Source organism: Bifidobacterium sp. UTBIF-68, assembly GCF_006408855.1.
GTDB classification, from domain to species: domain Bacteria; phylum Actinomycetota; class Actinomycetes; order Actinomycetales; family Bifidobacteriaceae; genus Bifidobacterium; species Bifidobacterium reuteri.
In genome coordinates, this window is sequence record NZ_JFAN01000004.1 from 1 (window position 1) to 115,343 (window position 115,343).

The 115,343-nt window shown below is 61.1% G+C and carries 99 protein-coding genes, 2 tRNA genes, 1 other RNA gene and 1 pseudogene (1 of these 103 running past the window's edge); 32 read left to right on the forward strand and 71 right to left on the reverse strand.

The genetic code is table 11. The features are described 5' to 3' along the window. Positions 1-147 precede the first annotated feature (147 nt). Positions 148-543, forward strand: coding sequence for a hypothetical protein (locus tag BW14_RS01160; protein WP_044090251.1), 396 nt, complete (start codon positions 148-150; stop codon positions 541-543). Between the two features lie 157 nt (positions 544-700). Here the strand turns inward: BW14_RS01160 and BW14_RS01165 are convergent, their stop codons facing one another. The 14 genes from BW14_RS01165 to BW14_RS01230 all read right to left on the reverse strand — a co-directional run bounded on the left by BW14_RS01165 (position 701) and on the right by BW14_RS01230 (position 12,568). Beyond that, a complete protein-coding gene (locus BW14_RS01165; protein WP_258186026.1) occupies positions 701-1,096 on the reverse strand; it encodes a hypothetical protein in 396 nt (131 codons plus the stop codon). Positions 1,097-1,116: 20 nt separating this feature from the next. Beyond that, complete coding sequence (locus BW14_RS01170) at positions 1,117-1,749, reverse strand: MerR family transcriptional regulator (RefSeq protein WP_044090250.1); 633 nt, start codon at positions 1,747-1,749, stop codon at positions 1,117-1,119. Between the two features lie 77 nt (positions 1,750-1,826). Beyond that, positions 1,827-2,270: an FHA domain-containing protein gene (locus BW14_RS01175; RefSeq protein ID WP_044090249.1), complete on the reverse strand. Its 444-nt coding sequence runs from the start codon at positions 2,268-2,270 to the stop codon at positions 1,827-1,829. A 6-nt stretch (positions 2,271-2,276) separates the two neighbouring features. Next, the gene (locus BW14_RS01180) at positions 2,277-3,098 is read right to left on the reverse strand and encodes a DUF881 domain-containing protein (protein WP_140489137.1); all 822 of its coding nucleotides are present in this window, start codon (positions 3,096-3,098) and stop codon (positions 2,277-2,279) included. Between the two features lies 1 nt (position 3,099). Next, entirely contained in the window at positions 3,100-3,432 is a 333-nt protein-coding gene (locus tag BW14_RS01185) for a small basic family protein (protein ID WP_044090247.1), read from the reverse strand. Continuing rightward, the gene (locus BW14_RS01190; RefSeq protein ID WP_140489138.1) at positions 3,432-4,409 is read right to left on the reverse strand and encodes a DUF881 domain-containing protein; all 978 of its coding nucleotides are present in this window, start codon (positions 4,407-4,409) and stop codon (positions 3,432-3,434) included. Before BW14_RS01190 ends, BW14_RS01185 begins: the two co-directional genes overlap by 1 nt. Beyond that, a complete protein-coding gene (locus tag BW14_RS01195) occupies positions 4,399-5,016 on the reverse strand; it encodes a CDP-alcohol phosphatidyltransferase family protein (protein WP_140462731.1) in 618 nt (205 codons plus the stop codon). The genes BW14_RS01190 and BW14_RS01195 overlap by 11 nt, the downstream gene beginning before the upstream one ends. Before the next feature lie 14 nt (positions 5,017-5,030). Next, positions 5,031-5,882: an ATP phosphoribosyltransferase gene (hisG, locus tag BW14_RS01200; RefSeq protein WP_140489139.1), complete on the reverse strand. Its 852-nt coding sequence runs from the start codon at positions 5,880-5,882 to the stop codon at positions 5,031-5,033. A 180-nt stretch (positions 5,883-6,062) separates the two neighbouring features. Next, positions 6,063-6,344: a phosphoribosyl-ATP diphosphatase gene (locus BW14_RS01205; RefSeq protein ID WP_258186018.1), complete on the reverse strand. Its 282-nt coding sequence runs from the start codon at positions 6,342-6,344 to the stop codon at positions 6,063-6,065. A 99-nt stretch (positions 6,345-6,443) separates the two neighbouring features. Next, the gene (gene rpe, locus BW14_RS01210; protein WP_044090242.1) at positions 6,444-7,112 is read right to left on the reverse strand and encodes a ribulose-phosphate 3-epimerase; all 669 of its coding nucleotides are present in this window, start codon (positions 7,110-7,112) and stop codon (positions 6,444-6,446) included. A 63-nt stretch (positions 7,113-7,175) separates the two neighbouring features. Beyond that, positions 7,176-8,108 carry a prolipoprotein diacylglyceryl transferase gene (gene lgt, locus BW14_RS01215; RefSeq protein ID WP_044090241.1) on the reverse strand — a complete coding sequence of 311 codons (933 nt, stop codon included), beginning with the start codon at positions 8,106-8,108 and terminating at the stop codon, positions 7,176-7,178. Between the two features lie 200 nt (positions 8,109-8,308). Next, positions 8,309-9,178, reverse strand: a complete 870-nt coding sequence (gene trpA / locus BW14_RS01220) for a tryptophan synthase subunit alpha (protein ID WP_044090240.1) — start codon at positions 9,176-9,178, stop codon at positions 8,309-8,311. A 214-nt stretch (positions 9,179-9,392) separates the two neighbouring features. After that, the gene (locus BW14_RS01225) at positions 9,393-11,480 is read right to left on the reverse strand and encodes a bifunctional indole-3-glycerol phosphate synthase/tryptophan synthase subunit beta (protein ID WP_044090239.1); all 2,088 of its coding nucleotides are present in this window, start codon (positions 11,478-11,480) and stop codon (positions 9,393-9,395) included. Between the two features lie 107 nt (positions 11,481-11,587). Beyond that, on the reverse strand, positions 11,588-12,568 hold the full coding sequence (locus tag BW14_RS01230; protein ID WP_081886586.1) for a deoxyribonuclease IV: 981 nt from the start codon (positions 12,566-12,568) through the stop codon (positions 11,588-11,590). A 196-nt stretch (positions 12,569-12,764) separates the two neighbouring features. Between BW14_RS01230 and BW14_RS01235 the strand changes: the two genes are divergently transcribed. The 3 genes from BW14_RS01235 (at position 12,765) to BW14_RS01240 (ending at position 15,081) form a co-directional block, all read left to right on the forward strand. Beyond that, positions 12,765-13,130: a phage holin family protein gene (locus BW14_RS01235; protein WP_044090238.1), complete on the forward strand. Its 366-nt coding sequence runs from the start codon at positions 12,765-12,767 to the stop codon at positions 13,128-13,130. A 194-nt stretch (positions 13,131-13,324) separates the two neighbouring features. After that, a complete protein-coding gene (locus tag BW14_RS11830; protein ID WP_156100223.1) occupies positions 13,325-13,468 on the forward strand; it encodes a hypothetical protein in 144 nt (47 codons plus the stop codon). Between the two features lie 197 nt (positions 13,469-13,665). Further along, positions 13,666-15,081 carry an MFS transporter gene (locus BW14_RS01240; protein ID WP_140489140.1) on the forward strand — a complete coding sequence of 472 codons (1,416 nt, stop codon included), beginning with the start codon at positions 13,666-13,668 and terminating at the stop codon, positions 15,079-15,081. Positions 15,082-15,291: 210 nt separating this feature from the next. Here BW14_RS01240 and BW14_RS01245 read toward each other — a convergent pair whose 3' ends face one another. From BW14_RS01245 to BW14_RS01265, 5 genes are all read right to left on the reverse strand, one after another. Beyond that, positions 15,292-15,720 carry a hypothetical protein gene (locus BW14_RS01245; protein ID WP_044090236.1) on the reverse strand — a complete coding sequence of 143 codons (429 nt, stop codon included), beginning with the start codon at positions 15,718-15,720 and terminating at the stop codon, positions 15,292-15,294. Between the two features lie 246 nt (positions 15,721-15,966). Continuing rightward, the gene (locus tag BW14_RS01250; protein WP_044090234.1) at positions 15,967-16,236 is read right to left on the reverse strand and encodes a DUF4160 domain-containing protein; all 270 of its coding nucleotides are present in this window, start codon (positions 16,234-16,236) and stop codon (positions 15,967-15,969) included. After that, positions 16,229-16,450 (reverse strand): hypothetical protein, encoded by a 222-nt coding sequence (locus tag BW14_RS01255; RefSeq protein WP_140462728.1) that lies wholly within the window; start codon positions 16,448-16,450, stop codon positions 16,229-16,231. Before BW14_RS01255 ends, BW14_RS01250 begins: the two co-directional genes overlap by 8 nt. Before the next feature lie 66 nt (positions 16,451-16,516). Further along, positions 16,517-16,960: a VOC family protein gene (locus BW14_RS01260; RefSeq protein WP_044090232.1), complete on the reverse strand. Its 444-nt coding sequence runs from the start codon at positions 16,958-16,960 to the stop codon at positions 16,517-16,519. 115 nt (positions 16,961-17,075) lie between these two features. After that, complete coding sequence (locus BW14_RS01265; RefSeq protein ID WP_181162262.1) at positions 17,076-20,330, reverse strand: DEAD/DEAH box helicase family protein; 3,255 nt, start codon at positions 20,328-20,330, stop codon at positions 17,076-17,078. Positions 20,331-20,613: 283 nt separating this feature from the next. Between BW14_RS01265 and BW14_RS01270 the strand changes: the two genes are divergently transcribed. From BW14_RS01270 to BW14_RS01280, 3 genes are all read left to right on the forward strand, one after another. Beyond that, positions 20,614-21,249 carry a GNAT family N-acetyltransferase gene (locus tag BW14_RS01270; RefSeq protein WP_044090231.1) on the forward strand — a complete coding sequence of 212 codons (636 nt, stop codon included), beginning with the start codon at positions 20,614-20,616 and terminating at the stop codon, positions 21,247-21,249. 172 nt (positions 21,250-21,421) lie between these two features. Beyond that, positions 21,422-21,673, forward strand: coding sequence for a helix-turn-helix domain-containing protein (locus BW14_RS01275; RefSeq protein WP_223847870.1), 252 nt, complete (start codon positions 21,422-21,424; stop codon positions 21,671-21,673). A gap of 3 nt (positions 21,674-21,676) precedes the next feature. Then, positions 21,677-22,897, forward strand: a complete 1,221-nt coding sequence (locus BW14_RS01280) for a type II toxin-antitoxin system HipA family toxin (RefSeq protein ID WP_044090230.1) — start codon at positions 21,677-21,679, stop codon at positions 22,895-22,897. Between the two features lie 163 nt (positions 22,898-23,060). On the opposite strand, the gene BW14_RS01285 is transcribed toward BW14_RS01280, so the two are convergent. Further along, positions 23,061-23,888 (reverse strand): SOS response-associated peptidase, encoded by an 828-nt coding sequence (locus tag BW14_RS01285; protein WP_223847869.1) that lies wholly within the window; start codon positions 23,886-23,888, stop codon positions 23,061-23,063. Between the two features lie 255 nt (positions 23,889-24,143). On the opposite strand from BW14_RS01285, the gene BW14_RS01290 reads away from it, so the two are divergent. After that, positions 24,144-25,313, forward strand: a complete 1,170-nt coding sequence (locus tag BW14_RS01290; protein ID WP_202962221.1) for an ATP-binding protein — start codon at positions 24,144-24,146, stop codon at positions 25,311-25,313. A 56-nt stretch (positions 25,314-25,369) separates the two neighbouring features. On the opposite strand, the gene BW14_RS01295 is transcribed toward BW14_RS01290, so the two are convergent. Further along, complete coding sequence (locus tag BW14_RS01295) at positions 25,370-25,669, reverse strand: DUF2316 family protein (RefSeq protein WP_044090228.1); 300 nt, start codon at positions 25,667-25,669, stop codon at positions 25,370-25,372. 264 nt (positions 25,670-25,933) lie between these two features. On the opposite strand from BW14_RS01295, the gene BW14_RS01300 reads away from it, so the two are divergent. Further along, positions 25,934-26,893 (forward strand): aldo/keto reductase, encoded by a 960-nt coding sequence (locus tag BW14_RS01300; RefSeq protein ID WP_140462724.1) that lies wholly within the window; start codon positions 25,934-25,936, stop codon positions 26,891-26,893. Positions 26,894-26,925: 32 nt separating this feature from the next. On the opposite strand, the gene BW14_RS01305 is transcribed toward BW14_RS01300, so the two are convergent. Further along, entirely contained in the window at positions 26,926-27,420 is a 495-nt protein-coding gene (locus BW14_RS01305) for a hypothetical protein (RefSeq protein ID WP_044090226.1), read from the reverse strand. A 197-nt stretch (positions 27,421-27,617) separates the two neighbouring features. Between BW14_RS01305 and BW14_RS01310 the strand changes: the two genes are divergently transcribed. Next, entirely contained in the window at positions 27,618-27,983 is a 366-nt protein-coding gene (locus BW14_RS01310; RefSeq protein ID WP_044090225.1) for a YccF domain-containing protein, read from the forward strand. Between the two features lie 109 nt (positions 27,984-28,092). Here the strand turns inward: BW14_RS01310 and BW14_RS12155 are convergent, their stop codons facing one another. Next, a complete protein-coding gene (locus BW14_RS12155) occupies positions 28,093-29,190 on the reverse strand; it encodes a hypothetical protein (protein ID WP_044090224.1) in 1,098 nt (365 codons plus the stop codon). A 224-nt stretch (positions 29,191-29,414) separates the two neighbouring features. On the opposite strand from BW14_RS12155, the gene BW14_RS01320 reads away from it, so the two are divergent. Next, positions 29,415-30,830 carry an amino acid permease gene (locus BW14_RS01320; RefSeq protein ID WP_044090223.1) on the forward strand — a complete coding sequence of 472 codons (1,416 nt, stop codon included), beginning with the start codon at positions 29,415-29,417 and terminating at the stop codon, positions 30,828-30,830. A gap of 143 nt (positions 30,831-30,973) precedes the next feature. Here the strand turns inward: BW14_RS01320 and trpE are convergent, their stop codons facing one another. The 12 genes from trpE to BW14_RS12160 all read right to left on the reverse strand — a co-directional run bounded on the left by trpE (position 30,974) and on the right by BW14_RS12160 (position 43,047). After that, complete coding sequence (gene trpE, locus BW14_RS01325; RefSeq protein WP_140462721.1) at positions 30,974-32,530, reverse strand: anthranilate synthase component I; 1,557 nt, start codon at positions 32,528-32,530, stop codon at positions 30,974-30,976. A gap of 110 nt (positions 32,531-32,640) precedes the next feature. After that, entirely contained in the window at positions 32,641-33,036 is a 396-nt protein-coding gene (gene hisI, locus BW14_RS01330; RefSeq protein ID WP_044090261.1) for a phosphoribosyl-AMP cyclohydrolase, read from the reverse strand. 44 nt (positions 33,037-33,080) lie between these two features. Continuing rightward, positions 33,081-33,851: an imidazole glycerol phosphate synthase subunit HisF gene (gene hisF, locus BW14_RS01335; RefSeq protein WP_044090221.1), complete on the reverse strand. Its 771-nt coding sequence runs from the start codon at positions 33,849-33,851 to the stop codon at positions 33,081-33,083. 206 nt (positions 33,852-34,057) lie between these two features. Next, positions 34,058-35,227 carry a 23S rRNA (adenine(2503)-C(2))-methyltransferase RlmN gene (rlmN, locus tag BW14_RS01340; RefSeq protein WP_044090260.1) on the reverse strand — a complete coding sequence of 390 codons (1,170 nt, stop codon included), beginning with the start codon at positions 35,225-35,227 and terminating at the stop codon, positions 34,058-34,060. Positions 35,228-35,404: 177 nt separating this feature from the next. Next, a complete protein-coding gene (locus BW14_RS01345; protein WP_140489142.1) occupies positions 35,405-36,391 on the reverse strand; it encodes a phosphatidate cytidylyltransferase in 987 nt (328 codons plus the stop codon). Between the two features lie 21 nt (positions 36,392-36,412). After that, positions 36,413-36,964 (reverse strand): ribosome recycling factor, encoded by a 552-nt coding sequence (gene frr / locus BW14_RS01350; protein ID WP_044090219.1) that lies wholly within the window; start codon positions 36,962-36,964, stop codon positions 36,413-36,415. A gap of 80 nt (positions 36,965-37,044) precedes the next feature. Then, the gene (gene pyrH, locus BW14_RS01355; RefSeq protein WP_044090218.1) at positions 37,045-37,785 is read right to left on the reverse strand and encodes a UMP kinase; all 741 of its coding nucleotides are present in this window, start codon (positions 37,783-37,785) and stop codon (positions 37,045-37,047) included. Between the two features lie 301 nt (positions 37,786-38,086). Beyond that, the gene (gene tsf, locus BW14_RS01360; protein ID WP_140464130.1) at positions 38,087-38,938 is read right to left on the reverse strand and encodes a translation elongation factor Ts; all 852 of its coding nucleotides are present in this window, start codon (positions 38,936-38,938) and stop codon (positions 38,087-38,089) included. A gap of 79 nt (positions 38,939-39,017) precedes the next feature. Then, positions 39,018-39,851: a 30S ribosomal protein S2 gene (rpsB, locus tag BW14_RS01365; RefSeq protein WP_140464132.1), complete on the reverse strand. Its 834-nt coding sequence runs from the start codon at positions 39,849-39,851 to the stop codon at positions 39,018-39,020. Positions 39,852-40,140: 289 nt separating this feature from the next. Continuing rightward, a complete protein-coding gene (locus BW14_RS01370) occupies positions 40,141-40,626 on the reverse strand; it encodes a peptide deformylase (RefSeq protein WP_044090215.1) in 486 nt (161 codons plus the stop codon). Positions 40,627-40,633: 7 nt separating this feature from the next. Further along, positions 40,634-42,724, reverse strand: coding sequence for a long-chain fatty acid--CoA ligase (locus BW14_RS01375; RefSeq protein WP_140464134.1), 2,091 nt, complete (start codon positions 42,722-42,724; stop codon positions 40,634-40,636). A gap of 125 nt (positions 42,725-42,849) precedes the next feature. Next, a complete protein-coding gene (locus tag BW14_RS12160) occupies positions 42,850-43,047 on the reverse strand; it encodes a hypothetical protein (protein WP_223847867.1) in 198 nt (65 codons plus the stop codon). On the opposite strand from BW14_RS12160, the gene BW14_RS12165 reads away from it, so the two are divergent. Further along, positions 43,048-43,383: a hypothetical protein gene (locus BW14_RS12165; RefSeq protein ID WP_223847866.1), complete on the forward strand. Its 336-nt coding sequence runs from the start codon at positions 43,048-43,050 to the stop codon at positions 43,381-43,383. A 174-nt stretch (positions 43,384-43,557) separates the two neighbouring features. On the opposite strand, the gene BW14_RS01385 is transcribed toward BW14_RS12165, so the two are convergent. Continuing rightward, positions 43,558-44,682 carry a GuaB3 family IMP dehydrogenase-related protein gene (locus tag BW14_RS01385; RefSeq protein ID WP_140464136.1) on the reverse strand — a complete coding sequence of 375 codons (1,125 nt, stop codon included), beginning with the start codon at positions 44,680-44,682 and terminating at the stop codon, positions 43,558-43,560. A 128-nt stretch (positions 44,683-44,810) separates the two neighbouring features. On the opposite strand from BW14_RS01385, the gene BW14_RS01390 reads away from it, so the two are divergent. Together BW14_RS01390 and BW14_RS01395 are read left to right on the forward strand one after the other, a co-directional pair. Next, complete coding sequence (locus BW14_RS01390; protein ID WP_044090211.1) at positions 44,811-46,028, forward strand: NADP-dependent isocitrate dehydrogenase; 1,218 nt, start codon at positions 44,811-44,813, stop codon at positions 46,026-46,028. 142 nt (positions 46,029-46,170) lie between these two features. Next, the gene (locus tag BW14_RS01395; RefSeq protein WP_044090210.1) at positions 46,171-47,859 is read left to right on the forward strand and encodes a hypothetical protein; all 1,689 of its coding nucleotides are present in this window, start codon (positions 46,171-46,173) and stop codon (positions 47,857-47,859) included. 42 nt (positions 47,860-47,901) lie between these two features. Here BW14_RS01395 and BW14_RS01400 read toward each other — a convergent pair whose 3' ends face one another. From BW14_RS01400 to holA, 8 genes are all read right to left on the reverse strand, one after another. Beyond that, on the reverse strand, positions 47,902-48,789 hold the full coding sequence (locus tag BW14_RS01400; RefSeq protein WP_223847865.1) for a M23 family metallopeptidase: 888 nt from the start codon (positions 48,787-48,789) through the stop codon (positions 47,902-47,904). 114 nt (positions 48,790-48,903) lie between these two features. Then, a tRNA-Asn gene (locus BW14_RS01405) sits at positions 48,904-48,979 on the reverse strand. Between the two features lie 49 nt (positions 48,980-49,028). Next, a tRNA-Asn gene (locus BW14_RS01410) sits at positions 49,029-49,101 on the reverse strand. Between the two features lie 128 nt (positions 49,102-49,229). Further along, positions 49,230-50,273, reverse strand: a complete 1,044-nt coding sequence (gene tsaD / locus BW14_RS01415) for a tRNA (adenosine(37)-N6)-threonylcarbamoyltransferase complex transferase subunit TsaD (protein WP_044088900.1) — start codon at positions 50,271-50,273, stop codon at positions 49,230-49,232. Positions 50,274-50,275: 2 nt separating this feature from the next. After that, the gene (gene rimI / locus BW14_RS01420; protein ID WP_140489143.1) at positions 50,276-50,881 is read right to left on the reverse strand and encodes a ribosomal protein S18-alanine N-acetyltransferase; all 606 of its coding nucleotides are present in this window, start codon (positions 50,879-50,881) and stop codon (positions 50,276-50,278) included. Continuing rightward, positions 50,881-51,690: a tRNA (adenosine(37)-N6)-threonylcarbamoyltransferase complex dimerization subunit type 1 TsaB gene (tsaB, locus tag BW14_RS01425; protein ID WP_044088899.1), complete on the reverse strand. Its 810-nt coding sequence runs from the start codon at positions 51,688-51,690 to the stop codon at positions 50,881-50,883. The genes rimI and tsaB overlap by 1 nt, the downstream gene beginning before the upstream one ends. Positions 51,691-51,818: 128 nt before the next feature. Continuing rightward, a complete protein-coding gene (gene tsaE / locus BW14_RS01430) occupies positions 51,819-52,403 on the reverse strand; it encodes a tRNA (adenosine(37)-N6)-threonylcarbamoyltransferase complex ATPase subunit type 1 TsaE (RefSeq protein WP_044088898.1) in 585 nt (194 codons plus the stop codon). 85 nt (positions 52,404-52,488) lie between these two features. Continuing rightward, entirely contained in the window at positions 52,489-53,466 is a 978-nt protein-coding gene (gene holA, locus BW14_RS01435) for a DNA polymerase III subunit delta (RefSeq protein WP_044088930.1), read from the reverse strand. 91 nt (positions 53,467-53,557) lie between these two features. Here holA and BW14_RS01440 point away from each other — a divergent pair, with 91 nt between their 5' ends. After that, on the forward strand, positions 53,558-54,091 hold the full coding sequence (locus BW14_RS01440; protein WP_044088896.1) for a peroxiredoxin: 534 nt from the start codon (positions 53,558-53,560) through the stop codon (positions 54,089-54,091). A 33-nt stretch (positions 54,092-54,124) separates the two neighbouring features. Here the strand turns inward: BW14_RS01440 and BW14_RS01445 are convergent, their stop codons facing one another. From BW14_RS01445 to BW14_RS01470, 6 genes are all read right to left on the reverse strand, one after another. Then, complete coding sequence (locus BW14_RS01445) at positions 54,125-55,825, reverse strand: ComEC/Rec2 family competence protein (protein ID WP_044088929.1); 1,701 nt, start codon at positions 55,823-55,825, stop codon at positions 54,125-54,127. Positions 55,826-55,914: 89 nt separating this feature from the next. Next, positions 55,915-56,706 (reverse strand): helix-hairpin-helix domain-containing protein, encoded by a 792-nt coding sequence (locus tag BW14_RS12170; RefSeq protein WP_241451154.1) that lies wholly within the window; start codon positions 56,704-56,706, stop codon positions 55,915-55,917. A 182-nt stretch (positions 56,707-56,888) separates the two neighbouring features. Then, positions 56,889-59,852 (reverse strand): leucine--tRNA ligase, encoded by a 2,964-nt coding sequence (leuS, locus tag BW14_RS01455; protein ID WP_044088894.1) that lies wholly within the window; start codon positions 59,850-59,852, stop codon positions 56,889-56,891. Between the two features lie 42 nt (positions 59,853-59,894). After that, the gene (locus BW14_RS01460; protein WP_161788295.1) at positions 59,895-60,731 is read right to left on the reverse strand and encodes a transporter substrate-binding domain-containing protein; all 837 of its coding nucleotides are present in this window, start codon (positions 60,729-60,731) and stop codon (positions 59,895-59,897) included. 184 nt (positions 60,732-60,915) lie between these two features. Then, positions 60,916-61,866 (reverse strand): magnesium transporter CorA family protein, encoded by a 951-nt coding sequence (locus tag BW14_RS01465; protein WP_044088893.1) that lies wholly within the window; start codon positions 61,864-61,866, stop codon positions 60,916-60,918. A 144-nt stretch (positions 61,867-62,010) separates the two neighbouring features. After that, the gene (locus BW14_RS01470) at positions 62,011-62,871 is read right to left on the reverse strand and encodes a histidine phosphatase family protein (RefSeq protein ID WP_044088925.1); all 861 of its coding nucleotides are present in this window, start codon (positions 62,869-62,871) and stop codon (positions 62,011-62,013) included. Positions 62,872-62,957: 86 nt separating this feature from the next. On the opposite strand from BW14_RS01470, the gene BW14_RS01475 reads away from it, so the two are divergent. Further along, the gene (locus BW14_RS01475) at positions 62,958-64,202 is read left to right on the forward strand and encodes an SAM-dependent methyltransferase (RefSeq protein WP_081886595.1); all 1,245 of its coding nucleotides are present in this window, start codon (positions 62,958-62,960) and stop codon (positions 64,200-64,202) included. A 95-nt stretch (positions 64,203-64,297) separates the two neighbouring features. Here BW14_RS01475 and BW14_RS01480 read toward each other — a convergent pair whose 3' ends face one another. Then, entirely contained in the window at positions 64,298-64,702 is a 405-nt protein-coding gene (locus BW14_RS01480; RefSeq protein WP_044088891.1) for a pyridoxamine 5'-phosphate oxidase family protein, read from the reverse strand. A gap of 230 nt (positions 64,703-64,932) precedes the next feature. Here BW14_RS01480 and BW14_RS01485 point away from each other — a divergent pair, with 230 nt between their 5' ends. The 4 genes from BW14_RS01485 (at position 64,933) to BW14_RS01500 (ending at position 68,654) form a co-directional block, all read left to right on the forward strand. After that, on the forward strand, positions 64,933-65,868 hold the full coding sequence (locus tag BW14_RS01485) for a DMT family transporter (protein WP_044088890.1): 936 nt from the start codon (positions 64,933-64,935) through the stop codon (positions 65,866-65,868). A gap of 155 nt (positions 65,869-66,023) precedes the next feature. Beyond that, entirely contained in the window at positions 66,024-66,776 is a 753-nt protein-coding gene (locus BW14_RS01490) for a nitroreductase family protein (protein WP_044088889.1), read from the forward strand. A 154-nt stretch (positions 66,777-66,930) separates the two neighbouring features. Continuing rightward, complete coding sequence (locus BW14_RS01495; RefSeq protein ID WP_044088888.1) at positions 66,931-67,992, forward strand: hypothetical protein; 1,062 nt, start codon at positions 66,931-66,933, stop codon at positions 67,990-67,992. Between the two features lie 122 nt (positions 67,993-68,114). Beyond that, positions 68,115-68,654, forward strand: a complete 540-nt coding sequence (locus BW14_RS01500) for a peptidylprolyl isomerase (RefSeq protein ID WP_181162263.1) — start codon at positions 68,115-68,117, stop codon at positions 68,652-68,654. Between the two features lie 160 nt (positions 68,655-68,814). On the opposite strand, the gene BW14_RS01505 is transcribed toward BW14_RS01500, so the two are convergent. The 3 genes from BW14_RS01505 to BW14_RS01515 all read right to left on the reverse strand — a co-directional run bounded on the left by BW14_RS01505 (position 68,815) and on the right by BW14_RS01515 (position 72,041). Beyond that, the gene (locus tag BW14_RS01505; RefSeq protein WP_140489144.1) at positions 68,815-71,139 is read right to left on the reverse strand and encodes a bifunctional (p)ppGpp synthetase/guanosine-3',5'-bis(diphosphate) 3'-pyrophosphohydrolase; all 2,325 of its coding nucleotides are present in this window, start codon (positions 71,137-71,139) and stop codon (positions 68,815-68,817) included. Positions 71,140-71,262: 123 nt separating this feature from the next. Next, a complete protein-coding gene (gene dut / locus BW14_RS01510) occupies positions 71,263-71,748 on the reverse strand; it encodes a dUTP diphosphatase (RefSeq protein WP_140489145.1) in 486 nt (161 codons plus the stop codon). Continuing rightward, complete coding sequence (locus BW14_RS01515) at positions 71,748-72,041, reverse strand: DUF4193 domain-containing protein (RefSeq protein ID WP_044088924.1); 294 nt, start codon at positions 72,039-72,041, stop codon at positions 71,748-71,750. The genes dut and BW14_RS01515 overlap by 1 nt, the downstream gene beginning before the upstream one ends. Before the next feature lie 151 nt (positions 72,042-72,192). Between BW14_RS01515 and sepH the strand changes: the two genes are divergently transcribed. Then, the gene (gene sepH, locus BW14_RS01520; protein ID WP_140489146.1) at positions 72,193-73,389 is read left to right on the forward strand and encodes a septation protein SepH; all 1,197 of its coding nucleotides are present in this window, start codon (positions 72,193-72,195) and stop codon (positions 73,387-73,389) included. A 37-nt stretch (positions 73,390-73,426) separates the two neighbouring features. Here the strand turns inward: sepH and BW14_RS01525 are convergent, their stop codons facing one another. Further along, positions 73,427-74,683, reverse strand: a complete 1,257-nt coding sequence (locus tag BW14_RS01525) for an alkaline phosphatase family protein (RefSeq protein WP_140489176.1) — start codon at positions 74,681-74,683, stop codon at positions 73,427-73,429. A 107-nt stretch (positions 74,684-74,790) separates the two neighbouring features. Here BW14_RS01525 and BW14_RS01530 point away from each other — a divergent pair, with 107 nt between their 5' ends. The 6 genes from BW14_RS01530 (at position 74,791) to BW14_RS01555 (ending at position 81,832) form a co-directional block, all read left to right on the forward strand. Continuing rightward, positions 74,791-77,502, forward strand: a complete 2,712-nt coding sequence (locus tag BW14_RS01530) for a DNA topoisomerase (ATP-hydrolyzing) subunit A (RefSeq protein ID WP_140489147.1) — start codon at positions 74,791-74,793, stop codon at positions 77,500-77,502. Positions 77,503-77,568: 66 nt separating this feature from the next. Next, positions 77,569-78,312 (forward strand): response regulator transcription factor, encoded by a 744-nt coding sequence (locus BW14_RS01535; protein ID WP_258186021.1) that lies wholly within the window; start codon positions 77,569-77,571, stop codon positions 78,310-78,312. 233 nt (positions 78,313-78,545) lie between these two features. After that, entirely contained in the window at positions 78,546-79,256 is a 711-nt protein-coding gene (locus BW14_RS01540; RefSeq protein WP_140489148.1) for a hypothetical protein, read from the forward strand. After that, positions 79,243-79,554 carry a transcriptional regulator gene (locus tag BW14_RS01545; RefSeq protein ID WP_044088879.1) on the forward strand — a complete coding sequence of 104 codons (312 nt, stop codon included), beginning with the start codon at positions 79,243-79,245 and terminating at the stop codon, positions 79,552-79,554. The genes BW14_RS01540 and BW14_RS01545 overlap by 14 nt, the downstream gene beginning before the upstream one ends. 227 nt (positions 79,555-79,781) lie before the next feature. Continuing rightward, positions 79,782-81,137 (forward strand): ABC transporter ATP-binding protein, encoded by a 1,356-nt coding sequence (locus tag BW14_RS12175; RefSeq protein WP_238567019.1) that lies wholly within the window; start codon positions 79,782-79,784, stop codon positions 81,135-81,137. Between the two features lie 50 nt (positions 81,138-81,187). Next, on the forward strand, positions 81,188-81,832 hold the full coding sequence (locus BW14_RS01555) for a hypothetical protein (RefSeq protein WP_140462349.1): 645 nt from the start codon (positions 81,188-81,190) through the stop codon (positions 81,830-81,832). Between the two features lie 131 nt (positions 81,833-81,963). Here the strand turns inward: BW14_RS01555 and BW14_RS01560 are convergent, their stop codons facing one another. The 3 genes from BW14_RS01560 to BW14_RS01570 form a co-directional block, all read right to left on the reverse strand. Beyond that, positions 81,964-87,084 (reverse strand): DEAD/DEAH box helicase, encoded by a 5,121-nt coding sequence (locus tag BW14_RS01560; RefSeq protein WP_140489149.1) that lies wholly within the window; start codon positions 87,082-87,084, stop codon positions 81,964-81,966. Between the two features lie 390 nt (positions 87,085-87,474). Then, positions 87,475-88,437 carry a ribokinase gene (locus tag BW14_RS01565; RefSeq protein ID WP_044088876.1) on the reverse strand — a complete coding sequence of 321 codons (963 nt, stop codon included), beginning with the start codon at positions 88,435-88,437 and terminating at the stop codon, positions 87,475-87,477. Positions 88,438-88,503: 66 nt separating this feature from the next. Then, on the reverse strand, positions 88,504-89,721 hold the full coding sequence (locus tag BW14_RS01570) for a sugar MFS transporter (RefSeq protein WP_044088874.1): 1,218 nt from the start codon (positions 89,719-89,721) through the stop codon (positions 88,504-88,506). A 256-nt stretch (positions 89,722-89,977) separates the two neighbouring features. On the opposite strand from BW14_RS01570, the gene BW14_RS01575 reads away from it, so the two are divergent. Beyond that, the gene (locus BW14_RS01575) at positions 89,978-91,483 is read left to right on the forward strand and encodes a DUF4173 domain-containing protein (protein ID WP_081886581.1); all 1,506 of its coding nucleotides are present in this window, start codon (positions 89,978-89,980) and stop codon (positions 91,481-91,483) included. A 195-nt stretch (positions 91,484-91,678) separates the two neighbouring features. On the opposite strand, the gene BW14_RS01580 is transcribed toward BW14_RS01575, so the two are convergent. The 3 genes and pseudogenes from BW14_RS01580 to BW14_RS01590 form a co-directional block, all read right to left on the reverse strand. Then, positions 91,679-93,964, reverse strand: coding sequence for a type IIA DNA topoisomerase subunit B (locus BW14_RS01580; RefSeq protein ID WP_044088872.1), 2,286 nt, complete (start codon positions 93,962-93,964; stop codon positions 91,679-91,681). A gap of 172 nt (positions 93,965-94,136) precedes the next feature. Further along, complete coding sequence (locus tag BW14_RS01585; protein WP_044088870.1) at positions 94,137-95,591, reverse strand: RNA polymerase sigma factor; 1,455 nt, start codon at positions 95,589-95,591, stop codon at positions 94,137-94,139. A gap of 209 nt (positions 95,592-95,800) precedes the next feature. Then, positions 95,801-96,373, reverse strand: a pseudogene (locus BW14_RS01590) (DUF4192 domain-containing protein); the annotation flags it as partial. Positions 96,374-96,879: 506 nt separating this feature from the next. Between BW14_RS01590 and BW14_RS01595 the strand changes: the two are divergent. Together BW14_RS01595 and BW14_RS01600 are read left to right on the forward strand one after the other, a co-directional pair. After that, the gene (locus tag BW14_RS01595; protein WP_044088869.1) at positions 96,880-97,965 is read left to right on the forward strand and encodes a polyprenyl synthetase family protein; all 1,086 of its coding nucleotides are present in this window, start codon (positions 96,880-96,882) and stop codon (positions 97,963-97,965) included. Positions 97,966-98,165: 200 nt separating this feature from the next. Beyond that, on the forward strand, positions 98,166-100,436 hold the full coding sequence (locus tag BW14_RS01600) for a Stk1 family PASTA domain-containing Ser/Thr kinase (protein WP_044088868.1): 2,271 nt from the start codon (positions 98,166-98,168) through the stop codon (positions 100,434-100,436). Here the strand turns inward: BW14_RS01600 and BW14_RS01605 are convergent. Then, entirely contained in the window at positions 100,417-101,160 is a 744-nt protein-coding gene (locus BW14_RS01605) for a 1-acyl-sn-glycerol-3-phosphate acyltransferase (protein ID WP_044088867.1), read from the reverse strand. The two genes, BW14_RS01600 and BW14_RS01605, sit on opposite strands and share 20 nt — an antisense overlap. A gap of 63 nt (positions 101,161-101,223) precedes the next feature. Between BW14_RS01605 and BW14_RS01610 the strand changes: the two genes are divergently transcribed. Further along, on the forward strand, positions 101,224-101,961 hold the full coding sequence (locus tag BW14_RS01610; protein ID WP_044088866.1) for a hypothetical protein: 738 nt from the start codon (positions 101,224-101,226) through the stop codon (positions 101,959-101,961). A 147-nt stretch (positions 101,962-102,108) separates the two neighbouring features. On the opposite strand, the gene trpD is transcribed toward BW14_RS01610, so the two are convergent. From trpD to BW14_RS01625, 3 genes are all read right to left on the reverse strand, one after another. Continuing rightward, complete coding sequence (trpD, locus tag BW14_RS01615) at positions 102,109-103,155, reverse strand: anthranilate phosphoribosyltransferase (protein ID WP_044088865.1); 1,047 nt, start codon at positions 103,153-103,155, stop codon at positions 102,109-102,111. Between the two features lie 139 nt (positions 103,156-103,294). Then, positions 103,295-105,247, reverse strand: coding sequence for a hypothetical protein (locus BW14_RS01620; protein ID WP_140489150.1), 1,953 nt, complete (start codon positions 105,245-105,247; stop codon positions 103,295-103,297). Then, on the reverse strand, positions 105,244-107,442 hold the full coding sequence (locus tag BW14_RS01625; RefSeq protein ID WP_140462350.1) for an RND family transporter: 2,199 nt from the start codon (positions 107,440-107,442) through the stop codon (positions 105,244-105,246). Before BW14_RS01625 ends, BW14_RS01620 begins: the two co-directional genes overlap by 4 nt. A 162-nt stretch (positions 107,443-107,604) precedes the next feature. Here BW14_RS01625 and BW14_RS01630 point away from each other — a divergent pair, with 162 nt between their 5' ends. Continuing rightward, positions 107,605-108,363, forward strand: coding sequence for a TetR-like C-terminal domain-containing protein (locus BW14_RS01630; RefSeq protein WP_140462351.1), 759 nt, complete (start codon positions 107,605-107,607; stop codon positions 108,361-108,363). 87 nt (positions 108,364-108,450) lie between these two features. Here BW14_RS01630 and secA read toward each other — a convergent pair whose 3' ends face one another. The 6 genes from secA to BW14_RS01660 form a co-directional block, all read right to left on the reverse strand. Beyond that, positions 108,451-111,429 carry a preprotein translocase subunit SecA gene (gene secA / locus BW14_RS01635; protein ID WP_375137561.1) on the reverse strand — a complete coding sequence of 993 codons (2,979 nt, stop codon included), beginning with the start codon at positions 111,427-111,429 and terminating at the stop codon, positions 108,451-108,453. Positions 111,430-111,560: 131 nt separating this feature from the next. Beyond that, positions 111,561-112,229, reverse strand: coding sequence for a ribosome hibernation-promoting factor, HPF/YfiA family (gene hpf, locus BW14_RS01640; protein ID WP_044088861.1), 669 nt, complete (start codon positions 112,227-112,229; stop codon positions 111,561-111,563). 230 nt (positions 112,230-112,459) lie between these two features. Continuing rightward, an RNA gene (gene rnpB / locus BW14_RS01645) (RNase P RNA component class A) lies at positions 112,460-112,832 on the reverse strand. 138 nt (positions 112,833-112,970) lie between these two features. Continuing rightward, positions 112,971-113,642 (reverse strand): regulatory protein RecX, encoded by a 672-nt coding sequence (locus BW14_RS01650; RefSeq protein ID WP_140462354.1) that lies wholly within the window; start codon positions 113,640-113,642, stop codon positions 112,971-112,973. Positions 113,643-113,648: 6 nt separating this feature from the next. Continuing rightward, the gene (gene recA, locus BW14_RS01655; RefSeq protein ID WP_258186022.1) at positions 113,649-114,866 is read right to left on the reverse strand and encodes a recombinase RecA; all 1,218 of its coding nucleotides are present in this window, start codon (positions 114,864-114,866) and stop codon (positions 113,649-113,651) included. Positions 114,867-115,129: 263 nt separating this feature from the next. Beyond that, positions 115,130-115,343, reverse strand: partial view of a DUF3046 domain-containing protein gene (locus BW14_RS01660; RefSeq protein ID WP_044088859.1) — the 3' portion only. 20 nt of this gene lie beyond the right edge of the window; only the last 214 of its 234 coding nucleotides appear in the window; its start codon lies off the right edge, out of view; it ends in the stop codon at positions 115,130-115,132.

Here is a 115,343-nt window from a genome sequence, read left to right on the forward strand (position 1 = left end):
CATATTACTCTCCATCTGCAAGAAACCGACGGTCTTCTTTTCTGAGAGAGGGAGACCGTCGGTTTCGTCAAAAACTGGAGGACCAGTGAAGTCGCGGAATAGTCCGATGATGGATGTGACTCTCGACTCTATCGGAAAGGCCGCTGAATGAATCCCATCCTCCGCAACCTGATTGTCGAAACGCTGGTCGTCATCCTCTTGGGAATATTGCTCGCCGCACGCATCGCTCCGGCCGAAATCGCATTCCCATCCGTCATCATCGTGGGAATCGCCGCCATATTCAACGCCATCATTCTCGTCGTGGGGCCGTCCACCGGCGAGGGCGTGGTACGACGGACGGATGACACCGGCAGGTATGACGAACCGGTGCACGGCTCCGAAATCGCGCTGACAGACGGCCGAACAGTCGAGGTGAAATGGAACGACATAACCCCGAACGGCAACAGAATCAACGACCTGCCGGAGGGGACCCGCGTATGGGTCTCGTATTGGAAGCGCCCGATCTTCGGTGACATCATCGGAGCCGTGAAGGTGCTTGGATAGCGCAGGTCTCGCATGTAAAAGCCAGCCGAGCCAACATTGCACGGCACCCAACCTGTTGCAGATCACCACAATACATTTATATGTCAGATAGTTTATATGCCAGATAGGCTGTACGTCATCTGTTCTTAAACCAATCTGACATAACGTACATTATCGGCTATTTGTCACTGTTTTTATTTCCGTGCACAGCCAAGCCCAACCGCCGATCCATTTCGGTCTCCATCGCGTTATGCGCCTGCAGATACATGACCAGAATCTCAAGCATCACCAGCACGATGACGATGATCGCGCCAATTAACGCGTTTTGCTCATAGAATTCACGCACATCGATGTCCATCATGCCGGCGGTCAGCGCATAGACAGGAAACGGCACGATGGCCATCGCAAACGACACGACATGCGCCGCGACCATCGTCCAGCTGACCGGATACACCGGCGGACGGCGCAGTCTGGAGACGAACAGATGTCCACGAAGAATCGTCAACGCAATGATGTTCAGCGCCATGACCACAGCGATAATCCACAGCAAAGCAGGCAACAGCTCGATGAGCATCGTCGTCACAAGCGTCTCCTTCAGGCGGTTTCGCGCTGTAGTCTGCGCGCTTCGAGTTTCTTGCGCATGCGCATGGCGGTCAGTTCATCGATCGGACGGTTCATGGTGATTTTCATCGGCTGCGCCTCGAGATCAACATAATCCTCATGTTCCAAAGCTGCTTCAATCTGATGCCATAGCGAGCCTACGGACACGGCAAACACCGCCTTGCCGCTTTGCAGCAACTCCAGCATCTGCTCGCTGGTGGTGCATTCATGCACATGCTGGCCATCGCACATGATGGTCACATTGGCCAGTTGCACGGTGCTTCGCTGCGAGAGAAATCCTATGGCTGCGGTCACGTTCTGCAAGTTGACCCCGGCATCGAGGAGCCTTTTGGAGACAGCGAGAATGACCACGTCCTTGAACGAATACAGCCGTCGTGAACCGGAGCCATGCGATGGCGTAATCGACGGTTCCACAATCTGCTTTCTCGCCCAATAATCAAGCTGACGATAAGTAATGCCAGCGATTTTCGAGGCTACGGTGCCACGATATCCACGCTTAGCTTCCTGCGTGTCGGTGCTGGAGAATAACTCCCCCTGAATCGCCTCATCGTTCAAGTTCTCACGCTCCTTGAGCGGAATATGAAGATGCAAACCGATTGCTCCCATCGCACGCTCCTTGGCTTACACTGGCGGAATCACACCGAGCGATCCCGAATCCAGTGTAAGCCAAGGTCAAACGGCGTTCATTGGGAGATAACGGCGGATTTGGTGAAGAACATGAGACGGAACTTGCCGATCATGATTTCATCGCCGTTTTTCAGCACAGCCTGGTCGACACGTTGACGATTCACATACGTGCCATTCAGGCTTCCTGCGTCGATAACGGAGAAATGCCCATTGGCACGGCGGAACACGGCATGCTGACGGGACACGGTGGAATCGTCAAGCAGGATGTCGGCTCGCGGGTCGCGGCCGACGGTAATCTCATCCTCGTCAAGCAGGTAACGGGAACCGGATACCGCTCCCCTGGTGGAAATCAACAGGGCCGTTCCATCGGAAAGGCGTGTGATCGTATCCAGATCCTCCTGTGTCAGCGGACGGTCGCCGGTGGAGGTAACGGGCAATACATTGATTGCAGGCAAACCGATGATGGTGGTTTCGCCTGCGCTTGGAATCGGATCAGTCATAACTCCTCATTCTACAGTCTTCGCATACTGATTTTGCGTAGCTTCACGAACTTCGTCTATCACGATGTTATCGGAGGATTGCACTTCGACATTCGCACCGTATTTCACCTGCAATTGAGCACCTACTCCCCCGGCGATGTCCACTGCATTGGACAGTTCCTGCGGATTGCCGATGGCCTTGACGGTGTAAGGCGGTTTGATGGAGGTTCCGTCACAGATCAACCCATCATCGGCGTCGGCGATATACGTCGACGCGACCACGCGCACGCTGTCCACCGCAATGACTTCAGCACCGGCGTTGCGCAACTCCTCGATGAGGTTGAACATGATCGAAGCATCGACTTTGGCATCGGCCCCCCGGCTGATGGACACCGTGACGCCCCTGCCTCGAGCAGGCAGTCTGCCGGAGATCAGGCCACTGGCCTCCTCGTTCTGCTTGGCGATCTTACGCGCCTGCTCCTGCTCATCCGCGGCTGATTTCAGCGACTCAAGCTGATTGGACAATTGCGTCTTGCGCTGCTCCAGATTGGAGATCTGCGTGTTCGATTCGTTGAGCAGACGAACCAGCTCGTTCTCGTCCAATGTCTCATACGTCGATTTAGTGTTGTTGATCTGGCTCATGTACGTGAATCCCAGCAACGCGCACATCAGCATGATGAGGATGGATGTGATCAAACGTGACCTGTTCGCGTGGCGGTTGAGATCCGCACGCGGCTTTCTGCGCACCTTGGGGAACGAGCCGGTTTCCATCCTGTCGTTGACTTTGTCCTGCGCATGCTGATCCCGCATTTTCTCCAGCATGTTATGCGATTGCGATCTGCGCGCCATGTCAGCCTCTGAAGATGAAACGCCTGATGGCAGACACATTCGAGAAGATACGAATGCCAAGCACCACGATGACGGCGGTCTGGAGCTGCGATCCAACACCGAGCTGATTGCCGAGGAACACCAGCAGCGTGGCAGTGACCACATTGGCGAGGAAGGATATGACGAACACGCGATCGGAGAAGCTGCGTTCGAAATAGGCACGTGCGGCACCGAGCAAGGCATCCAGGGCGGCGATCACCATGATGGGCAGGTACGGCTGCACAACTACGGGTATGTCCGGCTTGACGAACACGCCGACAACAACACCGATAATCAGACCCAGAACGGCTGCCATCACTGATTCCTCTCCGCATACTGAACATCGCCAGCAACTGCTGCTTTCAGTGTAATCGAGTTGGATGTGCTGACTTGAGGATAGATACCGGCTTTTTTGAATGAATCGTAAAGACTTTTCAATTTGGCGCTACCCATCTGCTCGGCCAACTCCGATTTGTTTCCTATCGCCTCGATGCTGTAGGGGCTTTCGATGGCAGTCATTCCAATGAGAATATGACCGCCAGCCTTGCGTATGGATGTCTGCGCCCCTATGCGATTGCCGTTGATGGAAATCGCTTCGGCGCCGTTACTGAACATCAAGGAGACCAGTTGCTGCAAATCAAGGTCAGTGACGACGCGGATATTACTGGTGGTTCCCACACGATTCGATGTGGATTGGTCAGCCTGGCTTGCCGCGATAGGGTCAGCCAGCGTCATGGTGATGCCAGGACCGGTGACCGCGACGGTGCCATTGACCAGTTCGTCTTGGATCAACGTGTCGCTTTTCACGTTGCCGGTAACCTTCTTTGACTGCTGGTCGACCTGAGACTTCAGGTCATTGACGTCGGCGGACAATTGCGTGATGGTATCATTACGGTTCTCAAGCTGGTTCACCAGAGTCTGTCGCACCTGCTTGCGGGGATCGGACTGCAATTGCTGCACGAACAGGCTGCCGGCAAAGCCCACAACAACGCAAATCACAAAGACAATGACGCGATTGGCCCAAAACGCAAACGTGGAACGATGCTCATGGACCAACCTCGAATCCGAGAACATGGGATCCATCGGCCTGTTGACCAAGTCGTCGATCAAACGTAGGGAATCGTCGTCGGTCTTTCGCCGGCGACGTGTACGGATCGCGGCGACATCGTCAGGAGACAGGGCATGATGGGAATCGATGCCGGACACCGAGGCGGAGAATACGGCGCGCCGATGAACCGGAGCGTTCTCTTCCGATATCGGGAAGGATTCCGGTGCAATCGGATCAGGCGCCATACTTCTCCCCCAGTTCTTTGCGCAATAACGTGACGCCTTGACGGGTATAGATGTAACCGGCTAGCCAGTACATGGCCAGCCCCCAAATTCCGGCGGCAAGCGCCGCGAGATACAACGTGTGGAAGAACTGGCTGCTGCCCAGATCGGCGATGATAAGCGACACTATGGATATCATCAACAGCGCGGTGCCGGCCTTGCCCACAAAATGCACCGGCAACGGCCCGTATCCATATTGGGCGAGCCAGACAACCTGAATCGCCATCCACAGGTCACGGATACCGACCACCACCAGCATCCACATCGGTATGATTCCCGCAATGCCGAGTGCAAGGATGGAGCAGAAGATGAGCAGACGATCGGCCAGAGGATCGAGAATCTGACCGATCTTGCTGACTTGGTTGAATTTGCGCGCGATGATACCGTCGACACCATCAGAAGCCGATGAAACGGCAATCAGCGCCAAAGCCTCGATCATGCTGTGGCGCGATATCAATGCGGTGATGAAGGGAATCGAAATGATCCTCAGTGCACTGATCAGATTCGGTACGGTGAAATAAATATCACGCGCTTCCGGACTGTATTGCGTATCGGTGTTCTGCTGTGACATGGCGGAAGACAGGTCTAGATGCGTGATGCCTGCAACGCGGTGACGATGATGCCGCGTGCGCCGACTTCATACAAATCATCCATCAGCTGGTTCACCTTGGCCTTGGGCACCATGACGCGCACGGCATTCCACTGCTTGTCGTGCAACGGAGAGATGGTCGGGCTTTCGAATCCCGGGGTCACCGCCACTGCGGCGGAGACCTTGCTGATCGGGATGTCGTAGTCCATGAGCACGTACTGGTGCGCGGTGAGCACGCCGCGCAGACGGCGAGACAGGACCGCCAGACGCGGGTCGTCGGTATCAAGGCGCGGGGAGCGGATGAGGCAGGCTTCGGAGTGCATGAGCGGTTCGGCGAAGATGCGCAGGCCGGCGTTGCGCAACGTGGTACCGGTGGAGACCACGTCGGCGATGAGGTCGGCCACACCAAGTTGCACTGAGGACTCTACGGCACCGTCCAAATGGATGGTCTCGGCTTGAATGCCGTGATCGGTCAGATAGTCCTGCACGAGCTTGTCGAATGTGGTGGCCACGCGCTTGCCCTGGATGTCCTCAAGCTTGGAGATCGGCGACTCGTTCGGCGCGGCGAAGCGGAAGGTGGAGGCTCCGAAGCCGAGCGGCAGATGCTCGATGGCCTCGGTGCCGGAGTTCTTGAGCAGATCCTCGCCGGTGATGCCGACATCGATGGCGCCATGGCCCACGTACACGGCGATGTCCAGCGGGCGCAGATAGAACAGCTCGATGTCGTTGTCCGGGTCCTGGACGACGAGCTGGCGCGGATTGGTGCGCAGACGGTATCCCGCCTCGGCCAGCATGTTCCATGCGGGTTCGGACAGCATGCCCTTGTTCGGAACGGCGATTCTCAGCATTGGTACTCCTCTCCCCCTATGGGAGTTTCTGTTTGTTACAGATCGGATGCGTGGCTCATACGGTATATCAAATGTCGACTATTTCGCTGATGGATCCCGGCGGATGAATCACTCATCTGACGGGAGCTTCCGCCGAAACCCATAACCCTTCTTCCAAGGGATGCACAGCCGACCGGAACGTCACAGGTGCTTGTAGACGTCCTCGAGGGTCAGACCATGCTTAATCATCATCACCTGAACGTGATAGAGAAGCTGGCTCATCTCCTCGGCGGTGCGGTCGGCACCTTCATACTCGGCGGCCATCCAGGTCTCACCGGCTTCTTCAATGATCTTCTTGCCGATGAAATGGGTCCCCTTGTCCAACTCCTCGACGGTCAACGAACCTTCGGGACGGGTCTTGGCCTTTTCGCTCAGCTCAGCGAACAACGATTCAAACGTCTTCATATGTGTAACTGCTTTCATTGAATCCGACAGACATGCCATGCCATTGTCGGCTGTCGCACACGATGAGTCAATCCTCATCTCAAGTACGCGACAGCCGACATGGCATGCATTCCGTGTTCAGTCCTTGTATGCGGCCTCGGCCTTGACGCGGATGTCGTCGATGGCCTGGGCGGGGTTTTCGGCACCGTATACCGCGGAGCCCGCCACCAGCACGTCGGCTCCGGCCTCGGCCACGATGTGCGCGGTCTTGGGGCTCACGCCGCCATCCACCTGAATGCGAGTCTTGAGGCCACGGCGGGTGATCTCGTCACGCAGGCGACGCACCTTGGCCATCTGGTTGTCGAGGAACTTCTGACCGCCGAAGCCGGGCTCCACGGTCATGATGAGAACCATGTCGAACTCGTCGAGGATGTCGAAAATCGGTTCGACCGGTTCGGCCGGACGCACGGCGAAGCATGCCTTGCAGCCCATGTCGCGCAGCTGGCGGGCCAGCCGCACGGGGGCGTGCGTAGCGCCCATGTGGAAGGACACGGAGGCGGCGCCGAGCTTGGCGTACTCAGGTGCCCAACGGTCCGGGTCCTCGATCATGAGGTGCACGTCGACCGGCAGGTCGGTGACCTCGCAGATGCGCTTGACGATCGGCTCGCCCAGCGTGAGGTTCGGTACGAAATGATGGTCCATCACGTCCACATGGACGAGGTCGGCGTTGGCGATGGCCTTGAGGTCTCGCTCAAGGTTGCAGAAATCGGCGGACAGAATGCTGGGTGCGATTGCGATCTTGCTCATGGTTTCCTACCTTATCTTCCAAATGGGACTTGCCCTGTTATTTCATGGAGTATGGGATTCGCGTTAACGCTTCTTTTGCCTGCTCTTCTCCTCTTCGATGCTTTGGCGTTCGAGCTCGTCGGCGGTGACCGCCTGGAGTCTGCGCGCCAGCACCTGCGCATCGGAGCCGTGCTGGTAAAGCACAACGAAGAGGATGCAGCCGAGGACGAATACGATGATGGCGGTCCATACGTTGGTTCTGAGGCCCAGAATCACGGTGGAGTAGTTGATGCGCACATTTTCGATCCACGTGCGGCCGAGGCCATACCACATCATGTACATGGCGAACTGCTGGCCCGCCTTGAGCCGGTCGGCAAGTTTCTTGCCCAGATACACGATGAGGGCCGCGCCGATGAGGTTCCAGATCATCTCATAGAGGAACGTGGGGTGGAACAGCGTGGTGGTGTAATCCGGGCATTGCGAGCCGTCGTAGCAGATCTCGGACTTGCCGATGGCGTCGGCGTCATTGAGTTTCAGGCCCCAGGGCAGCGTGGTGGGCCATCCGTACAACTCCTGATTGAACCAGTTGCCGAGGCGCCCGATGGCCTGCGCGACCAAGAGTGCCGGTGCGATGGAATCAGCGAAGATGGCGAACGGGTAGCCGCGGTGCCGGCACCACAGGTACGCTGCCAGCGCGCCCACGGATATGCCTCCGAAGATGGCCATGCCGCCTTCCCAGACCTTGAGGATGTTGACCAGGTTGCCGGTGGGCGGGAAGTACATGCTCGGTGTGGTGATGCAGTGGTACAGACGGGCGCCGACCAAAGCGCAAGGCACGGTGACCAGCGTGGTGTCGAGAATCTGGTCGAAGTTGCCCCCGTACCGCTTCCATCGAGTGGTGAGAATCCACACGGCAACGCAGATGCCGATGAGGATGCAGATCGCGTACATGTGGATGGTGAATGGGCCGACCTGGAATTTGGAGAAGGTCGGCGAGGGGATATAAGCCAGATTCATGCTGCCTCTACTTGCTGGAGTTGCCGGACTTGCTGGTGCCGCGTCTCACATGGTTTGACCTGATGTTGCGTGCACCACCCTACCGCGCGGTGCGCACCATGACTGTCAGGATGATGCGCGGGCATGATGCATGCTGACATGCGACACGCCCAGTGCGCGCCGCATGTCAGGCAAATGTGTATGCCGACGCGCCCGGCGCATCAACGGGCGTTGTGGATGCCTTCGGCCAGTTCCTCGCTCTTGGCGGCCAGCAGCTTCAGGCCTTCGGCGGTGTCGCGCGCGGTCCTGTTGTCGTCCGCGAGCAGCGTGTGCACCAGCGCGGAGCCGACGATTACGCCGTCCGCGTAGGAGCCCACCTTGGCGCCCTGCTCGGCGGTGGACACGCCGATACCGACGCACACGTTCTCGGCGCCGGCCTTGCGGGTGCGCTCCACGAGCACCTCGGGAGAGGCGTCGAGATGCGCGCGTTCACCGGTGACGCCCATGCGGGCGGCCGCGTACACGAAGCCGCGGGCGTTCTTCGCCACCGTCTCGAGACGTTCGTCGGCCGAATCCGGGGAGACCAGGAAGACGCGGTCGAGGCCGTGGCGGTCGGAGGCCTCGATCCACTCGCCCGCCTCGTCCGGGATGAGGTCCGGAGTGATGAGGCCCGCGCCGCCGGCGTTCTCGAAGTCGGTGGCGAAACGCTCCACGCCGTAGTGGTAGATGAGATTCCAGTAGCTCATGACGAGCGGCACGCCGCCGGCGTTGGCCACCGTCTCTACGGCCTCGAACACGCGCTTGATGGTCTCGCCGTTCTTCAGGGCGATGGAGGACGCGGCCTGGATGACCGGGCCGTCCATGACCGGGTCGGAGTAGGGCAGGCCGATCTCGACGGCGTCGACGCCGTGCTCCACCATCGTCTTCAACGCTTCGAGCGAGACATCCGGGTTCGGGAAACCGTAGGGCAGGTAGCCGATGAAGGCGGGCTTGTTGGCGGCCTTAAACTTGGCGAACATAGCCTCGGTCTGGCTGGGCTTGTGGCTGATGCCCAACGGCTGTCCGGAAGGCGTGGTTGCAGTATTGGTCATATTCGTAAATCTCCTTATTCGTTCCCCTTGGCACCCCTGTGGGAAGCGCCGCGCAACGTAGCGATTGGCTTGCTATTCCCCGGTTCGGGAAACGGCAAACAGAGGACCTCTTATGGTTTGCTCTGGCTCCCCTCTCTGAGGGGAGCTGTCACGAAGTGACTGAGGGGAGCAATCGACGGTCTGTAGTTATTCCGCTATTCCGTTATTCCGCGCCTCACGCGACGGTGTTGCCGTGTGCGCCGGTCACCTCAAGGGCCTTGGCCTGGTCGTCGGTCAGGTAGCCGAACCACTTGCCGGCGGTGGCCATGTCCTTGTCGCCGCGGCCGGAGATGTTGATGATCATCACGGCCTTGTCGTAGCCCTTGGCCTTGAGATCGGCAGCGGCCTTGTATGCGCCGGCCACGGCGTGCGAGCTCTCGATGGCGGGGATGATGCCTTCGGTCTGGCTCAGGTCGCGGAAGGCGTTCATGGCCTCCTCGTCGGTGGCCCAGCTGTAGTTCACGCGGCCGATGTCCTTGAGCCAGGCGTGCTCGGGGCCCACGGAGGCGTAGTCAAGGCCGGCGGAGATGGAATACGTGTCGAGCGTCTGGCCCTCGTCGGTCTCCAGCAGGTAGCTCTTGGCGCCCTGGAACATGCCGAGCTGGCCGGTGCCGGGCGCGAAGCGGATGGCGTGCTTGCCGGACTCGGGGCCGTTGCCGCCGGCCTCGTAGCCGTAGAGGTTCACGCGCTCGTCGTCGAGGAAGGCGTTCATCACGCCTATGGCGTTGGAACCTCCGCCCACACAGGCGCATACCGCGTCCGGATGGTCGATGCCGTACCAGTCCTGAAGCTGCTGCTTGGCCTCCTCGCCGATGATCTTCTGGAAGTCACGCACCATGGCAGGGAACGGGTGCGGGCCCGCGACCGTGCCGAGCAGGTAGTGGGTGTCCTTGACGTTGGTGACCCAGTCGCGTAGGGCCTCGTTGATGGCATCCTTCAAGATGCGGTCGCCGAGCGTGACCTCGACCACCTCGGCGCCGAGCATGCGCATACGGGCCACATTGAGGGCCTGACGGCGGGCGTCGATCTGGCCCATGTAGATGCGGCACTTGAGGCCCATCATCGCGCACACGGTGGCGGTGGCCACGCCGTGCTGGCCGGCGCCGGTCTCGGCGATCACGCGGGTCTTGCCCATGCGCTTGACGAGCAGAGCCTGGCCGAGCGCGTTGTTGATCTTGTGCGCGCCGGTATGGTTCAGATCCTCGCGCTTGAGGAAGATGCGGGCGTCCAGACCGGTCTTGTCCTTGATGAGCTGGGCGAAGCGCGGCGCTTCGGTCAGCGGGCTCGGACGGCCCACATAACGCTGCTGCAGGGTCATGAACTCCTTGTGGAATTCGGGGTCGGCCTTGGCCTCATTGTAGACGCGCTCGAGCTCGTCCAGCGCGGTGATGAGGGCCTCAGGCACGTAGCGGCCGCCGAACTGTCCCCAGTACGGTCCCTGATGCTCGCTCAACGGGGTGGATTCGGATGCTTTCACTTGTGCTCCTGCCTTTACTAGTCGTTCCACTGCAAGTTCATGATCGTCGGCCGTGGCCACGCCCTCTCCCACCAGCACGGCGTCCGCGCCGGCGCGGCCGTAGTCCTCGACTTCGACCGCACCGAACACGCCGGACTCCGCCACCTTGATGACGTCGTCGGGCAGGTCGGCGGCCAGCTCGTTGTATTTGTTCACGTCCACGCGCAGGTTCTTGAGGTTGCGCGCGTTGATGCCGATCACCTTGGCGCCGGCTTTACGGGCGCGTTCGATCTCCTCGCGGGTGTGCGCCTCCACGAGTACGGTCATCTTGAGCTCATGTGCGAGGTCGAGCAGATGCTTGAGCTTCTCGTCATCCAGCGCGGCGACGATGAGCAGCACAAGATCGGCGCCGTGGGCGCGGGCCTCATAGACCTGGTAGTCGGTGATGATGAAGTCCTTGCGCAGCAACGGGATGTGCACGGCGGCGCGGACCTTGTCGAAATCGTCGAGGCTGCCGAGGAACCTGCGACCTTCGGTGAGCACGGAGATCGCGCTTGCGCCGCCCTGCTCGTATTCGCGGGCCAGCGCGGCAGGGTCGGGGATGTCGCTCAAGTGGCCCTTGGACGGGGACGCGCGCTTGATTTCGGCAATCACCGGGATACCGTCAGCGCGCTTGAGCCATCGCATCGCGTCGATTGGGGCCGGGGCCGCCAGCGCGGCCTGCTTCACTTCCTCCAGCGACACGGTACGCTCGCGGGTGTGCTGGTCCTCCAGCGCGCCCGCCACAAGTTCGTCCAAAACCGACATGATTCTCCCTTTGTTGCTGGTCGATCATGCGACACTCTAGGTCACCCTCTGGCCGATGGGCCTTGTGCGTCCTATATTTTGGGCGTTGCTGTCGGGGTGATCACCGGCTACCGCTGCACCAGCGAGCGCAGCAGCGCGATCTCCTCGCGATGCGTGTCGGGCGTGAGCTCCTTGGTTTCGAGGATCATCGGCAGACGCGCCATGTCTGGGTCGTTCACAAGCCGCGTGAAGAACGGGATGCCGAGATGGCCTTCGCCGATGTTGGCGTGGCGGTCCTTGTGCGAGCCGAGCCCGAACTGGGAGTCGTTCACATGGATGGCTTTGACCTTGTCGAGCCCGATGATGTCGTCCAACTGGCGCTTGACGCCGTCGTAGTCGTTGACCAGATCGTAGCCGGCATCCAGCACATGGCAGGTGTCGAATGTGACGCCGATGTGCTCCTTGTTCTCGACGCCGTCGATGATTGCGGCGAGTTCCTCGAAGCTACGGCCGCACTCGGTGCCCTTGCCCGCCATCGTCTCCAGCAGCACCATGACGCCGCTCGCCCGCTCGAGCACGCGGTTGAGCCCCTCGCTGATCAGACGGCAGCCTGTCTCGGCGCCTTGGCCCACATGCGCGCCGGGGTGGATGTTGATGTACGCCTCCTGCCCCACCTCGCGAATCGGCGTCAGCAGCTCAATGTCTTCGGCCAGCGCCTCGATGGCGAACGTGCGCTTGGTCTCCTCTTTGCTGGCGAGATTGTAGACGTAGGGCGCGTGGACGACCAGCGGCCCGCAGTGCTCGGCCTTCAGTCGCGCGCCGAACTCCCCAGCCTGCGCCGGGTCCAATGCCTTCGACTGCTTGCCGTACGGGGAGCGCGGGAAAAACGCGAACGCGGACCCGCCCTCCTCATGAGAGCGCTTAATCAGCGCGTCCCATCCGCCGGCCGTGGACAGGTGCGAGCCGACGAGCAGACCCGTCGTTGTCGTAGTAGCCGCGGTCGTTGCTGTCGGTTCCGTCGTTATAGTTGCCGTCGTTGCCGTAGCAGCAGTGGCCGTTCCCGTTGTTTTCGTCGGTATCGCTGTCGTCGTTCCCGTTGTTTCCGCCATTTCCGATCCTCACTCCCCTGAAGTCTTCCCTGGATGGTCCGCCGGGTTCCGGCGGACCATCCGTACTCCGTCTCCGTCCTCTTGCCAGGCCCGCAACCGGGCCCGCGAACGGTCACCTTCCGCATTGTACGGCGTCGCCCTTCGGTGTGCGGCATCATCACATTCCGCTGACATTTGAACTGGAAGAATCGAAAGCATGAAGCAATTCATCTCCCATTGGCTGGTGCTGACCGTTGCGGCGGGCGTCATGGTCGCCGTGCTGCCCGGCATGGAGGCGGTGGGCGAGCCGCCGATTCTCGGCATCGCCGCGTTCTCCCTGTTCATGGCGCTAATCAACGCATCCATCAAACCGGTGATCCACATGCTCGCTCTGCCTATCTCCGTGCTGACGCTGGGGCTGTTCGCGTTGGTGCTCAACTGGATGTTCATGGAGCTCGCCTCGTGGCTGGCCCTCTCCCTGTTCGACGTGGGCGTCATCATCCACGGGTTCTGGTGGGCGGTGCTCGGCTCACTCATCATGGCCGTCGTCTCCGGCATCGTCGGCTCGATCATCGGCGAATAGGCGGCGTCCGTTCCGCTGAGTCGGCATTCCGGCGTCTCCCCCGGTCGACGGGACAGACGCTTGCGGCCGGATGTGCGCAGCCGGGTGTGCGTTGCGCGCGCTCCGATAGGATTCCCGCCGGGTAGCACGCGTACGACGTGGGTCGGGGGTCGGGATCATCGCCGTTGGGCATGTCTCGCCGCCGACGGTATACAGTGGATACCGGAACAGGTGGCGGCGCATGGAGCCGTCATCCCGGCTCCGACGCCGCATGCTGGCGCACCGACGCGCCTGCCATGCCCGACCGTTGCAAAGGATCGCTCATGTACCTCGTTCTGGAATCGTTCGCATACGACTAATGCGGTTCGGACCGGCTCACCGCCCCATCCGTTCCTCATGCCTCGTGGCCGTACAGATTGCAGCCGCGACATGCCGTTATGCGAATATTCCAGACATCACCCCGATCATCCATACGAATCTGCGTCGCAGACTCTTCACGTTTTCTCGCGCGCGCTCGCCGGATTCCGTTCGGGGCTGACACACGAAACGAGTCACCATGAACGCCGATAATTCTTCCTCGTCCCCGCGGTCTTCACAGCTTCCGCATCCCTCGTCCTCCCCAGTCCCGACTGTCCCGCCGAATCCGGCGTCAGGGCACGATCGCTCAGGCACGGCCGTCCCGCCGACATCCCGCTCACTATGGCGCAGCCGCGCCTATCGCGACTGGTTCGCGGCCGACACCGCCGACGGGTGCGCGGTCAGCCTGCGCACGTTCTCCATACCGCTGGTCGGCCTTGCGCTCTCCGGCTCGCCGTTCGTGGCGGGTCTGCTCGTCACCGCGGAATCGGCAATCGGGCTGGTCCTGATGTCGTTCGGCGGCGCGATCGCAGACCGGCATGACCGGCGCCGTCTCATGATCGCCCTCGGCCTGATCGGACTGACGCTGTCCGCCGTCGCGACCGGCATGCTCGCATCCGGCACGATGACCACGCTCGCATTCGCCGTGTTGGTCGTCCTGTTCGCCGTCACGAACGGACTGCTGGGACCATCCAACGACGCGATGCTCAAATCGATCGTGCCGATGGAACGGTTCGCCAAGGCGCAGGCCATTCGCGAGGCGCGCGAATCCTGCGTCGAACTGTCCGGCGGAGTGATTGGCGGGTTGCTGTACCGGCTCGCCGGATGGCTCCCGTTCCTCGTCTCCACCATCCTGTACGGCATCGCCTCGGCCACGGCGTTGCGACTGCCGAAGCGCACTGGTGCGGATGGAATCAAGGCCGTCGATGCCGCGGCAACGTCGCCGGCGATGCCCACGGTGACGGCCACATCCGGCGACAATCCGTCGTTTCTTACGCAGTTCATTGAGGGCTGGCGTTGGACGCTGACCCGGCGTGTGATCCTCGCAGCCATCGTGCAAGGCGCAATCATCAACGTCGCCTGCGTGGGAAGCATCGTCGGCGTGCAGATCATGCTCGCTGCGCGTGGCACCGACGCCGCGCTCATCGGACTGGTCGGCACGGTGACCGGCATCGCCGCGTTCGCCGGGTCGCTGGCCGCCGGATGGCTGGTAGACCACGTCCCCACCGGCGGGATCATCATGCTCACGTTCGCCGTGCTGACGGCTGCGATGATCCCGCTGCTGTTCACCGACTCCTACGCCGTGATCGTCGTATGCCTGGCCGCGCCGGCCCTGCTGTTCCCCGCGCTGAACGCCGGCGAACTCGGGTTCATCTACGGGCGCACGCCGGACGACATGCAGGGACGCGTCTCCACCGTGTTCGAGACGACAGTCGGCGTGCCCGGCGCGCTCGCCCCGGCGCTCGTCGGATGGCTGCTGCAGGCTCCCGGGTTCGGATTCCGCGCGGTCATGATGTTGGTCGTCGTGTGCTCGGCCGCGGGCCTCGTGCTCGCCTGCATCACCGCGACCAGGACCATCCCGCTGCCTGAGCATTGGAGCCAGGTCGAACTGTGATTTTCGCTCACGCCGCAATGGCGGTGTAACACCTTCATGATGTAGGGATTGGCCCACGATGTAGGGAATGTCCCATGATGTAGGGAATGTCCCATGATGTAGGGACGGAAAATGGCTTGTTTCCGCCATTTTTTGAAAACGCCTCCCTACACGGTGGGCAAATCCCTACACCGTGGGATACACTGTGGGCCCTCGCCGGCCCTCCGTCGGTCACACCAGAGGCCGGCGAGCGTCCAGCTCGCAGATGATGCCGGTCTCCTTGCGAATCCATTCGACTGCCTGCAACGCGGCAAAATTCCACAGTGCGTATGGCATGCCGCCGAAGTTGGGATGCTCGGCCCAGAAGGTCAGATTGTCGCTGTAGGCGGTGAGTGTGTCGCCCTCGGAGGCCGGCATCGTGGCACGGTACAGCTGATCGGCCAGTGCCGCGACGAATTCCTGCGCGGCGCCCAACGTATCGATGAGATGCTGGTCGGCGGTAGGCGGCGGGCCTACAATCTCCCATGATTCGACATCCGCGGCGTCCCAGTGGACGTTCTCGCCATCCACCTTTCGCTCGATCGTTACGAACAGTCGGGCGAACTCGTCCGAGGTCAGTCCGGTCACCCTGCGGCGGGTGGACAATTCGATCGGTGTCACATAGCCCTCCTTCTGTGGTTATTGCTCCGCTCGTACGGTAATTGCCGCACTTGCACGTGTGATGAGGCGAGCCATCATATGCTTGCTGCCATCCATCGGACATATTCCCATATCGCATGACCAGCTCATGGCCATCGCACACCAACACCGCGGGCTGCATGAACTATATGCGCAACATCACCACTGACATATGACGTTCATGCGATTGATCTCCATGGAGGTGATGATTGCTGCTTATCAGTAGCGTTACTTATCGAAGTGACAGTTGCCGAAGAAGCTGCGCCACGCCTGCACGAAACCATTCCAGTTACGACGTATGTACAGCTGGATTTTCCTGGTCGTCTTGGCGTCAAGTGTGGTTGAATCCACAACCACATCGCCATCGGCGGTCAACACAAACCTGGCGAGCCGATACGAGTTGTTGCGCTTGATGTGAAAGTGCACGCCGTGGCCGCCGTCATTGCTGGTCACATAGAACTCGTATCCGGCGACGTCTTCAAACCAGATTTCAGGCATATTCGCGATCTACTTCACGAGCATCCTCCACGAACGGGTAGGAACGCTTGAAATAGCCTTCCACCAAAGGAAGCGATTCGGAAGGGAACGTGTTGCTCCTCACGGAGCCGTCATTGTTGAACACAATCTTAAACCCGGTCGCCGGCTCAGTGACCGTGACCGTCTTCGCCGTGTATCCCAAGCGAAGACCATTGGCCTCCAAAAGGTTACTCATACCAATCTTCGCCATAATGCCTCCGACCACAATGTACGATTCCGATTCCGCACCACAACTTCCCACTCATTCTACGCCCGCATCAATATGGCCGTCGCCGAACCATCCGGACCAGTCGACGACCGCTTCGATGTTGTTGCCATCCGGGTCCAGTACGAACGCCGAGTAATAGCCGGGATGATAGGGGCGCGGCCCTGGAGCGCCGTTGTCCTGGCCTCCGGCGGCGAGCGCGGCGGCGTGGAATGCGCGGATGGCATCGATGCTTGGGGCGAGGAAGGCGATGTGGGTGACGGGTGAGACCGTTTCGGTTCCGTCATGGCTGTGGCTGGTTGCGTCGGCGTCCGTCGGCGAGAGGTAGAAGTCGGAGTGGAGGGTGCCGTCGTTCACGCCGAATCCGAGCGTCGACTCGTGATGCGCCTTGACGATGTAGCCGAGTGGGGCGAGCGCCCGTGTGTAGAAGTTGACGCTGCGTTCGATGTCCGTCACATGTAGGGTGATGTGGTCCAGCATGTGCGCAACGGTACGCGCTTCGGCTGCAGTCCGCTTGCTTCCGGTCGTGCCGTGGACATGTGCCGGCGTTTGCACATCGGCTAAAGGGCTGATACGAACGTGGGCGGAGGATGAGTCAGTGGGTGACGGCGAGCGTATGTCCTGTTTCCTGGTGGAGGTTGGCGGCGACCGTGGCGTCGATGAACCGTAGCGAACAGTCGTCCGGTTTGGGGTTGCCCAACGGTTCGATGGTGCCGAACCAGACGAGGGCTTCGTCGAAGATGACAAATTCGCTGCAGGATTCGACGGCGTGCACAGTGCATCCCAGCGCGCGGAGCCTGTCCATGTTGCGTTCGGTGCGGGCGCGCGAGGCCGGTGTCGCCGTGGACGAGAGGCGTACGGTGACGTCGACTTTTACTCCCCTGCCGACCGCCTTGAGAATTACGTCGTCGACTTGTTTGATGGCGCGTTCCGATAGGTATCCGGCATGGATGGTCATCGTGTGCCCGCAATGATCGATGTCATCACGGAGCGTCTTGAGGAATCCCGCCGCGGTGATGACGGGCGTATCCTTGCCGGCATCCGTCTGCGTCAGACTCGCCTTGCGCTGCATCAACGCCTTCGTCTTGGCCTGTCGCATCGCGCAGGTCCGGTCCTCTTCGGACAGCAGTGGCTCATATCCTTGCGCCAAATATGCCTTCAATCGTTTGCGATACATGCCAGTGGCCATGGGCACGGTCGCATCGATATAGTCGTAGACGCGTACCTCACATTTGCCATCATTGTCGCGGTGCAGACGCCCCACGTATTGGGTGACGGCCGCTTCCACGGACACCGGAGCGGCGAGCAGAAGCGTATCGAGCCGTTTCTGGTCGAATCCTTCGCCGATATAGCTGCCAGTCGCCACAACGACAAGACTCTCCCCCGGGGAAACATGGGCGAGCCGGTCCAGGTTGGCTTGTTTGGTTTTCTTCGGATCTGCGCCATAGAGAAGGATCACATGCGCACATCCGCGTGTTTGTAGCCCATCGGCGAGCGATTTGGCGTGTTCGATGCGTTTGGTGAGCAGAAGTGGCGTGCGGCCTTCGTCGATGATGTTCATGGCATCGTTGAGAATCATGGCGTTGCGTTCCTCATTGGCACATGCCGCTTCAAGATAGTCGTGATACGTGTATGGTTCGATGAGGTCGAGGTTGACGGGCGTGAATCGCGGAATGAACCGGCGTGTGAAGTGTTGCGAGGCCATCTGGTCTTTGACATCGACGGTGTACCGTACCGGCCCGCATTGCATGACGGCTATGGGATGCATGCCGTCGTCGCGTTTCAAGGTGCCGGTAAGTCCATAGACGTATTTGGCGGTGGCTGCTTGTGCGATGGCTTCGGTGTCGATGGAGGCGACGTGGTGGCATTCGTCGAAAATCACCATGCCGTAGTTCCTGACGAGGGTTTTGATGTGCTTGTCTCCGGGTACGTCGCCTTGTTCGAAGAGCGACTGTGCCAATGCAATGTCGATGATGCCGTTGGGTTCGTTTCGTCCACCGCCGATCTGGCCGATGACGCTGCGTTGCCGTCGGCTGATTCGTCCGGTTCTGGTTCGCAATGGCGGCAGTGTCGCTGTGACGTTGAGGAATTGTTCGAGCCGTTCCTTCCACTGACCGAGCAGTGCGGACGACCGTAGTACGATCAACGTGCTGGTTTTGCGTTTGGCGATGAGATCGGCTGCTATCACGGTTTTACCGAAGCCGGTTGGCGCGATGAGGATGCCGTTGTCATGTGCGAGCAGGGCTTTTGCGGCGGAGATTTGCTGTTTGTTGAGTGTGCCGGTGAATTGTGCGCGTATGCGTTTGCCCGCATTGCGTTCGTCCGTGCAGATCACTGTGGCTCCGGCCTCGCTCAGTAAGGTGGCCAGTGGATCTTTGCACCCACGAGGCAGTAGGATTGCAGCATCTGTTTCTTCGCCGCGATAGATAATGCGCGGCTTGTTGTATACGGGCTGGCGCATGGCCTGGGCTCGATAGAAATCCGGGTTGGCGAATGCCGCAAGTCGTCGTATCGTGTTGAGCGCGAGTGCCGTCATGCCGTTTTTCGGTATGACGAGCATGTTGCGCTCGACGATATCAACAGTTTCGGGGACATCCGTTGGAGTGAGCGTTCTGTGTTGTTTGATGGAATGATTCCCATTGAATTGGTCGAATATCACCTGCTGATAGGCGTTGTCATCCGGTCGCGTGTGCGTTGCGTCCGAATATGCAGGGGATTTCTTGGCCCAAGATTCCGCAGGTGGTCCTTCCCGGTTGAGACTGCCCAGCGGTCCTTCCAACGTTGAGGACAGGGAAGCGATGGCATGCACTTGCTCGGGCGTGATTCGCCTGATTGAGGCCAGATATGCCCACTGGTCCGGGTATGGCTCGAATCGTTCATCCACGAACACGCTGTTGCCTTTGTCCCTTGCCAAACGTTGCAGAGGCAGTGCGATTAGATTGCCGAAACCACCGGCGGGTAACGTGTTCTGGTTGGGAAACATACGATCGTATGAGCGGAATGTGATGTTCACCAGATCGGACGCTTCGGTGAGCAATACGTCTCCCATACGCCGGGCTTGAGCGGCTTCGACCTGTTCGGTGAAGAACAGCCATAGGTGTCCTCCGTCACCGGAGCGTGAACGTTCCATGGCCGGCGTCAACCCATGCTGCTCGCAGATACGTCGGGTCGCAGTGATCTCATCGCGCCAGCCGGCGTCGTCGAAATCGATGGCCAGAAACCAGACCTTTGACTCCTTGGACATCGGGTACAGTCCGACGACATTCGTCATCCTCATGTCTCGCTTGGTGAAATGCTCAAGCAATATCTGATCGGTCAGAGGTTTGCAACGACGCCGATCCGGCGGAGTGGGCACCCTTTTGCCATTCGGCAATGTGGTCCATTCATTCCATGCCGCCGGCGCATATCCGACCTTGCCGGTTTTCTGGCTCACGAATCCGTGCGCGTATACGTCGTCACGGCCGCGAAACAGGGAGCGGAATAATTGGATCTTCCGTTCGGGCGCACTGTGGGCATTGATTGATGACACAGATGCATCGGCTCGTTTGCCTTCAACGCTTTTTGAATCGTCTCCGCCGCGCGTGGATTCCATCCGTTGCAGCTCCTGCGCGTGGGTTCGTCGTTTATATTCGCATTTGCCAAGTCGCCAGTCGGCCTGTGACACGTACCGGATTTCACCCATGCTGATGCCTGTGATAGAACCGTTTTTCACGCGTAATTCGTTCGCGCTGGCGCCTTTGCCCTCACGATGGCACAGTATTACCGCAGGCGCGGTTCCACCGGCATGTTCGATGACATCGTCAAGGACGAAAAGCTGATCAAACAGTACGGCATATTCCGGTTCAGCCATATCAGCCGCGCTCCTTTGACCGACGGATTCATCTGTTACCCAACACGCTACCGTCGTGCCCAAACAACCGCCGACATTATCAGGACGGAACGGCCATTTCATTATTCGTGATGAATCCGCAATTCATGACCATCGCCAATGGATGTACATAATTGAGAGGATTTAGCTTTTTTCTCTCCCCCAGTCAGCTTCGCTGACAGCCCCCTCGTCAGAGGGGGCCAGCACCACTCAACCAATTACGATACAGACATAGGATCAAACCACTCCGTTGAAAGGCGCCGACATGAAGAGCATCCAGACCGAACGACTGCTGCTGCGCCCTTGGAAGGCGGATGACGCGGCCGAGGCGGCCTCGCTGTTCCGGTACGCCTCAGACCCCGAGATCGGGCTCAGCTGCGGATGGCCGCCGCACACCAGCGTCGAGGGCAGCATGAATGACATCCGGGGCATCCTCGCCGTGGAGAACAACTGGGCCATCACGATAAAGGGCGGCGACGCGTCCGGACCCGCCGCGGATAACGAGCCGGTGGGTAGCATCGCGCTCAAACCCGTCAGTCATTACACCATCGACGCGGTGACCGCCGGTCCGGAGCTCGGCGGGAGCTACTACGACACGTATCTCGGCGGCAATGCGCTGGAACTCGGCTATTGGATCGGCCGTCCGTTCTGGGGCAAGGGATATATGCCCGAGGCGTTGCGTGCCGTGCTCGGATACGCGTTCGACGATCTGCACGCGGAGGCGGCATGGGGCGGCCACTACCGCGAAAACACGCAATCCGGCCGTGTGATGGCCAAGTGCGGACTGACCGTCGTGACCGAATCGCAGCACGACTACTATCCGCTCATCGACCGTTACCACGACGACGTGTTCCGCATCATCACCGCCGACGGGTGGCGCGACGGCGCACCCGAGCAATAAACGATGCTACTGATATCATCGGGATTCCCTGTTCTCTGGTTGCGACTGTTCTCTGGTTGTGAAGAATAACATACAGTATACTATTGCTTATCCTCGTTTACATAGAAAATACTAATCGTAAAGAGACCGCATGAAATATGTGCCCACAACAGTGAGACGTGATTTGCGAATCATGGGGGAACGACTGTCTCAGCAGCGTCGTCTACTGTCGCTGACTGTCGCCGACGTGGCGCAACGCGCAGGAGTGAGCCCTACCACGGTGTCGAATCTCGAACAGGGAAAGCCGGTTCGCACCGACTCCTTGCTGAGCATTGCCCGCGTGCTTCAAATGGCGGATGCACTGGTATCGTCGTGTGACCCGTATTCGACCGACCTCGGCAGATTACGGGCCGGAGAGCAACTTCCCCAGCGGGTGAGGAGATAGATCATGTCGGCGAAAACCGTCGAGGCGACAGTCGCCGTCACATTGGAGAGTGGAGACGAGACTACGGCCGGGACCCTATACGCCACCGGGGATGACTTGTCATTCCGATATGACGCAGACTACATCCACCGACAGGATTCATTCGACCTGTTCCCATCCCTGCCGCGCTCACTGGCTCCGTTCTTCTTTTCAGGACTAGGACCGTTTTCGGATTCCGCCCCCGACCGTTGGGGACGCAAGATACTCGCCCGCAGTCTGAAGAGAATCCGCGTCAGCGAATCAGAATATCTGTTCGGCGTGAATGACCTGACCCGTCAGGGCGCCATACGGTACTGCATCGAGGGCAGGCCTGTGGCCGGCGATGAAGGAGTACCGGTCTTGGCCAATCTGCCGGAACTGCTGAACACCGCCGACGCCGTGGAACAGAATCGTGATGTCAGCGACGTCTCGCTGCGCAGACTTTACCGGGCGACTGGATCCTTGGGCGGCGCTCGCCCAAAGGCATCGGTGACAGATCAAGGTTCGCTGTGGCTCGCCAAATTCCCCAAACCCGACGGAGACGAATGGGACGTCATCGGCTGGGAGGCTGTCACGCTGGAAATCGCGTGTATGGCGAATATCGATGTGCCTGAGCATCAAACCTTGACCATCAAAGATGCTGATGGACGCAATCGAACGGTTCTACTTACCAAACGCTTCGACAGGAGACCCGCGCCATCAGCGGAGGCCATGACCAGAATCCCCTATATGTCGGCGCTGACCGCATTGGAATCGTCTGATGGGGTTGGTGGAGATTGGCTTGATTTGGCGGAATTCACCCGACGTTCGGGAGGTGATACCGGTGAGTTGTGGCGTCGGGCCATGTTCGGCGCGGCTATCGGGAATCTGGACGATCATATGCGCAATCATGGGTATCTGCGGTGCGGCAATGGCTGGAAGCTATCCCCCGCGTTCGATATGAATCCCGAACCGTATGATGCGGCGGTTCCGGATGTGCATCAAATAGCGCTTTTCGGCGACGCCGAAGTAAGTATGGGCAAACTGCTGACCGATGATTGCCTTGAGTTGTTCGGCGTTAGCCGAAAATATGCGGAACAATGGTCCAGAACACTGCGATCCGCACTGTCTCAGGCAGTGCCTCGAGCCGCCATGCGCCGCATTGACGCCCAGTCCATCAACCTAATGAGTGAACGTTTCTCTGCGGCGATTAGGTCGTTGGAATGACCAGCGGATTCATGAACGCAGCCGCTGTCCTGCTTGTCGACGGCTACTGTGACGTGTTCCGCATCATCACCGCCGACGGGTGGCTTTGCCTATGATGTGACCTTCGCTGAACGGTTTGTTTTGCTGCAATGAATGCGAGGATCGTATATCCGACATTCGATTGTCAGAACAGGGTCGGGGCCTCGGCTTGGACCAGCGGCCGTATGATGCGGCGACCGTCATCCGTTGGGGCGAACGGGGCGACCTCATGGAAGGCGAGCCGGCGCGAAAGCTCGGTCCCGTTCGATGCGAGGTCCGCGAGCAACGACGAGCCGTCGATCGAGCGGTCGAGCCATGCGCCGGTCATGTCTGAGGGGACGAGCACCGGCATGCGGTCGTGGACCGTCGCCGGCCCGTCCACCGCCGGGCAGGTGAGTATCGTCGCGGTCAGCATCCATGGAGACGCTTTTCTCGGCGGAATTGACGAAATCATCGGATTCAACGAACTTGACGAATCCGCCGCCGATACCGGCGACGTCGCCGAAGACGAACTCGCCCGCCACCAGGAGAACAGTCCGGCCATTGCCAGTGGTCTGTCGTCCGGCGCATGGAAATAGAACGGCCGTCGGCCACGGAACTCGTAGTATCCGGAAGCGGGGATGACGGCCCGCATCGATCTGGTCGACTCGGCGAATGTCGGCTTCGCCTCGGCAGATTCGATGCGAGCATTGTATGTCGGATACGTCAGGGCCGGGCCAGCGCTCCACGACGGCACCAGAGACCAGCGCGCACCGGTCAAATGGCGTCGGCCGTCCCCGCCCTGCGCCACGACCGCGATGGTTTGCCCGGGCCTGACGTTATATGACGGCCGTGGCAGCGAAGCGGCATCCGCGCCACTGTTGCCGCCGTCCTCGTTCTCACCCGCCTCCACACCGAATTGTTTCGCAACCGCGCCCCAATCCAAATCAGCCGCAAAGCACCTGCACACAGCGAGAAGCATATCATTCGGCATGGCAGGAGCTTGCCGCCGATCAATCCCGACGTGTTGCTTAGCATCATTCCATCAGTCAATCATGTCGAAATCGGCATCATAGAAGCACAATCACAATCAGATACGTTTAAGCACATGCTGTAATCCACTAAAGAATCGATTATAATCGATTCTATTAAACAATTGGTCAGATACATCAATCATACTTGATTTCATATGAGGAAGGGATTCACCATGATTGATAGACCTGCATATATGCAGCAAATACGTCCCTTCATGGGAAAGAACGTCATCAAAGTGCTGGTGGGAGCCAGGCGCTCCGGCAAATCGACGTTACTGGAGCTCATCCGGCAACGGCTAATCAGCGAAGGCGTTGCCGAACAATCCATGCTTCATATCAATTTCGAATCAAGCGAGTATGCCGGTATCGCGAACGCCGATGATCTCAATCAGTATGTCGCGAAACACATGGCAGGAACACAAGGTACTATTCGCCTGTTCTTCGACGAAATCCAAGAGGTCATTCACTGGGAGAAGGCGGTGCGTTCCTTCATAGTGGATTACGATGCCGATATCTATCTGACCGGCTCGAATGCACGCATGCTGTCCAGCGATCTCGCCACCTATATCACTGGCCGTTACATCACCATCGACGTATACCCGTTCTCATTCGCCGAATTCCTTGATGCGTTTCGTCAAGCAGCCGGCCCGGTCGATGAACGATCTGCGTTCCGCAGATATGTAGCCCAAGGTGGATTCCCCTTCCAGACCGATCTGGCCTTTGACGAGACGGCTTCCCTGCATTACCTCGAGGACCTGTTCTCGACCATACTGTTCAAGGACGTCATCCGGCACGCGGGGATACGAGATGCCGACTCACTGGAAAGGGTCATACGTTACGTCATCAGTGAGGAAGGACATCTGGTTACCGCCGCGAATATCGCCGCATACATGAAAAGCGAGCAGCGCAAAGTATCGGCCGAGACCATCGCCAATTATCTCAACGCCGCGAGCAAGGCATTCCTCATCTACCGTGTTCCACGCGAGGACACGATAGGCAAGCGTACGCTGAAAATTAATGAGAAGTATTACGTGGTCGATCAGGGACTGCGTCATGCCATTGGACTTAACAACGCAAACGCAATCGATCAGGTTCTGGAGGGCATCGTCTACATGGAGCTCAGACGCCGTGGCTATGACGTTCGAGTCGGCAAAATCGCCGACAAGGAAATCGATTTCATCGCGCGTCGAGGAGACGATCTTTCCTACTATCAGGTCTCGTATCTCCTCGAATCACAGCAGACCGCTGACCGAGAATTCGGCGCATTCGATGGCATTCGTGATAACTGGCCCAAATATGTGCTGAGCATGGATGAGTTTCCTCAGACACGAGACGGTATCCAAGGAATGAACATCATTGACTGGCTACTTTCCAATAATCGGTGACGGTGGCTCAGCGAATCTCATACTGCAGGCCATGCCATACAACAAGCGGATAACAGCTAATCCAGCCGGTTCGCGTCGATGACCCGGTCGTCGAGGAACCAGTAGTCGTGCGGGTCGCCGCGCAGGGCGGTGAACGGCACCAGCGTCACGCCGGCTGCGGCTGCCTTGTCCAGCAGGTATCCGCGCACGATCCACGGATACTCCAGCACTCCGGTGCGCAGGTCGATGATGCGTTCGATGGTCTGGCCACTGACGCCGAAGTCCGCGCCGATCTGGTCGGCGGTCAGGCCCAGCAAACGCATGTTCTCACGGAATTCGCGGATGGTGTTCGCGCGCTGTTCACTGGTCAATGACATGATTCCACTCCCCTCGCAACAATGACGTTTCCCACGATAGTCACGACAGGAACCCGTGAGGATGCTTCCGTGTGGGCTTTGGCCAACAGCGAATGCCAAGGTACGGCAAAATCACGCCATACCTGTCCGCCAAGAGCGGAACTGCGTGCAATCGCATTCCCGTATGCCGTGTCGCGCGCGACAATAATCGAAGCCGCATCCTGGACCGTCGCTCCGGTCGGGATGCGGCGACGATTCGCGCAAAGACGACGAAAGGATGTCAAGATGACCGATCAGCGAGTGAAGGTGGGCGACAGCGACCTGGAGGTGTTCCCGCTGGTACTGGGCGGCAACACGTTCGGCTGGACCAGCGACGAGGCGACCAGCCGCAAGGTGCTGGACGAGTACGTCGAGGCGGGCGGCAACTTCATCGATACCGCCGACGTGTATTCGGCATGGGCGCCGGGCAACGCGGGCGGCGAGTCCGAGATCATCCTCGGCCGCTGGCTGGCCGTGCGGTCCAACCGCGACGACGTGGTCATCGCCACCAAGGTGAGCGAGCACCCGCAGTACAAGGGCCTGTCGCACGACAACGTGATCGCCGCGGCGAACGAGTCGCTGCTGCGTCTCGGCGTGGACGCCATCGACTTGTACTACGCCCACTTCGACGACAAGAACACCCCGCTCGAGGAGACCGTCGCCGCATTCGACGAACTGGTCAAGGCTGGCAAGATCCGCGCGATCGGTCTGTCGAACTACACAGCCGATCGCATCGAGGAGTGGTTCTCCATCGCCCGCGAGCACGGCTACGCGCTGCCGGTCGCACTGGAACCGCACTACAACCTTGTGACCCGCGGCAACTACGAGCGCACGCTCGCCCCGGTGGCCGCACGCGAGAACCTCGCGGTGTTCCCCTACTTCTCGCTGGCCGCCGGCTTCCTGACCGGCAAGTACCGTTCCGCAGCCGACGCCGAGGGCAAGGCCCGCCAGGGCATGGTCGCCGACTACCTCAACGCCGACGGGTTCGCGCTCGTTGACGCGCTTGATGCGGTGGCCAAGGCGCACGATGCGCAGATCGCCACCGTGGCGCTGGCTTGGCTGCGTCACCGTCCGCAGGTCGCCGGCCCGATTGCCTCCGCCCGAACGCCCGAGCAGCTGCCCGCCCTGCTGGCTTCGGTCGCCCTTGACCTGACCGACGACGAGGTGGCCGCGCTCGACAAGGCGTCCGAACCGTTCGCCAAGTAATTGCCAGCGTTCGGATATAACGTGGACTGAAGTCACCCATTGCCGTGATCGACTTCAGTCCATGTCCGGCCGTCGTCGTTGAGCCGCAGATACCAAGCCATCGATTGCGGACCGTCGGGCAGTGACGGGTCTCTGCCATCGCAGTCGAAATCGACGGTCGCCATGAATATGCGGTCCCGCCCATATTGCTGGTATGCGTCATACACGGACGACCAGTAGTCCGGCGATTCACTCTTGGCCTTATCCTCCCAATCCAGCATCTCATCGGTCTTCGCTTCGTCGTAGGAGACCTTGTGCAGTGTGCAACCGGTGAGTGTGGAGAACGATTGCGTGACGGTCCTGCCGGCGGCGTCGAGCTGCGCCTTGGAGAACCGGGTGGAGGACGAGTAGGAGTACTGGACGTGCGACGTGTCTGCGGGACGATGCATCCACCATCGTGCGAATACGCATATCGCGACCACCAGTATCACTGTGACGATCGCGATGATGATTCCGTATCGATAACCCTGCCTGTCCTCGGATATCATTGTCGGATTCCCCCTTCCGAGCGTCAGCCATACATGTGCTTATATCATAGATTTGGCCATACCGAGACGTTCTGTCGCCTGATGGCAACAACGCCGACCGGATTTCGGGGTCGGTTCCGGGAAGTCCCTGATGATTCGGGACGCGGTCGTTTGCGATACTGTGATGTTGTCTGCAAACAATGGAAAGGGGGAATGGCATGCGACTCATCGGCAATATTCTGTGGATCATTCTGGGCGGCATCGAAATCGCCATTGGTTGGGCCATCGTGGGCCTTGTCCTGTGCGTCACGATTATCGGCATCCCACTGGGCATTCAGGCATTCAAGATGGCCGGACTTACGTTGGTGCCGTTCGGCAAAACGGTGCGGTACGGCGGCGGGGTCGGTTCCACGCTCGCCAATATCGTATGGGTTGTGCTGGTCGGCGTATGGATGGCGATCGGCTATGTGATCGCCGGCGCGCTCAACTGTGTGACCATCATAGGCATCCCATTCGGCATCCAGTCGTTCAAGATGGCCAAGCTCGCGCTCTGGCCGTTCGGCGCGCAGATCGACAATCTGTGACGGCCGGCTGTGAATACCATGCCGTCGATTGCACTGAAGGGACCTGCTTCCCGCCGCATCTACCGGGGTGATTTCCCACGGATCCGACGCCGAATCCGCCTTTAATCCATCACTGCAGCGCCTTGATAAGCGCCTGCATGGCGTCGTTGTTGGGCAGTTCGGATACGTTGGTGACCTGATCGGTCACGCCGTTCACCCCGAACCGTGAGATGGGGTCGCTGCCCAGATAGTCCACCGATCGGAAGCCGTGCCGCCGCCACGCGAGCTGCTGCACGTCCTTCGACTTCAGCAGATCAAGCAGTTTCTCCCCGTTGGCATCCAAGGCCATCAGCGTATGCGTGCTCCAGACGGTCGGGGTCGGGTAGGCGACCACGATGTCGTCCTTGACCTGGGCGAATGCGTCCGGATTGTTGACCGCCAGATCGAGGATCTGCGACTCATAGCCGACGGTCATCGGTTTGGAGCCCACGCCAAGCGTCAGAAACTGTGTGAACGAATCCTCGGAGCTGGTCTCCATCCATCCCGATTTGGCGAACAGGCGCTTCACGGTCGCGCCGTCGCGCGCCACGGAATCCACGGTGGCTGGCGTGCCGCCGTTGAGCACGGTGGCGATGAGCGCCGCGTACTCGTTGCCTGAATTCGATTGCACCGGATCGGTCGAGTCGATGCGGAACTGGCCGTACCCGGCCGCATACCCCACATCGGTCCATGATTTGTCCGCGACCATCGCATCCACGGCCTTGGCCATGTCCAACCGGTAGACGCCGGATTCGTCTTTGGTCATGAGTCCACCGGCGACCAGCCCGTCGGCAACGGCTCGATGCGTGTAGACGACAATCGGAGAATTGAACACGATGTCCTGTCGTGTGGCCTTCACGCCCTTGGACTTGCCGTATTCGACGGCCGTGCGCGAGGAGGGGAACAGGTAGTCGAGGCCCTTGCGGTCGGCGTCCATCATCGCGAGGCTTCCCGCCTTGCGGTAGTTCACGTCGAGGCCGGCTTTGGTCGCCAATGCCTTGAATTCGTCGTCATCGAACAGACCGATCTTCTCGCCGCCCAGATAGCCGTCCACCTTCACTGCCTGGACAGGTTCCGCAGGCTTGGGCTGGGACGAGCGCCACACCACCACGCCGAGCACGACGGCCACCGCCACGAGCAATGCGATCAGACCTATCACCTTCGTGGGCCAACGATGCTGGGTTTCCATCGGCTATGGACCTTTCCTCTTGCTGGGTGCCGCGTGCATGCGGCACCTTGGACACAGTGACAACGCCCGGACGGCACTGTAGTTCCGCTATCATTGTATGCCCGACATTACGCTTGACCCGTGTTCCCGGCCCCCATGCCCGGCCATAACCAGTAGTATATGAATTCGGCGTGAAAACGAGCAGCGCACGCACATCGACCACACACGATCAAAGGAGCCCAGACATGGCGGATGCCTGTGAAGGCGCAACCAGTGACGACAATGCCCAGAGCGGTCTCGAACGCAAGATGGAGTCACGCCATCTGACCATGATCTCTCTGGGAGGTGTGATCGGCACCGGATTGTTCGTCAGTTCCGGCTACACCATCCATCAGGCCGGACCGCTCGGCGCGATCCTGGCATACGCGGTCGGCTCCCTGCTCGTCTATTGTGTGATGGTCTCCCTTGGCGAGCTTTCCGTGGCCATGCCGTACGCCGGCAGCTTCCACATGTACGCCAAGCGGTTCATCGGCCCCGGCACCGCATTCACCATCGCCATCCTGTACTGGCTCAACTGGGCGGTGGCGCTCGCCAGCGAGTTCACGGCGGCCGGATTGCTCATGCAACGATGGTTCCCGGATTCGCCGGCATGGGTGTGGTCGGCCGTGTTCATCGTGGCGGTGTTCGCGCTCAACATCATGTCGGTGCGTCTGTATGGCGAGGCCGAGTTCTGGTTCGCCTCAATCAAGGTGCTGGCGATCACGGCGTTCATCGTCATCGGACTGCTGGCGATCTTCGGCGTGATTCCCATCGCCGGATACGACCACGCGCCACTGTTCGGCAACTTCAACGCCGACGGCTGGTTCCCGAACGGCTTCGCACCGGTGTTCTCCACGCTGCTCACGGTGGTGTTCGCGTTCTCCGGCACCGAGGTGGTCGGCGTGGCCGCCGGCGAAACGAAGGATCCCTCGCATGCGATTCCCAAAGCCGTGCACACCACGGTGTTCCGTCTGGCCCTGTTCTTCATCGGATCCATCGCGGTGATGTCCGCTCTGATCCCGTGGCATCAGGCCGGCGTGGAGACCAGCCCGTTCGTGCTGGTATTCCAGTCGATTGGTATGCCGTTCGCCGGCGACGTCATGAACTTCGTGGTCCTCACCGCCGTGCTGTCCGCCGCGAACTCCGGCCTGTACGTGTGCTCGCGCATGGTGTGGTCGCTGGCCAAGGAGCGTCTCATCCCCGCTCGGTTCGCCAAGACGAACTTCCACGGCGTGCCTGTGTGGGCCGTGCTGTTCAGCATGGCGGGCTCGCTATTGGCGCTGCTGTCTTCTGTGATTGCCGCCTCGACCGTGTATCTGGTGCTGGTCGCCGTATCCGGCTTGGCGACGCTGGTGGTGTGGTTTTCCGTGTGCGTGTGTCATATCCGGTTCCGCCGCGAATGGGTGCGTTCCGGGCGCAGTACCGACGAATTGGGGTATCAGGCCCCCGGATATCCGGTGCTTCCCTGGCTCGCCATGGCGATGTGCGTCGGCGCGCTCGTGCTGGTGGTGCTGGATGACACGCAGCGTTCCACGCTGTATTGCATGATTCCGTTCGTCGCCTGCTGCTACGGCGGATACCACCTGCTCGAACGTCGCCGCAGGCGCGGGAAACGTAACTAATAGAGCACGGCAGATGTGTTGTGCTCGACCTTGTTGGACCTTCCTGATCGCTGTGATGGTCACTATCGAGCACAATGAATGAGCCTTCTTGCCACAATGTGGATTGCGACAAGAAGGCTAATGCTCAGTTGTTCATGTACCGCTTACAGTTCGCGCAGCTGGGCGGCGATCTGGACGGCCTCGACACTGGCCTCGGCCTTGTTGCGGGTCTCCTGCCACTCGTTGGCGGGCACGGAGTCGAGCACGATGCCGGCACCTGCCTGCACGCTCGCCTCATGGTCGCGCAGGAACGCGGTACGGATGGCTATGGCCATGTCCATGTTGCCGGAGAAGTCGAAGTAGCCGACGGTACCGCCGTAGATGCCGCGATCGGCGGGTTCCAATTCGTCGATAATCTCCACGGCGCGCGGCTTGGGTGCACCGGAGAGCGTGCCGGCGGGGAACGCGGACTTGAACACGTCGAAGGCGGTCAACGAGGGGTCGACCCGTCCGGTGACGGTCGAGCAGATGTGCATGATGTGGCTGAAACGCTTGATGTCCATGAGCTGTACGACTTCTACGGACTGCGGCACGCACACCTTGCTCAGATCATTGCGCGACAAGTCCACGAGCATGATGTGCTCGCTGCGTTCCTTCGGATCGGCAAGCAGCTCCTTCGCGAGCTTCTCGTCCTCTTCAGGCGTGGCGCCACGTGGACGGGAACCGGCGATCGGGAACGTCATCGCATGGCCGTTGTCCACCTTGATGAGCGTCTCCGGGCTGGAGCCGATGACGTTGAAGTCGCGTCCCTGCGCGTCGGTGAGCGCCATGAAGTACATGTACGGGCTCGGGTTCAATGTGCGCAGCACACGATAGACGTCGAACGGGTCGGCCGGCGAATCGATGTCGAGGCGCTGGGAGATGACCACCTGGAACACGTCGCCGTCGACGATATGCCGCTTGGCTTCCTCCACGGCATGTTCGTAATGGCTTTTCTCGGTACGGAAACGCAGTTCGGGCTGCTTGACCGACTCGTCCAGCACGTTGACGCGTGCCTCGCCCTCGGTGGGGGTGGCGGCGTCGCGCTGCATACGATCCAGTCGAGCCACGGCCTCGTCGTAGGCGCCGTCCGCACGAGTGGGCTTGTCGTCCACGTTCACGGCGTTGGCGATGAGCCATACGGAACCGGAGACATGGTCGACCACGGCGATGTCGGTGGCGAGGGCGAGCACGGTTTCCGGCTGGCCGGTCTCGTTCGGGGCCGAGCCACGCAACGTCGGCTCCCAATGGCGGATGGCATCCCAGCCGACAGTGCCGACCAAACCAGAGGTCAGGTTCGGCAGCCCCTCCACATGCGGGGCCTTGAGCGTCTTCAGTGCGGCATGGGCGACTTCAATGACATCGCCCTCGTTGGGTACACCGGCCGGCACCTTACCCAACCAGTCGGCTTTGCCGTCGTTAGAGCGCAACTGGGCCATGGAATTGACACCGATGAAGCTGTATCGGCTCCAGGAACCGCCGAATTCCGCCGATTCGAGAATGAACGTGCCGGAGCGTCCGCCGGCGAGCCGCTCGTAGAAACCAACCGGGGTCAGGGAGTCTGCGAGCAGTCGGCGCACAATAGGAATCACACGATAGCCTTCATCGGCGAGTTCGTGGAACTGATCACGGCTAGGCCAAGTGGCTCCCCATGTAAGATTCTTGACGCTGCATTCGCTCATTATCGCTCCTTGACTGATATCCCAATTCACTGCATGTATTCCCGCAATACTAACCGTCCCTTGGCCGTGCTGCGTATGGCGTCCGCCGACAAAGGGAATCCGGCGTAAGCCTATTGCCCGGCAGGACGGTGGCCTTCGACCACGGGCAGCGGCCCTCCTTCGAGGAAGCAGCTGCGCTTGCCGGTATGGCATGCGGCACCCACCTGATCGACTTCGACCAGCAGCGCATCACCGTCGCAATCGAGCGAGACGCCCTTGACATACTGCACGTGGCCTGAAGTGTCTCCCTTGCGCCAGTATTCCTGACGAGAACGGGACCAGAACGTGACGCGCCCGGTGGTCAGGGTGCGCCGCAGCGCCTCGTCATTCATATAGCCGACCATCAGCACCTCGCGGGTGTCGTACTGCTGGATGACGGCCGCGACCAGTCCCTTGGCATCGCGCTTCAGTCGCGCGGCGATTCGTGGGTCGAGCTCGGTGGAATTGTCGTATTCGTGTTCTGCCATGTCGTTATATCCGTTTGCCTGCATTGTCCATGTATCGTACTTGTTCAGCGCACGGTGTAGCCGTGCTTCTTCAATTCCGCTTTCACATCGGCGATGGTCATGATGCCGTAATGGAACACCGATGCCGCCAGCACCGCGTTGGCGCCCGCCTCGATGGCCGGCGGAAAGTCCTCGACCTTGCCGGCACCGCCGGATGCGATGATCGGAATCTTCACTTCCCTGCGCACCGCACGAATCATCTCCAGATCGAATCCCTGCCGGGTGCCGTCTGCGTCCATGGAGTTCAGCAGGATTTCGCCGGCTCCAAGCTCCTCGGCCCGTTTGACCCACCAGATCGCATCGATGCCGGTGGATTTGCGGCCACCCATGGTGGTGACCTCGAAACCAGACTGGGTATGCTGTTCGCCCTGCTCGCGGCGGGCATCCACGGACAGCACCAGCACTTGGTTTCCGAATCGTTCGGCCACACGGCTGATCAGCGAAGGATCATTGATGGCGGCCGTGTTGACGCCGACCTTGTCCGCGCCGCAGCGCAGCAGCGAATCCACATCCTCGGGCGTACGCACACCGCCGCCGACCGTCATCGGGATGAACACCTGTTCGGCCGTACGGGAAACCACATCGATCATGGTCCTGCGATGCGAGCTTGAGGCGGTCACATCGAGGAACGTCAGCTCATCGGCGCCCTGACGGTAGTATTCGGCGGCCAGCTCCACCGGGTCGCCGGCATCCTTGAGGTTCTCGAAATGCACACCTTTCACCACGCGACCGTCATCGACATCCAGGCACGGGATGACTCGTACCGCCAGCGACATGCTCCACTCCCCTGTTCGGTTTCGCTTTGTACAGTGCTTCAGCCTACCTATCGGTCATTACATGAACCATATCGGCTTCTGCAATATGAGAATCATAAACGGTCACAACGGGTTTACGGCAAAACCACCTGCCGTACGCCCCTGAAGGAACGCCTTCCTCTCAAGAGGAAGGCGATAATCGTCACACAGGCATCAGTCGTAGGTCGTCAGCGCTCTTTGGCGGCAAGCTGGCCGCAGGCACCATCGATATCCTGTCCACGGGTGTCGCGCAAAGTGGCGGTGATGCCCGCGTCATGCAGGATCTCCAAGAACCGCGCCTCATCCTCCGGTTTGGAGGCGGTCCATCGGGAGCCCTCGATCGGATTGAGAGGAATGGGGTTCACATGGGCCCAGTTATCACCATAATGATTGAGTCGTTTGGCCAGCAGACGAGCATGTTCTGCCTGATCGTTGATGCCGCGCATCAACGCGTACTCAATGCTGACGCGTCGCTTGGAGGCAAGCCAATAATCATGAGCGGCGTCCAGCACCTGCGTGGTGTTGAAGCGTCGGTTCATAGGCACCAGCTCGTCGCGCAGTTCGTCGCTGGGCGCGTGGAGGGAAACAGCCAGACGCACAGGAAGGCCTTCGGCGGTGAGCTTTTTGATTCCGGGCACCACGCCTACCGTGGAGACGGTTATGTTGCGCGCTGAAATGCCGAAGCCTTCGGGAGGCATGGCGGAGATCTGCCGCACCGCGGACAGCACGGACTTGTAATTGCCCATCGGCTCGCCCATGCCCATGAACACGATGTTGCTGAGGCGGCCCGGGCCACCGGCGACTTCGCCGTCACGCATCATCTTCGCCGCCACGCGCACCTGTTCCACGATCTCGCCCGCCGACATATTGCGGGTCAGGCCCATCTTGCCCGTCGCGCAGAACGGGCAGCCCATGCCGCAACCGACCTGCGAGGATATGCAGAGCGTGGTGCGTGTCGGATAGCGCATCAGCACGGATTCAATGAGCGAGCCGTCGAACAGGCGCCACAGCGTCTTGATGGTGGTGCCTTGGTCGGCCACCTGCCGAGTGACTTCGGTGATGAGCTGCGGGAAGAACATCTCGGCCGCCTCGGCACGTTTGGCGGCGGGAAAATCGCTGTATTCCGCAGCATCCACATCGAAATGGCCGTAGTAATGGTTCGCCAACTGCTTGGCGCGGAACTTCGGCAATCCCAACGACTCTACGCCAGCGATGCGCTCTTCAGGCGTCATGTCCACGAAATGCAGCGGAGGCTTGCCACGGCGAGCATGGTCTTTGGACAGCACATCGCGGAAGGCGCCGGAGGTGCCACCGGGGGTGATGCCGGTTTCAGGTGTATCAATCTCATGTGCGGTCATGCCGAACTTCACTCTTACCTTGACGGGGAATACAAAATACCAACGAATTACCGATACCGACTATTCATGGACGGCTCTACTCACATTGTAATGGCGGTGCATCTTCATAGTCGCCGGTAAGATGCACCGCCACAATCAATCATTGAGCATTGCGTTATCGCCTCGTTTGTCAGCGTTCTACAACCCGGTGACCCACAGCAATGCGCACGTGAACGGGGCGCTCATCAGAATGGAATCCACACGATCCATCACGCCGCCATGGCCTTTGAGCAGATGCCCCATGTCCTTGATGCCGATGTCTCGTTTGAGCATGGATGCGCACAGGTCGCCGAAGGTGCCGACTGCGCCAATCAGTACGCCGGCGACGATTGGGACCCACCAACGGCTCGCCCAGATGGAGGAATCATAGGTGCAGAAGAACACCGCGAACGCCCCCGTCATGGCGAACAGCATCGATCCGATGAGGCCTTCGACAGACTTCTTGGGCGAGATGCGCGGACTGAGCTTATGCTTGCCGAGCCATGCGCCGGCGAATAATCCGCCAGTGTCGGAAAGCGCCGGCAGGAATACCAGCATGATGGCGTGCGCCACAGGATGATTGTTGAAGGTGAGCGGAATGATGATGCAGCTGGCCAGCAACGGAATGTACAGCACGGTGAGCACCGAGACAGCCACATGGCTGATACGGGAGTGATGCAACTCACCGCCGTCGTGATTGAACGAGGATTCCAGCCGGGCGCTGGCATCCGTGTTCGATAGTTTGCCTGCGACCGCGAGGGACAGACGGTTGCCGAAGCTGAGCTTGGCGCTCGCAGAAATGGATACCAGGATGATGGATACGATGACGCTCAGCGACATCGTGATGAGATGGTAGGGAGCATAGTAAGTCGCAAGCAACGTGAAGGACGAACATATCCAGAGCATGACGACGGGGATATGCAGGCCCACGGTGGCGAAATCCACACGGAGCTCCCACAATGCCAAGACCATGAACACCACGACCAACAGCACGAACAGGTCGATTCTGATGAGCAGACTGGCCAGGATCAGAGCAACCAGCACTACAGCCGTGCCGATGGCCTGTGGCATATTACGGCCGGTCTTCTTGTTGATCTGGTTCAGGGCCTCCTCGGCCTCTTCGTGCAATTGATCGTTACGTTCCATAATGCTCCCGGAGCTGATCGCTCAGACCTCCATGATCTCCTTCTGCTTGGTCTCCAGCAGAGCATCGATTTCATCGGTGACGGACTTGGTGACCTTGTCAAGGTCCTTGAGTAGACGATCGCCTTCATCCTCGCCCATATCGCCGTCCTTGACGGACTTGTCGATGGTTTCCTTGGTCTTGCGACGAATATTGCGGACGGCGACCTTGCCATCTTCGGCCTTGCCCTTGGCGAGCTTGACGTATTCCTTGCGGCGGTCCTCGGTAAGCTCGGGCATGGTCAGGCGGATGACGTTGCCGTCGCGGTTCGGGCTGACGCCGAGGTCGGAATTGCGAATGGCCTTCTCCACGGCAGCGGCCTGGGAAGCATCGAACGGGGTCACGGCAAGGGTACGGGGCTCGGGAACACCGATGGAGGCTACGGCCTTGATCGGAGTCGGTGCGCCATAGTAGTCGACCATGATGCCGTTGAGCAGTGCGGGATTGGCGCGCCCGGTGCGGATGCCCGCAAAGTTCTCCTTGGTGTTTTCCACAGTCTTGGCCATCTGTTCCTTGGCCTGATCGATGAGAGACATGCTAGTTACTCCTTAATGATTCGAATGGTGTTCTTCCATGAACGCTTGTTATCTGATTGTAGGCGTTCCTGCGCCTGCAATCAGTCAGCCACACGCGATTCCGCGCTGGAGACCAATGTGCCGATCTCCTCGCCGACGAGCGCCCGGGTCACGTTACCAGCACCTTCGAGTCCGAAGACACGAATGAGCTTCTTGTTGTCGCGTGCCATCGACAGTGCGGAGGCATCCATCACGGCCAAGTTGTCGACAAGCGCGCGCTTGTAGCTCAACGTCACGAAGCGCTTGGCGTTCGGATCCTTGCGCGGGTCGGCGGTGTAGACGCCATCGACGCCGTTCTTGCCCATCAGCACTTCGTCGCAGTGGATCTCAAGGGAGCGCTGCACCGAGACTGTGTCTGTGGAGAAGTACGGCATGCCGGCGCCGGCGCCGAAGATGACGACACGGCCTTTTTCGAGATGACGGATGGCTTTGAGCGGAATGTACGGCTCAGCGACCTGACCCATCGTGATCGCGGTCTGCACGCGGGTGGACTGGCCTTCCTGCTCCAGGAAATCCTGCAGGGCGAGGCAGTTCATCACCGTGCCGAGCATGCCCATGTAGTCGCCGCGAGAGCGATCGATGCCGGCCTGCTGGAGCTCCGCACCACGGAAGAAGTTGCCGCCGCCGACCACAATGGCCACCTGGACGCCCTGCTGCACTGCAGGAACGATCTCCTCGGCGATGCGACGGATGACATGGGTGTCGATGCCCACCTTGCCGCCGCCGAACGCTTCACCGGACAGCTTCAGTAGAACCCTACGAGGCTTGTCGCTTTCAGTCATGTGTGTTGCCTTTCCCTGAGACTTCATGGAAGTGCCTGCAAAATATCCGTAGACAAGGGTATCGGTTTACAACGACACCCCCGGCATTGACACCCCCCCATATAAGAAAACGCCATCCGAAGGCTTGCTCCGGATGACGTTTTCAATCAATGCGTCAAACTAGTATGCAGCTCCGTCAGCTCGTTGATTAATTCACTACCCCTCAGTCCCGCTTCGCGGGCCAGCTCCCCTGACAAGGGGAGCCAGAAGTATAAACAACGAATTAATGACGCAGGATACTAGGCGACAGTGAACCTGATGTTCACTCTTCCTCGCCCTTGCCGACCTCGATGCGGGCGAAGGCAGTGGCCTTGCCGCCCACTTCCTCGAACAGCTTGCCGACGGTCTTGGACGGATCCTTGACGAACGGCTGCTCGAGCAGCACGACTTCCTTGTAGAAGGCGTTGAGGCGGCCCTCGACGATCTTGGGGATGATCTTCTCCGGCTTGCCTTCGGCCTGGGACTTCTCGGTGGCCACGCGACGCTCGGACTCGACCACATCGGCCGGAACATCCTCGCGGGTGAGCCACTTGGCGCCCATGGCGGAGATCTGCAGAGCGGCTTCGTGGGCCACGGCGGCACCGGCCTTGTCGGTCGCGATCATGGCGACGATGCTCGGCGGCATCTCGGCGGACTTCTTGTGAGCGTAGATTTCGACGTGCTCGCCGGAGATCTTGGCGAACTGACCGATCTTGACGTGCTCACCGAACAGGGCTGCGGCCTCCTCGACTGCGACCTTGACGGTGGAGTCGCCGGCCTTGGCGGCTTCCAGCTCTTCGACGGAGCCGGCACCGGCAGCCACAGCGTAGCCGAGCACCTCATCGGCGAACTCGACGAACTTCGGGGTCTTGGCCACGAAGTCGGTCTCGGAGTTCAGCTCGACGGCGTAACCGGTCTCGTTGCCTTCGATCACGACGACCTTGGAGGCGATGGTGCCCTCCTGGGCCTTGCGGCCTTCACGCTTGCCGGCTGCGGCGATGCCCTTGGCGCGGATGATTTCCTTGGCGCGTGCCACGTCGCCTTCGGCCTCGGTGAGAGCCTTCTTGACGTCGAGCATGCCGGCGCCGGTGTCCTCACGAACCTGCTTGATCAGTGCGGCGGTAATTGCTGCCATTGATGTTCTCCTTTAAGAAGATTTTGCTTACCCAAAACAGATGGGAAGCGCTTGTTCAGGCACTTCCCATCCTAGAGCATCACTCGGCCTTCGGGGCCTCGGTTTCGCCTTCGGCGGCCGGAGCTGCTTCAGCGGCGGCCTCGGCGGGGGCTTCGTTGGTCAGAAGTTCCTTCTCCCAAGCGGCCATTGGCTGAGCGTCGTCGGCGGTCTTGTTGGCCTGGCCGGAACGCTCCAGCAGACCTTCCGCAACGGCGTCGGCCATCAGGCTGGTCAGCAGTTCGATGCCGCGGATGGCGTCATCGTTGGCCGGAATCGGGTATTCGACGATGTCGGGATCGGCGTTGGTGTCAACGATGGCGACGACCGGGATGCCGAGCTTGTGAGCTTCTTCGACAGCCAGGGCTTCCTTGGTGACGTCAACGACGAACATGGCGGAAGGCGTACGGTTCATGTTGCGGATGCCGCCGAGCTGCTTCTCCAGCTTGTCCTTCTCGCGCTCGAGCAGGAGGAGCTCCTTCTTGGTCAGGCCGGAGCCATGCACGTCGTTGAAGTCCATCTCCTCAAGTTCCTTGAGACGGTTCACGCGCTTGGAAACGGTCTGGAAGTTGGTCAGCATACCGCCGAGCCAGCGCTCGGAAACGTAAGGCATGTTCACGCGGGTGGCCTGTGCAGCGATGGCCTCCTGAGCCTGCTTCTTGGTGCCGACGAAGAGCACGGTGCCGTTGTGGGCGACGGTGGTCTTGATGAAGTCGTAGGCCTTGTCGATCATGTCGAGCGACTTGAACAGGTTGATGATGTGGATGCCGTTACGCTGGGTGAGGATGAACTGCTTCATCTTCGGGTTCCAACGACGGGTCTGGTGGCCGAAGTGCAGACCTGCCTTCAGCATCTCGCTCATAGTGATCTGAGCCATGGTAATACTACCTTTCTTGTCGGTTCTTGCCTGGTCATGCGCACCTGCGTGCAGCGGCTTCCCCGATCGCTCGAGTCGCCACCGACCGACACAGGCCGTCGCGAGCATGACGCGTATTTGTGGTGTGCCGGTCGACGATAATGGGTGGCTCCGAGCACCTGCGACTGCGCTCTTTGCCGGATGGCACACAAAATTTAAGAATATCATCAGATATGGAAAAGCGGCCACCCCAATAGTTATCGGAGCGGCCGCGTCCACTGATTCACCGCGGAGGCACCAGAATATCTGCTTATCGCTGATGCGTGCGCATGTACCTCATGGCTTCGCGACGCTCGTCCTTTTCGAGACGGTCAAGATAGACATGGCCGTCGAGATGATCGCATTCATGCTGAAGCATGCGGCCCATGAGGCCTGCACCCTCCAACACCACTTCCTTGCCGTCCAGGTCGATGCCCCGCACGCGGGCGTGATCGGCCCTTCGCGTCTTGTACCACAGGCCCGGCACCGACAGGCATCCCTCGTCGCCATACTGCTCGCCGGAGGTCTCCTCCAGTACCGGGTTGAGGATGTACCCGACATGTCCGTCGATGTTATAGGAGAACGCCCTGAGACTCACACCGATCTGGTTGGCGGACAGACCGGCACGGCCCGGATCGTTCACCGTATCGAGCAGATCCTGCACCAACCTGCGCACGGCAGGGGTGATTTCCCTGATCTCGTCGCATGGGGTGCGCAGTACCGGATCGGGCACGACTCGAATCTCACGAATGGCCACTGTGATGTCACTCCTCGTTCTTCTCGTTGGCGTCAGCCTGTGGTTGGCCTGCCATGCTCCCGGCATCGTCCGGCTCTTGCTCGGATTGCTCGGCTTGCTCGGATTCGGCCTTGGTCTTCTTGATTTTCTCCTGCACGCTAGCAAGCGAATCGGACACGCTGGATTTGACCTGTTCGGAGGCCTGCTTGACCTGCTCCGAAGCCTGCCTGACCTGTTCGGAAGCTTTCTTCACGGTCTCCGAAGTGCTGTCGATGATCTTGACGGTGGCCGGCAGCGGCTTGTTGGACGGCTTGGGGGCATACAGCTCATCTTCGATGACGGAATCGTACCGCTTGAGCACCTTGGGGCGCACCACCTTCATGCTCGGCGTCAGCGTTCCTCGCTCCTGGCTGAAGACCTCGTTGAGAATCACGAACTTGCGTACGGATTCGGCCCGGGAGACATTGGCGTTGGCCTGATCGATGTACTGCTGGATGAACGCGCGCACCGCATCGTTGTCCCTGGCCTCATCGAGTGTCATATTCGCGTCAAGCCCCTGGCCCGACAGCCACGAATGCAGCATGTCGGGGTCGAGTTCGATCAGCGCAGAAACGAAGGGCTTGCCATCGCCCACCACCACGGCATGCGACACGATCGGGCACGTGTTGATGATGTCCTCCATCGGCGCCGGACTGATGTTCTTACCGCCAGCGGTGATGATGATGTCCTTCTTGCGTCCGGTGATGAAGGTGAAGCCCCTGTCGTCGATGCGACCAAGGTCACCCGTCTTGATCCATCCGTCTGCGGTCATGGTCTGGGCGGTCAGCTCAGGCTGCTTGTAATAGCCAAGGAACACATTGGGCCCGGTGAGCTCGATCTCATCGTCTTCACCCAGACGCACGCCCATGCCGGGACCGGGCTTGCCCACGGACCCGACCTCGTTGTCGTCCTCCCAATTGACCAGCATCGGAGCCGCTGTTTCGGTCATGCCGTATCCCTGGATGAACGTGATGTCGTCCATGCCGTTGAAGAAGTGGGCGAGATCGACGTTGAGCGGTGCGCCTCCGCATGCGAGCCAGCGGAGGTTCGGTCCAAGCGCGGAACGAATCGACTTGCCGACCGTGGCCATGAAGAAGGAGTGGCTGATGCGGTCGAACACGGAATGACCATGTCCGGACTGCCCATCCTTGCTCCATTTGACGAAATGCTTCACCGACCGGGCGAATATATATCCCTGGATTCCGGCGCCGGCCTTCTGCGAAGCGGCGTTGTACACCTTCTCGAACACACGCGGGACACCGAGCAGATAGGTGGGTTTGAAGCTGCGGATGTCGGCGAGCAGATGTTTGGCGTTGGGGAGGTATCCCACGACTCCGCATCCGCCGATGCACACATACTGGATGTACCGGGCGAAGCAATGGGCGAGGGGCAGGAACAGCAGCAGGCGGTTGTCGTCGTACAGCATCCCCCGCAGGATCTCGTAGCCGTTGAGCACGATATGCGTGTAATTGCGGTTGGAGAGCATGGCCCCCTTGGGTTTGCCGGTGGATCCGGAGGTGTAGACCACGGTGAGCAGATCGTCGGCGGTGATGCGGGAGATGGCGGCGTCCAGCGTCTCGTCGCTGACGCCATGGCCGAAGTCCGCCACGGCGTCAAGTCCATCGGCCTGAAAGTTGAACACGTATTTCAGACCCGGATGACCGGCTCGAATCTGCTCGAGCGTCTGAGCTCGTTGGAAGTCCCCCGCAAAGGCGATCGCCGGGTCGACCTCCTCGATGATGCCGGCGGTCTGCTTGGCGGAATCCGTCTCATACACAGGAACCACGACCGCGCCGATCGCCGCGCACGCGAAATCGGTGACGCCCCACTCGTAGCACGTCGGCGAGTAGATCAGCACCATGCTGCCGGCCTTGACGCCAAGACCCAGCAGCCCCTTGGCCACTTCGCGCACGCGAGACAGCATCTGGGAGGCGGTGACGCCGTGCCATTGATGTGAATCGTCATCCTGCCACTCGGCGATGGTGTCGTCCGGCGTGCGGGCGGCGCGTTTCGACAACAGCGAGAAAACCGTGTCTTCATCCGTGGTGACGTATCTGGGTTGTTCAACATGTTCACGCATACGCTCCACTATAGGCGAAACGTCCTATGACTACGCCATACCCAGGCATCGGCCGTCTGGAGCACGGACGACATGTCGGAGATTGTCAGTGCGGCATGCAGGGGCACAAGGCGGATCCCGGGCTGCTATCCGAGATCGGCGAACACACACATCCAGCGTGAGCCTATGTACTTGAATTTGAGGTTCACGCGCAGGTTTTCCTGCCCGATGGTCATGAGTACGGCAAGCTCCATGATGGTGTCGCTGATGATCATGCCGTTGATCAGATTGGGGACTGTGGGCAGATAGCAGAATTTCGCTTTGATTTCAGGATGGGTGGCCATATGGATATCGAGCAGGTACTGCATGGTCTGCAATCGTTCCAGACAAGGCGCGGTCAACGCACGTTGCAGTCGGGCAACGCTCAGTTTTCCCCGGATGGCATCAGCGCAATTGCATGCGATCCGGCATGCGGCAAGCGCCATGGTGTGGCATTCCTGGCCGCTCATGCCACATGCGAACAACGGCTGTATATGGTAGCGAACCGGCCTTTCGGAAAGCTCGACGGTGATGAAACCGTCATAGCTTGGCAGAGGCGTGCGTTGATGATAGAAAAAGCCATTGTATTCCATGGCAGATCACCTGTGATTCCCTATTGCGACCCAACCGTCATTGGTTGAATCTGGACACCACATCACCACTTTGCGTCGTACATGTCAAACTACTTCGCTGATTGCAAAGAAAACGCCCTTGAAAATCGACAAACCAACATGGTTTGTCGATTTTCAAGGGCGAAAACCGGCGATTGCGCCGACGGTCCTGTACTCTGCGCGACGCCTCGGCGAAACCGATTATCAGCGAGCGGAATACGGCGTGACCATCATGCCGCAGCGCTGGAAATTCTTGACGTCCACGTAGCCGGTGGATGCCATGGCTCGCTTCAAAGCGCCGATGAAATTGGTCTTGCCGTCCGCCTGATGGCTCGGACCGAACAGAATCTGTTCCAGTGGCGCCACTGTACCCACCGTGGTGCGGTATCCACGGGGCAACGTCTGATGACGGGCTTCCGCACCCCAGTGCGTGCCCTTGCCCGGCGCTTCGGTCGCACGCGCCAGAGGCACCCCAAGCATCACCGCATCGGCGCCCAAGGCCAGGGCTTTCACGAAGCTGCCGGAATCCCCCATGCCGCCATCGGCAATCACCTGCACGTAACGGCCGCCCGACTCATCCATGTAATCGCGGCGGGCCTCAGCCACATCGGCGATGGCCGTGGCCATAGGCGCCTGGACGCCCAAGGTCTGGCGGGTGGCGGAGACCGCACCGCCGCCGAAGCCGACCAGCACGCCCGCGGCACCGGTACGCATCAGATGCAGAGCGGCGGTGTAATTGGAAGCACCGCCGACAATCACCGGCACATCGAGATCGTAGATGAACTTCTTCAGGTTCAACGGCTCATGCGACGAGGAAACGTGCTCGGCAGACACCACTGTTCCGCGAATCACGAACAGGTCGACGCCCGCATCCACCACTGTGGAGTAGAACTGCTGCGTGCGCTGCGGGGACAACGCGCCCGCCACCGTGACGCCGGCCGCGCGGATCTCACGAAGACGCTGAGTGATGAGCTCGGGCTTGACCGGCTCAGCATAGATCTGCTGGATACGTGCCGTGGCCTGGTTGGCCGGAAGCTGTGAAATCTCGTCCAGCAGCGGCTCCGGATCCTCATAGCGGGTCCACAAGCCTTCCAGGTCGAGCACACCAAGGGCACCCATCTTGCCCATCGCGATGGCGGTGGCCGGGCTGGTGACCGAGTCCATCGGCGCGCCGATGACCGGGACGTCGAACTCATAGGCATCGATCTGCCAGGAGGTGGATACATCCTCAGGGTCGCGCGTACGCCGTGAGGGGACGATGGCCACGTCGTCAAGCGCGTAGCCTAGATGGCCTTTTTTGCCCAAACCGATTTCAATTTCCTGAGACATGGTCTCCACACTATTGCCGGGGACGGACGCCCCCGCTAAGGTGTCCATATTCTCGAATCCCGAACCGACTCGTTACAAACATGCGATAAGACTGAACCATTCCGCGAAAGCATCTATCAGGAGGAAGCATGGCCAAAATCAAGGTCGAAGGCACCGTCGTTGAACTTGACGGCGACGAAATGACCCGCGTGATCTGGAAGGACATCAAGGACAGGCTCATTCTGCCGTACCTCGATGTGAACCTCGAGTACTACGATCTGGGCATCCAACACCGCGACGAGACCGACGATCAGGTCACCATCGACGCCGCCCACGCCATCCAGAAGCACCATGTCGGCGTCAAGTGCGCCACCATCACCCCCGATGAGGCCCGAGTCAAGGAATTCGGCCTCAAGAAGATGTGGAAGTCGCCCAACGGCACCATCCGCAACATCCTCGGAGGCACCATCTTCCGCGAACCGATCGTGATGAGCAACGTGCCGCGTCTGGTGCCCGGCTGGACCAAGCCGATCGTCGTGGCCCGTCACGCCTTCGGCGACCAGTACAAGGCCACCGACTTCAAGGTGCCGGGCGCTGGCCAGCTGACCGTCACCTTCACTCCGGACGACGGATCCGAGCCGATTCAGCACGTGGTCTATAACTACGGGCCCGACGGCGGCGTGGCCCAGGTGCAGTACAACGTCAACGATTCGATCCGCGGTTTCGCACGTGCCTGCTTCAACTACGGCCTGATGCGTCATTACCCGGTGTATCTGTCCACCAAGAACACGATTCTCAAGGCGTACGACGGACAGTTCAAGGACATCTTCGCAGAAGTGTTCGAGACCGAGTACAAGGATAAGTATGCCGAGGCCGGCCTGACCTACGAACACCGTCTCATCGACGATATGGTGGCCAGTTCCCTGAAATGGCATGGCGGCTACATCTGGGCCTGCAAGAACTATGACGGCGATGTGCAGTCCGATTCCGTGGCCCAAGGCTTCGGATCGCTGGGTCTCATGACGTCCGTACTCATGACCCCGGACGGGCAGACCGTCGAGGCCGAGGCCGCACATGGCACCGTCACCCGCCATTACCGTCGCTGGCTCAAGGGCGAGAAGACCTCCACCAATCCGATCGCCTCGATTTTCGCCTGGACGGGCGGCCTCAAGCACCGCGCCGATTTGGACGGCACCCCCGAAGTCCGTCACTTCGCCGAAACGCTGGAGAAGGTCATCGTCGACACCGTCGAAGGCGGCCAGATGACCAAGGACCTCGCCATGCTCATCGGCCCGGACGAGCCGTGGCTCGACACCGAGGGCTTCATGAACGCGCTTGATGAGAATCTTCAGAAAGCCCTCGCCTGACCATCCCGGTCTCCCATACCCTGAAATATCCCGGATACGCACGGTTCTTTCGCACGTATCCGGGATATTTCATATCCCGTCCACTACAATCGGACCAGAGTGTTCATGAATCGCAGACTCTGCTGGGGAGGATTGTTCGTTTATGGGGTTCGTACGTCGCTCCGTCACTATCGCCACCGCCATCACAGCGGCATGCGCAATGGTATTGTCCCTGACTGCATGCAGCGCCAGCCACGATGACGACGCCGACGGTGGCACGAAGACCACCATCACCTCCGATTCCATGGGAGCAGCCGCGCTGTTCACACCGTCAGACGGCATCACATTGAATCAGCAGACCCCCTTGAACAAATGGGCCAAGCTCACGCCGGAATTGACTGACGCGCTCGTCCAGTACGGGTTCAAGAAAGAGAACATCTCGCATGCCACTTCCGATACGCTGGATAAGCAAAGCAGGGCGATTCAGGATTATGTGGTCAACCGGCTCTCCGGGAAAACAGTGACCGATGATTCTGGCATCGCCATCCCAGCGGAGAACACGACGGTACTGGTCGCCCCGGTGGTGGCCGCCGATGATTCGACCCGCCAGTACGGCGATTATGTCAGCCAGGAGCTGAGCACCGAATCCGATGCCGATGAAGGAGCTACGGATTCCGACGACGCCACATCCGATCAGCCGGAGGATGGGTCCTCGAATGGACAGTCCTCCTCGTCCACCAACTCGAACGACGAGAGCAACGACAACACAGCCGATTCCGATGACAGCACCGAAAACGACGACGACACACAGGCCCAGGCAGTGCAGCGTCTGGTCTCATCACTGAAACTCGCCCAGGAATCGGGCATGCATGTGGTGCTTCTGGCCAATAGCATTGAAGGATACAAGCCGGACGCATTCGTATCGTTCTCCGATGCGCGGACCATCGGACATCTGCAGGCTCAGAACGTGGCCGCCAAACTCGAATTGGACAAGGCGAGCAAGGACAATCCCAAACGCATCGAGGTTTTGCTGCCGTATACCACATCGGATGACGGCGATACGGGCGCCGGCATCGACTCGCAGTTCGCCAAGGAGGCATTCCAAGGCATCTGGCAGGTGCTCGGCGCGTATTACCAGAAAGGCACAGTGATCAGCCCTTCAGGAGCATTGACAAAAAACACCACCGAGGATGATTGGCTCAACGTAGCCTACGACATCGGCAAGGACCGCGCCACTGCCAAGGTTCTGTCGATGCGACTGGAGCATTCCGGCAGCACTTCCACGACCACCCGCATCGACGGCATCATCGCGATGAACGATTACGTAGCTTCCGAAGTGGTGGCGAAACTGGATGATCTGGGGTACACCGGCTCTGCGGCCGACATCAATCCGCAAATCACGATTTCCGGTATCATCGGCAACATCACAGGCAAAAAGGATCTGGCACGCGAAAGCGTCCCCGACCCCGTCAAAGCCCCCGAAAACGACGATTCCGCAAACGATACCGGTTCGGATGCGGCCAATGAGACCGACAAAGGAAAAGACTCACAGTGGCCTTTGGTCACCGGCTATGGCTCGTATATCTCCAGCATCCCCAATGTCGTCAAAGGCAAGCAATGGATGACCGGCATCGAAAACCGGCAGCTCCTCGCCGCCGACATCGCCGAAGTATGCGGGAGACTGAACACCGGCAAACCGCTCAGCGACATGTCATCCGTGCGCGATAGCACAGTGGGAGGCATCAAGAAGGTGCCGACGCTGAACGAACCGCCATTGGCCGTCAGCGCCAGCAATCTCAAGGCCACGCTCATCGATCCCGGCTATATCAGCCTGGCCGATGCAGGGTTGTGACATGGATCTCGCTGGGATGTGGGGACCAGGCCCGCGTACAGATCATTCCTTCAGTACGATCATGTATTCGCCGACGTATCGCTCCGGATCCAGATAATCGTGCGCCCCGCGCTTCAATCCCCAATGCAGGCATTGGCGGATTGAGCAATGGTCGGATTCGCCGTCCACCACGCCGATGGAGGCCCCTCCATTCACGTTCATTCCGACCTCAAGCGTGGTCACGGCGGGCTCGAAGGTCGAGGTCACTCCCCCACGGTGGCGTAGACTCACCACATCCTTGCCGCCGACCTTCCCCGCGAAACTGATGGTTCCAGCAGCAGGCGCCGAAATCGAGTCCCCCTGCCGCGCCTTGACATCGATTCCCCTATGTCCGGGTGCCCACGGAGTAAGTGGCCTGTCGAACGGAGCCTCGACCACCGGATTGCTGACGGGCCAACCGTATCGTGCCGAGCACCGCGACGTGGATCGTTCTTCCAGCATCGTCAGATCGGTGAAATCCACAGGCAGAAGCGTCTCTTGGACGTCGGGCGACATGTCTTTCGTCTGTGTGGCAGTACCATTCGAGGCCGTCTGCTGAATCGAGGAATAGGGCGAAGCGCCCCATGACGCTTCAACGGTCAGTCCCATCAGCAGCGCCAGAGCCAGTCCCAATGCCGTTGCGGCGGCCACTGCGGCATCCATCCACGTCCGTCGCTCCTCCGCCCGTCTACGCTCGTGTTCACGCAGTCTGGCGGCGCGTCGGGCGGCATGCCGACGCCAATCGAACCAATACCCATTCATATCCTTTGACACCTCATTCCAGATCGGCGGCATGGATGCATGCCGAATCATGCCGGCATCATTGCCGGTGTCTTCCACCTTGATGGAATCAAGCGTGCGGTGTCCAGCTCGATCGGGGTATGTGGTTCCAGCTTGCCAGGTTATCCACATAGCACAAAAGACTTTATATAAGTCGCCAACGGCGCCCATCAACGTTCGCAGGTCTATAGAGAAACGGTGCCTCAAAAAACGAAGCCCCTTGGCATTCCACCAAGGGGCTTCACATGGCTCCTGCGGCTGGGCTTGAACCAGCGACCGTCCGATTAACAGTCGGATGCTCTGCCAACTGAGCTACGCAGGAATATTCAATTATCAACCAGACAGGCCAGCAACGACCCGACCGGAAGAAGCTCCTGCGGCTGGGCTTGAACCAGCGACCGTCCGATTAACAGTCGGATGCTCTGCCAACTGAGCTACGCAGGAATGCTGTCATGCTTGAGATTTCTCTCGCGCACAAGTCACATATCTTACATGCCGTCCGCAAAAAAGCAAATTACATGCGTGTAGGCATGTCGCGCCTTATTCCGCCGATTTCAGGCATCCGCACGAAATCACATTGACACTTGAGTCAACGGCATGGCGGAATCGATCGGAAAGTCAGGTGCGCTGGGAGCCACACCGGCTTCGACTAGGTTCACGCCGAGCATGGCGACCATGGCACCATTGTCGGTGCAGAGCTTGATCTGCGGGATACGTACATCGACACCATGACGCTCGCCGAATTCGAGCAGCTTGGCGCGCAGCTGCGAGTTGGCGGAGAATCCTCCGCCGACGATCAGCGTATCGGAGCCATACTGCTCACAGCCGCGCATGGCCTTACGGGCCAGCACGGTGGCCACCGAGTCGGCCAGTGAGGCGCAGACGTCATCCACTGGAATCTCCCGGCCTGCGGCCTGCTCCCCTTCCACCCAACGGGCCACGGCGGTCTTGACACCGGAGAAGCTGAAATCATATGGATGCGCAGCTCCTGCCTTGCCCTGGGTGAGGCCCTGCGGCACACGGATCGCATGAGGGTCGCCATGCTGGGCATGACGGTCGATGTGCGGGCCGCCCGGATAGGGGAAGCCGAGCAGGCGCGCCACCTTATCGAAGCACTCCCCCGCCGCATCATCGAGCGTCGTGCCGACCACGTCAATCTTGCGCGGCATATCCTCCACATGCAGCAGCGAGGTATGCCCTCCGGAGACGATGAGAGCCAGCGTATCCGGAGGGAAAGCACCAAACTGCAACTGCGTCACCGCGATGTGGCCTATGACATGGTTGATACCATAGATCGGCTTGTTCGCAGCCCATGCCAGCGCCTTGGCACCGGAGACGCCCACGGCCAGACAGCCGGCCAGCCCCGGACCGGCGGAGACCGCAATGGCATCGACATCAGCCAGGGTCATATCCGCGTCGGCCAACGCCTTGGAGACGCATGGCACGAACGCCTCGGCGTGCGCACGTGAGGCGATCTCCGGAATCACACCTCCATACCGCGCATGTTCCTCCATCGATGAGGCCACCACATTGGACAGCAGCTCGCGGCCACGCACGATGGCGGCCGCGGTTTCGTCACAGGTGGATTCGATACCCAATACAATCGGCTCGCTCATGGTTACAGCTCCTGTCCACTTGTCTTCTGCCGTTCATAGGCATTCTCATCGACGTGCCCTCCGGACTCCGCACCAATAGCCTCGGCGACGTTGGCGCCGCCGGCTCCGGAAGGCTGGAATCCCACGACGCGCGGCTGCAGGTCCAAGGCCATCACATAGGCGTCGATGCCCTCGGGCTGGTAATAGCGTTTGCGCAGTCCGATGCGTTCGAATCCGAAGCCCCGGTACAAGGCGAGGGCAGGCGCATTAATCACACTGACTTCCAGCAGCATCCTTCGCGCGCCGGCTGCACGGGCATGGTCTATCAGCGCCGTCATCAGAGCCCGGGCTATGCCGTGCCGCTGGTAGGCTTTGCCGACGCCGACATCCATGATTTCCGCGTCCTCACCGTCATACCAGTATCCCGCGAATCCGCGAACCGAGGGCGTATCGGCATCCGATTGCGGCATCGGTTCCGCGACATCGAACACGTAGGTGCGGCTCGGCAGTTCCAGTTCCTGCCTCACCGAGGCCTCGCTCCATGCGTGGTTGCCGAAGAGCTCCACTTCCAGCGACCGCATGGCGGCAACGGCCTGTTCATGGCCGAGTTCCTGTTGAGTGATCAGCATCAGGCGTTACGCTCCGCACCTTCATGGCCGAGCACATGCTTCAGCGGCGCCGGGATCTCAGCGTCAGGACGGCGGAGATACAACGGTTCGACCGGCTCATCCAGATGCAGGCCGGAGTTCAGCAGCGCTTCCGCCGCGAATATGCTCAGCCCCTGCGCACCCTGGTCGAGCACTGATTCATCGTCGATATCACCCAGATGCCTGATATCGGCCAGCACGGAAGCATACCTGCGAGCGCCGTGGCCGATCACGTCCACGATCACATCGCCGTCAACGTCGGCGGCGTACGCTTCGACGGCTTGGTTCACACGGTCCACGATGGAGGCCGGATAATCGATGTCCATCGCAATCAGAGGCTTGGCAGGCGCGGAAGCATCCGGCCCTTGATCCGCAGCCGGACTTGCGCACAGTTCGAAATACAGTTGTCTGCGGCGTGCATCGTTGACCGCCAACGTCAGCACATGCCGACTGCGCGGATCGCCCAGAGTGCCTTTCTTCCCGCGGCGTATTGCGTTCCATTGCGCCTGCGGCTCAAGCGCATTCTGGCCGAGCAGCTTGGCGCCGGTGGCGAAAGCGAGCGCCTTGGCCGCCACGATTCCCGCGCGCAATCCGGTGAATGGGGCGGGTCCTACGCCTGCCACGATGGTATTGATGTCCTGTGGGGCGAACCCGGCCTGTTCCACCGCACATGCGATGTTGACTTGCAACTTCTCCACATGGGTGCGAGAATCCGTTTCGACGATGGGCTCATGCCCCACGACGCCGACCGTCGAACCGAATGAGGTGTCAATCACCAGTGTGCAACCCATGTATCCTCCTAGCCGTATGCTCACGCGCACATGGCATTATCCGTACCGAACCTTAAGAGAGTGTACATCGAAGAGAGCGCCTGCGGGCGCGTGCGTGCAGACGCTGCCCATCGTGGCTCGTTGGTCTCTTATATGGTGAAGCCTTGCCAGCGGGCGCCCACTGGTACGAAGGTCACCGTGCGGATGCCGTTGCTGGTGAGCACAGGCTGGCTGTCTTGTAGACCGTCCTGGTCGCCGTGCTCACTGATGGCCGTCGGATCCAATGGTCTGCCGATGTGGATTTCCAATCGTTCGTCGGCCAATGCGGTGGCCATCTGTTCGCCCCATTCCATCAGCACCACGGTGTTCTCGCCGGGGTCTTCGAGTTCTTCGTCGAGGCCGAGCGATTCGAGTTCGTCAAGGAGCCGGCCGATGGCGTCCTGCCCGGGTGCGTATGCGGCACCTCCGAGTCGGTATGCGTCCACATGGACCAGATGGGCGGCGGTTCCGTCGGCGAATCGTCCGTCCAGTTCGCGGGCGATGGTGAAGGTGGGTGAGACGATGGGCTCCTCGATGCCCAATCCCGCGCCGAAGCCTTGGGCGAACGTGGTTTTGCCGGCGCCGAGCGGCCCGGAGAGCAGCAGCACGTCACCTCCTCTGACTTGGCCGGCCACCTGTGCGCCGAGCTGCCGCATGGCTTGTGCGGTGGATGCGTGTGTCGTGATCGTGTTCATGTCCGGTGTCATCCTCTGTACTGTCTGTGTGTCCGCTGGTATTGGTGTCGAGCGCCTCGCGCGCCTCGGGAGGGTTTATGCCGGTCTATGCCGGTCGTCCTTTGTGGCTGATGTCCTCGATGCAGCGTTCCAACGCGTAGAGCGGGTCTCCTCCGTTGGTTTTGCTCTGCTCGTCGGCCCACGCCAGCATGCGGATGCAATGGGACATTCCCGCAGAGGTCCAACCGCCAAGCTGTCTTGCGGCGTTGCGCAACACCCAGGGGTTCGTTTTGGCCTCCGCTTGCGAGATGGTGCCGGATTTCACCGCGGAAGCCTTGGCCAATGTCCGCAGTTTCATGGCCAAGGCGCCGATCAGCGCTATCGGGTCGGTCCCCTGCTCCACAGCGGCACGCATCATGACGATGGCCTGCGACGTGTGCCCTTCAAGCGCCTTGTCGGCGACAGCGAAGCCGGTGACCTGTGGATTGGTGGTCAAATACTGGTTGACACGCTGCAACGCGATGGGATCGTCGTCGAAATCGAAACACAGCTGCTCACACATCGCGGCGAGTTCGCCGGTCTTGCCGCCGAGTACGGCGACCAGCTGTTGCGCTGCTGCCGGTTCCACTCGCCGTTTGCGCTTCTCGAATTCCTTGTAGACGAAGTTCAGCTGCGCGTCCGGCTTCTTCAGGTCCGGTACATCCTCCGTACGCGCCCCCGCCTTCACCAGTTGGTCGAGGAGGCGTTTGCCTTTGGCGCCGCCTTCATGCTGGCATATCACCACGCTGGAACCCTGCGGGTCCCTGACTGCCTGTTTGGTGTAGGCGAGGAGGGATTCGGCGAGTTTCTCGTCCGCGTTCTGCAGGTTGTCGATCCTGACCACCGCCACATCGGAGAGCAGCGAGGGGCTTACGGCCTCATCGAATGCATACCGGTCGGCTCCGGTGGCGTCCAGTTCGATGAATTCCGCGTCCGGGCGCGCCCTGAGCGCCGCCGTGCAGAGTTCCTTGACGCGCATGGAGTTCAGATATGAGTCTCCGCCCGGCACCACCGTCACCGGTGCATTCGCTGTTGATCTGGCCATGCCTTCCATCACCCCACATCCTTTGGACAAAGCCCGACATAATCGGTGTCAGCCCCGCCATTGCCCGGTTCCGCGCACTACGATGGACGGTATGAGCGATATCGAACCCCAGGATATGAACAACGCCACTGACGCGGCGACGATGCCCGCACGGCTTGAGCCCGGCCAGCCTGCGCCTGATTTCACGCTGACCGCCGTCGAACCGGACGGCAGCCAGACCAGCGTCACGCTGTCCGCGCTTACCACGGCCGGCCGCAACGTGATCCTGTACTTCTATCCCGCCGCAATGACCCCCGGCTGCACCACCGAGGCATGCGACTTCCGTGACAACATGGCCCGCCTCGAGTCGCTCGGCTACACGGTGCTCGGCGTATCCAAGGATCCCGTGGCCAAACTGCAGCGGTTCCGCGAGCGCGACCACCTGTCGTTCCCGCTGTTGTCCGACCCGGACCTCATCGTGCACAAACGATATGCCGCATACGGCGAAAAGAAGCTGTACGGCAAGACGCACGTGGGCGTATTGCGTTCCACGTTCGCCATCGCCGCCGATGGGCGCATCGAACTGGCACGTTACAATGTGCGGGCCAAGGGGCATGTGGAATCGCTGCTGAAACGACTCGGATGACGTCTTCCGCATGGGATTGCGGCCAATGGTGAGTCACGTGCTCCCGTCTGATGCGGTCACATGGAGCATGCGCCGCGTCTCCTGCCACCAGATGGCGAACCGTACCCGGCGCGATGAGCCGAACCGTTGTCCGGAAGGCCGAATGTCCTGCATGGTGCGTCGACGTGCGAATCGGCTCACGGCCATGACGATCACCATGCAGGCGGCTTCAATGAGCAGGACCAGTAAGGCGCCGGCTATCCCATCCGGCCAGGGCATCACGGACCATGTGCTGCCACCCAGCCACATCGCCACCCGTTCCATCACCAATGTGCCCGCCGAGGCGACCCAGGCGAGCGTGCCTGCCAACCATGGCAGGCACCACGCGCAGGCGAGCGCCATGAGCCCGGTGATCGTCGAGAAGCCCACAACAGGTGAGACCAATATGTTCGCCGGTATGGAAAGCAACGGCAGCTCAGGTTCCATCAGTATCTGAATCGGCAGTGTGAACAACTGTGCCGCCATGGTCATCGCCACCATCTGCGCGATGGCTTCCGGCAGTATGCGTCCCGCCGTCTTGCCGATTGGTCCAGCGAACAATACCATGCCGAGTACCGCCGCCGAGGACAACGCGAATCCATAGCTCTGCGACATTTCCGGTTCGAGGATGAGTGTACCGGTCACCGTCCAGCACAGGGCGCTCAATGCTTGGGACCGGCGTCCCAGCGCATAGGCTCCGGCTCCGAGCAGGCCCATGATCAGCGCACGGGTCACCGAATCACTGGGATAGACCAATAGGGCCAGGACCAGATACGCACCGGCGATCGCTCCGGCGCTGAGCTGCTGGCATATCAGCCATCGTCTGCAGAGGCGTCGGACCGCTTCCGCCAACATGATGAAATGGCCTCCGGAGACAGCCATCAGATGCATGATGCCGGATCGGCGGAACCGTTCTTCAAGCGTGGCCGCATAGGTGTCGTCGAGGGGTGAGCCGACGTGCCCCGGAGGCGACACGCTCACGTAATCCTGTCCCAGCACGCCCATGGTCAGTCCCGGCACGAGTACGCGTCCCTGATCGGACAGCTGCTCGGTGATCAGGAAGAACGACTGCTGCATATGCTCTATGGCGGTCCGGTACGGTGGCCCATTGGCCATCTGCACGACGGGATCGCCGCCCTGCAGCAGGAGCCATAATGGCATATGTCCGTATTCGGCTTCCTGCAGGGTGCCGGACAAGCGATACGTCGCCCCTCTGTGGAATCGGGAGCAATACGATTCCGCGGCATACACACGGACATCCGCCGACGAATGCCGGAATCCGTCATCCGCTCCCTGCATGGCAGGCGCGATGCCGTTGAGCCGCACATCGATCCGGCAATCGTAATCGCGCAGATCGGAAGCTATGACGGGAGCGGACACCGTGGCATGAACCTGTGTCAGACCGCCCTGGTTTCTGGCCCATATCGCCGCGGGGTCGCGCCATTCGGCTGTGTCGGCGGCAATAGCGGTAATGCCGCCTACACAGGCCATGGCGAGGCATACAGCGATCGTGCCCGCCCAACGAGCCTTGGTGTGGAACGCCGCACAGAGCACGGCCAATGTCAGTACCATCATTATGGCGAAAACGGTTATCGGCAATATGGTCATGTCAAATGACCCGGTAGGGATGTCGATGCGCTGTTGTCCGGGCCATCGGTCGAATCCGATATGCGAGGCAAGGCTGGAAGCCCACAGCGCCAGCGCCACCGGGAGCATGCGCCAGTCCCGACTGCCCTGTTCGCGCAGCATCCAATCCGCTCCGGCGATGGCGGGCGGCGCATCATGCACGATATGCGTTGCGGTGTTCATCGCACCGTCACCTGCCCCCGCATCTTCTCCAGGGTTTTGGAGCCGATGCCGTCGACGTCGAGAAGCTGATCGACTGATGAGAACCGTCCGATGGATTCGCGATGGGCGAGGATACGCTCCGCCATGGTCGGTCCGATGCCGTTGATGGTCTGCAATTGCTCGGATGTGGCCGTGTTGAGATCGATGCGGTGGTCATCGGCCTGCGGCAAGGGATCGGCTTCACCATCGTCGCCGGCGGCGGAACCGGTGTCGATACCAGGGTTGGAGGGGGCATCGTCACCGGGATCGGTATCACCCGTTCGGGTGTCGCCGTCCGCATCCGCTTCGCCGCCATCCAGCTGCGCTGTGCCGATGTCTGAGGAGGTGCCGATGCCTGATGACAATGCCGTCAGATTCATCGACTGCTGCACCAGCAACGCCAGGCTGGCGCCCAATGCCGCGATCAGGATCAGGATCACCGCCAGCGCATGGTTGACCGTGAACACCACGCGTGGCTTGTCCCGGCTCCGTCTTGCACCTTCTGCGGCCGAATCCGAGAGTCGTACTCCGATCAGTTCGCCGAGCGGTTTCCGGTCTCGCGCCATGGTGCCGGCCGCTGCCACATCATCGAAGCCGGATGAATGACTTGAATCATCGGATGACGACCTGTCGGCCGCAACCCGATCCGGCAATGGATGGATACCCTCATAACCAGGTGGTGGAGGAATCTCGCCGACGCGACCGGCATCGCGCACGGTTTGCGTGGCATGCCCGGATCCGGATTCGATGCGATCGAATCCGCCGTGCAAGCCCTGCAGCCGACATGATGACGATGACGCCGTTGATCTTGCTGGCGATGTTGACGCTGTTGACGCGATACGGAAAATGCCCATGCATCCACGGTGATGGACGCATGGGCATGATGTCCAGCTGAATCGGGGTATGTGGTTCCAGCTTCTGGAGTTATCCACATTGCCGGTGTCGGCCGTCCTTATTCGGCGGGCACGATGGAGACGATCTTCGGCGCCTTGACGATGACCTTGCGCGGCTGCTTGCCGCCAAGACGGTCCACCACAGCCTCCAGCGCCTGCTTCTCGAGGTCGGCCGGATCGATGTCGACCGGAACTTCGAGCTTGGCGCGCACCTTGCCCTTGATCTGCACCACGGCGGTCACGGTGTCATGACCCACGTAGCGCTCGTCGGCCACCGGCCACGGCTCGGCGGAGAGGGATTCGGGGTGTCCGAGCTTGTTCCACATCTCCTCGCAGATATGCGGCGCGATCGGTGCCAGCATGAGGATCAGCGGCTCCACGGCGGCACGGGGCACGGACTTCAGGGAAGTCAGATGGTTGTTGAGCACGATGAGCTTGGCGATGGCGGTGTTCGGACGCATGCCCTCCATCTCCACGGTCACTTCGGCGATGGTGTTGTTGAGCAGCTTGAGCGTCTTCTCGTCCGGAGTGTCTTCGGACACGTGCACCTCGCCGGTGGTCTCATCGACCACGTTGCGCCACAGGCGTTGCAGGAAGCGCATGCCGCCCACCACGTTGCGCGTGTTCCACGGGCGGGACTCGTCCAGCGGGCCCATGCTCATCTCGTACAGGCGGAAGGTGTCGGCGCCGTAGTTCTCATACATGAAGTCCGGGGTCACGATGTTCTTGAGTGACTTGCCCATCTTGCCGAACTCACGGTTGGCGTGTTCGCCGTTCCAGGTGAACGTCGGCTCGCCGGAGGCGTCGGCCGGACCTTCCACGACCTCGTCGGCCGGCACGTACTGGCCACGGTCGTCGGTGTAGGCGTAGGCCTGGATCATGCCCTGGTTGAACAGCTTGTGGAACGGTTCGGCGGAGTCCACGTAGCCCAGGTCGAAGAGGATCTTGTGCCAGAAGCGGGAGTACAGCAGGTGCAGCACCGCATGCTCCACGCCGCCGATGTAGAGGTCCACGCCACCCTCGTCGCCGGAGTACTTGTTGTGGTTCGGGCCCATCCAGTAGTCGAACTCGTCCTTTTCGACCATGTGCTTGGTGTCGGCCGGATCGATGTAACGCATGTAGTACCAGCAGGAGCCGGCCCAGTTCGGCATGGTGTTGGTGTCACGGTAATAGGTCTTGACGCCATCGCCCAGATCGAGCTCGACCTTGACCCAGTCCTCGTTGCGGCTCAGCGGCGCCTCGGGGTTGGACTCGGCGTCCATCGGGTCGAAGGTGCGCGGCTCGTAGTCGGGCACGTCGGGAAGGTTGATGGGCAGCGCGGAGTCCGGCAGCAGGTGCGGGGTGCCGTCCTCGCCATAGACGATAGGGAAGGGCTCTCCCCAGTAGCGCTGGCGGGAGAACAGCCAGTCGCGCAGACGGTAGCTCACCGTGCCCTTGCCCACGCCGGCGGATTCGAGCCATTCGTTGACCTTGGCGATGGCGTCATCGACGCGAAGCCCGTTCAGGGACAGCGCGTCGCCCTTGGCCGCCGTAACGTCCACCGAGGAGTTGATCACGATGCCGTCATGCGAGACGAACGGCGCCTTGCCTTCGTAATCGGCCAGATCGTCGCCGGAATCCGGCAGCGGCTGAACGGTGTAGATCACCGGCAGGCCGAACTTGACGGCGAAATCGTAGTCACGCTGGTCGCCACCGGGCACGGCCATGATGGCACCGGTGCCGTAGTCCATCAGCACGTAGTCTGCGGTGAACAGCGGAAGCTTCGCGCCGGTGATCGGGTTTGTGGCGTACAGGCCGGTGAACAGACCGGTCTTCTCGCCGCCCTCGTCCACACGGTCCTTGGCGGTCTTGGATTCGGCGGCGAGACGGTATGCCTTGACTCCTTCCGCAGGGCTGGCGTAGCCGCCCTTCCATGCTTCGGGTATGCCGGCAGGCCATTCGGCGGGGACGTACTGCAGCAGGTTATGCTCCGGGGAGACCACGGCGAAGGTGGTGCCGAACAGGGTGTCGGGACGGGTGGTGTAGATTTCCATGTCCTTGTCGCCATCGGCGGTGGCAACGCTGAAGTGCACGGAGGCACCATGGGATTCACCGATCCAGTTGCGCTGCATGAGCTTGACCTTCTCGGGCCAGTCGATGCCGTCGAGGTCCTCGATCAGACGATGGCCGTACTTGGTGATGCGCATGGACCACTGGCGCAGTTCACGCTGGAACACCGGGAAGTTGCCGCGCTCGGACTTGCCCTCGGCGGTGACCTCCTCGTTGGCGAGCACGGTTCCCAGACCGGGGCACCAGTTGACCGGTGACTTGGAGATGTATGCCAGTCGGAAGTCGTTCAGTATATCCTGCTGCTCCGCATCGGTCAGGTCGGCCCATGCCTTGCCGTCATGCTCATGGCCGGGGATGGCCTTCTCGCCGGACTCGAACTTGGCCACAAGCTCGCTGATCGGACGCGCGGAGCCCTTGGTCCCGGAAGGGTTGGTGGCCTCGTCGTCATACCAGGATTCGTAGATGCGGGAGAAGATCCACTGCGTCCAGCGTACATAGCCGGGGTCGATGGTGGCGAAGGTGCGGCGGTTGTCGAACGACAGGCCCATGCGGTGCAGCTGACGGGACATGTTGGCGATGTTCGCTTCGGTGGTCACGCGCGGATGCTGGCCGGTCTGCACGGCATATTGTTCGGCAGGCAGACCGAAGGCGTCGTAGCCCATGGCGTGCAGCACGTTCTCGCCCTTCATGCGGTGATAGCGGCTCACGACATCGGAGGCCAGATAGCCCAGCGGATGACCGACATGCAGGCCTTTGCCGGAGGGGTAGGGGAACATATCCATGGCGAAATAGGCGGTGCGGCCGTCGGCGTTGCGCCCCTTGCCGTCCTTCAGGTCGCCATTGACGTTGGCGGCCCAGAACGTGCCGCGTTCATCCCAGATCTTCTGCCATTTGTTCTCGATGTCCTGCGCCAATCGGGCGTTATAACGGAAGCCGGGCTCTTCGGTTTGCGTGCTCTTCTCGTTGTCACTCATAAATCAGCAAGGTAGCCGCGTAACTGGACACGTTCCTTTTCGTTATTCATCATCCGAGACGATGGCGCCGGGAGTGCCGTCACGCGAAATAGCGAGCATGGTCTGGTTCTCCAGCGTGCTGCGGGCGTCGTCCCAGCTGCCGTCCGCAACCATGTCCTTGAGTGACTGCGCTATCGTTCCGGCCAACCGGGCATTGCCTTTGCCGACAGCGATTCCGTATGAGACGGTTCCCGCATCCGTCAGAAGAGCCGAGTACTGCGGACCGTTGGCCTGTCGCAGACCGGCCAGCACCACCTGGTCCGAGGCGATGGCGTCGGCCGATCCCGCTTCGAGCGCAGTGACGCACTGGGCGTAGCTGTCGCGTTCCTGCGCCACGGCATCACTATGGTTTTCGAGGAGCATCGATGCCGTTTCGTCGCCTTTCACCACGCAGATATTGCGTCGCCCGAGCTCGCCCACACTGTCGCCGTCCGCGGAGAGCGTCGTACGGTCGTCTGCGCGTACCAGAAGCCCCACGCCGGTGGTCAGGTATGGTCCGGCGAAATCGACCGCGGCGCGGGACTCGTCGGTGATGGCCCAGGATGCCACCACCAGATCGACCTGTCCGCTGTCAAGCATGGATTGACGGTTTTCGGGACGCACCTGCTTGAATACGATCTGTTTGTTCGCGTATCCGAGACGTGACGCCACATATTTCGCCACAGTCACGTCGAATCCCTCGTATGTGCCATCGTGCCACACGCTGACGCCCGGCTCGTCCGCCGCGACGCCGATGGCGATGGTCGGGCCTTCCGGTGCGCCCGATACGGCCGTCACCTGGATCTGTCCGCATCCGGAAAGCAATGCGACCATGCCCGATGCCACGGCAATCGCCCGGATCGCATGCCGCCGCATACTGCGTCGGATGGAATGAGCCGCCCCGGCCCGATCCGCGCCATGGCCTAGGATGTCCCCGTCTTCACGGCATGGGACCGGACGTCGCGACGGCAGCATCAGCACTTTGACCTCATGATAAAAAGACCCTTCACAGCATTCATCACAGCATGCACAGGGCAATCCAAACTCATTTGAACAGTCGGGAGCGGGTGAGGAACCAGGTGACCACGCCGGAGAGCACGATGGAGATCACGATGATGAGCGTGAATCCCCAGGTCTTGTCGGTGAACGGCATGCCCAGCTGTCCGGGCACGAAGTTCATGCCGTACATCGAGAAGATGAGCGTCGGGATGGACAGCGTGATGGAGATGATCGTGAAGATGCGCATCACATTGTTCAGGTTGTTGGACACGATCGACGCGAAGGCGTCGGTCATGTTCGCAAGGACCCCGCTGTAGATGTTGGCCATCTCGATGGCCTGCTTGTTCTCGGTGATGACGTCGTCGAGCAGGTCCTCGTCGTCCGGATACTGCTTGATGCGCTGCAGGGTGGTGAGCTTCTCCATCACGATTTCGTTCGACTTCAACGACGTGGTGAAGTACACCAAGGTCTTCGACAGCTCCATGAGCATCACGATCTCACGGTTCTGCATGGAGTGACGCAGCTTCAGTTCGAGCTTGTCGCTTTCGCGGTCGATGATGCGCAGGTATCGCAGGTACATCGTGGCATTGCGGTAGAGGATCTGCAGGATGAACCGGGATCGCATGTAGGTGTTGAACCCACGGATGGTGCCTTCCATGAACGGGTGCAGCACGGGCGTGTCCTGCATGCAGACGGTGATGATGAGGTTTTCGGTCACGATGATCGACAGAGGGATGGTCTCGTACCAGTCGCGTCCGCCACGCTCCTCCACGGTGGGGATGTCCACGATGATCATCGTGTAGTCGTCTTCGACATCCACGCGGGAGCGTTCCTCGTCATCCAGAGGGGCACGCAGATCGGCCAGGTCGATGCCGGTCTGGGATGCGACGGTGGCGAGCTCCACATCTGTCGGCTCGCTCAGACAGAGCCAGGAGCCGTTCTCGGGTTTCTCGATCTGCTCGACCTGGTTGTTGATTGAGCTGAAGATTCTCAGCATGACGCTCACCCGCCTTCCGCGCTTTCCAGTGTTCTATCGCTGTACGGTCGTAAACCGGAATCAGTCTAGACCCACCGTTCGAATTTGCGCATACGGCGGGTCCGGCACGGACATGCGCATATGAGCATGACACGCCATGCTGTCTCACCATATGACGGGCCGCCAATCCAGCATGCCGGCTCCTCGAAGATCGGACGGACCGTTCTCCCAGTCGGCGCTGTCCGCAACGGCCGGAGTCTTGTTGTATTCGTCGAGTTCGAAGTATGGCGTGTCCACCGGCTGGCCGTTAACGGTATGCCGCACCTTGAGCCGGCACCAGCTGGCATTGCGCAGTCCGCCGAGGGCGTTCATGCCGTTCGGGTCGAGCCCGAGCAGGTTGGCGATGGTGGCGGTGATCCATGATCCGTGGCCGACCAGCATCAGCGTGACCGGGTCATGGCGTCCCGCACCTTCGCCGTTGATGGCCGGATCGGCGATCAGATCGCATACGGCGGCGGCGCCTCGCTCACCGACCTGCGCCCGGCTTTCCACGCCGTAGCGCGTCTCTCCACCGGTATGGTGCTTCCAGGAGGCGTACGCCTCGGCGTCCTGCTCCTTGATCTCCTCGCGGGTGAGCCCTTCCCATTGGCCGAAACTGCGCTCGCGCAGCCTCGCATCGACCCGGACCTCAAGCCCCAGGACATCCGCGAAGGCATGCGCGGTCTGCCGGGCGCGGAACAGGTCGGAGGAGACGACCGCCATGCGCCGGGAGGCCGCCGGAGCCTGCTGCCATTGCCTGACGTCGGTGCGTTCCGCGGCGCCGAACCCCGGCTGTGCAATCAATTCCGGATGCTCGGCCAGATGGTTCACCTTCGCCCAATAGAAACGGCTCGCGAGCGCGAATCCTGTCTGATCGGCCTGCCATTGCCCCACGATGTCGAGGGGCACATCGATCTGTCCCTGGAGCCGGTGCTCGAGATTGTATTGGGTACGTCCGTGGCGCAGCATCACCACTTCATCGATCATGTGGACCTCCTTGGCTTCTTCCTCCATATCATCATGAGCCGTGGAGACGCTCACCGGACGGTCGACGCTCCTTTACAATGACCGTTGTGGAGATTACCGAACAGACCCTTGCGTTTATAGCCGAACACCGCAATGAGGATGTGCGCGATCTGGCGCTGCATGCCAGGCATGATGCGTCGGTCGATCTGCCGTTCGCCCTGGAGCAGATTTCCGGGTGGCAGCGTGCGCGTGTCAAGCTTCCTGACTGGGCGGGGTGCGAGGGGGTGATCTATCCGCCTCAGGTCCCGATGGAACAGTGCTCTTCGCAGTTCACGGCACAGTACAAGGCGCGTGTGGCGTCACGGCTCATGGCATCATCCGACTCGCCCACGTCCCTCGTGGATATGACAGGCGGGTTCGGTGTCGATTTCTCCTATATGGCCCGCGTGTTCGACACGGCGACATATGTGGAACGGCAGCCGGACCTGTGCGATATCGCCCGGCATAATCTCCCGCTGCTGGGACTGCCCCATGCCGGAATCATCAACGGCGATTCCACCGAAGCGGTTCGGGGACTTGACCGGGTGTCGATGATCTTCGCCGACCCGGCGCGCAGGGACGACCATGGTTCGCGCACCTATGCGATCGCGGACTGCACCCCGGATGTTCTGGCGCTGAAGGATCTGCTGCTCGGCAAGGCGTCCGTGGTCATGATCAAGCTGTCCCCCATGCTCGACTGGCATAAGACGGTCGCCGATTTTTCGGGCTCGGTGCATGAGGTGCATATCGTCTCCACCGGCAATGAGTGCAAGGAGCTGCTGCTGGTGTTGGGCCGAGACCGGTGCGACGCGCCCCGTGTGGTGTGCGTCAACGACGACCAGGTGTTGGAGTTCGTGCCTGATGCGTCGAGGGGCAACGATTCTGCCATGATCGCCGCCGAATCGGCGAATCGTGCCTCTGATGGCAGAATCGTTGCGGATGACGCCGGTTGGCAGTACCTGTATGAGCCCAATGCCTCCATCATGAAGGCCGGATGCTTCGATATAGTGGAGCGCCGGTTCAACGTCCGTCAGATCGGTCCGAACAGCCACTTGTTCGTCTCCGGACAGTCGATTGGCGGATTCCCCGGACGCTCATTCGCCATCGAGACGGTGACCACGATGAACAAGCATGACCTGAACCGTGCGATGAAGGGGCTGACGCACGCGAACATCACCGTACGGAATTTCCCCATGCCTGTGGCGGGACTGCGCAGGAAGCTCAGGCTCAAGGACGGCGGGGACACCTACCTGTTCGCCACCACCGACACGGAGGGGCATCACATCATCATCCGCACCATCAAGCAACAATAAGGTGGCCAGCGACGTCATATACACGGCAGGCCGCCTCCGTGAGATGCGAAGACGGCCTGCAAGGGACATGGAATAGCCCGCATGGGGCATCGGCATCAGTCCTTGACGATGGTCTTGCCGGCGTTCGGGCCGGAAGCGAGGTTCTGGATCTCGGTGACCTCAAGCACCGGGATCACGGCCGGCTTCTTGGTGCCCTTCTCCTCGGCGATCTTGACCTGGGCGTCGTAGATGTCGTCATCGACGTGCAGGGTGACGTTGCCGCGGAAGCGGTAGCCCTGCTTCTTCTCGAGGTTGGCGAACGCGACGACCAGCGGCGATCCGTTCTTCAGGTTCTCGTAGGTCTGACCGGCGGTGCGCTCGTGGTAGGCGATGTGCGTGTCGTCCAGAACGAACAGGGACATCTTCGGGCCGAGATCCAGCTCCCCGTCCTTGGAGATGGTGGAGACGAAACCGAGGTTGTTCGCCACGAATTCCTTGATTTCCGGAGTGATGACTGCCATGGCAAGTCCTTTCATTGCACTGATGATACATAGTCAACAGTAATCAAACCGTACGCCAACCGCTCGGATGATCGCTGTGAGTAACGTCACCTTACATGAGCGCCGGCCACCTCCCCATCGAACATGCCGGTCACGCACCACGAATCCAATCCCCGATTTTGACCGGCCGTACCCGTAACCTGTGACCCGGAGCAAACAGGCGGAAGACAAGAAGTGCAGAGGACATGCCTATGAGTTTGGTCGATCGTTTCAGCAGGCTGCGCAGCCAATGGTCACGTTCGTTCCCGCCGAATCTCGCACGTCTGATGCTCCTCGCATGCGCGGCGTTGTGGGGCGGCAGCTATCTGCTCGCCAAGTTCGCCATGGAGGCGATCCCGCCGCAATGGCTGATGGCCCTGCGCATGTTCGGTGCGTGTCTGTGCATGCTGGCCCTGTTCCACAGGCACATCATCCCCAATCTGACACCCAAGATCATCATCCCCGCCGTGGTGGTGGGCATGACGTACTGGGGCACGATGGTCACGCAGACCGTCGGGCTGCAGACCATCGAACCGGGACGCAGCGCGTTCCTGACGGCCGCCTACTGCGTGCTGACGCCGTTCGTCACATGGATCGTGTCAAGGAACCGGCCGAAGATCATCAATCTCATCGCAGGCGTCGTCTGCCTCATCGGCGTCGGATTCGTCTCTCTCAAACCAGGCGGCTCGCTGTCCCTGGGCGTCGGCGACTGGCTCACCATCGGCACCGCAATCATCTTCTCCTTCAACCTCACATTCCTCGGCGTCTACGCCCAACGGTTCGACCCGATCGCCATCACCTTCGTGCAGTTCGCCGTGGCGGGGACGATGTTCCTCCTCGGAGCCGTATTCACCGAGCCGGCGCCAGACGCCGGCTGGCTGGCGGGACCGGTGGTGGCCAGCGTGCTGTACCTGTTCCTCGGCGCCACGATGAGCGCCCAAATCATGCAGAACATCGGGCTCGCGCATGTGCCGGCATCACAGGCGTCCATCATCATGTGCACGGAATCCCTGTTTGCCGTGTCGTTCTCCGCCCTGTTCTGGGGCGAGCGCATCATATGGAGTTCGATGGTGGGCTTTGCGCTGATCTTCGCCGCCGTGCTCATGTCCGTCATGAAACCTACGCGGCATTCGCTGCATCGCAACTGACGCCGCATCCCAGTGCCGCTCCAAAGCGGTGCCCGCCGCGGCGGAACCGTCGCGCCCGTCGTGCCAGCCACGTTCGCCGCGTTCGCGCCCGCCCAGTACTATGAGGATGATTGTCAGTCGCACCATGCCCGACACCGTGAATTGAGAGGAATGCCATGAACCTGCTCGAGTCGATGAAGGAACGCCATGCCGTTCGCAACTTCAGCGAAGAGCCTTTGGCCGCAGAGCAGATAGCGACATTGTCCCGTCTTATCGACGAGCTCAACGGCACCTACGATCTGCACATCCAACTGATCCATGATGCCGAGGATGCGCTCGGCGGATGCCCCACGCATTATGGACGGTTCTCGGGGGTGCATAACCTCATCGCGCTGATCGGCTCCGACGAGCCGGAAGGCTCCGAAACCTCCGGCAAGGACGATGACGGCACCGATGCGGGTGTTTGCGACGATGGACATCGTCTTGACGAGCAGGTGGGCTATGCCGGTGAACTGCTGGCGCTCAACGCGGTCTCATTGGGATTGGACACGTCATGGGTGGTGCTTCATGAAACCCAGGACCACCATGGTGCGTGGACGATCGGCACCGGACAACGCATGCCCGCAGCCATAGCATTGGGTCATGGCACGCGCCCGGGACGTCCTCATCGCAGTAGACCGGCGGAGGAGCTCGGCACTGTGGCCAATGGAACATATGCCGACGCCCCCGAATGGTTCCATGCCGGTATCGAGGCGGTCATGCTCGCCCCCAGCGCATTGGGCAAGCAACCGGTCCGGTTCGAGCTGCTGGAGGATGGACGCACCGTCCGCGCGCAGGCCCTTGACGGCGTACAGGCGCATATCTGCCTCGGCATAGCCAGACTGCATTTCGAACTGGGCGCAGGCACCGGACGATTCGACTGGGCATGAGACCTCATCGGCATGATGGCATAATGGCATTCCCGCAACCTCGCCATCCCCTGTCCTGAATCATGTGAAGATTATGGAATCCTCATGTAAGCATTCTGTCGTTTTCACCGCGCCTTCAGCAAGATGACAGCAGAACCGCCTACCGTCATACGTTGTGAAGAAGTTTTTCCAAGGTCTTTCCCTTTCCTCGATTGTGGCCGGCACATTGGCCGCCGTCACCTCATTCCTGCTGGCCGCGAAAATCGGCGTCGCCGGATCGGTCATAGGTGCGGCAGCCAGTTACATCGTCTCCGTGGTCGCCACGAACATCTACAAGAATCTGATTACGGCATCCAGCGAGAAATTCCAACAGACCCTCGGCAACTCAGGCAGCGAAGACGCCGACAATGACGATGCGGGCGACGAGGGATCCGGCGATCCCTCCATCGACCAGGATACCGACGGCACCGCGAAGGCGGAGCAGTCCAAGGATGCGGATGCAGATGCCTCCCGCGAGCGTTCGGGCCATGGACCCGCGCAAGGCCGAACCGTCGAACCGCAAGGCGCCGCATCGGCGCGCAGGCCCCGGGAAATCGTCTCCCGCCCCAACGACGGGCATACCTATTCCATCGCCGAGCTACGCAAACACCGCCATGACCCCAAACGTACGGCAGTAGTCGTCACCCTGGTTTCAGGACTACTGACGGTGGCCGTAACCGCGGGAATCGTGATGCTGGTGACCCAGGGGCATGGCACCGATACCGTGGTCTCCGACCTGATCTCCCCCACCACATCATCCGACAGCACCACCGATGACGGCGATTCCACGGTACAGCCCCACCACAACGACCAGAATCCGCAGTATGGGCAATCCGATCAGAACGATGGCACCGGCAACGAAAACACCACAACGGACGGCACGACCAACGATTCGACGAACTCCAACGGCACCGGATCCGACAGCAGCAATTCCGGTACCACCAACGGTTCCGGAACCACAGATTCCACCGGATCGTCGGGTTCGGATTCCACCGGCTCCTCGGGAACGAATGGCTCGGGAACGACCGGCTCGGGAACGTCCGGAGACACCTCCGGTTCTACAGGCTCGGATTCCAACTCGGGTTCGACGTCGGGCTCAACATCCACCGGCTCCGGCTCTTCCTCTTCAGGCTCGTCCAACAGTGGCGGTTCAACCACCGGCAGCAACGAGGGTGTCAGCTTCTCCCCCATCCGCTGATTCGCATATGCCTGCCGGCATGCCATGCCCGCGTCGGCATATAACACCGGCACCGCAGCCCCGCGCCGCCCCACGACATCACCATCAGATGAATGACGTGGGGCAATGTCAGACTGGAACCTATGACTACAGTAATCATGCGCACCTCCGAGGGCGATATCACCATCAACCTGTTCGACGACAAGGCCCCCAACACCGTGGCCAACTTCCTGGGTCTCGCCACCGGCGAGAAGGAATGGGCCGACCCGTACACCGGTCAGCCCTCCCACGGCAAGTTCTACAACGGACTCACTTTCCACCGCATCATCAAGAATTTCATGATCCAGGGCGGATGCCCGCTGGGCACCGGCACCGGCGGCCCCGGCTATGAGTTCGACGATGAGATCGACCCGAGCCTGAAGTTCGACAAGCCGTATCTGCTGGCCATGGCGAACGCCGGCCTGCGTCGCGGCCGTGACGGCAAGGTCCACGGCACCAACGGATCCCAGTTCTTCATCACCACGGTGCCGACCCCGTGGCTGGACGGCCATCACACCATCTTCGGCGAAGTGGCCGATGACGCCTCCAAGCAGGTGGTGAACAAGCTCGAAGCGCTGTCCACCGATCCGATGGATCGTCCGACCGAACCTGCCGTGATCCTGTCCGTGGACGTGGCGGAGTAATCCAGGTCCACGCTGTTTACTGAATGAGGGCTCCGATTGTCCGTAACAATCGGAGCCCTCATCGTTTCATATCCAAATCGTCTGCGGTCGCGCAGTCCCGGTACCGGACGAGTCTGAGAGTCTGTCTGAGAGGTGATTCGCGGAGACGGTATCCCGATTGCTACTTCATTTTGCGCAGCCGGGGTTCGGCGGATTCCTTAGCACCGGTCAGACGGTAGACATCGAAGACGCCATCGATCTTGCGCACTGCGGCGAGCAATGTATTCAGATGCTGGGGATCGGCCATTTCGAAGCTGAACTGGCTGGTGGCCACACGGTCGGAGCCGGTGGCAATGGTACCCGAGATGATGTTCACGCCGTGGTCGGAGAGCACGCGCGTCACATCAGACAGCAGGTTGCGCCTGTCCAGCGCCTCCACCTGAATCTTGACCATGAACAAGCCCTTCGTGCTGGTCCATTCGACCTCCACCACACGCTCCGGCTGCTTGGCCTTCAAATCGATCATGTTCTGGCAATCGGTCCGATGCACCGATACGCCCTGGCTACGGGTGATGAAGCCAATGATCTGGTCTCCCGGCACCGGCATGCAGCATCGTGCGAGCTTGATCCATACGTCGCCCACACCTTTCACGGACACGCCCGTGGAACTGGACGAAGTCTTGCGTTCCACCGGCTTGAGCGGCAGAACCTCCTGCTCGACCTCCTCATCCACTTCGTCGGCGCCGGCATCCTTGACCAGATGGGAGATGACGTTCTGTGTTGAGATCTGGCCATCGCCTATGGCGGCGAAGACCGCATCCGCATTCGGGAAGTTCAGGTCAACGGCGACACCGACCAGAGCCTCGGGAGTGAGCAACGCATTCACCGGCAGATTGCGCTTGCGCATGGCGCGGGTCAGTTCGTCACGCCCTTCCTCAATGGCCTCGGTACGCCGTTCCTTCGAGAACCATTGACGGATCTTGTTGCGTGCCTTCGGGCTCTTGACGAAGCTCAGCCAATCGCGGGAGGGCCCTGCCGTCTCGGACTTGGAGGTGAGAATCTCCACGGTGTCGCCATTGTCGAGCGTGGTGTCTAGCGGCACCAGACGACCGTTGACGCGGGCGCCCATCGTACGATGGCCCACTTCGGTGTGCACGGCGTACGCGAAATCCACCGGAGTGGCCTTGGCCGGCAATGAGACGATCTTGCCTTTCGGCGTGAACACATACACCTCGGCGGAACCGAGATCCTCTTTCAGGGAGCCGAGGAACTCGTTGGAGTCCGGTGTCTCGCTCGTCCAGTCGGCGAGCTGCTGAATCCATTTGAGATTGTCGGCTTCGGAAAGCTCCTGCTCATTGTCGCCGCGCTTGCGGTCGGACTTGTCTGGCGAGCTCAACGCCCGGCCGGCCTGGCCATTCTCCTTGTATTTCCAATGTGCGGCGATACCGAACTCGGCGCGGCGGTGCATGTCCCAGGTACGGATCTGGATCTCGACCGGTTTGCCGCCAGGCCCCACCACCGTGGTGTGCAGGGACTGGTACATGTTGAGCTTCGGCATGGCGATATAGTCCTTGAACCGTCCGGGAACCGGGTTCCACCGCGCATGCACGGCGCCAAGCGCCGCATAGCAGTCCTGAATGGTGTCGACGATGATGCGCACGCCCACCAGATCATAGATGTTGGCGAAATCATGGCCGCGCACGATCATCTTCTGGTAGATGGAGAAATAGTCTTTCGGGCGGCCGGTCACATACGCCCTGATATGCTGCTCCGACAGATCATCATTGATCTCGGCGAGAATCTGCTTGAGGTACACCTCGCGCTGGCCCGCACGGCGCGCCACCAGCACCACGATCTCGTTGTAGATCTTGGGATAGAGCACTTTGAAGCTCAGCTCCTCGAGCTCCGTCTTGATGGCGTTCATGCCGAGACGGTTGGCCAGCGGCGCATAGACGTCGAGGGTCTCGCGCGCCTTGCGCTGGGCTGAGGTGGTCTTGACATAGCGCCAGGTGCGTGCGTTGTGCACGCGATCGGCGAGCTTGACGACCAGTGTGCGCACGTCACGGCTCATGGCCACCACAAGCTTTCGGATGGTCTCGGCCTGGGCCGAGTCGCCGACCTCGAGCTGGCTCAGCTTGGTGACGCCATCGACTAGCCCGGCCACGGTGTCGCCGAATTCCGCACGGCATTGCTCCAACGTGTAGTCGGTGTCCTCCACCGTGTCATGCAGCAGACCGGCGGCGACGACCACCGGTCCCATGCCGAGGTCGGCAAGAATCTGGGAGACAGCCAGCGGATGGATGATGTACGGCTCCCCCGACTTGCGGCGTTGGGATGAGTGCTGTATGACGGCACGCCTGTATGCACGGTCGAGGATGGTCAGATCCTCCCCCGGATGATGGGCCTTGCACACCTGCTTGATGGGCTCGAGCGGGTTCAGCGGATCGGCACTGATCTCACAGCCCAACTTGCGGGCGGCATACTGCTCGCTCTCGTTCTCCGACATGCCTGCCACCTCCCATTGTGACTTACATTGTAGCCACGCGCCGGCCCGGCCCGCCGCACCACGTTCACTGCGGGCCGGGCCGGCTATCATGCATTTGCGATTGATTCGCCCTGTGCCGCCGCCCTATGCCACAGCGCCCGACACCCCGGTCGAACCGAAACCGCGTTCGGCCCGGTCGGATCCGGGCAGGACGTCGGCGGGAACGAACCGCGCCTCCACATACCGCTGAATCACCAGCTGGGCGATGCGGTCGCCAGGATGGAATTCAGCGGTATGCTCCGGGTCGAGGTTGATCAGCGGCACCTTGATCTCCCCACGATAACCTGCGTCGACGGTTCCGGGCGCATTGAGCACCGTGACCCCCTGCTTGGCGGCCAGACCGGAACGGGGATGCACCAGCGCCACATACCCTGCCGGCAATGCGATAGCCACTCCGGTGGGCACCAATGCGCGTTGGAACGGCTTCAAGGTCACATCGACCGTGGTGATGAGGTCGGCACCGGCGTCACCGGCATGCGCGTAATGCAGGTCGGCCGGATGCTCCGGATCGATCGATTTGACCAGCACCTCGGTGTGTTCGGGCTCGTTGTAGGCTTCGTCGAACGCCATCAGGAGGCGCACTCCTCACACACCGGCTGGCCATCCTCATCCATATAGGCAAGCTGGCTGCGGTGCTTGACGAGGAAGCACTGGGAGCAGACGAACTCATCGCCCTGCATCGGGATGACGGTGACCGAGGAATCCTCGTTGCTCAGATCCGCGCCCGGCAACTCGTAGTCTTCGGCGATGGCGTTCTCGTCATCATCAATGTCGCTCGAGGAGTTCTGTGCGGACTTCCCCAGAGCCTGCAGCGATTCCTCGTCCTCGTCCTTGTTGCGAGGGGAATCATAATCCTGAGCCATCATGGTCCTTTCATCTCACATCTACTGCTGTGCGCGCTCGTTACCACGCTATACTCGGCCATAGGGTACACGATTTGAAATACATGTAAAGTTCGACACGTGGGGCATACTGGAATATAGCAATGTCCTTGGCAAGGAAAGTGGAGTACGTATGCCTGAGAATCGGCTTGAAAAGGCCCATTTTGAGCGTGTCAGCGAAGCGGGGGACCTGATTTTCTCCGTAGGTGGCCGTCAGGTGGCCGTCAGCCTGGACGACACGCTCGAACGTGCGATTCTCGAAGCGAAGCAGGTCAGAAGCGAACAGCGTGAGCCAGCCCAGCCGCATGAACAGGCGACATTGCCGATTTCCCAGATCCAATCACTGATCCGCGCGGGCGCGGATCCTTCCCGAGTAGCCGAGCGCTATGGTCTGAGCGAAACATTGGTGCGGCGCTTCTCCGCAGCGGTGGAAACCGAGAAACAGTATGCCATCGAACAGTTCCTGACTGTGCCGGCCCCGAAAGACAGCCGGGTCCGCACCATCAACGATCTGGTGGAGCGTACGCTCGCCTCCGCTTCCATCGGCATGGAATCGGTGACCTGGAAATCCACGCGCCGCGGACTCGAGCCATGGCGCATCGTGGCGGTATTCACCTCCGCGGGACGGGAGATCCACGCCGAATGGACTTGGAACATGCACGATAATTCCGTGGTGTGCCTGAACAACGCGGCGCGCAAGTTATTGGGCGAACACAGTGCCGCGGATGACTCCAAAGCCGCGGCGAGACTGCTCCCCGGCCCCGAGCTGCCGGGAGATTCCATACGCTCGGCGCGCATCGAGCGGGCGGTGAGCGCATGGGCGGCGCCAAAGCCGTCGATTCCCGCGGCCGTGCCGCAAGCCGCCGTCGGGACGGGAGCCTCCACCGATCCCGGCATCTCCGGTTCCATGCCTCCGGTCAAATTCCCGGGTGCGGCTGTGCTCGCGACACCTACCGGATCATCCAAGGCTGACACATCTGTCGACGGCAGCGCTCATATTATCCCGGTGTCAGGTCCAGCCGATTCCGCTGCTGTCGTGTCCAACGGTATGCCGGCCGGAGCGAATCCCACGACGGCCCAGACTGCCGGACTGGCCACGGACCAGACGACGCCATCCGTACAAGCCACCATACAGGCAGTCGCCCCCGCCACAGTCGACGCGCCTTCGGGACTGCCCGCGGCAAGTCGCGCGAACACGGGTGCGGGCGATACCGGCAATTCCGAGACATCCACTGCCGGAACGGCATCCGCCCATGCCGGCAAGACTCCCAAACGCCGGTCAGGCAGGTCCGCTGTGCCCAGCTGGGACGAGATCCTATTCGGAGACTGAACGCCGCACGCCGCCGTCGGCGTCATTCACCGACATGTCATGCGACGTCGATAAGGCAGGGGATCTCCATCTCCAGATGAGTCTGCGAACCATGCACGCTGGGCAGATGCGTGGCCTTGTCATTTTGGGTGCGTGAATCCACAATCGTGACCGCATCGGCGGCCTGTACGATCACATCGCCGATTATCGGCTTCACACGTTCGGACACCGGGCCGAACAATCCATCTCCTATCGCCTGCGCCTTCGTCCGCACCTTCGCACGGTCCTCCAGACGATTGCGCCACCGCCGCGCGATATCCTCCGGGTCCTCGCCGTCCTGTGCGTACAGCATCAGCGAGCGCGGCTCACCTCCAACCAGCTCCACGCCCTGCATCAGCTGCGGTTCGGCGGCGATGTCCACCCGCTGCGCCGGATCGGCCTGCACCATGCCGTGATCGGCCACGATCACGATGAGCGTCCCTTGGGGAGCGCTGCGTCTCAACAGGGCCAGCTGCGCGTCGATATGCTCGAAAGCGGCCACCCATTGTTCCGAATCCCATCCGTAGTTGTGTCCAACCTTGTCGGCATCACGGATGTACAGATACGTGAGCCCCGGTTCGCGGGCGGCGCGGGCGGCGGCAAGCACGCGGTCGCGCGGCGTGACCCCAGCCCGGTAATCGGTGCCGCGCAGAGCCGCTTCGGTCAGGGGCGACCCTTTGAACTTCGGCAGACCTGAGCTGGTGACCCGCACCTGCTGGGCGGCGAGACGCTCGAACACCGTGGGTTCGCGCTGCAGCTCATGCGGGTCGATGATGGGCGGCTGGGGATGGTGCGGGTTGGCCGGCTTGGGAACCAAGGCGTCCTTGAATTGGATGAGCTGAATGAGTTTGCGACTGTTCGGCTCCAGCTGCGTGTAGCCCGCCATGCCGGTCAGCCCCGGGCATGTGCCCGTGCCGAACGTGGCCATGGCCGCCACGGTGGTGCTGGGCGCGCAGGTGGCGATCGGACGCTGGTTGGCGGTGTCGTTCATCAGTGAGCGCAGATAGGGTGCATGGCCCAGCCGCATGGCCAGATTCCAATATCCCAGGCCGTCCACCAGCACGACGATGGCTGAAGCCGAATCAGGCAGTCCCAAGGCTTCCTGGCATGCTTTCGGATCGGCGTGCACAGGGGTGGGCGTCGGATGGCCTATGGCGCTGGACAATGCGGGGAGCACTGAGGACAGGTGCAGGGCTCCTGACGGATTGGCGTCCTGATAGGTCACGGTGGGTATCAGGCGCAGCAGTTGGTCCATTTCCGGCGTATCGACAGTCATATGGTTCATGGTAGCCCCAATAAGCCCACAATCGATGATGGATGACGATGAACGGCGCACGTGCGCAGGGGCACTGCTAATATGGGGCGAGTTTGAAAGGGAGTTCCATGGCATCACACCGCAAACCGTCCGTGCAGACCTATGATCCGCGCACAGTCAAGGAGCATATCGTCGAGACGCCGTTGAACGAGGAGATGAGCAAATCATTCCTCGAATACGCGTATTCGGTGATCTATGCGCGCGCCTTGCCCGATGCGCGCGACGGGTTGAAGCCGGTGCAGCGGCGTATCGTCTACCAGATGGGCCAGATGAACCTGAATCCGGACCGCCCGTATATGAAGTCCGCCCGTGTGGTGGGCGAGGTCATGGGCAAGCTGCATCCTCACGGCGATTCCGCGATCTACGAGGCCATGGTGCGTCTGGCACAGCCGTTCGCCATGCGGCTGATTCTCGTGGACGGGCACGGCAACTTCGGCTCGCTAGACGACGGTCCGGCGGCATCCCGTTACACCGAGGCCCGTCTCGCTCCCGCCGCCCTCGGCATGAATGCGGACATCGACGAGGATACGGTCGATTTCACGCCGAACTACGACAACAAGCTCAAGGAACCGACCGTGCTGCCGGCCGCGATCCCGAACCTTCTGGTCAATGGCGGTTCGGGTATCGCCGTGGGCATGGCCACGAACCTCGCCACACATAATCTGGCTGAGGTGGTGAACGCCGCCAAGTTCCTGATGGCCCATCCCGAGGCCACGCTCGAACAGCTGATGCGCTATGTGCCGGGCCCTGACTGGCCGACAGGCGGCACCATCCTGGGCCGTGACGGCATCCGCGAGGCGTATGAGACCGGCCGTGGCACGCTGACCACACGCGCCACCACGCATATCGAGCATGTCACCGCACGCAAGCAGGCGATCGTGGTGACCGAGCTGCCCTACATGGTGGGCCCGGAGAAGGTGATCGAACGCATCTCCGACGGCGTGAAGAACCGTAAGCTCGAAGGCATCTCCGCCGCGTACGACCTGTCCGATCGGCACAACGGCACCCGTCTGGTCATCGAGATCAAGACCGGTTTCGACCCGCATGCCGTGCTGGTGCAACTGTTCAAGCACACGCCGCTGCAGGACAATTTCGCGATGAACAATGTGGCATTGGTGGATGGCCGTCCGCACACCATGGGTCTGAAAGAGATGCTGCAGGTATGGATCGATCACCGCCGTGTGGTGATCCGCCGCCGCAGCGAATACCGCAAGAAGAAGGCGCAGGAACGCCTGCATCTGGTCGAGGGCCTGTTGCTGGCCATGCTCGACATCGATGAGGTGATCCAGGTGATCCGTACTTCGGATGACGCCGATGTCGCCAAGACCCGTTTGATGGCCGTCTTCGACCTGGACGAGGTGCAGGCTCAGTACATCCTCGATCTTCGTCTGCGCCGGCTCACCAAGATGAATCGCATCGAGCTTGAGGCCGAGCGCGATGATCTGAAGAAACGCATCGAGGAGCTCACCCGTATCCTGGCGTCCGCGGAGGCGTTGGACAAGGTGGTAACCGGCGAGATGGACGAGGCGGTCGCCAAGTGGGGCTCGCCGCGTCGGACAGTGCTGCTGGATGTGGATCCCGATGGCACGCCGACCCCGGTTTCCGCATTCGGCGCCCCCGCTCCCGCTCTCGCCCAGTCCGCACTCGAAGCGGTGCAGTCCGCGGCCACCATCTCCTCGGCGGCAGCCGATGTCGCCGCTGCGACCAAGGCCGCCAGGAAGAGCGGCGAGGAGAACGCCTTGGCGGGAGCCCTGAAGATCGAGGACGAACCGTGTGTGGTGTTGATGAGCGCCACAGGTCTGATCGCACGAACCACGCCGAGCGCACTGGACGTGTACCATGCCCGCTCCTCTTCCGACAAGCGTCAGACGAACGATCAGATCACCGCCTTGTTCCCGACTTCCACGCAGGCGACATATGCGCTGATCACGTCGGCGGGACGCTTGGTACTGGCCCATGTGGTCGACCTGCCGGCGTTGCCCGCTTCCGAGACGCTTGCCCTGACCGGTGGCGTGCAGGCGGACGAGCTGATCGGCATGACCGAATCCACCGATCCGATTCCGGGTGAACATGTGGTGACCGCCATCGCCATGGAGCCGGTGAAGGCCGGCGATCCGGAAGATGGATCCGGTGCAGCCGACGCACCGCTCCCCTCGCTGGCCATCGGCACCCGCAACGGTGTGGTCAAGCGTTGGAACCGTGAGGCTCCCACCACGATGGACTCCTGGCCTGTCATCGATCTGAAGGATGGCGATGAGGTGGTGTTTGCCGCCACTGCCGAGGACGACGACCGTCTGGTGTTCATTTCCTCGGATTCCTCCCTCTTGACGTTCGAGGCGAAGAACGTGCGCCCGCAAGGCCGCACCGCAGGAGGCATGGCCGGCATCAAGCTGGCCGACGGTGCACGGGTCATGGCGTTCAACGTGGTGCCCGCAGGCAAGGTGGCGTGGACGTATGAGGAGGGCGAGAACGGCCTGAGCTCGGCGTCCGGTGCCGTGGTGCTCACTGTGGCCGGTGACGAGGACGCGCTGCCCGGCACCGAGAACGGCGCCGCCAAAGTGACGCCGTTGGAGATGTACCCGACCAAGGGTCGTGCCACGGGCGGCGTGCGCTCGCAGCGCTTCCTGAAGGGCCAGAACACGCTGATTCTGGCGTGGGTGGGCCTGTACCCGCTGCGTGCCGCCACATCCTCCGGCACGCCGGTGGAACTGCCGAAGCCGGACATGCGCCGCGACGGCTCCGGCGTGGATCTCGCCGCACCTGTCGCCTTCATCGGCTGAATCATCCGAAAGCCGATTCCCCGTCCTAGACTGGGCAGTAGCAATACTGGGTGTGAAAAAGGATGCATGATGAGGCTTTTGGTCGCCGCGACGAACGAGCCGCTGGCCCGCGCCATTCGAGGCACGTTGCTCGGCGCGCATCACGATGTGGAACAGACCGCCACACATGCCGATACGCTCGCCGAATTGGGGCAGGCCGAACCGCAGTATGATGCCATCGTACTCGATGAGGACATGGTGGAACCGCCTGATGGCTCCTTCATCGCATCGCTTCGTAAGGCTGCGCCCGATATCAAGATCCTGCTGCTGACGTCCACACCACTGAGCCGGACCACAGGTGCCGGCAATCGGTGGCGCGCCTTGCCTGACGAATACGAGCCTCTTGCGAGCCATCCGACGGCCCCTACCGATGCGTCACACACCGATCAGTCACATCTGAATCAGCCCGACGCCGTGTTGCGCAAACCGTTCTCCGACACGGAGCTGCTCTCCCATGTCGAGGCGCTCACCCCCGGCTCCCCTACGATGATCATCCGAGGCAACCTCACTCTGGACACCACGAACCGGAAGGCATACTATGCCTCCACGCACGCGCCCATCAACCTGTCCCGTCTGGAATACAGCCTGCTCGAGGCCTTGGTGCGCGCCAACGGCGAATTCGTGGATATCAAGAGGCTCGCCGAGCTGGTCAGCGGCCCGTATTTCGAGCAGCAGGGACTGCTCCACTACGCCCTGTACACACTGAACAAGAAGCTCACACGCGCCGGTCTTATCATGACGCGGCGAGACTCCAGCTGGCGCATCCGCTAAGACGAGTTCCGCGTCGGCCTCTCTTTCATGGACTATATATGCCGGGGAATTCCCCTGCACTGTGGGATACCCGTTGCCCGCCATTTTCCGTGCCCGCCTCGCCATGCCGACACACAACTTGTTTCCATAACGGAAAGTGGTACTGTTTTCCGTAGCGGAAAGTGGTTTGCGTCGCAGCGCAGCCAGCGATCAAGCTAACGTCTACGCTCAAGGAACCGCAAAAGGGGGCCATCATGGCGGATATGCAGGATACACGGCCGAGCGTCGGCAACGATCCGCGCGATCGGTTGCAGCAACAACAGCGCCAATCCGATACACGGCAGGCAGCGCAAACACCACAACCTGTGCTGCCCCCTCGGGCGTTGGACAACCCGTCGATAGCGTCCAATGCGCCGGCCGCCTTGGACGCACTGAGTGCCTTGGACACGGATCGGGCGAGGCTCGCCTCCGACTATTACGAGAGAAACCGCGTCCCGACCGTCATATGGGTGACGGTGATATATGGCATGATCACCCTGACGTATTGGCTGATTCCACAGGTGTTCCTCAACCGGTTCCATCAGCCGGGCAATCCCGCATGGCTTATATTCACATTGCTGGCGGTTTCCGTGCTGTTGGTCTACGCGATGCTGCTGTTCACCTGCCACATGCAGGGCGTCGCCATCCAATGGCTTCCCCCACGGCCTGTGATGAAGAGCCGGCGGTTCCGGATCATCCTCGCCGTGCATGCCATCGCCAATTTCATTCCGGCAGCCGCTGCCCTGGCGGTGGGCTATGCCACGAACGCCTGGTGGTCGGCCGTGGCGGTCACGGCAGTGGGTGCTGCGTTCAACGGTTTCATGGAGCATCTTGAACTCAGCGAGACCATCCGCGCGCTCAGGCAACGCACGACTCCCATGGGCGAACCCACCAGCGACGGGGAGACGCATCATGGCGTCGGATGATCCGGAACCAATCTTCAACGAGGTAATCCACGCCCCGGTGCGGCTGCGCATCTGCGGACTGCTGGACACCTACGGCACCCTGCGGTTCGACGTGCTGCGCGACACGCTCGGCATCAGCGACGCCACCTGCTCCAAGCATCTGAAGACGCTCGCCGACCACGGTTACGTGCAATTGGACAAGAAAGCCGATGAGGGCGGCAAGGCCTACAAGGTCACATGGGTCAGGTTGACCAGCGAGGGCGGGTCCGCATTCCGGTCGCATGTGGCAGCGTTGAGGCAGATCGTCGCCGGGCAATAGACCGCCGGTAACCGCCAATAGCCACCGAACCATAGCCGTCGCCCCACATCCGCCACAGCGGGCGCGGGATTCTCACAGTTCGCCAACCCGAATAACACACACCATCGCCTGGCGTGAGCCATACCTGAAACCGCGGTTTCGCGCATGGCCTGGCGCAAGCATACTCGAAATCATCGTTCCGACATCACTTCCCGATATCACCGGCCAATCCACGAATCGAGGCTCATATGAAGGCCGTCCTGTACAAGGATCTGCAGCAGATCCGGCATAACACGGCGATGCTCATCACCGCCGTTATCGCCATCGTGGCACCCCTCTCACTGATCGCCACCATCACCCCGCTGGCCATGGGCCCTGACATGGCCGGGGTGATGCTACGTTTCGCCGTCGCATCGTTCACGATGGGCCTGGCGCCGACGCTGTCGCTCGACGCGATCCGCAGCGACTTCGCCAACGGCACCATCGTTTCGGTACGCGCCTGCGGACGTCCGTTCCGGCAGTATCTCGCAGCGCAACTGGCGTACGCCGTAATCCCTATCACCGTGCTGTCCGCGGCGCTGATGGGGTTCGCGTTCCTCGACGCTCCCGCACTCCGCGCGACCATCGCGGGACCGCAGGGCGTCGCGCTGGCCGTCACGCCAACGCTCGCCGCGCTGGCGCTGTACCTGTGGTCGATATTCATCAAGGGAAAGGCAACGATCATGACCACTACCACACTCGATTCCATCGTCGCGACGACGTCCACGGCATCTGCCCCCGTAACTTCTGATTCGACGGTATCCGTCATGCCCTCCGCATCAGGAACGGCCGCAGCGGCACCCGCAGGTCAGGATCCGCTCGCCATCCGCGTCACGGACATGACGTTCGGATACAGGCGTCGCAAACCCGTGCTCGAGCACATCGACCTTGACGTGCCGGCCGGACAGTCATTGGGCATCCTCGGCTATAACGGAGTGGGCAAAACCACCCTGTTCGGCGTGATCACCGGACTGCTGCGCCCACAGGAAGGCTCTGCGACCATCAACGCCGACGTGTTCCGCTCCATGCGTGATGTATTCCAGCTCACCGATTCGGGCAATCTCTCCCCCACGATGACCATCCGCGAGAATCTCAGGTTCCGTTCGATGCTGTACGCCACGCATGACGACCCGCATCCGCTTGACCTGAAGCATCTCGACCGACTGCCGATGGTCCGCGCGTTCGAACTCGGCGAGCATCTTGACAAGAAGGTCAAGGATCTTTCCAGCGGATTGAGGAAGCGTGCGGGCATCATGGCCGGCATGCTGTTCAATCCCCGGCTCGTCCTGCTGGACGAGCCGACCAACGCGGTCGATCCGGTCACCCGGCAGCTCCTCATCGACCTGATGCGGCAGCTCAAGGCGGATGGACGCACGATACTGACCATCACGCATGACCTCGACTACTGCTGGGAGGTCGCCGACCGTGTGATTGTTCTGGATGACAAGCGTGTGGCCAAGGATTGCCTGCTCGCCGACTTCGACGATATCGACGCCTTCCGGCAGGCGGCCACGCTCGGCCGTGAGCGCGATCATGTGGACTTCGGATTGGGAGGCACGCGATGAGGGCGATGCTCTGGCACGATTGGACGCTGCTACGTAAAAGCCCGTTATACTTGGCGTTTGCAGTGGGCATGTGGCTGTTCATACCGATCATGCTCGCCGTACTGTTGTCTGGCTCCTCGCCGCAGCAACTGGCTACGATCAATGTATGGGGCATGGCGCAGGGGCTGGCGGCGTGGTATGGGTATACCGCATCGATGCTGGCGTTCGGCACGTTGTATTCCAATTCGTCTTCGATGGACTTGAGCGTGGTGCCGCAGACCGACGGCACGTTGGAGAACTGGCGCGGTTCGGGGCGCTCGATGCTGGGATACTGCCTGGCCAAGAGTCTGCTTCCTGTGCTCCTCGCGGAGTTCATGATTCTGACCACCGTGGGCTATCTGGCATGGGCGGGGCTCGATGCCTCGGCCACCGTCATGCGGGTCATCTATGTCGTACTGGCACCGGCGGCGCTGGCATTCGCGACCGAGCAGATGTTCCTCGCCACTCACACCGGCTCGATGGGTTCGCTATCGGCGGCGACCCTGATTGCATCGCTTCCCATGCTGCTGCTTACGGTGCTGGCGTTCACACTCACCTTGCCATGGGTATTGGCCGTGATGGTCGTCTTCGGCCTGGCTGCCATGGGCGCGACCGTGGTCTCCTGCAACCGCCGTTATCCACGGGTGCTGGGGTCGATTGCTGCACGGCGACCGTAACCAGCTTGACGGCTCCCAACGAGTGTTGCTGGCTCGTCGCCCCGATGGCTATCCAGGACTCGCATGGCCACCGTTTATGAGCCGTCCTCAATGTGCCGTCCTCGCCGGCGGTCTTCGGAACACATCACCGCTCAGTACAGGCGCATGCCTTGGGGGACGGGGACGAAGCCGGCCTGATGGAGGATGCGCGCGAAGGGGTGACGGGCGTTCAACGGTTCGCCGTTGACGTCCGCGAAGGTCACGGTTCCTGAGCCGTCACGCTTGAGCGCATAGGCCAATTCCGAGGCCGCCCTGCGCCATCGGCTGTCGACGTCGCGTGATGCCCCGTCGGCATCGCGGCTTGCATCCGGACGGGATGCCCAGTCGAACACTGTGAGGTGTTTGGATTTTATCGTTGCGTACAGCACCGGCCCCTGTTCACTGAGCACCACCACGGACCCGACCCTTCTGACCGGCTTGACGGCGTTGGCGGCGACTGCCGGCCAGCCGATGGCGGTGCCGGCAAGATTCGCCGGGTCGAGCGCGCTCAATGCCACCACCGATTGCGCTCGTCCTTCCAACGGATGCCTCAGCGCATCCACGGTCTCACGTTCGGCGAATTGGGCCGCACCGAAGCCGCGAACGAACATGCCGCGAATCAGACGGCCATGCTCCTCCATGCGCTTCAGCACCGGATAGAGCGCGGAATAGCCGCCGGGCACATTCTCGCGGTCGATCAGCGGCTGGGCGATGATGCCGTAACGGTCCAGCAGCGCATCGACCAGCGCGAGCAGGCGCTCGGCCTGCTCCCGTTGCGCGTCCTCCGCTTCCCGATTGGCGCCGGGTACGGCCAGCCATAGTCCGCCCAACGTCATATCCGTGACGGCGCGACGAATCGGAGCCATCCTTCCACGCCGACGCGATGCGCCGGTTTTGCGTGGAGCATTCGCGCCCGCGCTCAATGCACGCACAGGCGCGAAACTGGAATTGGTGACCTTTCCCTGCCATACCAGGCTCCACAGGGCATCCTTGAACTGCCGTTCGCTCCATTCCTGCGGGATGATCTCGCCGGTGTTCGGGTCGATGTCCGGTTCGGCGGTCTCGCTCCAGACGCGTTTGGCCGCATCCGCCAATTGCCTCGCATGGAAGGCTCCACCGGAATCCAACGCCGCGAGTATCGATTCGGGCATGGTGACGGATGGCTCGTCCGAATCGCCCTGTCCCGACAGTACTGTACCCGATGGCACCGCATCCGATAGCTCCGAACTCGACGGTACCTTGCCCGACGCCAATGAGGCCGATGGCGCCGGACCGGAAGGCATTGAGTCCAGCAGCAATGAGTCGGCCGGATGGAACGCCACCTCGCCGACCTCCAGCGCACCGGTGGCACCGGTCTTGGTTCCCACCCAGACCACGTCGCCGGAGGTCAGCAATTCGTCCAGCAACGCCGGCTGGTAATCGCGGACACGTGCGGGGAATACCGAGGATTCCCATAGTGTGGCGGGCAGGGCGACGCCTTCCAACTGTTCGACGACGCGCATCAGCCCGTCCACACCCTCGTATCGTTCACCTCCCACCGGTCCTACGCCTTGCCGGTCGAGCAGGAACATCTGATAGGCGGACGGTTCGACCGGTTTGACCGCCTTGCGCGCTTTGGCCAGCGACCGCGCGCGTATGCGGCGGAATACGTCCTTGTGCAGCCATTGGACCGTCGCATCGCCGTTGCCGGCCGACACCATCCCACCGGAATCCGCATCAGTGGAGTCCGCATCCGTAAAATGCCCTTGCAGCAGCTCCCCTTTGGCGGTGAGCGCATCCAGCGTATGCACGGCATCCGTGACGGTCAGATGAAGATCGGCAATGAGCCGCTCCGCGGTGAAGGGACCATGCGTTTTGGCGTAACGGGTCACGCGGCCTGTCACATCATCGTCCGCGAGCTCGTTCCAGAAGGTACGCTCCCCCAGCTCCCTTTCGACATCGTGAATCACGTCCGAGTCCAGCACCTGCGCCATATCCGTGGTGCCAAGCAGCCGTTCCAGCACCTGCGGGTCGAGGGAGAGCAACTGCACATTGCGTTCGGCTTGCGGCTGGTCGTACTGGTACATCACCGCGCCGACGAAGCCGAACAGGATGTTCTCTGCGAACGGTGACGGCGTTTCGGTCTCCACGTCTTTCACGACGATAGCGCCGGATTGGAGCCCGGTCATCACCTCGTTCAGGGCTGGCATATCGTAGACATCCTGCAAGCATTCACGAGCCGTTTCGAGCAGCAATGGGAAGTTTTTGGCCGTGCGCGCGGATTGCAGCAGTTGCGCCGCCCTGAGCCGCTGCTGCCACAGAGGCACGCGGCGGCCGGGTTCGGAGCGGGGCATGAACAACGATCGTGCGGCGCATTCGCGGAACCGGGCGGCGAACAGCACGGACTCGCCCACTTGGCGTTCCACGTCCGTTTTAAGGTCTTCCGGGTCGAACAGGAACAGGTCCGCCATGGGGATATGGCCTTCGCCGTCCGGCAGTTGGATAACGATGCCGTCATCGGCGGCATAGGCCTGACCATCAAAGCCGTATCGGGTGGCGAGTCGGCGGCTGATGGCCATGGCCCATGGCTCATGCACGCGGCGGCCGAAGGGACTGAGCAGCACGACTCGCCATCCGCCGTCTTCGTCACGGGTGCGTTCGACCACCAGGGTGCGGTCGTCGGGAATCATGCCGGTTGCGGCCTGCTGTTCGGCAATAAGGCGCGCCAGATTGGCGATGGCGTTGCTGTCGAGGCCGTCGTGGCGGAGTCGATTGAGGATGGACGTGCTGAAGGTAGGCGAAGATGGAATGGTTGCTGTAACTAGTTTTCCCTCGAAACTCCCCTCAGTCTGCTGCGCAGACAGCTCTCCTCGGAGAGGGGAGCCAGATATCGTTTCCCCGGTATAGGAAGGTTGTTCCCCTGTCGGACTGCTTTCACGCGGGAGGACGGAAGCGAATATGAGACCGGCGCTGGTTTCCCGGAGGAAACGACCAATGGTGCGGCTGAACCCGTAGTCCCGCCCCGCACCTTCACCATGCCAGAATGGCAGTCGGGCGGTGCGTCCGGGGGCCGGGGTCACCACGACGCGATCCCGCGTGATTTCCTGAATCTGCCAGGATGACGTGCCCAGCGTGATCACATCGCCCACACGAGACTCGTAGACCATCTCTTCGTCCAGTTCGCCTACGCGCCGCTGGACTTTGCCGGCATCCGCCTCGGGAAGCACCACCGTGTATAGTCCACGGTCGGGAATCGTGCCGCCTGAGGTCACGGCGATCTTCTGCGCGCCGGGACGCGCGGAAATCCGACCCTCCTCCCTGTTCCACATCAGTCGTGGTTTGAATGCCGAAAACTCCTCGGTGTTGTATGCGCCTGACATCATGCCCAATACCGCGTCGAACATGTCACGGGACAGTTCGGCGAACGGCGCGCTGCGACGTACGGTCGCATACCAGTCCTCGACGTCCAAATCATGCATGGAGGCCTCTGCGACACTCTGTTGGGCGAGCACGTCAAGCGGATTGCGCGGTATGGACAGCGGTTCGATATCGCCGGCGATCATCGATTCCATGCAGGCCGCCGAGGTGACAATCTGATGGCGGGTAAGCGGGTAGAACAGGGCATGGGACACTCCCCCGACCTGATGGTCGGCCCGTCCGACACGCTGAAGCCCCGAGGATACGGACAGCGGGGTATCAACCTGGATCACCAGATCGACCGACCCCATATCGATGCCGAGTTCCAAGCTGGAGGTGGCCACCACACAGCGCAGTTTGCCTCGTTTCAATCGTTCCTCGATCATCTTGCGGCGGTCTTTGGAAACCGAACCGTGATGGGCCATGGCGATCACATCAGCGTCCTCATGGGCATCGACGAGCATGGTGGTGGAGCCGACCACGGCATCGTAGTGGGCTGCGAACCCCTCACGTCCTTCCGGAGAGCCAGGGCCAAGGGATTCATGCGCTTCATCGGTATCCGAGCCAATTCGCCCAGACGACCTACCAGTGCCAGCGGCAGGGCTTTCGGCGTACATATCGTTGAGCCGTGCGGTGAGTTTCTCCGCCACACCTCGGGAGTTCACGAATACCAGTGTGGTGCGATGCGCCAACACCTCATCGAGGATGCTGCGCTCCACCACAGGCCATATGGATCCTGATGTACGGTCGCCACGGGCTCCCGTTATTGCCGAAGAGACCGAACCGTCACGCTCGGCGTCCTCGTCACCACCATCAGCGACACCAGTGATGCCCTTACGCTCTGCCAGCCTCTGCATGGCCGGTGTGACCCCGCTGATATACGGCCTGGCCTGGCTGGAATCCGCGCCTCCCGCACGATGTTGCACATTGCCGGAGTCCAAATCCCGCATGTTGTCCAACGGCTCGACCATCTTCACGTCCATGGCCGGCCTGCCGCCCGGATTCACTATGGTCACCGGTCTGCCTCCACCTAGGAATCGAGCAGCCTCTTCAGGCGGATTGACCGTCGCGGAAAGACCGATGCGCTGGATACGCCACGACTGACTTGCGCGGCCTCCACCACCGATGCGGTCATCTTGCCCCGTATGCTCCGTCATCGAGCCGACAACAGCGTCGGCAAAGGCGTCGTTGTCGGACTGTATCGCCTCGACAGACGCCGATGAGTCCATAGATTCCCGTCTGCGCGATTCGGAGACCAGTCGTTCCAGCCGTTCCAGGCTCAACGCCAGATGGGCGCCGCGCTTGGTGCCCGCCACCGCGTGGATCTCATCGATGATCACCGTCTCCACAGTGGACAGGATCCGTCTGGTCTTGGAGGTGAGCAGCAGATACAAGGATTCCGGAGTCGTGACCAGGATTTCCGGTGGGTGGGAGGCGATATGGCGTCTCTCTTGGGCAGTGGTATCCCCCGATCGGGTGGCGACGGTGATGTTCGGCGCATGCAGCCCCTGTGCTTCGCATTGCGCGGCGATGCCGTCGAGGGGCTGTTCGAGGTTTTTGGCCACATCCACCGCAAGCGCCTTGAGCGGTGAAATGTAGAGAACGCGTACACCTGTGCGCTTCGAACGCGTCCGTTTATTTCCCGGCTGCAGCAATCGATCGATGGCGGAGAGGAACGCGGCGAGCGTCTTGCCTGAGCCGGTGGGTGCAATCACCAGTACATGTTCGCCAGAGGCGATGGCCGGCCACGCCTGATTCTGCGCTTCGGTGGGCTTCCCGAATGCATGCATGAACCATGACCGAGTTGGCTCGGCGAACAGACTCAGACTTTCGTACATATGTTCGATTGTAACGTGCTATGCGAACAAACTGCGCGTCACTCATGAACCGGCGGCGGCAGCATTCTCGCCCAACGGGGCAAAACCTCGAGCCATCTGGACTTTCAGCCCGCCTATAGCCTCCTACCGAAGCAAAACCTCGGACAACCAGGACATCCGCCCCGTCGACAGCCTCTCAGCGAAGCACAACCTCGGTTCACCAGAGCACTCGCCCTGCCCACAACCTCTCAGCAAAGCACAACCTCGGGTCATCCGACCATACGGCCCCTACAGGCCCACTCGCCGAAGCACAACCTCGAACCATTATGCGATATGGTCCACTGACAAACAGCCAATGGACCATATCGCACAGCGATGCGAGGTTTTGCCCCGCTCATAGACCGATACTGGTCAGCTGAAGTAGGCGATGACCTCTTCGGCAGTTCCATAGGCGCTTTGCGCGCCGAGCTTGGTCGCAGCGTATGCGGAGACATAGGATCCGATCTGGGCGGATTGCAGCAACGTGAATCCGGCCGCCAGACCTGCGAGCACGGTCCCCATGAAGGAATCACCGCATCCCGTGGTGTCCACCGCATCCACCTGTGCGGCGGAGACACGATGCCAACGACCATCCTCAATGACGATTGAGCCCGAAGCCCCAAGCGTCACGATGGCTCTGCCGAAGCCATAGTCGACGAACCGGGAGGTCACCTCATACCAGTCATAGTCCACGGAATCGGTGTCGGGCAGACCCAGCAACTGCGCCACCTCATGCTGATTGACCAGCAGGATGTCCGTGGCCTCCACCAGCTCGTGCGGCAGTTCGTCCATGAACGGGGAATCGTTGAGCAGCACGGTCACGCCGGCGTCATGCGCGGTCTGCGCCGCCGCGATCACCGTGGCGATCGGACTTTCCAGACATAGACCAAGCACGGCGCAGGACGCGATGGTGTCACGATGGGATTGCACATATCCGGCACTGACCTTCGCATTGGATCCCGGGGAATAGACGATGGTGTTCTCGCCCTCGGCGCTCACGGTGATCAGCGTGGTGCCACTCGGGCCTTCCACGTGCAGGATGTCCGCGGTGTCCACACCAGCCTCATCCAGTTTGCTCAAGAGGAAGTTCGCGTTGTCGTCCTCCCCGACAGCACCCAGCAATTGCACGTTGGCGCCAAGTCTTGCTGCGGCGGCAGCCTGATTTGCCCCTTTGCCGCCGGGTAGCACTTTCATGGCACCACCGTTGACGGTCTCCCCCGGCTTGGGGAGCCGTTTGGTGCTGACCGTGTAGTCCGCGTTCATCGAACCGACCACAATGACAGCACCCTGCGCCTTGCCCAAGGCTTCCAGACGATCGCGTACCGGCTCGGGCATCTGCTCATGTTCTTCACTACTCATGCTTGCCCAGCATAGTAGCCCCGCTGACGACGGGGAGGATAATCAGCCGCGCAGCTTGCGCAGACGCTCGTGCATGGCGACCATGAGCACCAGGAACAGCAGCAGATACCACGGATACAAGCTGATGGTCACGTACTGTGCAATGATGCCGAACAACGGCGGCATGAGCAGCGTGCCGGTGTAGGCGCACGCCATTTGCACACCCACGATCGCCTGCGAATTCTCCTCACCGAAGTATGCGGGCGTCGAGTGGATGACGCACGGATAGATCGGCGCGCAACCGAGACCCACGACGATCAATCCGGCCACGATACCCAGATGATGTGGCAACGGAAGGAACATCGTGACCACACCGAGCAGCACCAGCACCTGACCGATGCGAATCATCACCGGGTCGCGGAACCTCATGGTCAAGAAGCCGGACAGTGCACGTCCCACGGTGATGCCCACGTAGAACAGGCTGGCCCAGCTGGCCGCCGTGACCTTGTCCACGCCGGCGTGCATCACCATGTAGCTGGAGGCCCACAGGCCGGCGGTGCTTTCGATGGCGCAGTAGCAGAAGAACATGATGAGGATTTCCCTCGCGCCACGGATCGCCAGCACACCGGCCACGCCAAGCGGCTTGCGTTCCGTGCCGGCGGACGAAGCCGCGTCGGCCCCGACGCCCTCACCGGCAGCGCTGTCGACGCCGTTCGCCTCGGCCGCCGCACGACCGCGTGACTTCCACAGCGGCAGACTCAGCACCAGAATCAGCGTGAGCGCGACCTGCAGGATGGCGATGTACCGGTATCCCCACGGCCAGCCCTGTCCGTTGGACAGCGCATATCCCATGATGTACGGGCCAATCGAGGCGCCGACGCCCCACATGCAGTGCAGCCAGCTCATATGGCGGCTCTCGTAGTGGATGGCGACGTAGTTGTTGAGCGCAGCGTCCACACCGCCGGCACCCAGACCGTATGGAACGGCGATGAGCAGCAGCACCCAGTAGTTCGGCGCCACGGAGAAGCCGGCCAGCGCTATGGCCGTCAGAGCCACCGAGATGGCAGTGACGCGCCCTGCGCCAAGACGCAATGTCATACGGTCGGAGAGCAGCGCGGAGACGATAGTGAACAACGAGATGACTGCAGATATGCCGCCAGCCCACGAAACCGGCACCGCAAGGTCCTGGCTCATCGTGGGCCACACCGCCCCCAGCAGCGAGTCCGGCAATCCCAAGCTGATGAACGCCACGTATATCACAGCAAGCAGCAGGCTGGCCATACACACACCTTTCAGCATCGAAGACAACATTGTGATAACGATGTCATAAGGTTACCAAACGGTCACCAAGCAACACGCGGACGAACGTACACATTTATCGCCCACACCGAGGCGTCACCCATGGCAGTCATGCACCCCGCCGCAGCGCAACGCCACCAACACAGCCTCGCTGTATATCGAAATTCGATATGAAACAACTGTGAAGAATCGATTTACGATAGACATATATCGAATATCGATATCATACGATGCAGGCATGAGCACCAATCTCACGCATCATCCGGACGGCACGGTCCCCGAAACGGGCACCTCCGCATCGCCTATAGCAACGGCATCCGCAACCGCTTCGCTCGCGTCCACCCCATCCGCAACCGCGCAGTCTGCGGACACACCACCCGCAGAGTCACCGCTCCCGAACGCATCATCATCCGCCACGCCGACGCTTTCAATGCGCCGTCGCATCACCCTGATCGCCGCGGCGCTTGTCATCCCGTTCGCCTTCGACCGGCTCATCATCGACCCTCCTTCATTCGCGAGTGGCACCTACACTGCCAGCTGGCTTCCCTGGGGCGTGTTCTGTCTTGTCATACTCGCAATCGGCGTCCTGCTGTTCGTCACAAGGGCCTGCCGCACGCCGATGTGGTGGATCGTCGGTGCCGTCGCCGTGTTCTGCGCGTCATGGCTGATCGTCAACGACACCTCGCTGGCGGCCGATTGGCGCAACGCCTCCGGCCCGACGCCGAACTTCTGGTACTCGCTGATCACCGGCTACCTTGCCCTGCCGGCGTTGCTCATGCTGCTCCTGCAGCTGTCGAGCGCCACCTTCGACATCCGCCGTCCGGCCACGCTGATCGCGGACTGGTTCCTTGGATGGACGGTCAGCCCATTCTCGCGCTGGCCGCTGCTCATCGACACGCTCGCACGGCTCGTCGATACGGCGACGCATCCGGATGGCAATGATGTCACGTCACGATCGCCGGAGACCACACTGCGCAAAATCGGCATCGCGCTGCTCATCAGCCTGCCGATTCTCTGTCTGCTAATCCCGCTGCTCATGCAGGCGGACGAGGTGTTCGCCTACGGCGTGACCCACATGGTCGACCATATCGATCTCACGCGGTTCCTCTTCCATGCCGCCGTGGTCGTCATTCCCGCGCCGTTCCTGTTCTCATTGCTGGCGAGCGTAGAGACCCGGACCACGGAACCGGAACTCGGCGGCCTGCGGCAGGCCGAGCGACGCCGCCCGTTCGACCCGACCATCGCCGCGGTGGTGCTCGGACTCGTGCTGGCGTTGTACGCCGTGTTCTGCATCATCCAGTTCACGTTCCTGTTCGCCGGCGCTGGTCTGCCTGCCGGCTACACGTACGCGGAATACGCGCGTCAGGGCTTCTTCCAGCTGCTGTTCGTGACCGCGCTCAATCTGGCGGGCTACGGCGTCGTGATGACGTTCGTACCACGCACCAGGACGATGATCGGCCTCGAAATCGGCCTCATCACGGCGACCGGTGTGATGCTTGCCTCCTCGGCCACCCGTCTGGGCCTATACATCGCCGCCTATGGCATGACCTGGCTCAGGTGGCTGTCGCTGACGTTCATCGCGTTGCTCGCGGTGATCCTGCTGCTGGCGCTGGTCCGTCTTTTCCGTGAACGCCTGCCGCTGATCACCATCGGATTCATCCTGGTCCTCGTCTGGTGGGTGGCGCTGGGGTTGAGCGATCCGGACTGGGTAATCATGTCGTGGAACGCTACACTGGGGGTATGAGCGCCCCAACCCGGCAGCAGCGCCTGCGAGGCGCCCAAGCAGGACTTGACCTGCGGCTGATAACGACGTGGCGCCGGCACACGGTCGAAACCCGCATGTCGGCGCCACCGGCCACCGGTCATCAGCCGGAACGCCGGAGCCGCCGATGCGGCACATGGCAATCCGGCATGTGACAATCCGGCATGTGACAATCCGTCACGTATCAATCTTGGAGCGGTCGAAGTCGTCGGCATTGTCGACGATGAACTGCTTGCGCGGCGGCACGTCATCGCCCATGAGCAAGCTGAAGATCTCCGACGCCTGAGCGGCGTCCTCCATGCGGATGCGGCGGAGCATGCGCGTGCGCGGATCCATGGTGGTGTCCGCCAGCTGGTCGGCATCCATCTCGCCCAGACCCTTGTAGCGCTGGATGTCATCGGCATAGCCGATATGCTTGGCATCCAATTCGGCGAGTTTGTTCGCCAGCTCATCGTCCGAATACGTGTACAGGTACTCACCCTTACGCGAGCCGGTCAATGCGATGCGATGCAGCGGCGGCACCGCGGCGTACACATAGCCATGCTCAATGAGCGGCCGCATGTACCGATAGAACAAGGTCAGCAGCAGGATGCGGATATGCGCGCCGTCCACATCGGCATCGGTCATCATGATGATCTTGTGATATCGAGACTGGTCGATGTCGAAACTCTGGCCGGAACCAGCTCCGACCACCTGGATGATGGCCGCGCATTCCTTATTGGACAGCATCTGCGTGATCGAGGCCTTCTGCACGTTCAGGATCTTGCCTCGAATAGGCAGCAACGCCTGGAATCCGGCATTGCGCGCGGCCTTGGCCGTGCCGAGTGCCGAGTCGCCCTCCACGATGAACAATTCGGCCACGTCATCGTTGCCGGGCTGGCAATCGGAGAGTTTGGCCGGCATGGACGCGGATTCGAGCGCGTTCTTGCGGCGGGTCACCTCCTTGGCCTTGCGCGACTGGATGCGTGCATGCATCTCGCCGACGATCTTCTCAAGCACACGGGCCGACTGGTCCTTGAATCCGCGCTTGGCGCCGGTGATCATCTCACCGAACTGCTGGTCGGTGAGCCGCGTGACTATCGGCTTGACCTGGGCGGTACCGAGCACGTCCTTGGTCTGGCCTTGGAACTGCGGCTCGGCGACACGGGCGGTGACCACAGCCACGAGCCCGGCCTGGATGTCGTCGCGCTCCACCTTCATGGCTGAATCCTTGAGATTCACCTTGAGCTTGCGGGCGTTGTCCTCCACGGCCTTGCGAATCTGCTTGGTGATGCCGTTCATGAACCCATCCACGTGGGTGCCGCCGCCCGGCGTCTCCACGATGTTGACGAAGCTCATGATCGTGGTGTCATAACCGTTCACCCAGCGCAGGGCGATATCGATACCACAGGTGCGTTCAATCTCCTGGGCATGCAGCTCGCCGCCTTCGCCTACGGCCTGTGTCTCCTCCTTGTAGGTGCCTTCGCCCTGGATGCGCCAGATATCGGATACCGGTTCGCCTTTGGAGAGGAAATCCACGAAATCCTTAACACCGCCGGTATGGCGGAACTCCACGACGCGCGGGTGGGCCGGCTGCTCGCCGAATGCACCGTCGGCCATCTCGTCGGATGCGCCGAAGGAAAAATCCTCATCTCGTTCGCCGGCATCTGTGGAACCGTCGATGCCCGCGTCCTGACCGTCAATCTCGGTCGCCGATGCCGAATCGCCGGACTCCGTGGCATCCGACCGATCTGTGGTCACGGTCGCCGACTCCGGCACGTTCTCATCGACGATGGTGATCTTGAGACCGGGGACCAAGAAACTGGTCTGACGCACGCGATCGACAAGCTGCTCATAGGAGAACTCGGCGGTTTTGTTGAAGATCTCCGAATCGACCCAATACCGGATGCGAGTACCGGTGGTTTTCGGGCTCACCGTGCCGATGATGTCCAATTCGGTAGGACGGTTTTTGCGCGTGCGCTTGAACGGGGAATCCGGCGAGGGCTTGGCGGGGTCGGCATCCGTATAGACGCCTGGATGCCCCTGATGGAAGGACATATGGTGGGTCTTGCCGTCACGATCCACTTCCACATCGAGACGGGAGCTCAACGCATTCACCACGGAAGAGCCCACGCCATGCAGACCGCCTACCGCGTTATATGAGGAGTTGCCGAACTTGGCGCCTGCGTGCAGCTTGGTCATTACCACTTCCACGCCCGACAAGCCGGTTTTCGGTTCCTTGTCCACCGGAATGCCGCGCCCGTTGTCCGCGACCTCCACCGAACCATCGGTATGCAGGGTCACCACGATATCCGTGCAGAAGCCTGCAAGTGCCTCATCAACGGAATTATCGATGATCTCCCACAGGCAATGCATCAGACCCTGTGAGTCCGTGGTGCCGATGTACATGCCCGGACGCTTGCGAACCGCATCCAGGCCTTCGAGAACGGCTAGATCCTTCGCGCCGTATTCTTCTTTGGGCATAGTCCTTTTCTTCTATAACAGGCATCCTGCTTTCCCGGCGAACCGGGGAAAACGAAACGGATGAGTCCGCGTCCGACCGTCTGCTCAGCGACTACTCAACGGATGGCTCCGTCGCTGGACAGTTCACTGGACTGTCCAGCTCCTCGCGTGATCGCGCTGCCGAGCGGCGCGATCACTGGTCCAGGAAGTCGCGCAAGGTCTGCGAACGGGAGGGGTGACGCAGCTTGGACATGGTCTTGGACTCGATCTGGCGGATGCGTTCACGGGTTACACCATACACGCGACCGATATCATCCAAGGTCTTCGGCTGGCCATCTTCCAGACCGTAGCGCATCTTGATCACGCCGGCCTCACGTGGGGACAGCGTCTCCAGCACCTGCTTGAACTGCTCCTGCAGCAGGGAGAAGGCGACGGCGTCGGACGGTGCGATGGCGTCGGTGTCCTCGATGAGGTCACCAAACTCGGAATCACCGTCCTCGCCGAGCGGCGTGTGCAGCGAAATCGGCTCACGACCGTACTTCTGCACTTCCTGCACCTTCTCGACAGGCATGTCCAGCTCGCGAGCCAGCTCGTCCGGCGTGGGCTCACGACCCAGATCCTGCAGCATCTGACGCTGCACGCGGGAGAGCTTGTTGATGACTTCCACCATGTGCACGGGCACACGGATGGTGCGGGCCTGATCGGCCATGGCGCGGGTGATGGCCTGGCGAATCCACCATGTGGCGTAGGTGGAGAACTTGAAGCCCTTCTTCCAGTCGAACTTCTCGACGGCACGGATAAGACCCAGATTGCCTTCCTGGATCAGATCAAGGAACAGCATGCCGCGGCCCGTGTATCGCTTGGCGAGGGACACCACCAAGCGCAGGTTGGCCTCCAACAGGTGGTCCTTGGCCTTCTTGCCGTCGGCGGCGGCCCACTTGAGCTCGCGCTTGCGCTTGAACTCCATGCCTTCCGACTGGGTGTCCAGCAGATGCTGCGCGTACAGGCCGGCCTCGATGCGTTCGGACAGGTCGACTTCCTGTTCGGCGTTCAGCAGGCTCACACGGCCGATCTGCTTGAGATAGTCCTTGACCGGGTCGGCAGTGGCGCCTGCGGCGATGACCCTGCGCTTCGGATTGCCGGCGGGAATGACGTTCTCATCGTCGTCATCCGTGTCGGAGACCACATAGGCACCTTTTTCCTTCGGCTTTTCGGGGGCCTTGGGCTTGTTGTCCTCGTCGTCATCCACGTCGTCGGCGTCGATCTCATCCTCGTCGGAATCATCGTCATCGTCTTCAACATCGTCGGCGTCAACGTCGTCGATGTCCTCGTCCAGGTCGTCGACGTCCAGGTCGTCGTCACCGACCACGTCGTCACCGAGTTCGTCGTCCTGGTCGTCCTCGTCTTTGATGAGATCCTCATCATCGGCCGGTTTCGCAGAGGACTTCTTGGAGGCGGCACGACGAGTCGTCTTCCTGGCCGTCTTTTCTCCGCTGTCCTCTGCTGCGACCTTGGCAGACTTCGTCGCGCGAGGCTTGCGAGTGGAGGTCTTGCGTGCGGTGGTCGTAGAGCTGGCCTTCTTCTTGGTCTCGGTCTCCTCGCCGGAGTCTTCCGCGTGCTTGGTTGCCGTCGTTTCCTTCGTGGCCAAAACTGCTCCTTCTGATCTCTTGCCGGAAGCACCCATACCACATGGGCCCACTTCTGGCAAGGGCAAATCTTCAACTATGAGAGTTAATCACCTTCTACGGACGATTATTCCCGCACAGCGAAAAACGGCACGACATCACCGACGGCGACACGATGAGGACGCACAGACCCCAACCGCACGCAAGTCACCTCTTTCAGATGCAATCCCCGTCACATGGCCGATTCCTTGTTCTCACAAGCACACCATGCCGGGAAAACGCCACGGTCGGAAGCGGAAAACACCATCGCCGCCAACGAGCAGTCCTCATCAAGCACGAGGCATTGCAAGGCGAGTGCCGCCGCGCTCGAATCCCCAAGCCACCATAGCGCATAGGCCGCTACAGCCAACGGCTGTATGCAATACGGCACCGGGGATGCACAGGCGATGTCAAGCAGCATGGTAATACCGGTCCGGCATCGTTCCTCGTCCGGGACCAGCCCTTCATCTTCAAAGGCCGCCGTGAGCAGCGTGCCCATCCGGCGACGGGCGTGCTCGCTGTGGGGCTTCGCCGCAAATTCCATAAGCTGTGATTTCGGGCATCTGTTCTGATCGACGATGAGCGACAAAATGAGCGCGTCGCGTATCGACAACGTCTCATTCATGCCCACGGCGAACGCCGCCATGGTGTCATCGTCCAAGCTGGCCGTGCCGTCTTCGAGCGAGGCCAGCCACTCATCCAACGGTTCGGACACCCAGTCGGCGTCGGCCTGCTGGGGGCCGCGTGCGCGACGATCGGCATGGAATGCATCCGACATCATCTTCAGGTCGTCTGCATCGAAACCATTGAATTCGTGACTGCCATGCGCAGGAGGCGTTTGCCTTCGCGAGCGCCGCGCTTCATCGTTACGGTCATTGCGTGATGCGGTGCCGCGCGATTCGCCTTTGCGATGGCGCCCCGGCCCGTTGCCGTTCTTGGCACGGCGTCTGCCGGACCGTCCCGCACCGTCATGCCGTGCACCGCATCCGGGTTTGCCTGCACTCACTCTGGTCGTTTCGAATCCGTCGACGGCACCGCCACCATCGGTTCGCGCGTCGTTGTCGTTCATCACCATGATTCCTGCCTTTCCCAGTCGATGCCCCACGCCATCCGCGTCGGTCGCATCAGCCCGTCACCGTTGACGGGCGTACATCCACTATGCAATGAACCCGCCGTGATACCAACGATGATCGACCATTGTGGTTCCAGCTTCACAACCCAGTGTTTCCAACGTTCTTGTATTCATCACAACCTGTGGATAAGTTATAAGGCATGTGCACAACCGCGAAAGACCTGTCCATCATCGAACCACGCATCGGCACGCTGGTCCGCGACCTGACCGACGCCCCCGACACTGGTGAGGTGGCTGCGGCCCTGCGGCCGGTGATGGACGATGTGATTCAGCAGGCCGTCACCTCAAGCCAGGGCGGGAAACGCCTCCGCGCCTTGCTCAGTCTCGATGCCTTCGACGTGCTTACCGAGCAGCATCACGTGAACTCCTCGCGAAACGCGATGATCGATCTGGCCTGCGCCATCGAAGTGTTCCAGACCGCCGCGCTGGTACATGACGACATCATCGACGAATCCGATTTGCGCCGTGGCAAGCCTTCAGCCCATCGCGCGCTGGAATACGCCGTGCACAACGCATCCATAGGACGCGGTCTCGGATTGATGCTAGGAGACATCCTCGCCACCGAATGCATCGAAATCGCGCGCCGTGCTGCCAAGCAGCTCAGCAACAGCGACGCCATCATCGAATCGTTTCTCACGATGCAACGCGAGGTGGAGATAGGACAGGTCCTTGATCTGGGCGTCGAAATGACTCCGCTCAGCAATCCGCAGGCATTGGTTCAGGCATCGTTGAACGTGTTCCGATGGAAGACGGCGAGTTACACCACCATCGCGCCACTGCTGTTCGCGCTGTTGGCAGCCGGTGTCGACCCGCAGGACGCCCGGCGTGAGGCATTGGCCGTCGGGGAGCCGCTGGGTCTGGCGTTCCAACTTGCGGACGACCTTCTGGATGTCATCGGGTCCAGCCGCAATACCGGCAAGCCGGTAGGCGGCGACATCCGCGAGGGGAAGCGGACCGTGCTGCTGGCCGATGCCCTCAACGCCGCCAACGTATCGGACCGGGACGAGCTGCGCGCCATGTTCGAGGCCGAGCATCGTGATGAGACCCAAGTAGGCCGCGTCATCACGCTCTTCGAACGCACAGGTGCGATCGACCAATCCCGTGCCCGCATCAGCATATTGTGGTCGCAATCGAGGCAGGCCATAGAACAATGGCATCTCAGCGAGGATGGTCGGCGCCGCCTCATCGAGGCATGCGCACGGTTCATCCCCTCAGACCTCAGGTGAGGCGCCGCTGGCCACCGCCGGCAAATCCGGGGCAAGGCAGTTATCGCAGCGATCACATCACAACGAAACCAATCCATACCGCAACCAATCCAAATCAAGACCAATCCGTGGCGCGATCAGGCGCAGACCGGCCTGATGCGTAGCCCGGACAAGGTAGACTGAGCCATGTTCAGCTGTAGTCAAAGGAACCGTACGGATCAATGAGTGAGAACGAGCCCACGCCAATGATTGAGGGACGCTACCGCATCGTGCGCAATATCGCCGAAGGCGGTATGGCCACCGTATACGAGGCGGTCGATGAGCGTCTGGGCCGTACCGTGGCCATCAAGGTGATGCATACGCAGCTCGCCAAGGGTCCGCATCGCGCGCAATTCGTGGAGCGTTTCCGACGCGAGGCCAATTCCGCCGCGGCCATCGCCAATCCACACATCGTGCAGGTATACGACACCGGCGAATTCAACGGCCTGGATTTTCTGGTCATGGAATACGTCCATGGCATCAATCTGCGTCATGAAATGAACGTTCAGGGCACATTCTCCGTCCGTGAGACGTTGCGCATCGTCGCCGAGACATTGGATGGACTGGCCTCCGCGCATCGCGCCGGAGTGGTGCATCGAGACATCAAGCCGGAGAACATTCTCCTCAACGACCGCGGCCATGTGCAGATCACCGATTTCGGTCTCGCCAAGGCAGCCAGCCAGGCCACGTTGAGTTCCACCGGCATGCTGCTCGGCACGGCAGCCTATCTTGCCCCGGAAATGATCGAAGCCAATCAGGCCACACCACAGGGCGACCTGTATTCCGTGGGCATCATGGCATGGGAGATGCTGGCAGGCAAAGTACCGTTCGATTCCGACAACCCGGTGACGCTGGTCTTCAAACATGTGCATGAGGACGTGCCGTCCATCGCCACCGTCTGCCCCGGCATCGACCCCTCTGTGGCGGCGTTCATCTCTCATCTGACTGCGCGCGCAGTCGAAGCGCGGCCCAAGAATGGTTTGGAGGCCGCTTCCGAACTGCGCCAGTTGGCGGCCAAACTGCCGATGGAGGCATGGCAGTACCGCCTGCAGACGGAGTCGCCCCATGCGGAACGCGCCGATGCCACTCTTCCCGCATTGGTGGGTGCCATAGGCGAGAACGCGGAAAGACTGACTGCCATGCAGCCGGCTCCGCCCGCACCACCGGTGGCACAGTCAACGAATCCGGCGCAAACACGTACAGCGCAGCCGACTGCGGTACAGACAACAAATCCGGCACCTACGACTGCAGTGCCGACGACTGCATTGACACCTGATCCGGGCCGTACCGCCATCATGGCGCAGACCGGGACCACAACGGAACCGACACAGGCATTGAGTACCGGCAATGGCACCGATTCTCCCTCCTCTGGCAACGGCAATGCCGGCAGTACGTCGCCAGACAATCCGGCATCAGGCACTCTGGTCTCCCCTGCCGACTCCCCTAAGAAGAAATCATCGAGGCGCAAGGTCATTCTCATCGTCATCCTAGTGACGGCACTGATACTCGCTGGCATCGGCGGAGGCGCCTCATGGTGGACCTTTGCAGGCCCTGGCAGCTATTGGAGCGTGCCCCAGCCTCAAGATGCCTCCTGTGCCGAAGCGGACACGCAGTGTTCACTGTCGGGCACCGAGTGGTCGGCCTATGAGGACCTGCTCAAATCGGCGGGCATTCCCTATGAGACGTCGCAGGAGTACAGCGATTCCATAGACAAAGGCAAGATCATTTCCGCGTCAGTGGACAATGCGGAGGCGTTCGTCAACAGCCATGTGTCGAAGCGAAATGGGCAGAAGCTTGAGATCGTCATCTCGAAGGGCCCACGCATGATCACCATTCCGGACGATATCATGGACCCCTCATCGTCCCATGGCAAGGATCCGATCGCCGCTCTGCAGAGTGCCGGTTTCAGCAATATCGTCCACGATGAATCCGGCGACCAGTATTCGATGGATGTCCCTGAAGGTGCCGCATTGAGCATCTCCCCCGACCCGGGCACCACGATGAAGCATGATGCCACAGTGACCATTACCCTGAGCAAGGGACCGATGCCGGTCAGCATGCCGGATGTAGTAGGCAAAACCAAGGATGATATGACGGCGTCCTTCGCTGAACTCAAGCTCACTGCGAACATCACCGAGCAGTACGATGACAAGATCGCGGCAGGCACGGTTATCTCGACCTCGGTCAAACCCGGAACCCAGCTCAAGTGGGGCGATAGCGTGGACGTGGTGGTTTCCAAAGGTCCGGAAACCACCGTGCTGCCGAACGTGGTCGGCATGACCTACGATGAGGCGGCCAAGCAGCTGGAGAAGCTCGGCTTCACCGTGAAGAAGTCCGCCCCCTTGGGCGATCTGACGCATGAGGTCCGCATCCAGAGCCCCAAGGCCGGCGAAACCGTGCGCCTTCGCGACGAGAACGGCAAGCCGACCGTCATCACGCTGACCGTGGTGTGAGGTTCGTGGCTTTGCGAACGCCTTCGCCAGCCTTCTGCGCCTCCTTAGCGGCCTTCAGCTCGGCTTTGACCTTCTGCGCGTATTCGTCAACGTATTCCTGACCGCTCATCTCGCGGATCGCCGCGGAAACGCGGTCGGTCAGTTCGCGCAATTCGGCGTGGGTGATCTCATCGGCGGCCTTCCTGGAAACCTCGATCGGCTTGCCGTACTTGACCTGCGTCTTGCCCTTCTTCGGAATCGTGGTGCCAATCGGCTGCAGCTTGTCCGAACCGATCAATGCCACCGGTACAATCGGGCATCCGGTCTCCAATGCCAGTCGGGCGACGCCGGTGTGTCCTTTATACATGCGGCCGTCGGGGCTGCGCGTGCCCTCGATGTGGATGCCGAACAGGTGACCGTCCTCGATGATCTCTCGCGCGTGCTCAAGCGCACCAAGCGACTTGTTGCCGCCGGAACGGTCCACCGGGAACACACCCACTGACGTGAACCACCACTTTTTGAACTTGCCCTTGATGCCCTTGCCCTCGAAATACTCGGCCTTGCCCATGAAATGCACCATGCGCGGGCAGGTGATCGGGATGAGCGCATCGTCGATCACCGCCAGATGGTTGGCTGCAATGATGGCGCCGCCGGTACGCGGCACATTGTTCAGGCCGGAAACAGTAGGACCGAGATGGTGACGGGCGATGGGACCAAAGACCTTGACGAAGAACCAGTAGAGCACGTGGCATTCTCCCCTTCACACGGACGCCGGCCATTGGCCGACCGCCTGATTAGAGTGATAGTTATGACTGACAACCACAATAGCAATGGCGACGGAGAGCACCCAACATCCACGCCGGACGACGGGCAGCACCATGTCGTGCCTGGACACGGGGATGACACGAGCAACGACGTCGGCACCGGCGCCAACGCAGCCGGCTACTCCCGTGATGCCGCTCCATCCGGGCAGCATGGCCTCGGCAATCTGGATGAGGCCTGGGCTGCATTCGAGGCCGAGCATAAGGCCGACCTCGATGATGTCGCCTCATCGCGCCAGGCGCGGAAGTTCGAGAGGCAGGCCAAACGCCGCGAAAAGGAGGCATTGCTGTCCGTGGACGATCTCGATGCGGCAGCGTTCACCGATGGCGTGAGGCCTTTCCATGAGCGTATGCGTGGAGGTCAGAGAAGGCGCGAGTCCCCGGGTGCCGGCCCCCGCGATTTCACCGGTTCCAGCTGGCTGGACACGGATGATGTGATGGACCGGTACGATGACGGCGGCTTCACTCCCCCGAACCCGGAGCTCGGGCCGTTGCACGCTTCGACGGTGTTGCTTGTCGCGTTGCTGGTGATTGGCCTGGTCGGCATGCTGACGATGATCCTGGTGCCGGCTTTGTACAGCATCCCGTTGATCAGCGCACTGTTGAATATTGCGTTCGGCCTGTGCACCATACTGGGGTTGGGTGGTCTCATCGTCAAGATTCTCAATCGTAAGAACCGTCCCGGAGATAAAGGCGGGTATTTCGATGATGGAGCACGGGTCTGAGTGCACCTGACTGGACAGGATGACGCCGCATCGAGGATGACTATCATCTGCCCGGTAAACAGCTGGGGGGCAACGAATTAGCTCGTTGCCCCCCAGTTTCGGTATGGACGATTGCTGCGGTAATCGCCAAGCCTGCGCGTCAGCGTGTCACGCCTTGGACTTGGCAGTGGCCACCCACTTGTCGAGCAGGGCCTGGGCCTTGCCGGAGTCCACGGCGTCCTCGGCGAGCTTGTAAGCTTCGCGGAAGCGTTCGCCCAGCGTGCCATCGCCCACCAGATGACCGTCGGCAACGATGGCGGATGCGGCATTGAGCAGTGCGGTGGTGCGGGCCGGGATGTCCTTGCCGGCCACGAAATCGCGGAAGGCGGCAGCGTTGGCCTCGGGCTCGCCGCCCTTGAGATCGGCGACGTCGATCTTGGCGAGGCCGAGCTCCACGGTCGGGTCGAATTCGGTCTCGGTCACCTTGCCGTCGCGGATCTCCCACACGGAGACCGGGCCGGTGGGGGCGAGCTCGTCCATGCCCTCATGCGAGGTGTAGACCATGCCGGACTGGCCGTTGGCGGCGTAGACGGCGGCCATAATCGGGCTCATCTCGCGCTTGGCGCAGCCGATGGCCACATGGGCGGGCTTGGCCGGGTTGGTCAGCGGGCCCAGCACGTTGAACACGCACGGAATGCCGAGCGCGGCGCGAATCGGGCCTACGAAGCGCATGGCCGGGTGGAAGGTGCGGGCGAACGCGAAGGTGATGCCCACCTCGTCTCCGACCTCGCCAACCGCCTCGGGCTTCAGGTCCAGCGGGAGACCGAGCGCTTCGAGTACATCGGCGGCACCGCACTTCGAGGAGGCGGCGCGATTGCCATGCTTGACGATCTTCACGCCCGCGGCCGCGGCGGCCACCGAGCCCATGGTGGACAGGTTCACCGTGGCGAAGCCGTCACCACCGGTGCCCACGATGTCGGTGGTCTCACCGGAGACGTTGAGTGGCACGGCGTGCGACACCATGGCCTTGGCCGCGCCGGACACCTCCTCGGCAGTCAGCCCCAGCTGCTGCTGGAGGGCGAGCGTGGCACCCACGGCGGCGGGATTGGCGTTGCCCTTCATCAGATCATCGACGAACCATTCGGATTCCTCGGCGCTCAGGTGGTCTCCCCCGACCAGCTTGGTGAGAATCGACTTCCATGTGATCTCGGCCATTGTTCCTCCTTGGCGCACTCGCGCCCGATAATCAGTGACGCGGCCCATTGTAATGGCCGTATATTGCGTCTCCGTCCGGTTCTTTCATATTGCAGAACGCGAAAGGCTCCCCGCTCGATGCGGGGAGCCGACCCGTCGCTCACTGCCCGATGCCGGGCAGGACGTAGGTGAACTGGACGCGGTCTACGGCGGTGTTGGCGGGGGCGACGAACGAATGCACTTTGAAGCCCTTGCCGAGTTTCTCGTCGATGGTCTTCTGCAGTTCGTCGAGCACCTTGTCGTCCATGCCCTTGACGGAGTCGGCGAGCTTTCGGGCGCCGTCATCAAGCTGACCGGCGCCTTCTGCAGCCGAGGCCGCGCCCGAAGCGAGGCTGTGCGCGCCAGAGTCCGCCGCAGCGGCTCCGGTGGCGAGGCTGTTGGCGCCATCACGCGCGGATGACAGGCCCTTCGCCAGCTCCTCGGCACCGGAGGCAGCGGATTGCGCCCCCGTGTTGAGCTGTCCGACGGCGGCGTGCATCGATGCCAATCCCTCGGCCAGTTGCATAAGGGACGCCTGCATGGCCGCGGAGTCCGCCGACGATCCGTTGGACGAACCGTTCACCTTCGCGTCGAGCTGATCCACTCCCCCGCTCAGCTGGCCGATGCCGGAGGAGATGCCCGCGTAACCGTCAAGCGCCTGTCCGAGCGCCTGATACTGCCCTTTGGCGTTCTCCACCTGCACCATAGCTGTCACGGCCTTGTCGAGCGCCGCGATGGCCTGAGTGTCGCCGGGATTCTGCTGCACGGCGGCCAATGCCTGGGCGTACGCCTGTCGAGATGCCGTCTCGGCCGCATCGATGTCACCGCCGACCTGTGCGAGGATCGTCTGCTGACCGCCGGCGAGTGCCTGACGGTACTGCCCATCCCCTTGCTTCAGGGCGTCCGACCCCTGTTTGAGCGTGGTGACCCCTTGACTCAGCGCCGTCATCTGTTCGGGCAGTCCCTTGACACCGTCGCTCATGCTTCCGCTGGCGTCGTACAGTTGCGCCAGTCCGTCGGCCAGCTGCCGGTTGCCCTGCGCAAGCGTCCCGGCGCCTTGGGCGAGCGTTTCCGTTCCGCCGGCGAGGGATTGCGCGCCGCGGTTGAGTTCGGCGGTTCCGGTGGCGAGCGAACCGATTCCCCGGCTCAGTTCCCGGTTGCCTTGGGCGAGGGATGTCGTGCCGTCTGCCAATTGCACGGTGGCGTCGCTGAGTTTGCCGGTCTGCTCGGTGAGCTGGGAGGTGTCCTGATCGCGCACGTCCAGCGCCATGTCGAGGCTCATCGCGGTGATCTGCCATCCGGAGCTGGTGAAGTCCTTGGCTTGGCCGCGGATGGTGAATGTTCCGGTTTCTCCGGGCAGGACCATGCCGGAGACGACGGTGTTGCCACCGGACTGGGCGAGGGCAGCGTCACCGGCGTCAGTGATGTCGAACGCTTCCTGCGGGAAGGTGCCCTGTGCCTGAATCACATAGGCGTCGGCGAATTCCCGGGTCGCCTTGTCGGCCGATTCGTTGGGCGCGATGCGCAGGGTCATGGCGAGTTCGCCGTCAGCTCCGTCCAGTTTCTCGGCATCGACGGCCTTGCCGTCCAGCGTGTAGTCGACGCTGACGTTCCAGGGCAGTGCGGTGTCGGCCTTGAGGTCGCCCTGATAGTAGAACGGCTTGTCGTTGAGGGTGGTGATGTTCACCGTGCCGTTCTTCTCCTCGAGTTTGGCGTCGGTGGTGAGGTTCGTGACTTTGGTGTACGAGCCCGGGTCCTGGACGGTGCGTGGCTGCCCGGCGTCGAAGGTGTTGACCACGTATATGCCGGAGACGGCGCCGTCGGCCTTGGCCTTGATGTAGACGGTCTCGTCCTTGCCGCTCCCCTCTCCACTATTGCCCCCATTGTTCGCCGAAGTCACCGCCGCCGTGGTGTGCGCGGATGCTCGGGGCTCGTCCGCGGCATTCGCCCGGGACAGCGCCGGAACCGTGAGGAGCACGGTCGCGAGGAATGCGGCGATGGTGGGCGCGAGGATTCTCCTGACCGTCGTACGTCGATAGTCAGTGATGGGGCTCGATGTGTTGGTCATGGTCATCGTGTGATCTCCTTCGTGGGATGAGTGGTGTGGGTGGCAGGTTGGTCATTGGGGGTATCGGATTGCGTGTCGGATGGCGTGCCAATGGTTTGCGCATCTGTATTTCTGACATTCATACGCGCGTCATCGCGGAAGCCCAGTCCGATCGAGGTGCGTCGTATCAGCCCGTCGGATACGCGGAACAGCCATGGCAGCAGCAGGAACATGAGCAGCATCGAGACAAGGGCGCCGCGGGAGACGAGCAGACCGATCTCGCTGATCACGCCGTTGGATGCGATGCGCCACACGGCGAATCCGGCGCTGATGAGGATTGTGGCCGAGGTGAGGATTGTAATCGCGGAATGTTGGATGGACAGGCGAGTCGCCTCACGTGGCTCGTGCCGTCGTCGTTGGTCCAGATATTCGCGTGTGTAGATGATGCCGTAGTCTACGGCGGCTCCGAGCTGTACGGCCTCGATGACGAGGTATCCGATGTAATTGAGGGTGTCACCGGTCACGTATGGCACGGCGAGGTTGAGCCAGATCGAGATTTCGATGGCGAGCAACACGACGACCGGAATCGCGATCGACCGGAACACGATGAGCAGCACGAGTGCGATGCTGCCGATGGAGAACAGACGCACCTTGCCGCTGTCGGCGCGCACCACGTCCCTCAGGTCGTAGGTGCTCACCGTTGTGCCGACCAGCCGGTAGTCGTCGCCGTAGTGGCGGGCGACGGTGTCGCGCACTTCAGGCACGAGCGCGTAGGCGTCCTTCGATTCGGTTTGCACGTCCATCGACACGACGAGACGTGACCATCCATGCGAGATGAGCTGGTCCAACTGATCGCCGGGGACGATGGCGGTCGGCATCGCCCTGCCAGCCATCGTGATATACGAGGTGACGTCGGTGACATGAGGAAGCCGTTCGACGTCGTCGATGACGGCTTGCTCATCCGCCCATCGTCCTTCGGGGACCATGATGACCCACGTCTCCGAGCGGCCGAAGGCGTCGTTGATGTGGTCTGCGTCGGATTTGAGCCGACTGCCCGGCTGCACGAAATCGGCTGCGCCGTAGATGAAGTCGTTGCGCTCCTGCGCCACATAGGCGGGAACCGCGGCGATGAGGATCGCCAGCGCCGCCGGCAGAGCGATGTGTATCGCAGCATTCGCGAACCGGGAGAACGAGGGCATGAGATACCGGTGTTCCAATGCGTTCAACGGCTTGAGGAACATGAGTATCAGGCAGGGCATGAGCAGCATGATCGACAGGAAGCTGAACACGATGCCCTTGGAGAGCACGATGCCCATGTTCACGCCGATGCCGAATCGCATGACCGTCAACGAAAGGAATCCGAAGAAGGTGACGGCCGCCGAGCTCAGGATCACCGTAAAACTACGGAGCATCGTCTCGGTCATCGCCTCGACCGGCGTGGCGCCGGGCATCTCCTTCTCCACTCTGCGGAAGGTGTGCAGCAGTACGATCGCGTAGTCCATCGAGACGGCGAGCTGGAGAATCGCGCCGCAGATCTGGCTAACGAAACTGATCTCGCCGAGCACGATGTTCGACCCCATGTTCATCACGATCGCGACGCCGATGACGATGAGGAAGATCACCGGTTCGAACCACGAGTGCGAGGTGATGAGCAGGATGCCGATGACGATCGCCACGGCGATGGCCATGATCAGCATGATCTCCGTGGCGGTGGAACCCTGCGCCTCGGCCGTGGTGACGCCGTCGCCGGCCATCGTCACGTGCGTCGCATACGCCTGTTCGGCCACGGCCCTGGCCTCGGGCACAGCGTCGACCAGCTTGGACGAATCGATGGTCAGCTGGTAGAGATACCCCTTGTCCGTCTTCCAAGAGGAGACGGTATCCGCGTCCTGGATCTCCGCCGGCGTCTTGGTGTCGACGACCGAGCCGAGCCACATGACCTCGTCGACGCCGTCGATGTCGGCCAGGTCATCGGCAAGCCGTTCCGCCTGCACCGCGCTGATGCCCTCGGCGTACAGACGCGCGTTCGGCACGCCCGCGTCGAAGGATGCTTTCATGTCGTCGAGCGCGATGACGGACGGCGCGTCCTTCGGCAGGTAGTCGGCGAACGAATAGTTGACTTTGACCTGTGGATAGGCGATGGCCCCGAGGACCGTCAGCATCGTGAAGACGATCACCACGATGATGCGATGCCTGAGAAAGCCGTTGATGATCCGTTGCACCGGATACCCCCTGACAGTTTCCTTACAGTCGTGTGTTTTACTACATCTGTTGTCTTACGGGGTATCATTATTGGAGACGTCGGATCGCCCTGCAACCATCAGCTTGGACGCCTTCCGATGGATATGCTACGAATATGGCCGACACCTGTAGGAAAAACGACAATGAACACTAAAAATGACGTCAAAATGGATCGTCGAACACGGCGTACGCGTCTTCTTCTGCAGGAGGCGCTGCTACGCCTGCTGGCCGACAAGCCCTTGAACAGGATCACCGTCACCGAACTGACGGAACTGGCCGATGTCAACCGCGTCACGTTCTACGCGCATTACCACGATGTATACGACATGTTCGACCAACTGCGGACCGACCTGATTGACATGTACACGGACATGACGTACCGGCACACTCAGGAGATGTGCAACGGCGACTACCGTCCGTTCATCCGCGAGGTCTACATGTCGTTGGACGGGCGGGAGCAGCTCCTCTCGCTGCTGTCGACGCCGTCTGGCGGCAATCTGTACGCGGACATCATCGATGCGATCTCCAAGGTCTGCACCGAGACGGTCGCGCCGCAGATCATTCTGGGAATAGGAGGGCCCGCCGGCGCCTCCATCGGAACCGACGGCGTGGCCGTCACGGGCGATGCGTCCGGCACTGGCGAGACGACGAGTTATCGGATGACGGTCGACCCGACGATGGTTGACCCGACGATGGTTGACCCGACGATGGCGAAGACGCTCAGCGACTACCAGTTCGGCTACATCGCCGGAGGCGTCGTGAACATGCTCAAGGACTGGTTCCGTCGGGGCAGGCGGGAGTCCATCGATCTCATGGTGAACATGACCTCGAACCTGATCTCGCATTCAGGGCGCGAGGTCTACCGGGAGAATCTGAAACTGCTCAATGAACGACGGAAATAGCGGGAACACGCTGAGTGGATACGGAAAGCCCCACCGATTCACCATGTGAACCAGCGGGGCTTGTTTCATCCGTGCAGGGCAATCAGCTCACTGCTCGTTCTGGCCGTGGCACATCTTGTACTTGCGACCGGAACCGCACGGGCAGGGCGCGTTCTTGCCAGTGCCTGGGAAGGTGCGGCCGTCGGCCCACGGGGTCTTCAGCTCGTCGCTCTTCGGACGCTTGGAGACCGGGACCTTGCCTTCGGCGTGGCTGATCGGAGCCGGACCGGCCACGGGAAGCGTAGCCTCGCCGGATTCGGATGCGGCGGCGGACTCAGCGATGGCCTGCTTCTCGGCGGAGTCTTCGGATTCCTCTTCGGACTCGCCTTCGGCAGCCTCCTCCTCGGTCTCGCCGTCCTCATCAGGGCCGGCGGCAACGGTTGCGGCGGATTCGGAACCATCAGAGGTTTCGGCGACGCCGGTGGCACCTTCGGCAGCGGCCACGGCGGCGTCCTCGTCATCAGTGGAGTTCGGATCCTGGGTGGCGGCGACCTGCTTGACGTCGATGTGGAAGAGCAGCTGAACGGATTCCTCCTTGATCGCCTCGATCATGGAGTTGTACATCTGGAAGCCCTCACGCTGGTATTCCACCAGCGGGTCGCGCTGGCCCATGCCGCGCAGGCCGATGCCGTCCTTCAGGTAGTCCATCTCATACAGGTGCTCACGCCACTTGCGGTCGAGCACGGCAAGCACCACACGGCGTTCGAGGTCACGCAGACCGGATTCGCCGATGGTCTTCTCCAGCTCGTCGTACTTGGCCTTGGCGTCCTTGACGATCAGGTCGCGCACGGCTTCGATGGCCTTTTCGCCCTTGAGATTGCCCGCGGCCTCCTTGGCCTCGTCGGCGGTCACATCGGTGGGCACCACGGTGTTGAGGGCCTTGAACAGGCCTTCCCAATCCCAGTCCTTCGGCTTGTCGGAACCCTTTTCGGCACCCTTGATGTAGGACTCCACGGTGTCGGCGATGAAGCGCTCGATATCCTCGTGGATGTCCTCGCCCTTGAGCACGGCCTGACGCTCGGAGTAGATGACGGTACGCTGCTTGTTCATCACGTCGTCGTACTTGAGCACGTTCTTGCGGATCTCGTAGTTGCGGGATTCCACGGCCTTCTGCGCGGTGCGCACGCCCTTGGTGACGGACTTGGATTCGATCGGCTGGCCTTCCTCCATGCCCTTGGCCATGACCTGAGCCACAAGCTGGGTGTTGAACAGACGCATCAGATCGTCTTCCAGGGACAGGTAGAAGCGGGATTCGCCCGGATCGCCCTGACGGCCGGAACGGCCGCGCAGCTGGTTGTCGATTCGGCGGGACTCGTGGCGTTCGGTGCCGAGCACGTACAGGCCGCCGAGCTTCTTGACTTCCTCATGCTCGTCCTTGACCTGCGCCTTGATCTCGTTCAGGGTGCCCGGCCAGCGCTTCTCGTACTCCTCCGGGGTGTCCTCGGGAGAGTAGCCTTCGGACTTCAGCTTGGCGTCGGCGAGGAACTCGACGTTGCCGCCGAGCATGATGTCGGTACCACGGCCGGCCATGTTGGTGGCCACGGTGACGGCGCCCTTGCGGCCGGCGACGGCCACGACGGCGGCCTCCTTCTCATGCTGCTTGGCGTTCAGCACCTGATGGGGGATCTTCGCCACATCGAGCAGGGTGGAGACCACCTCGGAGCTTTCCACGGAGGCGGTGCCGAGCAGCACCGGCTGGCCGGAGGCGTGGCGCTTGGCCACATCCTTGACGATGGCGGCGAGCTTCTCCTTCTTGGTACGGAAGATGAGATCGTCCTGGTCCTTGCGGATCATCGGCTTGTTGGTCGGGATCGGCAGCACGCCCAGCTTGTAGGTGTTCATGAACTCGGCGGCCTCGGTCTCGGCGGTACCGGTCATGCCTGCGAGCTTGTCGTACATACGGAAGTAGTTCTGCAGGGTGATGGTGGCGAAGGTCTGGTTCTCGGCCTTGACCTCAACGCCTTCCTTGGCCTCGATGGCCTGGTGCAGGCCCTCGTTGTAGCGGCGGCCCGGCAGGATGCGGCCGGTGTGCTCGTCGACGATGAGCACCTCGCCCTGGGTGACCACATAGTCCTTGTCCCTGATGAACAGCTCCTTGGCCTTGATGGCGTTGTTCAGGTAGCCGATAAGGGCGGTGTTGGCCGGCTCGTACAGGTTGTCGATGCCGAGGAAGTCCTCGACCTTGGTGATGCCCGGATCGAGGATGCCGACGACCTTCTTCTTCTCGTCGACCTCATAGTCCTCGTCGCGGGCGAGCTTGAGGACCAGCTTGGCGAACTGGCGGTACCAACGGGTCACGTCGCCTTCGGCGGGGCCGGAGATGATCAACGGCGTACGGGCCTCATCGATCAGGATGGAGTCGACCTCGTCGACGATGGCGTAATGGTGGCCGCGCTGCACGAGATCGGCTTTCTCCCAAGCCATGTTGTCGCGCAGGTAGTCGAAGCCGAACTCGTTGTTGGTGCCGTAGGTGATGTCCGCGTTGTACTGCTTGCGGCGCTCCGGCGGCTTCTGTTCGGTGATGATGCAGCCGACGTTCATGCCCAGGAAGCGGTAGATGCGGCCCATAAGCTCACTTTGGTAGCTGGCGAGGTAGTCGTTCACGGTGACCACGTGCACGCCCTTGCCTTCGAGTGCGTTGAGGTAGCTCGGCAGTGTGGCGACCAGGGTCTTGCCTTCACCGGTCTTCATCTCGGCGATATTACCCCAGTGCAGGGCCGCGCCGCCCATGAGCTGCACGTCGAAGTGACGCTGTCCGAGGGTGCGCTTGGAGACTTCTCGCACGGTGGCGAACGCCTCGGGCATGATCTCGTCCAAGCTCTTGCCATTATCGATCTGCTGTTTGAATTTCGGGGTCTGAGCCTTGAGCTCGTCGTCCGACAGGGCGGAGATCTCGTCCTCCAAGGCGTTCACTGCCTTGGCCACGTTCTCGAGCTTCTTGATCTGACGGCCTTCGCCCATGCGCAGGGCTTTGTCAATGATATCGACCACTGGGTTCTCCCTTGATTGGTTTCGGTGGTTCCGCATATCAGGATACCGCCACGTGGCAAGAACCACGCATTTTTTCGACCAGATTACGAAAAAGCCGCCTCCCGTTGGCGGGAAGCGGCTTATCTCGATTGCCTGCTATTCGACTGTTGCCTTATCGGGCTTCAGCGTCAGGCTTCGGCCTTCTTGACGTTTTCAGGAGTGTCGATCTCGAAAACGCCGTAGCTCCAACCGTGACGGTGATAGACCACGGACGGACGACCGGTGTCCTTGTTGACGAACAGGAAGAAGTCGTGCCCAATGAGCTCCATCTCGTACAGCGCCTCGTCGATGCTCATCGGCTCGGCGATGTGCAGCTTGCGGCGGATGACGATTGGCGTATCCCCAACCTGGACTTCCACGGATTCGCCAGGGCCAAGATCGGAGGCGACAGCGGCAGCCGGGCTGTTGTTCGGTTCTTCATCGGCCTCCTCGACCTCCGGCTCCGGAGCGGCGGCACCCAGATCGACCGGCACCGGGTTGGTGTATCCACGACGATGATCCTTGCGGCGATCGCGGGTACGACGCAGGCGAAGCGTCAGCTTGTCGAGCGCCATGTCCAATGCGCTGAACTCATCCGTGCTGGAGGCTTCGGCGCGAACCACGGTACGACCCGCGATAACGGTGATTTCCACGCGCTTGGCGGTGTCTGCCTGACGCGGGTTGCCCTCATGGGTCAGCACGATCTGCGCGCGCTGTGCATCCGGGGCGATTGCGGTCACACGATTCATCTTGGACTCGACAACATCACGGAACCTCTGCTTGATCTGTGTGTGACGTCCGGTAACGACGATTTCCATGTTGACCTCCTAGTGACTCAAGCGGTTTCACCCGCTATATGTGGGTCCAAACGGCAACATCACCGCTTGGATACGTTTCATTGTAGACGAACAATGCGTAAACAATCGGCAACGCGCCCGACTGCTCGCTCAAAGCAATATGTTTGTTTCCACAAACCTTCGTGGAACAATCCGCTCTATAAGCTGGACACTAAGCTGGACACAGCGCCATCGGCAAAACGGGAAAAGATGATATGAGACCCCTTATACCCCGGGTTCTGTCGTGCCGCGCGAATGCGCTGCACGGATGGCCATCCATCTCGACCTGACGTCGCCGCCAGGCTCTAGCAGCCTACCCGATGACACGGGCGAGCAGCCCTTACCGCCATCTGCTTGGCCTTGCTCCCGATGAGGCTTGCCATGCGGCCTGCTGTTACCAGCGGCCCGGTGGTCTCTTACACCGCCGTTTCACCCTTACCCGTCGAGGACGGGCGGTCTGTTCTCTGCTGCGCTATCTCTCAGGTCACCCTGGGCGGACGTTATCCGCCATCGTGCTCTATGGAGCCCGGAAGTTCCTCAGCCGATCCCAATGAAGATCACGGCCGCGGCCATCAAGAGGTCTCAAGCCTGCAATTATACATACGGCATGGAGAAGAACCACGGTCGCTTCGAGGAGCCAATCGACGGCAAACCTCTATCGCACTTCGGCAACAGCCATGCCGGCGACTCTCCCTATAGAGAGGACCACATGGAAATCAGCAGCTATCTCAACAGTTCTGCAGCAACTTCTCGAAGGATGGCCGGGTTGTGCCCTTTGCGTCCACCCGCGGCCCAGAAGCGACGCTGACGCACCTGCCGGTCGAGGCCTTGCGTCTTGCGCGCCACACTACGCCCCAATTCCCACGCCGCTTCCTCGAACACGCCGTTCTGTTCGGCCTCCTCGGTCACCTGCGACGCCAGCATGCGATCCACGCCTTTGCGGGCAAGTTCCATGGCTGCGCCGCGCCGCCCCATCATGCGGTTGGCGCAGATCCGGACCACCGATTCGGCGTACTCGCGGTCATCCAGCAGCCGCACTTCAATCAGCCGTGCTATCACCCGGTCTGCGACGTCTTCGGCATATCCTTTGCCGACGAGACGGTCTCGCAATGCCCCGGATGACCGGGGAGCGGCATCGAGCAGCCTCAACGCCGCCTCCCGGCATGCGTCCTCATCCTCATTCGGGGCATTCGGAGCCTGCGCATCAGCCGACGCCCCGCCGGCTGATGCGCTCCTGTGGCATCTTTCCGAAGCACCACCGAACAGTGAGTGTCGTAAACAATCCGGGGCCGATGACACGGCAGACGCCTCAGCTTCAGCTGTTCCTGCATTCCCTGGTACAGCATGTCCGAGGACGGCAGGATTGCGCTGAAGGAATTCAGCGGCATCGATCATCGCGCGTCAGACCTTCGCGGTGGCGTCTTTGGCCGCCGTCTGGGTAGGCTTCTCCACGGTCTTGTCCGACTTCTGCCTTGCGGCCGCCGCCTTGCTGTCCTTGGCTTCATCGGCGGCAGCAGCCTCACTTGCAGCAGCAGCAGCCGCGGCCTCCTCGTCCTCTGCGAACTGGTCGGATGGCGCGATAAGGCCGAACTGGGCCTTGACCTTGTTCTCGATCTCCTCGGTGATCGCCGGGTTGTCCTTGAGGAACTGCCGGACCTTCTCACGTCCTTGGCCGAGCTGGTCGCCCTCATAGGTGAACCATGAGCCGGACTTCTTGACCACGCCTACCTGCTGGGCCATGTCGATGACCGACCCTTCACGGGAGATGCCCTCGCCGTAGAGCATGTCGAATTCGGCGGACTTGAAGGGCGGGGCCATCTTGTTCTTGACCACCTTGACTCGGGTGCGGTTGCCCACGGCTTCGTCCCCGTTCTTGATGGTCTGGATACGGCGGATGTCCATGCGCACCGAAGCGTAGAACTTCAACGCCTTGCCGCCGGTGGTGGTCTCGGGGTTGCCGAAGAACACGCCAATCTTCTCGCGCAGCTGGTTGATGAAGATGGCGGTGGTCCCCGCCTGGGACAGCGCGCCGGTCATCTTGCGCAACGCCTGGCTCATGAGCCTGGCCTGCAGGCCGACATGGCTGTCTCCCATATCGCCGTCGATCTCGGCCTTCGGCACCAATGCCGCCACCGAATCGATGACGATCACATCGAGCGCACCCGAACGAATGAGCATGTCGGCGATCTCCAACGCCTGCTCGCCGTTGTCCGGCTGGGAGACGATCAGCGAATCGGTGTCCACGCCCAGCTTGCGCGCATAGGAAGGGTCAAGCGCGTGCTCGGCGTCGATGTACGCGGCCACACCGCCCTTCTTCTGGGCGTTGGCGACCACATGCAATGCCAATGTGGTCTTGCCGGAGGATTCGGGACCGTAGATCTCCACGATGCGCCCCTTGGGCAATCCACCGATGCCCAGCGCCATATCAAGCGCCAGCGAACCGGTGGGAATCACCTCGACATTCTGTTCCGGCCTGTCCCCCAGACGCATCGCCGAACCTTTGCCGAAGCTCTTCTCGACCTGCGCCAACGCGGCGTCAAGCGCGGCCTTGCGCTTGGGATCGAGCTCGTGTTCGGCAGCACCGGTTGGTTGCGGCGCCGACTTGGTCTCCTGTGCCATGATCTTCTCCTTATCGAAGTCGTAAGCGGTTGGTCACTCCCACCGTATGCAAGAGCAACCTCATGCGGCAAGCCTGACTGACCTCTGTGGTTCCAGCTTCGTGACCCATGCCGCCCCTCAGAGCGACAGCCCTACTGCCGTAAGGCGTTACTTCAGGTCAGTGCCGCCATGCACACGGTTGTGGCTTCATCTCACTGTGGATAACTATAGAGCAACATACGAACATCTGTTCGAATTCTTGTGCGACACGCCGAAAACACGCCTCATGCGGCCGGCATCGGTGGAGCATTGTGGTCGTGCCCCCAGCGCCTCGAATCAGGAACTTCCATCTGATCGCATAGCACGTTCCACACCACCCGCGGTTCTTCCCCCGCGTCGAGCGCCTCAAGCACCGTCATATTCGCCAATTTGGGCATGCGCTGATCGCGGGCCAGCGAGCGGCCATAGCTGCGGCCGAACACCTCTTCGAGCAATTCC

Coding starts and splice junctions, on each gene's coding strand:
- hisF (WP_044090221.1), bottom strand. CDS start 33,851: ATGTCGCTGGCGGTACGAGTCATCCCGTGCCTGGATGTCGATGACGGT.
- BW14_RS01390 (WP_044090211.1), top strand. CDS start 44,811: ATGGCCAAAATCAAGGTCGAAGGCACCGTCGTTGAACTTGACGGCGAC.
- BW14_RS01175 (WP_044090249.1), bottom strand. CDS start 2,270: ATGACTGATCCGATTCCAAGCGCAGGCGAAACCACCATCATCGGTTTG.
- BW14_RS01530 (WP_140489147.1), top strand. CDS start 74,791: ATGGCATCACACCGCAAACCGTCCGTGCAGACCTATGATCCGCGCACA.
- BW14_RS01280 (WP_044090230.1), top strand. CDS start 21,677: ATGTCGGCGAAAACCGTCGAGGCGACAGTCGCCGTCACATTGGAGAGT.
- frr (WP_044090219.1), bottom strand. CDS start 36,964: ATGTCTCTCATCGATCAGGCCAAGGAACAGATGGCCAAGACTGTGGAA.
- BW14_RS01595 (WP_044088869.1), top strand. CDS start 96,880: ATGTGCACAACCGCGAAAGACCTGTCCATCATCGAACCACGCATCGGC.
- BW14_RS01485 (WP_044088890.1), top strand. CDS start 64,933: ATGAGTTTGGTCGATCGTTTCAGCAGGCTGCGCAGCCAATGGTCACGT.
- BW14_RS01240 (WP_140489140.1), top strand. CDS start 13,666: ATGAACGCCGATAATTCTTCCTCGTCCCCGCGGTCTTCACAGCTTCCG.
- BW14_RS01525 (WP_140489176.1), bottom strand. CDS start 74,683: ATGACTGTCGATACGCCGGAAATGGACCAACTGCTGCGCCTGATACCC.
- BW14_RS01310 (WP_044090225.1), top strand. CDS start 27,618: ATGCGACTCATCGGCAATATTCTGTGGATCATTCTGGGCGGCATCGAA.
- BW14_RS01190 (WP_140489138.1), bottom strand. CDS start 4,409: ATGGCGCCTGATCCGATTGCACCGGAATCCTTCCCGATATCGGAAGAG.
- BW14_RS12165 (WP_223847866.1), top strand. CDS start 43,048: ATGGATATCGAGCAGGTACTGCATGGTCTGCAATCGTTCCAGACAAGG.
- BW14_RS01395 (WP_044090210.1), top strand. CDS start 46,171: ATGGGGTTCGTACGTCGCTCCGTCACTATCGCCACCGCCATCACAGCG.
- BW14_RS01570 (WP_044088874.1), bottom strand. CDS start 89,721: ATGGCCAGCCTGCTGCTTGCTGTGATATACGTGGCGTTCATCAGCTTG.
- BW14_RS01180 (WP_140489137.1), bottom strand. CDS start 3,098: ATGGCGCGCAGATCGCAATCGCATAACATGCTGGAGAAAATGCGGGAT.
- BW14_RS01440 (WP_044088896.1), top strand. CDS start 53,558: ATGAGCGATATCGAACCCCAGGATATGAACAACGCCACTGACGCGGCG.
- BW14_RS01580 (WP_044088872.1), bottom strand. CDS start 93,964: ATGCCCAAAGAAGAATACGGCGCGAAGGATCTAGCCGTTCTCGAAGGC.
- BW14_RS01490 (WP_044088889.1), top strand. CDS start 66,024: ATGAACCTGCTCGAGTCGATGAAGGAACGCCATGCCGTTCGCAACTTC.
- BW14_RS01480 (WP_044088891.1), bottom strand. CDS start 64,702: ATGGCAGTCATCACTCCGGAAATCAAGGAATTCGTGGCGAACAACCTC.
- tsf (WP_140464130.1), bottom strand. CDS start 38,938: ATGGCAGCAATTACCGCCGCACTGATCAAGCAGGTTCGTGAGGACACC.
- BW14_RS12155 (WP_044090224.1), bottom strand. CDS start 29,190: ATGGAAACCCAGCATCGTTGGCCCACGAAGGTGATAGGTCTGATCGCA.
- BW14_RS01185 (WP_044090247.1), bottom strand. CDS start 3,432: ATGGCAGCCGTTCTGGGTCTGATTATCGGTGTTGTTGTCGGCGTGTTC.
- BW14_RS01470 (WP_044088925.1), bottom strand. CDS start 62,871: ATGATCGATGAAGTGGTGATGCTGCGCCACGGACGTACCCAATACAAT.
- BW14_RS01270 (WP_044090231.1), top strand. CDS start 20,614: ATGAAGAGCATCCAGACCGAACGACTGCTGCTGCGCCCTTGGAAGGCG.
- trpE (WP_140462721.1), bottom strand. CDS start 32,530: ATGAGCGAATGCAGCGTCAAGAATCTTACATGGGGAGCCACTTGGCCT.
- BW14_RS01160 (WP_044090251.1), top strand. CDS start 148: ATGAATCCCATCCTCCGCAACCTGATTGTCGAAACGCTGGTCGTCATC.
- trpA (WP_044090240.1), bottom strand. CDS start 9,178: ATGACCAATACTGCAACCACGCCTTCCGGACAGCCGTTGGGCATCAGC.
- BW14_RS01545 (WP_044088879.1), top strand. CDS start 79,243: ATGGCGTCGGATGATCCGGAACCAATCTTCAACGAGGTAATCCACGCC.
- BW14_RS01195 (WP_140462731.1), bottom strand. CDS start 5,016: ATGTCACAGCAGAACACCGATACGCAATACAGTCCGGAAGCGCGTGAT.
- BW14_RS01445 (WP_044088929.1), bottom strand. CDS start 55,825: ATGCTCCCGGTGGCGCTGGCGCTGTGGGCTTCCAGCCTTGCCTCGCAT.
- tsaE (WP_044088898.1), bottom strand. CDS start 52,403: ATGAACACGATCACGACACACGCATCCACCGCACAAGCCATGCGGCAG.
- BW14_RS01385 (WP_140464136.1), bottom strand. CDS start 44,682: ATGTCTCAGGAAATTGAAATCGGTTTGGGCAAAAAAGGCCATCTAGGC.
- leuS (WP_044088894.1), bottom strand. CDS start 59,852: ATGAGTGACAACGAGAAGAGCACGCAAACCGAAGAGCCCGGCTTCCGT.
- BW14_RS01400 (WP_223847865.1), bottom strand. CDS start 48,789: ATGTGGATAACCTGGCAAGCTGGAACCACATACCCCGATCGAGCTGGA.
- BW14_RS01260 (WP_044090232.1), bottom strand. CDS start 16,960: ATGCTGGACCACATCACCCTACATGTGACGGACATCGAACGCAGCGTC.
- BW14_RS01500 (WP_181162263.1), top strand. CDS start 68,115: ATGACTACAGTAATCATGCGCACCTCCGAGGGCGATATCACCATCAAC.
- hisG (WP_140489139.1), bottom strand. CDS start 5,882: ATGCTGAGAATCGCCGTTCCGAACAAGGGCATGCTGTCCGAACCCGCA.
- BW14_RS01320 (WP_044090223.1), top strand. CDS start 29,415: ATGGCGGATGCCTGTGAAGGCGCAACCAGTGACGACAATGCCCAGAGC.
- BW14_RS01275 (WP_223847870.1), top strand. CDS start 21,422: ATGGGGGAACGACTGTCTCAGCAGCGTCGTCTACTGTCGCTGACTGTC.
- trpD (WP_044088865.1), bottom strand. CDS start 103,155: ATGGCCGAGATCACATGGAAGTCGATTCTCACCAAGCTGGTCGGGGGA.
- BW14_RS01255 (WP_140462728.1), bottom strand. CDS start 16,450: ATGAGTAACCTTTTGGAGGCCAATGGTCTTCGCTTGGGATACACGGCG.
- BW14_RS01250 (WP_044090234.1), bottom strand. CDS start 16,236: ATGCCTGAAATCTGGTTTGAAGACGTCGCCGGATACGAGTTCTATGTG.
- BW14_RS01620 (WP_140489150.1), bottom strand. CDS start 105,247: ATGACCATGACCAACACATCGAGCCCCATCACTGACTATCGACGTACG.
- BW14_RS01285 (WP_223847869.1), bottom strand. CDS start 23,888: ATGCCGAATGATATGCTTCTCGCTGTGTGCAGGTGCTTTGCGGCTGAT.
- holA (WP_044088930.1), bottom strand. CDS start 53,466: ATGGCCAGATCAACAGCGAATGCACCGGTGACGGTGGTGCCGGGCGGA.
- BW14_RS01170 (WP_044090250.1), bottom strand. CDS start 1,749: ATGGGAGCAATCGGTTTGCATCTTCATATTCCGCTCAAGGAGCGTGAG.
- tsaB (WP_044088899.1), bottom strand. CDS start 51,690: ATGGGTTGCACACTGGTGATTGACACCTCATTCGGTTCGACGGTCGGC.
- BW14_RS01630 (WP_140462351.1), top strand. CDS start 107,605: ATGAACACTAAAAATGACGTCAAAATGGATCGTCGAACACGGCGTACG.
- rimI (WP_140489143.1), bottom strand. CDS start 50,881: ATGCTGATCACTCAACAGGAACTCGGCCATGAACAGGCCGTTGCCGCC.
- BW14_RS01565 (WP_044088876.1), bottom strand. CDS start 88,437: ATGCCCGAGCCGGTACGCGATCGTCTGGAAGCCTTGGGCAAGGCGCAG.
- hisI (WP_044090261.1), bottom strand. CDS start 33,036: ATGGCAGAACACGAATACGACAATTCCACCGAGCTCGACCCACGAATC.
- rpe (WP_044090242.1), bottom strand. CDS start 7,112: ATGAGCAAGATCGCAATCGCACCCAGCATTCTGTCCGCCGATTTCTGC.
- rpsB (WP_140464132.1), bottom strand. CDS start 39,851: ATGGCTCAGATCACTATGAGCGAGATGCTGAAGGCAGGTCTGCACTTC.
- pyrH (WP_044090218.1), bottom strand. CDS start 37,785: ATGACTGAAAGCGACAAGCCTCGTAGGGTTCTACTGAAGCTGTCCGGT.
- tsaD (WP_044088900.1), bottom strand. CDS start 50,273: ATGAGCGAGCCGATTGTATTGGGTATCGAATCCACCTGTGACGAAACC.
- BW14_RS01600 (WP_044088868.1), top strand. CDS start 98,166: ATGAGTGAGAACGAGCCCACGCCAATGATTGAGGGACGCTACCGCATC.
- BW14_RS01560 (WP_140489149.1), bottom strand. CDS start 87,084: ATGTACGAAAGTCTGAGTCTGTTCGCCGAGCCAACTCGGTCATGGTTC.
- BW14_RS01295 (WP_044090228.1), bottom strand. CDS start 25,669: ATGTCATTGACCAGTGAACAGCGCGCGAACACCATCCGCGAATTCCGT.
- lgt (WP_044090241.1), bottom strand. CDS start 8,108: ATGAATCTGGCTTATATCCCCTCGCCGACCTTCTCCAAATTCCAGGTC.
- BW14_RS01300 (WP_140462724.1), top strand. CDS start 25,934: ATGACCGATCAGCGAGTGAAGGTGGGCGACAGCGACCTGGAGGTGTTC.
- BW14_RS12160 (WP_223847867.1), bottom strand. CDS start 43,047: ATGGCCACCCATCCTGAAATCAAAGCGAAATTCTGCTATCTGCCCACA.
- BW14_RS01540 (WP_140489148.1), top strand. CDS start 78,546: ATGGCGGATATGCAGGATACACGGCCGAGCGTCGGCAACGATCCGCGC.
- BW14_RS01225 (WP_044090239.1), bottom strand. CDS start 11,480: ATGTCGGTTTTGGACGAACTTGTGGCGGGCGCGCTGGAGGACCAGCAC.
- BW14_RS01375 (WP_140464134.1), bottom strand. CDS start 42,724: ATGCGTGAACATGTTGAACAACCCAGATACGTCACCACGGATGAAGAC.
- BW14_RS01205 (WP_258186018.1), bottom strand. CDS start 6,344: ATGAAAGCAGTTACACATATGAAGACGTTTGAATCGTTGTTCGCTGAG.
- hpf (WP_044088861.1), bottom strand. CDS start 112,229: ATGGAAATCGTCGTTACCGGACGTCACACACAGATCAAGCAGAGGTTC.
- dut (WP_140489145.1), bottom strand. CDS start 71,748: ATGGCGTTCGACGAAGCCTACAACGAGCCCGAACACACCGAGGTGCTG.
- BW14_RS01515 (WP_044088924.1), bottom strand. CDS start 72,041: ATGGCTCAGGATTATGATTCCCCTCGCAACAAGGACGAGGACGAGGAA.
- BW14_RS01610 (WP_044088866.1), top strand. CDS start 101,224: ATGACTGACAACCACAATAGCAATGGCGACGGAGAGCACCCAACATCC.
- BW14_RS01290 (WP_202962221.1), top strand. CDS start 24,144: ATGGGAAAGAACGTCATCAAAGTGCTGGTGGGAGCCAGGCGCTCCGGC.
- BW14_RS01265 (WP_181162262.1), bottom strand. CDS start 20,330: ATGGCTGAACCGGAATATGCCGTACTGTTTGATCAGCTTTTCGTCCTT.
- BW14_RS01235 (WP_044090238.1), top strand. CDS start 12,765: ATGAAGCAATTCATCTCCCATTGGCTGGTGCTGACCGTTGCGGCGGGC.
- BW14_RS01535 (WP_258186021.1), top strand. CDS start 77,569: ATGATGAGGCTTTTGGTCGCCGCGACGAACGAGCCGCTGGCCCGCGCC.
- recA (WP_258186022.1), bottom strand. CDS start 114,866: ATGGCACAGGAGACCAAGTCGGCGCCGCAACCAACCGGTGCTGCCGAA.
- BW14_RS01230 (WP_081886586.1), bottom strand. CDS start 12,568: ATGGCGGAAACAACGGGAACGACGACAGCGATACCGACGAAAACAACG.
- secA (WP_375137561.1), bottom strand. CDS start 111,429: ATGCGGAACCACCGAAACCAATCAAGGGAGAACCCAGTGGTCGATATC.
- BW14_RS01345 (WP_140489142.1), bottom strand. CDS start 36,391: ATGGAACGTAACGATCAATTGCACGAAGAGGCCGAGGAGGCCCTGAAC.
- BW14_RS01165 (WP_258186026.1), bottom strand. CDS start 1,096: ATGCTCATCGAGCTGTTGCCTGCTTTGCTGTGGATTATCGCTGTGGTC.
- rlmN (WP_044090260.1), bottom strand. CDS start 35,227: ATGACCGCACATGAGATTGATACACCTGAAACCGGCATCACCCCCGGT.
- BW14_RS01305 (WP_044090226.1), bottom strand. CDS start 27,420: ATGATATCCGAGGACAGGCAGGGTTATCGATACGGAATCATCATCGCG.
- BW14_RS01650 (WP_140462354.1), bottom strand. CDS start 113,642: ATGATCGATGCCGCTGAATTCCTTCAGCGCAATCCTGCCGTCCTCGGA.
- BW14_RS01505 (WP_140489144.1), bottom strand. CDS start 71,139: ATGTCGGAGAACGAGAGCGAGCAGTATGCCGCCCGCAAGTTGGGCTGT.
- BW14_RS01465 (WP_044088893.1), bottom strand. CDS start 61,866: ATGCTGAGAATCTTCAGCTCAATCAACAACCAGGTCGAGCAGATCGAG.
- sepH (WP_140489146.1), top strand. CDS start 72,193: ATGCCTGAGAATCGGCTTGAAAAGGCCCATTTTGAGCGTGTCAGCGAA.
- BW14_RS12175 (WP_238567019.1), top strand. CDS start 79,782: ATGAAGGCCGTCCTGTACAAGGATCTGCAGCAGATCCGGCATAACACG.
- BW14_RS01575 (WP_081886581.1), top strand. CDS start 89,978: ATGAGCACCAATCTCACGCATCATCCGGACGGCACGGTCCCCGAAACG.